Here is a 113,773-nt window from a genome sequence, read left to right on the forward strand (position 1 = left end):
AGGTGCCCCGCTGTCTGGACGCGGACACCGGCAGCTCGGGCCGGACGATCCAGGTCTGGACGTGCGCGAGCACCGGCAACCAGAGCTCCGGGCCCCGGGCCACTCCGCCGGCGCGGGAACAGCGACGACAGCGGTCCGCGCCACCGGCCTGAACTCATGAGCACGCAGGTTGAGTTCGGCCGCGAGGACCTTCAGCATACGGGCCGCCCGCCCTCTTGATGTGCTCGCGCCACCACGGCATATTGGTCCGGACCATTGCCGCCGTGCCGGGCCGGGAGGCGAGGCGAAGCCGTGCGACGCGTTGCGCTGTGGATCGGGGTGTGGGCGCTGGTGGCGGCCCTGGCGTGCGGGTGCGCCGCGAGCGCCGCCGACGACGGAGGTGGGCCCGGCGCTCCGACGGGGGTCACCGCGGAGGCCGGCAGCGCGACGAGCGTGCACGTGATGTGGAACGCGGTCGCCGCGCATCCGGCCGTCGACGCGTACGAGGTGTACCGCGGCGGCACGAAGGTCGGCGACGTTCCGGGCTCCGCGCGCATGCTGGACGTCGTCCGCCTGTCGCCCGCCACGAGTTACGTGTTCACCGTGCGGGCCCGTGACGCCGAGGGGCGGCTCGGGCCGCGCAGCCGGGAGGTGCGGGCCACGACGCCGGCGGCCGGGGCGGCGGACTCCTCGGCCCCGACCGCGCCGGGCGGGGTGACCGGCCGGGCCGTCGGGAGCCGGGCCGTCCAGCTGTCCTGGTCGGCGTCGACGGACGACGTCAAGGTCGTGTCGTACGACGTCCAGCAGGGCGGTGTGAAGATCCACAGCGTCGGCGGGGGCCAGACGGCGACGGTGGTCACGGGGCTGCGGCCGGGCACGCGCTACTCGTTCACCGTCCGGGCCCGGGACGCGGCCGACAACGCCTCGCCCGCCGGTCCGCCGGTGCGCGTCACCACCGAGCCGGGCGCGGACGAGGGGTCGGACACCGCGCCGGCCGACTTCCGGGCCGCCGCTCACCTCGCCGACGGCGCCTACTACATCGACCTGTCCTGGGTGCCGCCGCGGGTGGACGGCGTGGTCGCCGAGTACCAGATCCAGCTCGACGGACAGCCGGCCACCTCGCTGGTGTGGGGCGGGAACCCGCCCGCGGGGAGGGCGACCTACAGCTTCTACGCGGGGCGGGAGGACGAGGCGGGGGCCCGGCATCGCGTGCGGCTGCGGGCCCGGCTGCCGGACGGCACATGGGGCGCCTTCTCGGCGGAGCGGACGGTGACCACCGGCGCCGGCCGGTGACGGCTCCCGCATGGGCCGTCCGATGGAATCCGTCACCTGCCCGGTCGCGGTCCGCATGCGGGCCGGGGCCGGGGCACGTTGGCTGCGCCTTGAGGGCAGCACGGGCGTACCCGACCCCTCGGCGGCGCAAGGGATGTACCGCTGACCGTGCCGCCGCCGGAGGACGTCCGATGCGCATTCCCCGTTTTCTCGTCCGCTCAGGACTGACCTTGGCAGCCGCCGCCGCGCTGCCCCTCGCACTGGCCCCCGGGCCGGCCGCCGCCCGGATCTCGGGCATCTCCGTCAGCACGACCGGCTCCACGGTGTCGGTGGTGACCAGCGCCTGCACGCTGCTCAACGGCAGCTGGGGCACGGCGGCGCTGCTGGCCAGCGGCCAGGCGAGCTTCGCCCAGGGGCGTCAGGTGGCGCTGTCCGGGACGACCGCCGGCCAGTCCGCGGCCTGGTCGGGCGTCTCCCCGGGCACGTACACCGTCGTCGTCATGTGCTCCAACGGCAACACCGCGGGCACCCAGTCCGTGATCGTCTCGGCTCCGTCCACGCCGACGATCTCGGCGACGGCCTCGCCCTCGCGCGGGGTCATGGGCGGTCTCGGCGGCGCGGCCCGGGACGTCGGCCCCGTCACCATGGGGGTCGGCGGCGCGCTGGTGGGGGCGGGCGTCATCACGGCGGCCTGGTTCCTGCGCCGCCGCTCGAAGCCGTACCGGCTCTGAGCAGCGCCCTGAGGGGGCGCGGGGCGCTGACATCTGCGCGGAGCGCTCAGTCGCCCGGGTCCGCCACCGTGGGCAGGCCCTCCAGGGCCTCGGTGAGCCACTGGGTCCAGAAGGTCTCCAGCTCGATGCCCGCGCGCAGGACCAGGTGCTGCAGCCTGGCCTGCGCGCTCTCGTCGCCCGGCGGGAAGTCGCGCTTCTCGATCTCCTCGTACTCGGTCAACTGCCGTCGGTGCAGCTTGAGATGGCGGCGCAGGTCGGCCTCCAGACCCGCGGTGCCGACGACGGCCGCGGCGCGCAGCCGCAGCAGCATGGCGTCGCGGTGCGGCTTGGGGTCCTGGGCGGCCGCCGTCCAGCGGGCGAGTTCGGCGCGGCCCGCGGGCAGGACCTCGTAGGCCTTCTTCTGGCCGCGGGCCGGCGCCTCGGTCGGCAGGGCGCGGATCTGGCCGTCGGCCTCCAGTCGTCCCAGCTCGCGATAGATCTGCTGGTGCGTCGCCGACCAGAAGTAGCCGATCGACCTGTCGAACCGGCGGGTCAGCTCCAGCCCGGACGAGGGCCGCTCGAGCAGGGCGGTGAGGATCGCGTGCGGGAGTGACATGCCAGCCATCCTAAGGACGCGCCCGGACGGTCCACGACGACGCTTTACAGCGCCGCCGCCAGCTCAGTGCCCTGCTGGATCGCGCGCTTGGCGTCCAGTTCGGCCGCGACGTCGGCGCCGCCGATGAGGTGTGCCTCGGCGCCCGCGGCGACCAGCGCGTCGTACAGCTCCCGGCGCGGGTCCTGGCCGGTGCACAGCACGACGGTGTCGACCTCCAGGACGGTGCTCTGCCCGCCGACGGTGACATGCAGTCCGGCGTCGTCGATGCGGTCGTAGCGCACCCCCGGGACCATGCGCACGCCCCGGTGCTTGAGCTCGGCGCGGTGGATCCAGCCGGTGGTCTTGCCGAGGCCCGAGCCGACCTTGGTCGTCCTGCGCTGCAGGAGGTGGACCGTGCGCGGCGGGGCGGGGCGTTCGGGGGCCGCGAGTCCGCCGGGGGCCCGGTAGTCGAGGTCGACGCCCCACTGGCGGAAGTAGGCCGCCGGGTCCTCGTGCGCCTTGTCGCCGCCGTCGGTGAGGAACTCGGCGACGTCGAAGCCGATGCCGCCCGCGCCGAGGATCGCGACCCGGTCGCCGACGGGCACCTTGTCGCGCAGGACGTCGAGATAGCCGACGACGCTCGGGTGGTCGACGCCGGGGATGTCGGGGGTGCGCGGGACGACGCCGGTGGCGACGACGACCTCGTCGTAGTCCACCAGGTCGCCCGCCGCCACGCGCGTGTCGAGGCGGACGTCCACGCCGTGCTCGTCGAGCCGGTGGCGGAAGTAGCGCAGGGTCTCGTCGAACTCCTGCTTGCCGGGGACCTGGCGGGCGACGTTGAGCTGGCCGCCGACCTCGCCGGCCGCGTCGTACAGCGTGACCTCGTGGCCGCGCTCGGCCGCGGACACCGCGCAGGCGAGTCCGGCGGGTCCCGCGCCCACCACGGCGACGCGTTTGCGCAGCCGGGTCGGGGCGAGGACCAGCTCGGTCTCGTGGCAGGCGCGCGGGTTGACCAGGCAGGAGGTGATCTTCCCGCTGAAGGTGTGGTCGAGGCAGGCCTGGTTGCAGCCGATGCAGGTGTTGATGGCCTCGGGCCGGCCCGCCGCGGCCTTGGCCACGAACTCGGGGTCGGCGAGCATCGGGCGGGCCATCGACACCATGTCCGCGCAGCCCTCGGCGAGCAACTGCTCGGCGAGTTCGGGGGTGTTGATGCGGTTGGTGGTGACGAGCGGCACGGAGACCGCGCCCATGAGCTTCTTCGTCACCCAGGTGTAGGCGCCGCGCGGCACCGAGGTGGCGATGGTGGGGATCCGGGCCTCGTGCCAGCCGATGCCGGTGTTGATGATGGTCGCGCCGGCCGCTTCGACGGCTCGGGCGAGGGTGACGACCTCGTCGAGCGTGGAGCCGCCGGGCACGAGGTCCAGCATGGACAGCCGGTAGACGACGATGAAGTCCGCGCCGACCGCCTCGCGCACCCGCCGGACGATCTCGACCGGGAAGCGCATCCGGTGCGCGTAGGAGCCGCCCCAGCGGTCGGTGCGGTGGTTGGTCTGCGCGGCGATGAACTCGTTGATGAGATAGCCCTCGGAGCCCATGATCTCGACGCCGTCGTAGCCGGCCTGGCGGGCGAGGCGGGCGGTGCGGGCGTAGTCGTCGATCGTGCGCTCGACGTCGGCGTCGGTGAGCTCGCGGGGCGGGAAGGGGCTGATGGGGGCCTGGAGGGGGCTCGGGGCGACCAGGTCCGCGTGGTAGGCGTAGCGGCCGAAGTGCAGGATCTGCAGCGCGATCCGGCCGCCCTCGCGGTGCACCGCGTCGGTGATCGTCCGGTGCTGCTCGGCCTCCGCGTCGGTGGTGAGCTTGGCGCCGCCCTCGTAGGGCCGGCCCTCGTCGTTGGGGGCGATGCCGCCCGTGACGATGAGCCCCACTCCGCCGCGGGCCCGGGCGGCGTAGAACGCGGCCATGCGCTCGAAGCCGCGCTCGGCCTCCTCCAGGCCGACGTGCATCGAGCCCATCAGGACGCGGTTCGGCAGCGTGGTGAAGCCCAGGTCGAGCGGGCTCAGCAGGTGGGGGTATCGGCTCATGGCGGCCTCCGTGCGCGGCATTGGTCGCCCTCAGTTCTAGAGGACCGCGCACGGGTTGTGCAACTAGTTGCACAATCGGATCCCGGACTGTGCCGCAGGTCACCGGCTTTCGAGCAGCACGTGCAGTTCGCGTTCCTGGTCCCCGGAGGCGGAGGCGAGGTCGCGCACCGCGAACAGGGAGTCCAGCGTGATGCGCAGCCGCTCGATCGCCCAGTAGCCGCCCTGCGCGTCGGCCTCCACGGAGGACGAGAGCCGGGCGGGCGGCGGGCACGCACGGGCGTCGGTGACCTCGAAGGTGCCGAGCCACACCATCGGCCGGGTCTCATGGAGCTGCTGCGGCGCCTCGTCGGCGCCCCGGTCGGACTCGAAGCACGTGTTCAGCGCGTCGAACACGATCCGGGCGTCCTCCTTGGTGCATCCACTGATCTCGAGGGAGACGGGCTCCTCGTGCAGACGCTCACGATCCATCGTGGTCGCTCCTCTCGTGGCGGCGGCGCGCCTCGGCGGGTTCCCCGCGAGCCGCGCCACAACCCCAGAAAAGCACCACTGGCCGCGCGGGACCAGTGAGGGCTCAGTTCTTGGTGAACCGATATGTCTTGCTGTCCGTCAGCACACAGAAGCCGGGCGAGACGACGATCACCCGCAGGGTGCCGGTGCGGCGGTCGTAGTCGATGCCCTCCGCCTCGAAGGCGCCCGAGCAGGAGCTGCGCAGCGGGAGCTGCCGCAGGGCCGTGACATGGCCGGTGACGTCGGAGGCGCCGTTCGGCTCGGCGGAGAGGTCGATCTGCAGAAGGGGCTTGGTGACGCCGAAGAGCGTGCCGGCCGGGTCGTCGGAGGAGCACAGCAGGGTGGTCGGGCCGGTGAAGTCGCAGCCCTGGACATCCCGGACGGCGTGGTCGAGGCGGACGGTGGAGACCTGCGGCAGGTTCGCCGAGGGGGAGGTGGCGGGGTTGGCGCCGGGGGTCGGGAAGACGAGAAGCCGGGTCATGGTGCCGTACTCCCCCGACAGCATCCAGCGGCTGTTCGGCGTGATCGCCACCCAGGAGTTGTTCAGGGCCTCGCCGGAGCCCAGCGCGTGGACGTACTCCGACCAGCCGCCGCCGGGGGCCTGCACGCGGTACATCTTCGCGGCGCCCGAGTCGCTCTGGTAGGGCTCCACGTAGTAGCCGTCGTAGGAGGCGTCCGGGTCGCCGACGTGGTTCCAGCCCCGGCTGGACACGGAGAGCGGGATGGTGCCGATGCCGGTGTAGCGGTTGCCGCTGTTCGCCGGGACCTCGACCGACGTCAGCCCCTGGCTCTCGGTCAACGGGTCGGCGCGGTCGGATCCGACCTCGGTCAAGGTGTCGGCGGCCGCGGCGGGCGGAGCCGCCGAGAGGGCGGTGACGGCGGCGACGGCCAGCGCGAGTAACGCGGTGCGGGCCGCGGAGGGACGGCTGCGGGCAGGGCGCAGGGACATGGGGCTCCTCGTCGAGGGGGAGGTGGGGGCGCGCTCGGCGGACAGTCTGGCCTTCCGTGATAGTCATGTACAGACCAATCCGGATCAACAGCGGTGGACCCTGAGGAGAACGGCGTGCAACGCCGTACCGGAGGAGCATGAAGAAGGACGCCCAAGGCGTGGGAGAAACGGGTTGAGCACGGTAGAACAGGGGGAGTCGGCACGGGGGACGGCGTGCCGCGGCGACATGCGGAGGCGGTGCGTGGCATGAGTGCAGCCGGATCGTCCGCAGCCGAGGGCGGTGGCCCCACCGGGCCGAGCTGGCTGCTGGACGTGCTGAGCGTGGCCTCGGTGGTGCTCGACACCGACGGCCACATCGTGCTGTGGAGCCCCCAGGCCGAGGAGTTGTTCGGCTATTCGGCGCAGGAGGCGCTGGGCCGGTACGCGGCCCGGGTGATGGTGCACGAGCGGCACGTCGACCTCGTCGTGAAACTCTTCGCGGACGTCATGGCCACCGGCCAGAGCTGGGCCGGGGCGTTCCCCGTCCGGCGCAAGGACGGCACCACCCGGCTGGTGGAGTTCCGCAACATGCGGCTCCTGGACGACCAGGGCGGGATCTACGCCCTCGGTCTCGCCGCCGACCAGACGACGGTGCACCGGCTGGAGCGGGACGTCGCCCTGTCCACCCGGATGGTCGAGCAGTCGCCGATCGGTCTCGCCGTCCTCGACACCGAGCTGCGGTTCGTGTCGGTCAACCCCGCGCTGGCCCGGATCAACGGGCTGCCGGCCGGGGAGCACCTCGGCCGGCGGGTCCGCGAGCTGCTGCCCCGGCTGGACACCGAGACCCTGGACGCCGCCGCCCTCGAAGTGCTGCGCACCGGGGTGCCGCTCGTCGCCTGGCACACGGTCGGACGCACCGCCGCCTCCCCGGACGACGACCACGCCTGGTCGGTGTCCATGTACCGCCTGGAGGACGGCCGGGGCACGGTCCTGGGCCTGGCCGCGTCGGTCGCGGACATCACCGACCAGCACCGGGCGGCCGTCGAGGCGGAGGCGGCGCGCCGCCGGCTGACGCTGATCGCCGACGCCTCGGCCCGCATCGGCACCACCCTGGACCTGGAACGCACGGCCTGCGAACTGGCCGACGTGGCGGTGCCGGAGCTGGCCGACGTCGCCGCGGTGGATCTGCTCGACGCGGTGGTGGCGGGCCGCCGGACCAGCCTCGGGCCCGCCGAATCGGCCGTGATCCGCGCCCTGGCGGTGCGGGCCGACGACGAGCCGGACGCGCTGGCGGCGGCCGACGAGCTCGGACAGGTGGCCCGCTACGCGCCCGACCGGCTCGTCACCGAGTGCGTGCGCTCGGGCCGGCCGATCATGGTCGCGCAGGTCAAGAACGAGGACCTCGGACGCATCGCCCGCTCCCCGGAGGCGGCCCGGCTGCTGGCCCGGGCCGGCGTGCACTCCTATCTGGCCGTGCCGCTCATCGCGCGCGGCGAGGTGCTGGGCGCCCTGGACCTCAAACGGACCCGCAACCCCCTGCCGTTCGGCCGCGACGACCTGCTGCTCGCCCGTGAGCTGGCGGCCCGCGCGGCCGTCCAGATCGACAACGCGCGCTGGTACCAGAACGCCCGCACCACCGCGCTCACCCTCCAGCGCAGCCTGCTGCCGAGCCATCCGCCCGTCACCGGCGGGCTCGAGGTCGCCTCCCGCTACCAGCCCGCGGGCGCCACGACCGAGGTGGGCGGCGACTGGTTCGACGTCATCCCGCTGGAGGACGGCAAGACCGCGCTCGTCGTCGGCGACGTCATGGGCAGCGGCATCGACGCCGCCGCCGCGATGGGCCGGCTGCGCACCGCGACGACCACGCTGGCCTCCCTCGGGCTGGATCCGGCGGTCCTGCTGGAGCATCTCGACCGGATCACCCAGGGCCTCGACCACTCCATCGCCACCTGCGTGTACGCCGTCCACGACCCACGGCTGGGGAGCTGCCGGATCGCCAACGCCGGGCATCTGCCGCCGGCCCGGGTGCGGCCGGGCCGTCCGCCGGAGCTGCTCGACCTGCCCACCGGTGCGCCGCTGGGCGTGGGCGGGGTGGCGTTCTCCACGACCGAGGTGGACTTCACCCCCGGCGACCAGCTCCTGCTGTATACCGACGGGCTCGTCGAGACCCGCACGGACTCCCTCGACGCACGGCTGGACGCGCTGCTGGCGCTGCTGGACGATCCGGTGCGGCCGCTGGAGGAGCTGTGCGACCTGCTGCTGGAGGCGTTGCACCACCCCGCCAACCACGACGACGTGGCCCTGCTGGTGGCGCGGGCGCTGACCCGGGACTGAGCCGGGGCCGAGCCGGGCCGAGCCGGACGCGCCCCCCGCGCCCCGATTCACAGGCTTTTGTTACCGCTTCCTTACCGCGCGCCTCGGACAATCACAGTGAGGCGTGGCAGCGGCGGCGCCCGGAGTGGGCGAGGAGGGTGAGCCGTGACGCAGGAGCCGGAAAGGCCGCACGAGGTGGAACTGCTCTCGGGATCGGTCGGCGAGGCGGACGAGGGGCAAGAGCGCGCCGATCTGCGCGCGCTGTGGCATCGCCGGTCGGCGCGCGGGCGGGCGGTGATCGCGGCCACGACCGTCGCCGTCCTGGCGCTCGGCGGCACGGTGGCGTACGCGGCGACGTCGACCGGCTCCGACGGCGGCTCGCCGTCGGCGGCGCCGTCCGCGTCCGCCCCCGAGGGGCCGGGCGAACGGCACGGAAAGGGCGGCCCGTGGCTGGGGCTCGGCGGGGGCGCGGCGCACGGCGAGGCCACCGTCAAGGACCCCGACACCGGGGACTGGGTGGTCCGCGTCTGGCAGCGCGGCACCGTCGAGAAGGCGGCCGGCGACCAGGTCACCGTCAAGAGCGAGGACGGCGCCTCGTGGACCTGGACGGTGGGTCCGGACGCCTCCGTCTCCCGCAAGGGCGCCTCAGGCTCCGCCGCCGACCCGCCGAAGAAGGGCGACACGGTGTACGTGGTCGGCACCCGGTCCGGCGACACGAACACGGCCGACCGGCTGCTGTCCGGGACCTTCGACGACCGGGGCAAGGAGAACCGGCGCGGCGGTTTCCCGGGGCACGGCCCGTGGAACCGGGGCGGCGACGAACGCTCCCCCGACCCCACGGGCAGCGGCGCCGCTACCTGACGCCGCTCGCCGCCCCGGTCCCGACGAGCACATGGGCGCAGCGCTCCTCGTCCTCGGCGACCCGCACCGCGAGACCGGCCCGGGTGAACGCCTCGACGGCGGCCGGGATCTGGCGTTCGCCGGTCTCGACGAGGAGGCAGCCGCCGGGGGCGAGCCAGTGCGGGGCCTCGGCGGCGACCCGGCGCAGCACGTCGAGTCCGTCGCCGCCGCCGTCGAGGGCGGTGAGCGGCTCGTGTTCGCGGGCCTCGGCCGGCAGCAGGGGCACCTCGTCGGTGGGGACGTAGGGGACGTTGGCGGCCAGGATGTCGACGCGGCCCCGCAGCCGGCCGGGCAGCGCCTCGAACAGGTCGCCCCGGTAGGCGTGTCCCGCGTAGTCGGCGACGTTGCGCCCGGCGCAGCGCACCGCGACCGGGTCGATGTCCGCGGCGTGCAGTTCGACCGGTCCGAGGGACGCGGCGAGGGCGGCGCCGACCGCGCCCGAGCCGCAGCACAGGTCGACGACCACGCGGGCGTGCGGAGCGGCGGCGAGGGCCTGGTCGACGAGGAACTCGGTGCGGCGGCGGGGCACGAAGACGCCGGGCTCGACGGTGATGCGCAGACCGTGGAACTCGGCCCAGCCGACGACGTGTTCGAGGGGCAGGCCCGACGCGCGGCGTTCCACCATGGCGGCGGCCTCGTCGGGAGTCCGGGCGGCGGTGCGGATCAACTCCGCCTCGTCCTCCGCGAAGACGCATCCGGCGGCGCGCAGCGCGGCGACATGGGCGTCGAACGCAAAGGAGCCGAACGACAGGTCGTCGGACGAAAACGGTGAAGAACTGGAAAGTGGAGGCATGAAGCCGAGAAGCCTTTCGAATGCCGAAGGGCGCTCTCGCGGTCTCCTACGGGCGGCGGCCCACGCCGCCACGGGAGGAGAGCACCCGACCTGACACTGCGGTAATGGGTCTCACCCCCTCGGCCTCGCGCGACTGGGGACCTCCGCAGCCGGACGGCAACACTACCCCAACGATCAGATGCTCTTCGTAGTTTCCCGCTGTCCGTCCCGCACTCCCGGCCCGTCGAGTTGTACGGTGCAACCAGGTGAGCGGGGAAGCAGTGAGGGAGTGCCGGTGGAGGCAGCCGAGGCCGTGGAGACGATCCAGCGGGAGATGACGGCCTTCGCGCGGCGGGCCCGCGCCTCGGCGGGCCGTCTGCATCCCGAGCTGTCGCTGGTGTCCTACACGCTCCTCGGGCATCTGGAGGAGAGCGGCGGCTGCCGGGCCACCGACCTCGCCGCGCACTACGCGCTGGACAAGTCGACGGTCAGCCGGCAGGTCGCCGCCCTGGAGCGCGCCGCCCTGATCGAGCGGCGGCAGGACCCCGAGGACCACCGCGTCCAGCTCCTCCACCTCACCGCGGCCGGACGCCGCGTCCTGGCCCAGGTCACCGAGAGCCGCCGCGCGGCCTTCCGGGAGCGGCTGGCCGAGTGGCCGGCGGAGGATCTGGAGCGGTTCGCGCAGTGCCTGGTGCGCTACAACGCGTGGACCGGCCCCGCCTCCGAGGCCGACTGACTCCGGCGTGCCGCCCCTTCCGGAACCCGGGCCGCCAGGAACGTCGTGCCGCGGCGCAGCCGGAAGCCCAGCGCCTCGTAGAGGCGGATGGCGTTGACATTGCCGGCGGAGGTGTGGAGGAAGGGCGTCTCGCCGCGTTCGCGGATGCCGTGGGCGACGGCGAGGACCAGCCGGGTCGCCAGGCCCTCGCCGCGGAAGGCGGGGTCGGTGCAGACCGCGCTGATCTCGGTCCAGCCGGGCGGGTGGAGCCGCTCGCCGGCCATGGCGACGAGCGCGCCGTCGCGGCGGATGCCGAGGTAGGCGCCGAGCTCGATGGTGCGGGCCTCGAAGGGCCCCGGCTGGGTGCGGGCGATCAGATCGAGGATCTCGGGCACGTCGGCGGGGCCGAGCCGGATCGCCTCCGGGTCGGGGGCGGCGGCCAGCCCGTCGTCGACGAACTGCACGCCCGCCATCCGGAAGGTGACCTCCCAGCCGTCCGGGATCTCCCCCTCGAACCCGGCCAACGCGACCTGCTCGCCGGGTCCGGCGAGCGCGGCGAGGTCCGCCCAGTCGTCCGCGTCCGGCTCGTCGGGCAGCGCCAGCCAGGGCGAGACGTCGACGGGATACCGCAGCACCCGCCCCCGCCGCTCGGCGAAGTGGGCGTGCGGCCCGGTGAGGGCGGCGCGGGCGGGGTTGTCGAGCACGTGCGGGGGCTCGACGAGGGGCGACTCGGCGGCGCTCATATGTTCGTTCCGATCTCCAGGACGACCTTGCCGCGGGTGTGGCCGTTCTCTACCTCGCGCAAGGCCTCGCCCGCCCGTTCCAGCGGGAAGGTGCGGGTGACGTGCGGGTTCAGGTCGCCGCGGACGACCAGCTCCGCGACCGCCCGCAGGACGGCCGCGTCGCGGGCGCGGGCCACCCGGGCGCCGCCGAGCCGCTCGGCCTCCTCGGCCGGGGCTCCGGCGGTGATCAGGCGGGCGGGGTCCCGCACCAGGGCCGCCGCCGCGTGCAGCACCTCGCCGCCGACGAGGTCGTAGACGCCGTCGACGCCGTCCGGGGCCGCCAGGCGGGCGGTCTGCGCCCAGTCAGGGCCGGACGGCACGTGCACGGCGCCCAGCGATTCGAGGAAGTCCTTCTTGCCCTCGCTCGCGACGCCCAGGACGCGCAGTCCGAGGGCGTGGGCGATCTGCACGACGGCGACGCCGACTCCGCCGCCCGCGCCGGTGACCAGCAGCGTCGACCCGGTCGGCAGGCCGAGCTGATGGACGCCGTCGTAGGCGGTCGCGGCGGCCACCGGCAGGGTGGCGGCGTCGGTGAAGGACAGCTCGGCGGGCTTGTGCGCGGTGATGCCGGCCGCCAGCAGCGCGTACTCGGCGTAGCCGCCCGCGACCGCGGTGCCGAACACCTCGTCGCCGGGCGCGAACCCGGTGACGTCCTCGCCGGTCTCCGCCACGACGCCGGCCACCTCGTTGCCCAGGACCGAGGGGAACACGCGCTCGGCGCTCTCGCCGGGGCGCCGGTAGCCCGTGCGCTGCTTCCAGTCGACGGGGTTCACCCCCGCCGCGCGCACCGCGACGAGCACCTCGCCGGGCCCGGGCCGGGGCCGCTCCAGGTCGACGAGCGCCTCCGTCTCCGGGCCTCCGTACCGGGTGAACACGTACGCCTTCGGCATCTGCTCCCACTCTCCTTCGCCGGTGCCGGACCGCTGGATCGCCGATCCGGAACGACACGTCCAAGGGCCGCGGGCCGACGGCTATTCCCGGCCGGCGGGAGTGTTCATACGGCCTTAATGATCGACGGACGGCCCCGGTGCGGAGCATCGCCGGCTTGCACGTACGGTTGACTGCGTCACCCGTCCACCCCCTGACGCTGGAACCCCATGAACGTCACCCGAGGCTTCACCGGCCGCCCGCGCGTCGTCGATCCGGGGCTGCCCCCCGGCCAGTACGACGCGGGCGACGACTGGCCCGTGCTGTCCGCCGAGGTCACCCCCGACCTCACGCCCGCCGACTGGACCTTCCGCGTCGACGGGCTGGTCGAGACGCCCCGCTCCTGGGACTGGGACGAGGCGCACACGCTGCCGGAGTCCGCGTACGAGGGCGACATCCACTGCGTGACCAGCTGGTCGAAGTTCGGGGTGCGGTTCGGGGGCGTGTCCCTGGACGCGTTCCTGGCGGCCGTGCGGCCCCTGCCGTCCGCGACCCATGCCGTGGCGTACTCGCACACCGGGTACACGACCAACCTGCCCCTCGCCGACCTGACCGGGGGGCGGGCCTGGATCGCCTGGGACTACGACGGCAAGCCCCTCGCGGCCGAGCACGGCGGTCCGGCGCGGCTGCTGGTGCCGCACCTGTACTTCTGGAAGAGCGCCAAGTGGATCGCGGGCCTGCGCCTCCTCGACCACGACGAGCCGGGCTTCTGGGAGCAGAACGGCTACCACGCGCGGGGCAACCCCTGGGAGGAGCAGAGGTACTCCGGTGACTGAGACCCTCGCCGCCCCCACCCCCTCCGACGGGGCCTTCACGCCCCTGACCCGGTTCGCCGTGCCGGGCCGGATCGCCGTGAGCAACCGCGCCGCCGCCGTGTGGCAGACGGCGACGCTCACCGAGATCCGCCGCGAGACCCCGCACGCGGCCACCTTCCGGTTCGCGGTGCCCGCCTGGGCGGGCCATCTGCCGGGCCAGCACCTGATGCTGCGGCTGATCGCCCCCGACGGCTACACCGCCCAGCGGCACTACTCGATCGCCTCCGCGCCCGACGAGGACGGGCACATCGAGCTGACCCTCGACCAGGTGGACGGCGGCGAGGTCTCCGGCTGGTTCCACGCCGTCGCGCAGCCCGGTGACGAGGTCGAGCTGCGCGGCCCGCTCAGCGGCTTCTTCGCCTGGCCCGGCGACCGGCCCGCGCTGCTGATCGGGGCCGGCTCCGGGGTCGTCCCGCTGATGTCGATGGTCCGTCACCACCGGGCGCGCGGTCTCGACGTGCCGCTGCGGCTGCTGGTGTCCGCGCGCGGTCCCGAGGAGCTGATCTACGGGCGGGAGTACGGCGCGGAGACGACGCCCGTGTTCACCCGGAGCGCCCCGGCGGGCGTGCGCGTGGGACGGCTCGCCGCCGAGCACGTGGCCCCGCTGCTCGCCGAGCGGCCCGCGGGCGGCTGGGAGGCGTACGTGTGCGGCTCGAACGCCTTCGCCGAGCACGCCTCGCGGCTGCTGGTCGAGGCCGGACAGCCGGTGGACCGCATCCGGATCGAACGCTTCGGCTGACCGCCCCGGGGCCGCCCTCGCCGCCCCGAAGCACCGCCCCGAAGGGCCGTCGCGCACGATGCGTGAAACGATGTACTCCGAACGGGGTACGACCCTCATGAGGGCACTCGTACGCGTGACGGCGAGGAGGTCGACATGCGAATCCGGGTGCGCGACCGGCGCTGGCGGGACAATCCGCTGCTGCGCCGGTCCGATGTCTTGGAGGCGTGGACGGCGCTCGTCGTCGCCGTGCTGCTGCTGGTCGCCGTGCCGCTGGCGGGGGCGCTGGTCGGCCTGTGGGCCCATGACGACGCGCAGACGGTCGCGGACCGGCAGCGCGCCGAACGCCACCGGGTACGGGCCGAGGTCGTCGGCAAGGTTCCCGACACCCTGCCCACCGCGGAAGGCGTCCGCGGACAGACGTACCGCGTGAGCGTGCGCTGGACGCCGCCCGGCGAGAAGGCCCGGACCACCACCGCGCGGGTTCCCGAGGGCACGCAGCGGGGCGACACCGTGGACGTCTGGTTCGACGACCGGGGCCGGAGCGTGGCGGCGCCGCCGAGCGACACGATGGTGTGGCAGCACACGCTCACCATGGCGACCTGCGCGGCCGGCGGGGCGACCGCCGTGCTGCTGCTCGGGCACACCGTCGTCCGGCGGACGGCGATGCGGCACCGGCTGGACGAGTGGGAGCGGGAATGGGCCCGCACCGAGCCGCAGTGGACCCGGCGCCGGCCCGCTTGAGGCTTCTGATCAGGCTCTGCGGCTCCCGATGGGGGTCTGGCGAGGGCTCCCGCCGCCCACGTACGGTGTGATCATTCGTACGGGCACTCAGCAAAGGCGGTCCGCATGCCCCTGTTCGACCTGTCCCTCGAAGAGCTCCACGAGTACCGCAGCGCCTCCACCGAGCCCGAGGACTTCGACGCCTTCTGGTCCAAGACCCTCCAGGAAGCACGCGAGCACGATCTGGACGCCCGCTTCGAGCCGGTCGACACGGGGCTGGCCACGGTGCAGGTGTACGACGTGACCTTCGCCGGGTTCGGCGGCCACCCGGTGAAGGGCTGGCTGACGCTGCCGGCCGGGGCCGCGGAACCGCTGCCGCTGGTCGTGCAGTTCGTGGGCTACGGCGGGGGCCGCGGGCTGCCGCACGAGCACCTGCTGTGGGCGTCGACGGGCCGCGCGCACTTCGTCATGGACACCCGCGGCCAGGGCAGCGCGTGGGGCGGCGGGGGCGGCACCGCGGATCCGGTGGGCGGCGCGCCCTCCTACCCCGGGTTCATGACCCGGGGCATCGACGCCCCCGAGAACTACTACTACCGCCGGGTGTTCACGGACGCGGTGCGCGCGGTCGAGGCGGCCCGCTCCCACCCGCTGACGGACGCCTCGCGGACCGCGGCCCTCGGCGCGAGTCAGGGCGGCGGCATCACGCTCGCCGTGGGCGGTCTGATGCCGGACCTGGCGGCGATCGCCCCGGATGTGCCGTTCCTGTGCGACTTCCCGCGCGCGGCGACGCTGACGGACCGTCACCCGTACCGCGAGATCGGCCTGTTCCTCAAGACGCACCGCGGCCGCACCCAGGACGCCCTGCGCACGCTCTCCTATTTCGACGCCGTGCACTTCGCCTCGCGCGGCTCGGCCCCGGCGCTGTTCTCGGCGGCCCTGGAGGACCAGACCTGCCCGCCGTCGACCGTGTTCGCCGCCTTCAACGCCTGGGCGCACGAGGACAAGGCGATCGAGGTGTACGACTTCAACGACCACGAGGGCGGCGGCCCCTACCAGGAGGCGGTCAAGCTGCGCTGGCTGCGCTCCTACGCCTGAGCGGCGCGCGACGTCGGGCGACGCTGGGCGACGCCGGGCGGCTTCCCTGCGGTCCGACCAGTCGGTATGTTCGGGGTGCCCGGGTCGCAGCGTCGCGGTCGGGTCCCGGCGGACCACGGAGGCCCCATGTCCGAGCACGCGCCACAGGTTCACGGCCACTGCGACCCGCGGTTCGCCGCGGTGCGCACGGCCTTCGAGGAGAACTTCCGGGACGGCGGCGAGCTGGGCGCCGCGGTCGCCGTCACGGTCGACGGCGCGCCGGTGGTCGATCTGTGGGGCGGCTGGGCCGACGCGGCGCGCACGCGCGCGTGGGAGCGCGACACGCTGGTCAACGTGTGGTCCACGACGAAGGGCCCGACGGCGCTGTGCGCGCACATCCTCGCCGACCGCGGGCTGCTCGACCTCGACGCGCCGGTGGCCGTGTACTGGCCGGAGTTCGCCGCGGCGGGCAAGGAGCGGGTGCTCGTGCGGCACCTGCTGTCCCACCGCGCGGGCCTGGCCGGGCTGCGCGAGCCGCACTCGCCGGCGCAGCTCTACGACTGGGAGCTGACCGTCGCGCGCCTCGCCGCCACGGAGCCCTGGTGGGAGCCGGGCACCCGGTCCGGCTATCACGCCTTCACCTACGGCTTCCTGGTCGGGGAGGTCGTGCGCAGGGTGTCCGGGCTGCTGCCGGGGGCCTTCCTGGCGCGGGAGGTGACCGGTCCGCTGGGCGTCGACTTCACCATCGGGCTGCCGGCGAAGGAGGCCGGGCGGGCCGCCGAGCTGGTGCATCCGCCGATCGGCTCGGCCAGTGAACAGGCGGCGGTCTTCCGCCAGTTGACGCCCGCCGCCCTCGCGGCGCTGGCCAACCCCGTGGTCGGCGCGACCGAGGCCAACTCGCCGCAGTGGCGGGCGGCGGAGATCCCGGCCGCCAACGGCCACGGCACCGCGCGGGCCGTCGCCGCGCTCTACGGCGTCTTCGCCGGCCGGGGCTCCTACGACGGCCGGCGCGTCCTCTCCCCGGAGGCGGCCGAGCGGGTGCGCGAGGGGCAGGGCGGCTGCCGGGACCTCGTCCTGGGCGCCGGGCTCGGGCACGAGACGGAGATCGGGCTCGGGCTGTGGCTGAGCGGCCCCGCGCAATCGTACGGACCCAATCCGCGCGCCTTCGGGCACGACGGCTTCGGCGGCTCCTGCGGGCTCGCCGATCCGGAGGCGGGGGTGTCGCTCGGGTACGTGATGAACCGGATGGGGCCGCACATCGCCGACGACCCGCGGAAGAAGGCGCTGGTCGACGCCCTGTACAGCGCGCTCTGAGCACCGGCGGGGGTTGTCCCGGGGTTGCCGCTCAGTCGGTCCGCCGCGCCTCGACCAGCCGCACCCGTGGGCTTCCGTCGCTCCGCGTGCCGAACTCGGGCAGGGCGCGGAGGTCCACCCGGAATCCGGCGCGTTCCAGTTCGCGCCGGACCTCGCCGAGCCGGAAGGCCCGGTAGTACATCACGAACGGCGGCCGCCACACGGCGTTGCGCACCCGCATCACGGCGTCGAAGCCCAGGAGCATCCAGAAGGCCGGGCCGGACGGCCGGGGCGGGGCGATGACGGGGAACGCGAAGGATCCGCCCGGCCGCAGCACGCCGTGCACCTGGGCGAACAGACCCGGCAGCTCGCGCGGCAGGAAGTGCCCGAACGCGCCGAAGCTGACGACGAGGTCGAAGCGGGGCGCGAAGGGCAGGGCGCGAGCGTCCGCCCGGACCCAGGACACCCGCGGTCCGGCCGGACGGTCCCGGCGGCGCGCCTCGTCGAGCATGCCCGCGCTGAAGTCGACCCCGGTGACGCTGCTGCGGCACACGGTGGCCAGGACGTCGACCCCGGCGCCCGTGCCGCAGCACAGGTCCAGGCCGTCCTCGTACGGCCCGGACTCCTTGAGCGCGGCGGTGACCGCGTCCAGGACCGACTCCGGGGTGCGGAACGGCGTGTGGTCGAACTTCGGCGCGAGGAGGTCGTAGCCGTGCTCGACGGACGACAGGGCCTGGACGGCGAGCTCGCGCAGGGTGGGACCTTCGGGACTGAACATCCGTGCCACCTTACGGCGGTCCGCCGCCCCGGGACCACGAGGGCTCGGCGGGAGGCGGAGGCCGGTCGGGCTCCGCCTCCCGGGGTCAGACGACGGTGAGGGTCAGGGCGCCCGTGTAGGTCGTGCCCGGGGTGAGGGCCGTCGGCGTGCCGTCGACGGTCAGGGTCACCGCCTTGCCGCGCGGCGCCCGCACGGCCGCGTCGGCGGCCAGGGTCAGCGAGGTCAGGTACGAGGTCCCGGTGACCGTCCAGACGGAGCCGCTCACCAGCCGGACGATCGCGCCGTTGTTGACGGCGGGCCGCACGGTGTTGGTGACGATGCCCAGCTCGTAGAAGGTCGAGGCGTCGATCGACGCCACCCGGTGCGCGGTCTTCGTCGCCGAGATCACGCCCCTGACCGTCGAGCCCGCGAAGGTGAGGACCATGTTCTTGCCGTTGCGCATGCCGTTGTAGAAGTCGCCCACGAGGTCGATGTCGGTGAAGGCGGCCGAGCCGTCGGCGGTGTGGGCGGCGGTGACGTCGAAGGAGGCGTTCTTGACCGGGTCGGTCGTGGGCTCGGTGTAGACGCCGACGTTCATCATCTCGCCGTCGACGTCGACCGGGCCCGGGTCGTCCAGCTCGATCATCTGGAGGATGACGCCGTCGCGCGGGTTGAGCCGGGCGCCGCCCGAGCCGTCGACGGTGACGGCGGTCTGCTGGCCCTTGTTGAGGAAGGTGGCCCGCGCGGAGTTGATCACCGTGCCGCCGTCGAGGGTGAGCGTGCCCGCGCCGAAGAACATATAGCCGAAGTGACCCGAGTTCACGACGGTGTTGCGGACCGGCAGCGCCGCAAACTCGGCCTTGGTGAGCCCGAGTTCGAGTTCGGTGTTCAGCGCGGCGACGGCCGCGCGGGTGCTGTCGCCGTAGTGCACGACGGCGGCCGGGCCCGCGATGATGGTCGCATAGCTGCCGACGTCGAACCGCGAGCCGAGGACGCGTACGGTGGCGTCGCCAGCCATCCCGGAACCCGATGCCTCGGATCGCACGGCCGCCTGAAGGGGCGCGGGGAACTGCGCGACCAGCCACGACGGCGCCGCAGCGGAACGACGGCGCAGCGTGGCACTTCCAGCGGAGCGCTCACGCCGGCGCGACCATCCCCGCCGACAGGTCGATGTCGGCTCCGCACAGGCCCGGCATGGCCAGCATCGCCACCAGCGCTCGCGCGACCTCGTGTTCCTCCACCAGTCGGCCGAGCGCGGCGCGGGAGGCGAAGTCGTGTTCGGCCTCCGCCACGGTGCAGCCGGTGAGTTCGGCCGTGAGCCGGAAGTTGCGGTCCATCCGCGGGCCCCTGACCGGGCCCGGGGAAAGGGAGTTGACCGCGACGCCCAGCGGTCCGACCTCGCCGGCCAGGGTCCGGGTCAGGCCGAGCAGCGCCATCTTGGAGGCGGTGTACGGGGTGCGGTGGAGCAGGGGCCGTTTCCCGCTGACCGAGGCGACGTTGACGACGTCGCCGCGGCCCGCCGCGATCATCGACGGCAGGAAGGCCCGGCACATCAGGTACACCCCGCGGACGTTGGCGGCGAACACGGCGTCCCACTCGTCGGGTTCGACGTCGGTGAGCGGCTTCACCGGGCCCGCGACGCCCGCGTTGTTGACGAGCAACGACACGTCCTCGTCGGCGAGTTCGACGGCCAGTGCGGCCACGGAGGCGGGGTCGGAGACGTCGCAGACCGCCGTGCGCGCCGCGTCGCCGACCCGGGCCGCCGTCTCGGCGAGGGCCTGTTCGTTGCGGCCGACGAGGACGACCCGGGCCCCAAAGTCCGCCAGGGCCAGCGCGAACGCCCGCCCCAGCGGCCCTCCCCCGCCCGTGACGAGGGCGGTGCGCCCGCGCAGGCTCACTCGGTGTTCCAGGGCAGCTCGTCGCCGGCCGCCTTCGCGGCCCGTACGTCGCCGGAGCGTGCGTGGCCCTCGAACAGCTCCACCCGGGAGGCCCGTCCGCACAGCCGGCCGAGCAGGGCCTGGGAGCCGGGGTCGGTCACCTCCTGGTAGGTGACGGTCTTGAGGTACTTCCCGACCCACAGGCCGCCGGTGTAGCGGGCGGCGCCCCGGGTGGGCAGCACATGGTTGGTGCCGATGACCTTGTCGCCGAAGGAGACGCAGGTGCCCTCGCCGAGGAACAGGGCGCCGTACTGGGTCATCCGCTCCAGCGCGAGCCGCGGCTCGGCCGTCAGCACCTCCACATGCTCGAAGGCGAACGCGTCGGCGAGTTCGTACAGTTCGTCGAGGGTGTCGACGACATGCACCTGGCCGTGGTCGCGCCAGGCGGGCTCGGCGAAGTCCCGGGTGGGCATGCCGGGCAGCAGCCGTTCGACTTCGGCGATGGTCTTCTCGGCGACCTCGCGGCAGGTGCTGATGAGCACGGCCGGCGAGTCGGGGCCGTGCTCGGCCTGGGAGAGCAGGTCGACGGCGCAGACGAACGGGTCGGCGTGCTCGTCGGCCAGGACGAGGATCTCGGTCGGCCCGGCGAACAGGTCGATGCCGATCTCGCCGAACAACTGCCGCTTCGCCTCGGCCACATAGGCGTTGCCGGGCCCGGCGATCAGGTTCACGGGCCGCATGGCGTCCGTGCCGACGGCCATCGCGGCGACCGCCTGCACCCCGCCGAGCAGCCAGATCTCGTCCGCGCCCGCGAGATGCATGGCGGCGACGGTCGCGGCCGGGATCTCGCCGTGGATGGGCGGGGTGCAGGCCACCACCCGCGGCACGCCCGCCACCTTGGCGGTGACGACGGTCATATGGGCGGAGGCGGTGAGCGGGTAGCGGCCGCCGGGGATGTAGGCGCCGGCGGCCTGCACGGGGAGGTGCCGCTGCCCGAGCCGCACGCCCGGCAGGGTCTCCACCTCGAACTCCCGCAGGGAGTCCAGCTGATGGCGGGCGAAGGCGCGGACCTGTCCCTGGACGAACCGGATGTCGTCGATGACCTGCGCGGGCACCGACGCGACGATCTTCTCCACCTCCTCGGCGGAGAGCCTGAAGGAGTCCGGGCTCCAGGCGTCGAACTTCTCGGAGTACGCGCGCACGGCCGCGTCGCCGCGTTCGCGGACGTCCGCGACGACCGCGGCGACGGTCGCGCGGACCTGGTCGAGGGAGGCGGCCACTTCGGCCCGGGGAACGGCGTGCTTCGGGATCTCTGCCACAACGGCGGCCTTTCTGCGGGAGGTTCAGACGGGCGGGGCGGTGAAGAGCACGTCCGGGTCGTTGAACTGCTCCTTGGCGACCGACTCGCTCATCGGGTCGGCGGTGCCCCACTGGTCCTGGGTGACCGGGTCGTCGACGTCATGGCGGCCCGGATGCCACAGGTCCTCTTCCAGGACGGCGAGTTCGGTCGTGTACTCGACGGTGTTGCCGTGCGGGTCGTGGAAGTAGGAGAAGGTGTTGTCGCCGGCGAGATGGCGGCCGGGACCCCAGGTGAGCCGGGTCCCGGCGCGCAGCGCCCGGCCGGTGCCGCGCAGGTACTCCTCGACGCCCCGCATCTCGAACGAGGCGTGGTGCAGGGAGACATGGGGGCCGCGCGCGATGGCGAAGGAGTGGTGCAGCGGGCTGCACCGCAGGAAGTACATGAGGTCGCCCATGTGCGTGGAGTAGAGGGTGTCGGTGAGCCGGAAGCCGAGGTGCTCGACGTAGAAGTCCCGCAGCCCCTCGGGGTCCCGGGAGTTGACCACGCAGTGGGAGAGCCGGACCGGGATCGCCTCGCGCTCCTCGATCCTGCGGTGGACGCGGGTGACGACGTCGGCGGAGACCTCGACGACCCGCCCGTCGGGGTCGAAGAAGCGCAGGCCGTAGCCGCCGCCGGGGGTGTCCAGCACCCTGGGTTCGCCGATCAGCCGGACGCCGGCCCGGCCGAGGCGGACCGCGAGTTCGTCGACGGCCGCCGCCGACACCGCCCCGAAGGCCACCAGGTCCATGCGCTTGCGCTCGTCCTGGCGGATCCGCACGACGTACTGCTCGGGGCTGCCTTCGGCAGCGAAGAAGGCGAGTCCGGCGTCGTTCGCGACCTCGGTGAGGCCCCAGGTGTCGCGGTAGAAGGCGCGTTGCCGGGCGAAGTCCGGTACGGCCAGGTCGACATGGCGGAGATGGGTGATGAGGGTGGTCACGGTGCGCTCCTGACTGTGTTGCGCTGCCGGCCCAGGCCGGTGATCTCCGCCTCCAGCACGTCCCCGGGTTTCAGGAACACGCCCCAGTGCGCGCCGTTGCCCGCCGGGGAGCCGGTCAACAGCAGGTCGCCGGGGTGCAGGGTGGTGGTCGTCGAGACATAGGCGAGGAGCCGGGGGATGCCGAAGATCATGTCCTTGGTCGACTCGTCCTGGCGTACGACTCCGTTGTGGCGCAGGGTGATCCGCAGGTCGTCCGGGTCGCCGACGAAGGCGGCGGGCACCAGGAAGGGGCCGGTGGGCAGGAAGGTGTCGGCGTTCTTGGCGGTGAACCAGTCCGTGCCGATGGCCTTCAGGTCGGGCCGGTAGAGGCGGTCGCGGGTGGTGAGGTCGTTGCAGACGGTGTAGGCGGCGACATGGTCGTAGGCGTCCTCGGCCGCGATGTTCCGGCCCGACTTCCCTATGACGAGGGCGAGTTCGAGCTCCCAGTCGTGCTGCTCGCCGAGCGCGGGGAGCACGATGTCGTCGTAGGGCCCGCACATCGCGCGCGGTGAGCCGAGGAAGACGTACGGGACGCCGCCGCGGATCCGTTCGTCCATCATCTGCTCGGCGTCGGCGCGGGCCGCCTCCGGGGTGACGCCGTGGACGCTCTCCTTCTCGGCGGCGACCAGGTCGACCACGTGCTTGCGGTAGTTGGCGCCGCTCTGCAGGATCTGCCCCGGTTCGATCGGGGCGAGGACCCGCAGGTCGGCCAGGTCGTGCCAGGCGCCCTGCGCGGATCCGGCCAGGTCGTGGAGCCGGGGCAGCCAGGCGTCCCACTCCTCGACCAGGGCGCGGACGGACGCCACCAGGTCGGACAGGTCGCGCACGCGCGTCCCGGTGACCAGGCCCGGGAAGACCGCGGAGTCGGCCCGGAACGTGCCGAGGGCGAAGGGCCCGGCGTGGGTGGGAAGGGAATCGTCTGGCACGGGCGGCTCTCCTCGTACGGTCCGATCGGATTCCCCCTGACGCTAGGAGCTGCGCGACCGGTCGGGAAATGGCCGTTGGCGATGCCTGCCATCACCGGCGCGCCCGCCTCTCGGCCCGCCCGTCCGCCCGGGGCTCCATCGCCGTGCGGGATGGATGACGTGCCCCTTGGCGATGCCTGGATCCGTTGACCGCGGCACGGCCGCCGACCAGGCTCGGAGCACCCCCGTCCCGAGCCGAGTCATCGGAGTCCGCCGTGGTCGTCGAGCATGCCCAACTCACCGTCGAGGCCGGCCGGGAGGAGGAGTTCCAGGAGGTGTTCGACACGGCGCGGGAGGTGCTCGCGGAGGCCGACGGCTTCCGGTGGGCGCGGCTGCTGCGCTGCGTCGAACGGCCGCAGGGGTTTCTGCTGCTGGTCGGCTGGGAGTCCGTGGAGGCGCACACGGTGGGCTTCCGGGAGTCCAAGCGGTTCGGGCGCTGGCGGGCGCTGGTCGGGCCGTTCTTCGCCGCGCCGCCGGCCGTCGAGCACTACGACGCGCCCGTGCCGCGCTGAACCCGACGGCTCAACCCGACGGCTGCACCCGACGGCTGCACCCGACGGTTGAACCCGACCCCCGCATCTGTTCCTACGTCCGCAAGGATCGCCCATGCCCGTACAGAAGGTGCTCGTCGTCGGCGGCGGCATCACCGGAAGCGTGCTGTCCGTCGCGCTCGCCCAGCGCGGCGCCGACGTCGAGCTCGTCGAGATCTCCCCCCAGTGGTTCGGCGTGGGCCACGGCATCACCCTCCAGGGCAACGCGCTCAAGGCGCTGCGGACCGTCGGCGTCCTGGACCGGGTTCTGGAGCGGGCCGTGCCGTTCGACGTGCTACGACTGCTGCGCGCCGACGGAACGCTGATGGCGGAGCTGCCCACTCCGCACACCGGGGGGCCGGACCTGCCCTCGACCGCGGGTGCGCTGCGGTCGTATCTGCAGGGCGCGCTGTGTGACGCCGTGCACGCGCACGACGTCACCGTGCGGCTCGGTCTCAGCGTGGACCGCCTCGATCAGCGCGCCGACCGGGTGGACGTCACCTTCACCGACGGCACGACCGGCCGCTACGACCTGATGGTCGGCGCCGACGGGATCCACTCCCGGATGCGCGAGCTGATCGGCATCGGCGCCAAGCCGTCCCCGGTCGGCATGTCGATCTTCCGGGTGATCGCGCGACGGCCGCCGGAGATGGTGTGCCACGAGGTGTACTACGGCGGTCCGCGCTTCAAGGCCGGCTACAGCCCGATCTCCGCCGACCGCTGCTACGCCTACCTCCTGGACGAGAATCTGGACGCCTCCCTGATCGGCCCGCGGGCCCCGCTGGCGCTGCTGCGGGAGCGCGGCGCCGGGTACGGCGGCCTGTGGGGAGAGATCATCGCCGCGCTGCCGGACGACACGGCGGTCGACTACCGCTGGGTCGAGACGGTGCTGGTCGACGAGCCCTGGCACCGGGGCCGGGCGATGGTGATCGGCGACGCCGCGCACGCCTGTCCGCCGCTCATCGCGCAGGGCGCTGCCATGTGCATGGAGGACGCGGTGCTGCTGGCCGAACTGGTCACCGGGGACGGGCCGCTCGAACAGGCCCTGGACCGGTTCATGGCCCGGCGGCTGCCGCGGGTGCGGATGGTGCTGGAGAACTCGCTGCGGCTGGCCGACTGGGAGATCCACCCCGACACGCCCGGCGCGGATCCGGCCCGGATCATGTCGGAGACGCTGCACTCCCTGACGGCGGCGGCGTGAACGGGGGCCGTGTGAAAGGCGGTTGTCCGGACGCGTCTCCCGTCGTGGACTTCCACGGTCACCTCGCCGTCCCGGCCGCCGACGCGATCGTCGCGGGGACCCCCGGCTTCGCCGCCGAGCTGGCCGCCGAACAGCGTGCCCATTCGCCCGCCTCGCTGGCCGTCAACCGCGCCCAACTGGAGCGGCTGCGCGTCAGGTTGACGGACGTCTCGGCGCGGCTGGCCGACCTGGACGCGATGGGCGTCGACGCGCAGGTGGTCGGTCCGATGCCGATGCACCACTACTGGACGGGCCGGGCGACGGCCGCCCGGCTGGCCCGCACCGTCAACGAGGCCGTCGCCGCGCACTGCGCCCTGGCTCCGCGGCGGCTGTACGGGCTCGGCACGATACCGCTCCAGCACCCCGACCTGGCCGTGACCGTGCTGGAGGCGGCGGTCGGCGAGCACGGGCTGCACGGCGTCAGCGTCTCCACGACCGTGAACGGCAGGGAGCTCGCGAACCGGGCGCACGACCCGGTGTGGCGGGCGGCCGAGGAGCTGGGGGCGGTGGTGTTCGTCCATCCGTGGGGCTGCTCGCTGGGCGACCGGCTCGCCACGCACTACCTGGGCAACACGGTCGGCCAGCCGGTGGAGACGGCGGTGGCCCTCTCGCATCTGATCTTCACCGGGGTCCTCGACCGGTTCCCGGGGCTGAAGCTGGTGGCCGCGCACGGGGGCGGCTATCTGCCGACGTACATCGGGCGCTCGGACCACGCCTGGCGGGTCCGGGCGGACGCCCGCGGCTGCGCGGAGCCGCCGAGCGCGTATCTGCGGCGCATGTGGTTCGACTCGCTCGTCTACACCCCGCGCGCCCTGCGACAGCTGGTGGCGGAGGTGGGCGCGGACCGGGTCGTGCTCGGCACCGACCATCCCTTCGACATGGGCGTCGACGACCCGCTGGCCCGGCTGGACTCGGCCGACCTCGACCCGGCCGACCGGGCGGCCGTCGCCGGCGGCAACGCAACCGACCTGCTGCTCGAAGGAGATGCGCGATGACCCTCGGTCCCATCGAGGAGGAGCTGGCCAAGGCCCGTTCCGCGTACCGCAACTGGGGTCGCTGGGGCGAGGACGACGTGCTCGGCACGCTGAACTTCCTCGACGACGCGATCCGGGCCCACGCGGCGGGGCTGGTGCGCCGGGGGCGTTCCTTCTCGCTCGCCCTGGAGTTCAACGAGGCGGGCCCGCAGCGCGGGTTCCGCGGCCGGATCAACCCCGTGCACTACATGAAGGACACCGGTTCCGACGCGGCCGCGGGCACCCAGGGCTTCCCGCACGGGTTCGGCGGCGCGGACGACCATGTGGTGATGCCCCTCCAGGCGTCCACGCAGTGGGACGGGCTGGGCCATATCTTCGACAACAAGCAGGCATGGAACGGCCGTTCCTGCACCATCGTGAACGGCGACGGGGACTCGGTCACCGGCATCGAGCACATGGCGGACGCGTTCACCGGCCGTGGGGTCCTGCTGGACGTGGGCCGTGTCCTCGGCGACGAGCACGGCGAACTCCCCGACGGCTTCGCCGTCCTGGAGGAGCATCTGCGCGCGACGATCGAGGCGCAGGGCGCCACCTCCACCGTGCGCCGCGGCGACCTGGTGCTGGTGCGCACCGGCCAGCTCGGCCGGGTGCGGCGGCTCGGCTCCTGGGGGGCCTACGCGGCGGGGGACGCGCCCGGGCTGTCCTTCACCACCCTGGGCTGGCTGCACCGCACGGAGATCGCGGCGATCGCCGCCGACACCTGGGGTCTGGAGGTACGGCCGTACGAATTCGCCGAGCCGGCGATGTCCCCGCTGCACCAGATCGCCATTCCCAACATGGGCCTGCCGCTGGGCGAGATGTGGGATCTGGAGGCGCTCGCCGAGGACTGCGCGGCGGACGGCGTCCATGAGTTCCTGCTGGTCGCGGCCCCGCTGCCGGTCACCGGCGCGGTGGGCGCGCCCGTCAACCCGATCGCGATGAAGTGAGGGCGCCCGTGAACAGGTTCTCCGGCACCCTGCGTCTCGCCGGCGACGAGGGCTTCGAGGAGGCGTGCCTCGGGCGGGTGTTCAACGCGCGCCGCCCGTCGGACCGGCTGCCCGCCGCCGTGCTGGAGGCGCGGACGGAGGACGACGTCGTCGAGGGCGTCCGGCTCGCCCGGGAGCGCGGCTGGCAGGTCGCCGTCCGCTCGGGCGGGCACAGCTGGGCCGCCTGGTCGGTGCGCGCGGACGCGCTGCTGATCGACCTCGGGGGCTTCCGCGAGCTGGCCTACGATCCGCGGACCGAGGTCGTCTCCGCCACCCCCAGCGTCAAGGGCGGCGACGAACTGAACCCGTATCTCGGCGAGTTCGGGCGCTTCTTCAACGGCGGGCACTGTCCCTCCGTGGGCATCGGCGGCTTTCTGCTGCAGGGCGGGCAGGGCTGGAACGCGCGCGGCTGGGGCTGGGCGGCGGAGAACATCGTCGCGATCGACGTCGTGACCGCCGAGGGCGAGCTGGTGCGCGCGGACGAGGAGCGCAACAGCGATCTGTTCTGGGCGGCGCGCGGGGCGGGCCCCGGCTTCTTCGGCGTCGTCACCCGCTTCCATCTGCGCACCCGCCCGCTGCCGCGGCATCTCGCGCACACGGTCCACGCCTACCCGGTGGAGTTGTTCGACGAGGTGATGACCTGGCTGCACGGCATGCACCACACGGTGTCGGACCTGGTGGAGATCGTCGCGCTGACGCAGACCCCGCCCGGGGCGGCCGCGCCCGTGCTGCTGGTGACGGGCGTGTCGATGACCGACACCCCCGCCCAGGCCGCCGAGGCTTTGGCCCCGCTGCACGCCAACCCGTACGCGGAGCGGGCACTGTTCCGGGTCGAGGCCCAACCGACCACGCTCGCGGAGCAGTTGGCGAATCAGCGCACCGCCAACCCGGAGGGCCACCGGTATCTGGTCGACAACGCCTGGCTGAGCGGCCCGGCGGAGCGGGTGGTCCCGGCGATCCGCGAGGCGTTCACCGGACATCCGACGCCGGGGACCTTCACCATCTGGTTCTCCATGGCTCCGCTGCGGCAGCTCCCGGACATGGCCTTCTCGTTGCAGTCGGAGATCTACTGCGCCACCTACGTCGTCCATGAGGACCCGGCCCGGGACAAGGAGCTGCGGGCCTGGCTGGACTCGGCGATGGCGGCCATGCAGCCGGTGACCGCCGGCCAGTATCTCGGCGACTCCGACTTCACCGTGCGGCAGTTGAGGTTCATGGGGGACGCGCAGTGGCGGCGGCTGCAGGAGATACGGGCCGTCCGGGACCCCGGGGGCCTGTTCGCGGGCCACCTCAGCGCCGGGGCCGTCACCAACACCAACCACTGGGAGAGTTGAGCGATGCGGTTCGCGACATACGAGTACGAGGGCGTGGAGCGCGCCGGCGCGGTGCGGGACGGCGTCGTCCATCCGCTGCCCGAGGGCGACACCGTCCTGGCACTGCTCGAACAGGGCGCCCTGCTGGAGGCGGGAGCCGAAGCCCTGGAGCGACACGGTGAGTTGACGGTGGATCAGGTGCGGCTGCTGCCTCCGCTGAAGCCGCCGTCGATCCGGGACTTCGTCGGGTTCGAGGCGCATATCGAGGGCGTGGCGAAGTCGCTCGACGGCCTGGAGCACGTGCCGCAGGAGTGGTACCGGGCGCCCAACTTCTACTTCACCAACCCGCACGCGGGCCATGGCGCCCACGACGACGTGGCGGTGCCGGCCGGTTGCTCGGTGCTGGACTTCGAGCTGGAGGTCGGGGCGGTCGTCGGACGCGCCGGGCGCGATCTCACGCCGGAGCAGGCGCGCGAGACGATCGTCGGCTATCTGGTCTTCAACGACTGGTCGGCCCGGGACCTGCAGAAACCGGAGAAGAACCTGGGGCTCGGCTTCTCCAAGGGCAAGGACTTCGCCAACACGCTGGGTCCGTTCCTGGTCACCGCGGACGAGGTGGCGGACCGGCGCGACCCGGACGGTTTCCTGGACCTGGAGATGACGGTCCGCCTCAACGGGAAGCTGATCGGCCGGGACACCCTGGCCAACGTCTCCTGGACCTTCGAGGAGATGGTCGCCTACGCCTCCCGGGACGCGTGGGTGCGCCCCGGCGACGTCCTCGGCTCGGGCACCTGCGGGTGGGGCGCGCTGGCCGAGCACTGGGGGCGGCTCGGGGAGCGCACGCCGGCGCCGCTCACGCCCGGCGACGAGGTGGAGCTGACCGTGGAGCGGCTGGGCACGCTGCGCAACCGGGTCGTGGCGGGCCGTGCGGACGCGTATCTCCCGCGCGCCCGCAAGCGCGGCCGGACGCCTCGGCCGTAAACGGTGTGACCTGCGGGTATCCCTGGCTTCGATGGCTGCTATCGGATCGCTGTGAGTTGTGTCCCGCGGTCTTCCTCGGCGCGCCGCCGGTGGTTACGCTCCGGTCCACCGAGCTTCAAGGACGCGGCGCGGCCGGAAGGGGACAGACATGGGTCTCGGAGCGATCGACCTGAATCTTCTGGTGGCGCTGGAAGCTCTTCTGGAGGAGCGGAACGTCACCCATGCCGGGGTGCGGCTGTCCACCAGCCAGTCCGCGATGAGCGGCTCGCTGGCCCGGCTGCGCCGCCATTTCAACGACGAGCTGCTGATCCGGATGGGCCGCGAGTACGAGCTGACGCCGCTCGCGGAGCGGCTTCTGCCGGTCGTGCAGGCCTCGCTGTACAAGGCCGAGGAGGCGCTGTCGCTGACCCGGCACTTCGACCCGTCGCGCAGCAGGCAGCGGTTCTCCGTGGTCATGTCCGACTATGTGATGACGGTGATGGTGGAGCCGCTGCTGCGGGTCATCGCGCAGGAGGCGCCCGGCGTGCGGATCGACGTGCACCCGATCGTCGACGGTCAGCTGGAGACGGAGACGCACCTGCGCTGCCACGACCTGATGGTGGTGCCGCTCGGCTACCAGCTGCCCGGTGTGAGCGAGGCCGTGATGCACGACCGGTTCGTGTGCATCGTCGACCCCGACAACCAGCGGCTGGTCGACGGGCGGCTGACGCTGGCCGACCTGGCGGAGATGCCGCACGCGGCGTCCGCGATCGGCAAGAGCCTCACGCCCACCGACCGTCAGCTGGAGACGCTCGGCATCGTGCCGAAGGTGCAGGTCAGCACGCCGGGGTTCAGCGTCCTGCCGTTCCTGGTGGCCGGCACGGACCTGGTGGCCCTGGTGCCCGAGCGGCTGGCGCTGCGCTACGAGGGCTTCGCGCGCTGTGCCGTGGTTCCGACGCCGTTCCCGGACGTGCCGCTGGTGGAGGCCATGTACTGGCACCACAACCGGCACGCGGACCCGGCGCACAGCTGGCTGCGGGAGACCGTGCGCAGGGTGGGCGCGTCGCTGGACGAGCCGGTGATCGCCGCCGCGGATGCCAGCCATGGCGAACACGCGTTGGTGGAGCTGACCGCGGCTCCCTAGCGTGGACGGGCAGCAGTCCCGCGTCCCACATGGAGGAGCCGTGAGCCGTACGCGTCTGACGGGCCGTACCGTCGTCGTCACCGGAGCAGCGCAGGGCCAGGGAGCCGCGGAGGCGACGGCGGCCGCCCGCGAGGGCGCGACGGTGATCGCGACCGACGTCCTGGACGAGCCCGGCGAGAAGCTGGCGGCGGCCCTGCGCGCGGACGGCCTGGAGGTGCGCTATCGGCGGCTGGACGTGTCGTCGCCGGACGACTGGGCCGCGCTCGCGGACGAGCTGGAGATCGTGCACGGCCTGGTCAACAATGCCGGCATCGCGGTGCGGGCCCGGCTCGGGCAGGTCGAACTCGCCGACTGGGAGCGGGCGTTCGCGGTGAACACGACCGGTGCGCTGCTGGGCATCCAGGCGCTCGCTCCGCTGATGCCGCCCGGCTCCGCCATCGTCAACGTCGGCTCGGTGGCCGCCCTGACGGCTCATCACGCGGTCGCGTACACGGCCAGCAAGTGGGCGTTGCGGGGCCTGTCGAAGGTGGCCGCGCTGGAGCTCGCGCCGCGGGGGATCCGCACGAACCTGGTGCATCCCGGGTACATCGAGACGCCGCTGATGGCGTCCGCGAACCCGGTGTTCGTCGAGGCGCATCTGGCGATGACGCCCCAGGGGCGCGCAGGTTCGGTCGACGAGGTGGCGCCGCTCGTGGTCTATCTGCTGTCGGACGAGGCGTCGTACGTCAACGGCGCGGAGATCACCGTCGACGGCGGGTACACGGCGCACGGCGGGGTGAAGGCGATCACGAACGCGCTGGACGCGCCGGTGGCCGACCGCGGGTCGGCCACCGCGCACGAGCCGGGAGCGGACGTCAGTCGCTGAGGGAGTCCAGGGTGGCCCTGGTGTCCGTCTTCAGACAGTCGATGACTTCGTCGAGCTCCGGCGGGTCCTTGTCGTCGTCGTACGAGGTCAGGTAGGCGCTGTAGCCCATGGTGTACGTGACCCAGCCGTCGCGGACCGCGAGCGTGGCGTAGCGGGAGCCGCTGGTGGTGCCGCTGGTGGTGTCCTCGCTGACGATGTAGGCCTCGTCGCCGATGCCGGTGACCTCCTCCACGTCGTAACCCGTGTGGCTGTCGCCGTAGTTCTTCCAGGTGGCCGTGAACTCCGGCCCGGGGTCGGTCTTCTTGTGCAGGTCCAGCTGGATGGAGAGGTACGCGTCCGAGTAGCTGGACCCGGTCTTCTTCAGGCCGATGCTGCAGTACGCCTGGTCGAGGGCGGTGTCCTCGACGTTGTTGTGCGTCGGGGTGCCGTACTCCTCCGGGTACTCGTCCTGGAACGACGAGTAGTCGGCGGAGTTGCAGAGGTTGGACGGGGCCGAGTAGCCGCGCAGGTCCGGGTCGTTCGCGGCGCTGACCAGGAAGACGCCGGCCGCCCAGGCGGCCGACGCCACGAGCGCGCCGACGGCGGCCCACAGGACCGCTTTTCCGACGCCGCCGCCCCCGGTGGGCGGCGGGCCGACGACGGGGTACTGGCCGGGCTGGGCGTAGGGATTGCCGGGCTGGGGTTGGGCGGGCTGCCCGACCAGGGTCGGCTGGGCGTAGACGCTCTGCTGACCGGCTTGGGTCGCGGGCGCCGCCGGCGGGAAACCCAACGGCCCGCCGGGGGCCGGCGATTGCGGATTCGGATAGGGGTACGCGCTCGGCTGGGCCGGCGCCCCGGACGGCTGCTCCGGCTGCTGCGGAGGCTGAGGCGGCGTGGACATGACGTGAAGATAGTGCAGTAATAGCTGTCAAGTACCCTGCCGTCACGGATCGTTACCCTCTGGGGACATCTGTGGCAAACCTGAAAGAGGCCGGGACTTTCGCCCGGCCTCTTCCCTGTGTCTGCGCCGCACGCAGGGGTCAGACGGAGGCCGCCTGCGCGGGCGCCGTCACCGTGGCGCGCACGGTGCTCTTGCGGACCAGCAGCAGGGTGACCAGCGCGCCCAGCAGCGAGGCGCAGCCGCAGATCACCACGCCGACGGCCATGCCGTGACCGAGGGCGGTCCGGGCGGCCGCGCGGGCGCTGTCGCTGCCGGCGTTGACGACCGCGAGGGGTCCCGCGGCCGCCTCCATCCCGGCGTCGGCGCCGCTCAGCTTGCCCACCAGCGCGGCGGACGCGGCGCTCATGGCGACGGTGCTGATGACGGCGGGGCCGAGACCCTGGCCGAACTCGCGCACCAGGCTGGTCGCGCCGCTGGCCATGCCGGTCATGTTGAGCGGTACGGCGTTCACGGCGGCGGAGGTGAGCGAGGAGACCACGCAGATGAAGCCGACGCCCAGCAGCAGCACCGGGCCGATGAAGGCGGCGAGGGAGGTGGTGGTGATGGGCAGGGCGGCGATCCAGAACTGGCCGGCGGCCATCGGCAGCAGACCGCCCATGTAGGAGCCAGCGGGGTTCGACACGGGTGAGCATCCGGCTCAGGACGGGCGCGAGGAGCAGCGGGACCAGTTGGAGGATCACGAACGGCATCCCGGCCCGCAGCGCGCTGAGGTGCATGACGGCGCCGAGGCGGATGGAGACGCAGTAGGCGGTGCCGATGAAGCCGAACATGCCGGCCAGCGCGACCACGGCGGCGGCCGCGAACGACGGGATCTTCAGCAGGTCGAGGTTGAACATCGGCGAGGCGGCCCGCTGCTCCACGACGACGAACGCGACGAGCGACACCGCGGCCAGGGTGAGGGAGCCGACGATGGCCGGGCTGCTCCAGCCCCGCTCGCCGCCCTCGATGATGCCCCAGAGCAGGGCGGTGAGGCCGACGGCGACGGTGATCTGGCCGGGCCAGTCCAGGGCGCGGCCCTCGGGCGCCTTGGAGTCGGTGACCATGAAGTGGCTGGTGACGGCGACGACCAGGCCGAGGATCACCGGGGGCACGAACGCCCACCGGAAGTCGGCGACCGTGGCGAGCACCCCGGAGGACAGCGGGCCCGCGGCCGAGGCGAGGGAAATGCTGAGCGCCCAGGTGGAGACGGCCTTGGCCCGGTCCTTCTCGTCGGGGGTGGCGGCCGCGATCACCGCGAGGGAGCTGGGGAAGAGCGCGGCCGCGCCGATGCCCGCGAGGGCCTGGCCGACCCACAGCATGGTGATGCTCTGCGCGGTGGCGTTGAGGAGTTCGCCGAGCGCCAGCACGAGCCCGCCGAGCACCAGCAGGCGTTTGCGGCCGAAGAGATCGCCGACCACGCCGAAATTCAGCTCGAGAATGGCGGTGGGCAGAATGAAGGCGGAGGTGACCCAGGCGACCTGGGAACCGGAGGCCCCGAATGCCGCCTGTATTTCTCCGTTGATGGGCGAGGGGACGGTAATACACAGCTGCGCGGCGGCAACGGCCAGACAGCAGGCGATGAGTGTTCCCCTGTCGAGTCTTTTCAGCACGCTCGTCATTCCGTACTCCGTCGCTCTAGTCGCTCTATGAGTTCGATGAGATTTCCCTCTGGGTCGGTGACCCAGGCCATGCGCACACCGGGTTCGGGGGACGGTCCGGGCGCCAGGGCCTCGCCCGCTCCGTGGGCCAGCAGGGCCGCGTGGACGGGGTCGAGTTCGGGGGTGGTGACCGCGAAGTGCCCATAGCCTTCGGTGAGGGCCGCGGTCAGCGGATCCGGGGCCCGCAGGCCCGGCGCGGAGCCGGGGCGGGCCAGCAGTTCGATGCGCCAGCCGTACGGGTGTTCCAGGACGACGCCGGCGAGGCCGGGCCCGTCGAGCCGGAACTCGAAGACGGTCCTCAGCCCGAACGCGGCCTTGTACCAGGTGGTCTGGGCGTCCAGATCGCGCACGTTGACGCCCACGTGGTCGAGTCGGGTGGCCACCTGCGTTCAGCCCGCCATCGCGCTGTCGCCGCCGTCCACCATGAGGTTGGCGCCGTTGACGAAGGCGGCCTCGTCGCTGCAGAGGAAGGCGGCGACCCGGGCGATGTCCTCCGGTTCGGCGATCCGGCCGACCGGGATCCGGGCCTCCAGCTGCGCCCTCGGCCCCTCGGGGTCGTCGAGGAAGGGCGCGGTGGCCGAGGTGCGGGTCATGCCGGGGGCGATGGTGTTGACCCGGATGCGGTGCGGGGCGCCGGCCGCGCACAGGTGCTTGCTCATGGCCAGCACCCCGCCCTTCGCGGCGCCGTGCGGCACCATCGGCAGGAACGGCGCGCCGCGCACGGCGGCCACCGACGCGACGTTGAGCACGGCCCCGCCGCCGCGCGCGATCAGGTGCGGCCAGGCGGCGCGGGTGCAGAAGTAGGGGATGTCGAGTTCGTTGCGGAGCGTGAAGTACCAGTCCTCGACGGGCTGGGTGTCGAACGGGCCGTTCCGCAGCGCCGAGGCGTTGTTGTAGAGGATGTCGATTCCGCCGTAGGCCGCTGTGCCGGCCTCGATCCACTCCTTGGCGCCCGCTTCCGTGGACAGATCGACGGGGGCGTGGGAGCGCATGACTCCCCCGGCCTTCGCGACGAGTTCGACGGTTTCCGCGTCACCGTCGGCGTCGATGTCGCAGCCGAATACACTGGCCCCTTCCGCAGCGAATACCAGTGCCGCCGCACGTCCTATTCCGGCTCCCGTGCCGCTGATGAAGGCGATTTTCCCCGCCAGTCGACCCATGATTGCCCAAGTCCCTTGTTCATGCCGCCCAAGTGCGGTGGTGGCAGCGTAGGGAGGGCCTTTCGCCGGAACAAGAAATGCGTCGCTCCGGGGGCATCGGGGGTTCGTATGGCTGGTATGCGGCGGCGACAGGCCGGCGTCCGGGAACAAGCGGCGGCCCGGTCGTGTTGAACCGGGTGAGACCGACCGGAGTGCCGATGGTGTGCTACAGTGCCGTCAGCACTTGTGTACGCCCTTTCAGGGCCCCGGTGCCAGTTCATTCTCCTTCCGCCGTGTCACCCGCCGTCTCCGGCCGGTGCAGCGGCTTTCCCGCAACAGCTCGACCTCCGGTTCGTTTCCGCCGTGGCCGAGGTGCTGTTTCCGCCGCCCGAGGCGCGCCGTGCGCCCTCCCTTCGCGGCTGCTCTCCCCCTCTTCGCATGCCTCATGCCTTCCGTCCGTGAAAGGACCGGCCACCATGACCACCACTCTCGAACACCCCCATGTACAGCAGCAGCCTCCGGCCCGGGTCGCCGCCGGTGTCCTCGACATCGACGCGAGCGGGAAGGGGCACCTGCGCTCCGCGGACTGCCTGCCCACGCCCGCCGACCTCCAGGTCCCGGCCGCGCTGATCCGCCGTCACGGCCTGCGCAGGGGCGACGTCGTGGAAGGGGTGCGCGGTACCCAGCGCGCCCTGACCGAGGTCGCCCGCGTCAACGGCCGTACGCCCGAAGCCCTGCGGGGCCGCCGGGACTTCCGTGATCTGACGCCGGTGCACCCGCACGAACGGCTGCGGCTCGAACACCCGGCGGCCGGACTGACCGGTCGGGTCACCGACCTGATCTCCCCCGTCGGCAAGGGCCAGCGCGGGCTGATCGTCGCCCCGCCCAAGACCGGCAAGACCGTGCTGCTCCAGCAGATCGCCGCCGCCGTCGCCGGCAACCACCCCGAGGCACGGCTGATGGTCGTGCTGCTCGACGAGCGACCCGAGGAGGTCACCGACATGCGGCGCTCGGTGCGCGGCGAGGTGTACGCCTCGACGTTCGACCAGGCGCCCAAGCAGCACATCGCCCTCGCCGAGCTCGTCATCGAGCGGGCCAAGCGGCTCGTCGAGGCCGGGGAGGACGTCGTGATCCTCCTCGATTCGCTGACCCGGCTGTGCCGGGCCCACAACAACGCGGCCGCCGCCGGGGGCCGCACCCTGAGCGGCGGGGTCGACGCGACCGCGCTGGTCGGCCCGAAGCGGTTCTTCGGCGCGGCGCGCGCGGCCGAGGAGGGCGGCTCGCTCACCGTGCTGGCCACCGCGCTGGTCGAAACGGGCTCCCGCGCCGACGGCTTCTACTTCGAGGAGCTGAAGGGCACCGGCAACATGGAGCTGCGCCTCGACCGCGAAGTGGCCTCCCGCCGGGTCTTCCCGGCCGTCGACATCAACGGCTCCGGCACCCGCCGCGAGGAACTCCTGCTCTCCCCCGGCGAGTTGACGACCGTGCGCGGGCTGCGCCGGGCGCTGCAGACCCGGGACGGCCAGGCCAACCTGGAGACGCTGCTGCAGCGGCTGCGCGAGACGCCGGACAACGCGACGTTCCTGCGGCGCATCCAGCCGACGCTGCCCTCCGCGTAGGCGCTCCGCTGGAGGTGCCGCGATGTGCCGTCTCGTTGCGCTGCGGCGCCGTTGTGGCTGGGCACGCAGTTCCCCGCGCCCCTTCAGGGCACTGCCGAGGGCCCGGTGTCCGACGGTTTGGCGCTCCGCCGGAAGTGCCGCGATGGGCCGTCGTTGCGCTGCGGCGCCGTGGTGGCTGGGCGCGCAGTTCCCCGCGCCCCTTCAGGGCACTGCCGCGGGCCCGGTGTCCGGCGGATCGGCGCACCGCCGGAAGTGCCGCGATGCGCCGTTCCGGTGCGGCGGCGTCGTGGCTGGGCGCGCAGTTCCCCGCGGGCCCGGTGTCCGGCGGATCGGCGCACCGCCGGAAGTGCGGCGATGGGCCGTCTCGTTTCGCGGCGGAGCCGCAGATGTCAGCGCTGCGGCATCCGGGTGCTCGGGGGTGGCCGTCCGGCACGGGCAGCGGGGGGAACGGGCGGTTCATTCCTACGTTGATCGTATGACGATCGGATTCTCTTCCCGGGTCGCTGTGACGGCCTGCGCGTTCTGTGTGGCGGGCGTTCTCGCCCTCGGTCCGGCCGCTGCCGTGGCGCCGGGCGGAACCGGCGGAACCGGCGGGCCGGGGACCGCGCAGCCACGGGTGACCGTGCCGCGGCCGGCCCTGCTGTACCGCTCCGGCACCCTGGTCCGGTCCCACCGGGACGCCCCCGAGGTCCCCGACGTCTCCGCGCTGTCCTGGCTGGTGGCCGACGCGCACACCGGCGAGGTGCTCGCCGCGTCGAACGCGCATCGCAGACTGCCCCCGGCCAGCACGCTCAAGACCCTCTTCGCCCTCACGGTGCTGCCGGTCCTGCCCGCCGGGATCCGGCACACGGTGAGCGAGGAGGAGCTGATGGGCATCGGCCCCGGCAGCAGCCTCGTCGGGGTCGCCGAGGGCCGCACGTACGAGGTGGCCGACCTGTGGCGCGGGGTGTTCCTCAACTCCGGCAACGACGCCGTCCACGTCCTGGCCGCGCTCAGCGGCGGCTGGGACGACACGGCCGCCCGGATGCAGGACAAGGCCCGGTCCCTGGGCGCTCTCGACACCCATGTGCGGTCGCCGGACGGCTACGACACCCCGGGCCAGGTGTCGTCGGCCTACGACCTCGCGGTGTTCGGGCGGGCCGGACTGCGCAACGCGGACTTCGCGCGGTACTGCGCCACCGTGGACTCCTGGTTCCCGGGCGACGGGCGCGGGTCGTACGAGATCACGAACACCAACCGGCTGCTGACCGGGGCGGACGGCGTCGAGCCGTATCCGGGGCTGATCGGGATCAAGAACGGCTACACCAGCCACGCCGGCAACACCCTGGTCGCCGCCGCCCGCCAGGACGGACGCACCCTCGTGGTGACGGTGATGAACCCTCAGGCGGGCGGCGGCCACGCCGTCTACGAGGAGGCGCGCGAGCTGCTGGACTGGGGGTTCGAGGCCGCCGGGCGGGTCGATCCGGTGGGCTCGCTGGACGCCCTGCGGGCCCGCCCGCGCCCCGCACCCCAGCCGGGACCGGAGACAGGCGCGGAACCGGGCGCGGAACCTGGCGCGCAGCCGGGCGCTGGCTCCGCGCCGGCGCCCGCCAAGGCCGCCGCGGTCGCTGCCGGCGCCGCACCCGGCTGGTCGGACGCGGCGCTCGTCGTGGGCGCCGCCGCGCTGGGCGGGGCCGCCGTGGCGCTGCTGCTGCGGCTCGTGGTGCGCCGGCCCTCGGGCAGCTGACCGACCGGCAGCCACACCAGCAGGCCCAGCGTGATCCAGGTGTAGACGTTGCTGCCGAGGAAGCCGCCGACGCCCGACGAGTCGTCGAACCACAGCCACACCACGCTGGTGCACAGCGTCGCGTACAGGGCGCCCGCGACCCGTGGGCGCCCCGCGCGGATCAGCACGCCGAAGGCCGGCAGCAGCCAGACCAGATGGTGCACCCAGGTGACCGGGCTGACCAGGCAGGCGGTGAGGCCGGTGAGTGCGAAGGCGGTGAGCCACTCCCCCGCGGCCACCGCCCGCCGGGCCCGCCACGCCCACCAGCCCAGCACGACCAGGACCAGAACCGCCCAGACGGCCCGGCTCTCGACGCCCAACCGGGCCAGGACGCCCTGCAGCGACTGGTTCGAGACATAGTCGAGCCGGCCCACCCGGGAGGTGTCCCACATGGCCTGCGTCCAGTAGAAGCGGGAGGCGTCCGGGGCGACCACGGCCGCGAGCCCGGTGGCGGCGCCCGCCACGGCCGTGGCCAGGGCGGCGGCTCGCCGGCGTCGGGCGACCAGCAGCAGGCCGATGAAGAGGGCGGGCGTGAGCTTGACCGCCGCCGCCAGGCCGATGCCGATCCCGGCCCAGCGGGTCCGGCCGGTCGCCAGCAGCCAGGCGTCGGTCAGCACCAGGGCCAGCAGCAGCACGTTGACCTGGCCGAAGCTGAAGGTGTCGCGCAGCGGTTCGAACAGCGCGAGCGCGCAGCCGGCGAGGCCGGCGCCGTACCAGCCGTAGCGCCGCCAGTGCGGCCCGACCACCACCCGTACGACGACGGCCAGCGCCGCCAGGTTGAGCAGCAGGGCGGTCACGATCGCGGTGCGCAGGCCGACGAGCGCCATGGGCAGCATGACGACGGCCGCGAACGGAGGGTAGGTGAAGCCGTACTGCGTGCCCGGCACCCGGTAGTCGTAGACGCGGCCGCCGTCGTGCGTCCAGCTGTTGACGGTGCCGTAGTAGACGCGCAGATCGAACCAGTCCCGGAGCAGGGGCACGGTCGCGGTGAAGAGGGCGACGGCGGCGGCCAGCGTGAGCACCAGGAACAGCCGGCCGCGATCGGTGCGGGGCGCCCGCACACCCTTCAGGTCCAGGGATCTCATGCCGGGCGTCCCAGCGCGGTCGGCGCCTGTGCGGCGAGGCGGGCCTGCCACAGGACGACCACGGCGAGGGCGCCGCCGGACACGGCCAGCAGCAGCCGGCCGCCGTCCACCGGGCCCCCGTCGGGCAGCACGGCCAGGGCGAGGACGCCCGCCACGGCCGCCATCCGGTGCCGTATCAAGGTGTCGGGGGCCGCCGCGGCTATCAGGAACAGGCCCCACAGCGCATACCAGGGGCGGATCGCCGGACCGAACGCCGCCACCGTGGCGAGGCTCAGACCGAGCGCGTACACCGGGCGGGGGCGCAGCCGCCACCAGATGGCGACCAGGGCGACGGCCGTGACCACCAGCCCCAGGATGTGCCAGGCGGGGACGGCCAGCGGCGCCAGATCGCTGCCGAGCTCCTCCAGGAGGGCGCGGGTGGCGCGGCCGAGCAGGCTGGTCAGCGCCCAGTTGTGCGCGGAGACCGGGGTGTCCAGGGCCGCTATCCAGCCGTATCCCGTGCCCGCGACGGCGGTCGCGGCGACCGTGGTCACGGCGGCCGCGCCCCCGGTCGTCAGCAGGGCGGGCGCCGGCCGACGGCCCGCGCGCAGTTGCAGCACCACGATCGCGACGAGGCCCAGCGCGGCCGGCGCCTTGACCAGGGCCGCGAGGGTGACCAGCACGGCCCCCAGCAGCGGACGGCGGCCGAGCGCCGCGACCAGGCCGACGCCGAGCAGCCCCAGCATGATCGCGTCGTTGTGGGCGCCGGCCACCAGGTGCAGCAGCACCAGCGGATTGAGGACGCCGAGCCACAGCGCGGCGCCCGGGTCGGCCCCGCTGTGCCGGGCCAGCCGGGGCAGCGCCGCGGTCATCAGCGCCACCCCGAACAGCGCGACGCACCGCATGCCGACGAGCCCGGCGGAGAGCGCACCCCGGGTCAGCGCGGACAGACCGGCGGCCAGGGCGAGGAAGACCGGGCCGTAGGGGGCTCCGGTGTGCTGCCACAGGGGAGCGACCTCGGCGGCGAGCGGACCGCCGAGCATGGCCGGGCCGTGCGCGTACACGTCGAGGTGCGCGTCGACCATGGCGCCCTGGGCCAGATAGCTGTACACGTCCCGGCTGAACAACGGCGGCGCGATCAGCAGCGGCGCGGCCCAGACGACGAGGACCAGGACGAGGGCGCGCGGGCTGGGCGGATCCAGGCTGCGCACCAGCCGGCCCAGGAGGATCCAGGCGGCGGTCAGCAGCACCAGCCCGAAGTACACGCCGACCAGGCCGAGCACGGCATGCACCGAGGACGGGGCCAGGAGCTCACGGGCCGGCAGCGCACCGGCCGTCTCGCCGCCGAGCGCGAGAGTGGCCGTGCCGGCCAGGCCCAGTACCTGGCAGCGACGGAGATCGAGGGGAAACGCCTTGGCCGACACTCCGACAGGGTGTCAACGCAGTGTGGCCGGGGAGCGACGTCCCGGCCTCCGGGCGGCAGCCTGTGTGTGACCGCCGCGTGAGCGCCCGGCCGCGGGCCCGCGGGCTCAGAACACCGAGAGGCCGGTGAGCGTGGTGAACCGCTCCAGCGCGGCCACTCCCGCCACCGAGTTGCCGCGCTCGTCGAGCCCCGGGCTCCAGACGCACAGCGTGCAGCGGCCCGGTACGACGGCGACGATGCCGCCGCCGACACCGCTCTTGCCGGGCAGCCCGACCCGGTAGGCGAACTCGCCGGCCGCGTCGTAGGTGCCGCAGGTCAGCATCACCGCGTTGACCTGCTTGGCCTGGCTGCGGGTGAGCAGCCGGCTGCCGTCGGCGCGGATGCCGTGCCGGGCGAGGAAGCCGGTGGCCAGGGCGAGGTCGGCGCAGGAGGCGGTGAGGGAGCACTGCCGGAAGTACTGGTCGAGAAGGACCGGCACGTCGTTGTCGATGTTGCCGTAGGACGCCATGAAATGGGCGAGGGCGGCGTTCCGGTCGCCGTGCCTCGATTCGGAGGCGGCGACCTCCGCGTCGAAGTCCAGCGCGGGGTTGCCGCTCTCGGCGCGCAGGAAGGCGAGGAGTTCGCCGGCCGCGTCCCCGGTACGGGTCTGGAGGCGGTCGGTGACGACGAGCGCGCCCGCGTTGATGAACGGGTTGCGCGGGATGCCGGCCTCGTACTCCAGCTGGACCAGCGAGTTGAAGGGGTTGCCGGAGGGCTCGCGGCCCACGTGCTCCCAGAGGGCGTCGCCCTCGCGGGCCAGATCGAGGGCGAGGGTGAACACCTTGGTGAGGGACTGCGTGGAGAACGGCTCCCGCCAGTCCCCCACGCCGTACACCGTGCCGTCCAGCTCCGCGACGGCCATGCCGAACCGCCGCGGGTCGCAGGCGGCGAGCGCCGGGATGTAGTCGGCGGGGCGGCCGCGGCCCGGGGTGCGCTCCATCTCCTCGGCGATGCGTTCCAGGACCGGCTGGAAGGCGAGGGACGACGTCGTTGCCATGATCGCCATTGTGCCTCCGGGCCGGTCCTGGTGCGCGGCCGCGGCTCAGGCGATACCGGATCCGCTGCCCGCGAGCACCTCGGGACGCAGCAGGTCGGCGAGTCGATCGGCGGGCAACAGGCCCTTCTCCAGGACGAGTTCGGCCACGCCGCGGCCGGTGGCGAGGGCCTCCTTGGCGATGTCGGTGGCCGCCGTGTACCCGATGTGCGGGTTGAGGGCGGTGACCAGGCCGATGGAGTTCTCGACGCTGGCGCGCAGCGCCTCGGTGTTGGCGGTGATGCCGTCCACACAGCGCTCGGCGAGGGTGAGGCAGGCGGCGCGCAGATGGGTGAGGGACTCGGAGAGGGAGTGCAGGATGATCGGCTCGAAGGCGTTGAGCTGGAGCTGTCCGGCCTCGGCGGCCATGGTGATGGTGACGTCATTGCCGATCACCTCGAAGGCGACCTGGTTGACGACCTCGGGGATCACCGGGTTGACCTTGCCGGGCATGATGGACGAACCGGCCTGCACGGGCGGCAGGTTGATCTCGCCGAGGCCGGCCCGCGGACCGGAGGACAGCAGCCGCAGGTCGTTGCAGCTCTTGCTGAGCTTGACGGCGACGCGCTTGAGCACGCCGGACATCTGGACGAACGCCCCGCAGTCCTGGGTGGCCTCGACGAGGTTGGCAGCGGTGACGAGCGGCAACCCGGTGATCTCGGCGAGGTGGCGGCGGGCCGACTCGGCGTATCCGGCGGGCGCGTTGAGCGCGGTCCCGATCGCCGTGGCGCCGAGGTTGATCTCATGGATCAACTGGACGGCCTCGTCGAGACGGTGGCGGTCCTCGTCGATCATGACGGCGTAGGCGGAGAACTCCTGACCGAGCGTCATGGGGACCGCGTCCTGCAACTGCGTGCGGCCCATCTTGAGCACATGGCGGAACTCGACGGCCTTACGGGCGAACGCGTCCTGGAGGACGGCCATCGCCTTGAGCAGCCCGCGCACCGCGAAGACGGTCGCGATCTTGACGGCGGTCGGATAGACGTCGTTCGTCGACTGCCCGAGGTTGACGTCCTCGTTGGGGTGCAGGTACGCGTACTGCCCCTTCTCGTGCCCCAGCAGTTCGAGGGCCCGGTTGGCGACGACCTCGTTGGCGTTCATGTTGGTCGAGGTGCCGGCGCCGCCCTGGATGACATCCACGACGAACTGGTCGTGCAGCTTGCCGTCCCGGATCTCCCGGCAGGCGGCGACGATGGCGGCCGCCTTGTCCGGCGCGAGCAGCCCGAGCTCCTCGTTGGCCAGGGCGGCGGCCTCCTTGACGGCGGCGAGGGCGTCGATGAGGTGCGGGTAGGCGGAGATCGGCGTACCGGTGATGGGAAAGTTCTCGGTGGCACGCAGGGTGTGAACACCCCAGTACGCGTCCACGGGAACGTCCCGATCACCCAGCAGATCATGTTCGCTGCGAACAGTCATGGGTCCTGTTTCAAGAGAGTGAGGAGCGCCCCGTAAGGGGCGCGGGGAACTGCGCGACCAGCCACAACGGACCCGCAGCCAAAGCACTACGCGCAGGTCGGCACAGTGACCGGGTCCAGGGCGCGGACCGGGCGGACGGCGCCGACCGGCCGGCCCCCGCCAAGAAGCACCTCACCCGCGAACTCGGCGAGCAGCCCCGGCTCGACGCCGGCCCGGGCGAGCGCGGCCGCGGTGACCGGAACCCGCGCCCGGTTCGCGCCGTCGGAGATCTTGACGGCGACGGCACGCCCGTCGGGCAGGGCGGCGACCTCGACGCCCTCGAAGCCGTCCTTGGCGAGCAGTCCGGGGACGGCCCGCATCAGGGCGGCGACGTCCCGGCCGGCGCCGGAGGCCATCTCGGCGTGGTCGCGCATGGCGTCCGCGACCCGGGCCTCGGGGGTGCCCGGGGCCGCCGTGGTGATGCGGGCGGCGGAGCGGGCGAGGCCGTGCAGGGAGACGGAGAAGAGGGGGGCGCCGCACCCGTCGACGGTGACCCGGGCGATCCGCTGTCCGGTGAGGTCCTCGACGATCTCGGCGATCGCCTGCTGGAGCGGGTGCTCCGGGTCGAGGTAGTCGTCCAGGGACCAGCCGTTGAGTTTGCAGGTGTACAGCATCGCCGCGTGCTTGCCGGAGCAGTTCTGGGCGAGCCGGGAGGGCGCGCGGCCGTCCCGGATCCACGCGTCGCGGACCGCGGGCCCGTACGGCAGGTCCGTGACGTTGCGCAGGTCGTCCTCGGTGACGCCGGCCAGCTCCAGGATCCGGCGGGTCCCGGCGAGATGCCGTTCCTCGCCGGAGTGGCTGGCGGCGGCGAGCGAGAGCAGCTCGCCGTCGAGCGGCAGCCCGGCCCGGACCATGGCGACGGCCTGGACGGGCTTGAGCGCCGAGCGCGGGTAGCAGGCGGCCTCGATGTCGCCGAGCTGGAACTCGACCGCGCCGTCGGCGCCGAGGACGACGACGGAGCCGTAGTGGACGCCCTCGGTCACCCCGCCGCGGACGAGGTGGGCGACGGGTGCGTGCAGGGGTTCGCGGATCGCGGGGGCGTCGGCGAGGGAACTGCTGTACATCACTGCCTGGATCGTTCGAGGGTGGTCGGGGTGCGGCACCGGGGTCATGCGTCGGCCCTGTCGGCCCGGGCCGCGGTGCGGGCGAGGTTGCGGCGGACGGCGTACCAGCCGGCCACGAGCGCCGCGACGATCAGCGGCAGGCACAGCACGGTGGTGCGTCCGGCGCCGCCGTCGGCGTACATGAGGACCAGGACCGAGGCGAGGAAGAAGAGCGTCACGAGTTCGGTCCAGGGGGAGCCCGGGAGGCGATAGATCGGGCGGGTCAACTCGCCCTTTTGGGTCTTCTGCCAGAAGACGAGGTGACAGATCATGATCATGCCCCAGGTGGAGAGGATGCCGATCGCCGCAAAGTTCAGGACGATCTCGAAGGCGTCCGCCGGGACCACGAAGTTCAGACCGACGCCCAGGACGCAGATACCGCTGGTGAGCAGAATGCCGCCGTAGGGGACCTGGCTGCGGCTCATCACGCCGGTGAACTTCGGCGCGGAGCCGGACATCGCCATGGAGCGCAGGATGCGGCCGGTGGAGTACAGGCCGGAGTTGAGCGAGGACATGGCCGCGGTGAGGACGACGAGGTTCATCACGCCGCCCGCCGCCGGGATGCCGATGTTGGACAGGACCGTCACGAAGGGGCTCTCGCCGGACGTGTACTTGTTCCACGGCAGCAGCATCGACAGCAGGACGACCGAGCCGACGTAGAAGAGGCCCACCCGCCACATGATCGAGTTGATCGCCTTGGGCATGATCTTCTCGGGGTTCTCGGTCTCGCCCGCGGCGACGCCGACCAGTTCGACCGAGGCGTAGGCGAAGACGACGCCCTGGATGATCAGCAGCATGGGCAGCAGGCCGTTGGGGAAGAGGCCGCCGTTGTCGGTGATCAGGGACGGGCCGGGCGTGCTGCCGTCGACGGGGTGCTGGGTGACCAGCAGGAAGATGCCGATGAGCATGAAGACGACGAGCGCGCTGACCTTGATGATCGCGAACCAGAACTCCAGTTCGCCGAACAGTTTCACCGAGATCAGGTTCACCGTGAGGACCACGGCCAGTGCGATCAGCGCGATCACCCACTGCGGGATGTCGGAGAACATGCCCCAGTAGTGGGTGTAGACGGCCACCGCGGTGATGTCGGCGATGCCGGTGGTGGCCCAGTTCAGGAAGTACATCCAGCCCGCGACGTACGCGCCCTTCTCGCCGAGGAACTCGCGGGCGTACGACACGAAGGCGCCGGACGAGGGCCGGTACAGGACGAGTTCGCCCAGGGCGCGCACGACGAGGAACGCGAAGAGGCCGCAGACGGCGTACGCGACGAACAGGGACGGCCCGGCGTCGACGAGCCTGCCGCCGGCGCCGAGGAAGAGGCCGGTGCCGATGGCGCCGCCGATGGCGATCATGTTGACGTGCCGGTGCTTCAGCGACTTGCTGTAGCCGTGGTCGCCGGCGTCGACGTGGCGGGACGAGGGGCGCGTCTCGTCTTTGAGGTGCTGTTCGCTCAACGCTCGGGTCCGCCTTCCAGGGGAGTGTCCGTGCGCGGGGCACGCACGATGTCGGTGAGGGTCGTCTCGACGCGGTCGAGGTGGTGGCTCATGGCCTCCACCGCGTCGGGCTCGGAACCGTCGATCAGGGCCTCGACGATCGCCCGGTGCTCGCGGTTGGACTGCTCGCGTCGGCCGCCCAGCTCGTTGAGGAAGGCCGACTGACGCGCCAGTGCGTCGCGGATCTCCTCGATGACCCGGCGGAAGACCGGGTTCTGGGCGGCTTCGGCGACGGCCAGGTGGAAGAGGGTGTCCATCGCGACCCAGGCGGTGGTGTCCGTCTCCCCCTCCATGCGGTCGAGGAGATGGGCCAGGTGGTCCAGGTTCTCCGGGGTGCGGCGCAGGGCCGCGTACCCGGCGACCGGGATCTCGACGTGCCGGCGGACCTCGAGCAGGTCGCTGGCCGCGTAGTCGCCGAAGGTGGGGTCCTCGACGGTGTTCGCGATCACGAACGTGCCCTTGCCGGTCTTGGCGACCGTCAGGCCCATGGTCTGCAGGGCGCGCAGGGACTCGCGCAGCACGGGCCGGGACACCTCGAGGGTGCGGCAGAGCTCGGCCTCGGAGGGAAGCTTGTCGCCGATGGCGTACTCGCCGCGTTCGATGGCGCCGCGGAGGTGGGTGAGTACCGCTTCCATCGCGCTGACGCGCCGCGGGACCCCGCCACCTGTCTGGCTGTCTGACAGGTTCACGGGAGTGATACTCCGGGTGGCCGAAGGCCGCTGTCAAGCCGTCCGAAAACAAAAATTCAGGGGGCGGGCGGCCTGAATGGCAACTTCCCGCCCCCTGCGGGGTCTTCGTTCGTCGTGCGCGGTCAGCTGTCCAGGACTCCTGCGGCGAGCAGTCCGAACAGTGCCACCCCGACCACGAGCCGGTAGATCACGAACGCGTTGAACGAGTGCTTGGCGACGAATTTCAGCAGCCAGGCGATGGAGGCGTAGGCGACCACGAAGGACACGACCGTGCCCACGACCAGGGGCGCCGCGCCCTCGCCGGTGCCGAGCGCGTCCTTGAGCTCGTAGATGCCGGCGCCGGTCAGGGCGGGGATGCCGAGGAAGAACGACAGCCGGGTGGCGGCGACCCGGTCCAGGTCGAGCATGAGCGCGGTGGACATGGTGGCGCCCGAGCGGGAGAAGCCGGGGAAGAGCAGGGCGAGGATCTGGGAGCTGCCGACCAGCATCGCGTCCTTGAACGAGGTGTCGTCCTCGCCGCGCTTGTGCCGGCCCATCTGGTCGGCCGCCCACATCACACCGCTGCCGACGATCAGCGAGCCGGCGACGACCCAGAGCGAGGCCAGCGGTCCTTCGATGAGCGGCTTGGCGGCGAGCCCCACGACGACGATGGGGATCGTCGCGCAGATCACCCACCAGGCGAATTTGTAGTCGTGGTGGTGACGCTCCTCGCGGTTGCCGAGGCCCCGGAACCAAGCGGACACGATCCGCACGATGTCCTTGCGGAAGTACACGAGCACGGCGGCGATCGCCCCGACCTGGATGACGGCGGAGAACCCGACGACGGCGTCGTCGTCGACCGGGATGCTCATCAGGCCTTCGGCGATCTTCAGATGGCCGGTGGAGGAGACGGGGAGGAACTCGGTCACTCCCTCGACGGCTCCGAGGACGACGGCTTGGCCGACGGAGATGGCGCTCATGGAATCCAGTTCTGAGGAGGTCGGTGGTCGGTGGTGACGGTGCGGGGGCCAGTCCTACCAGGCGCGGGTGCGGCCGGACGGCTACGGCCAGACCGTGTTGCCCATCGCCACCCCGGCGAACGCGGCCCCGAGGCCCGCCACCACACTCCCCACGACGTTGGCGAGGGCGTACAGCCCCGCGCCCGTCTCGGTCAGCCGCAGCGTCTCGTACCCGAACGTCGAGTACGTCGTCAACGCGCCGCAGAACCCCACGCCCAGGAAAAGCCGCAGGTCAGGCCCGGCAGCGGCGCCGGTCAGCGTGCCGAGGACCAGACAGCCGACGATGTTGACGACGAAGGTGCCCCAGGGGAAGAGCGAGTCGTGCCGGGACTGCACCACCCGATCGGTCAGGTAGCGGAGCGGGGCGCCGATCATGCCGCCGGCGACGACCACCAGCCAGTTCACAACGAGTTCTTACCCTTCATGTCCGCCACCGGATGACGCGGCGGGTCGCGACGGCCGCGAGCCACACGGCCGAAAGCGCCGCGAGCAGGGTCGCGGCGAGATAGGCCAGGGCCGTGCCGGGACGGCCCTGGTCGAAGAGCCGCTCGATCTCGACGGCGTACGTCGAGAAGGTGGTGAAGCCGCCGAGCACGCCGGTGCCGAAGAACGGGCGCACCAGCGGGTGGGGCGTCATGGCCTCGGTGATCAGCACCAGGAAGACGCCGATCACCGCGCAGCCGACGACGTTCACCCAGAAGGTCGTCCAGGGGAATCCGCCGGTCTCGGTGGGCCACCACAGCGCGGCCGCGTACCGGGCGGCGGCGCCGAGGCCGCCGCCGACGGACACGGCGGCGACCACCGGGAGCTGACCGGTCCCGGTGGTCCGCCGTGGCGCGCTGCTGCGGAGGCCGTCGGCCTCCGGGGCTGTCATGTCGTACGTCTCCTGCCCGGTCCGGGACCGCCCCGCCTCGTCGGGGTGCTCACGGAAGGGCACCAGGGTAACGCCGGCTCATTTGGCCACGGGCGCCTCGCAGACCGCGATGCCGCGCTCCCAGAGGCTGCCCAGGACCAGCCGGCCGCCGGTCTCGCAGACGCTGGTGACCATGCGGAAGCCGGAGCGGCGGCGGGTGAGGTGGTGCAGGATCCGGCCGTCGTCGTCGATCGCGAGCACGCCGGCCGTGCCCGAGGGCGGATAGGGCGCTTTCACCGCGAGCCGGGCGGCGCGGCGGCGGACGGCGGGGGCGGCGCGGTGCAGGAGGTCGAGCGGCGGGACGGGCGGGCCGGCCAGCGCCACCCAGACGGGGCCGTCGGGCGCGCCGCGCCACAGGTTGTCGGGGAAGCCCGGCAGGTTCTCGACGAGGGGCTCGGCCTGGCCGGCCCGGGGGCCGGTGAGCCGGTAGCGGGTGAGGCGGCGGGCTCCGGTCTCGGCGACGATGAGAAAGGAGTCGTCGGCACTGCGGGCGAGGCCGTTGGCGAACTGCAGTCCCTCCAGCGCGACTTCGGCCTCGCGGGCGCCCGGGGCGAGTCGCAACAGGCGTCCGGTGCCGGTGTGTTCGACGATCTCACCCATCCAGTCCGCCAAGGGGTGGACCCGGCTGGAGACGGTGAAGTAGACGGTGCCGTCGGGCAGCGCGACGACGTTGCTGCAGAAGCGCAGCCGCTCCCCCGCCGCCGACTCGGTCAGCACCCGGACGTTGCCGGTGCCGCCGTCGGGGTCGACGCGCAGCAGCGCGCCGTCGGCGCAGCACACCAACAGGTCGCCGTCCGGGAGGAGTTCGAGGCCGAGCGGACGGCCGCCGATCTCGCCGACGTGCTCGACGCGGGCGCTGGGCGGGTCATCCAGACCGTCGACGCGCAGGATCCGCCCGTCCGAGACCCCGGTCAGCACACGCCCTCTCGGATCGGCGACGACGTCCTCCGGGCCGCGCCCGGGGAGAGTGAGGTACCGGAGGGGGACGAGTGGCGTCCGACGGTCCATAGGGGTCCGCCCTTCCTTCAGGAGGCGGCCATCCTCGCAGGCGGGTGTATCGCTGACGTGTCGTCACCTCGGTCTTTTGCCGGGCCTTTCCGCAAGGCGGTCCCGCTGTTCTCGGCGGCCCCTTCCCTCCGTTCCCTACCATCCCTTCTCGAACATGCGCGCCACTGCGGCGATGCGCATCTCGTCGCGTCGGTAGTGCGTACGGCGCCCGAGCCGCTTGGCGCGCAGCAGGCCGATGCCCGCGAGCAGGGCGAGGTGGGTGTCGGCCACCTGGCGGGGCACGCCGAGTTTCGCCGCGACGAGGTCCGCGGTGACGCCGTCCTCGACGAGGTCGCCGTGCCGTGGTGGCGGGAAGTGCCGGGCCGGGTCCTTCAGCCACTCCAGGATGTCCCGTCGCCTCTCACTTACGGGAGTCCTCAGCATCGTCGTCCCCCTCCGTCCGGGCCTCCTCGTACCGCGTCGTCCCACTCTTTCGCAGTCGGGGCCGTCGTGTCCCGTACTCCGCGAGCCTTGGCCGGGATCGAACAGCCCTGCCGTGCAAGGGCGTTCGGGACATCGCCGGGAAACGGGCAGGGGCCCGGGCCGCGCGGTGCGGCCGGGCCCCTGCGGTAGGTGCTCGCGGGGATCAGCGGTGGCTGAACCACGACATGGAGGACAGGGCCTTGTCGTCGTAGCCGAACAGGGCCTGGTTCTCCCAGCCGTTGCCGGAGGCGGCGTCGGCCGGGTCCCAGCCGTTGCCGGTGACGGCCGTCCAGGTCGCCTCCCAGTAGAAGACGCCGAGGCCGCGGCCGTTCGGGACGGCCTCCACGATGTTCGCGACGGCGTTCATCCACGCCAGCTGGCCGGCCGGGGTCGCCGGGTAGCCGGTGACGAGTTCGGAGGACAGGTCGATCTGGTTGGTGAGGAAGTCGTCGCTGTCGAGCCGGAAGGGGTAGGCCGTCTCGGCGAGGAACACCGGCTTGGCGTAGCGGGACGCGGCGTCGTCCAGGGTGGTCTGGAAGTCGGCGAGGGTGCCGTGCCAGTAGCCGTAGTACGACAGGCCGATGGCGTCGAACTTCACGCCGTTGGAGACGGCGCTGTCGAACCACCAGCGGGTGCCGCTCAGGTCGCCGCCCTTGGCGAGGTGCAGGGCGACCGCGGTGGACGCGTTGACGGCCTTGACGGCGTCGTAGCCGGAGTTGAGCAGACCGGCCAGCTGACCCCAGTTGTCGGTGGACCCCTCGGACCACATCATGCCGCCGTTGATCTCGTTGCCCACCTGGACCATGTCGGCGGTGGTGCCCTGCGCCTTCAACGCGTTCAGCACGTCGTAGGTGTGGTTGTACACGTCCGTCTTGAGCTGGCTGTACGAGTGGCCGGACCACGCGGCCGGCTTGGACTGGACGCCCGGGTCGGCCCAGGTGTCGGAGTAGTGGAAGTCGACCAGGAGCTTCTGGCCTGCGGCCTTGGCGCGCTTGGCGACGGCGAGGACGCGCGCCTTGTTGTTGTAGCCGTCGGCAGGATTGACCCACACCTTCAGGCGCGCGTAGTTCATGCCCGCGTTCTTCAGGATGGTGACCGCGTCGCCCGCCGTGCCCGAACTCGTGCGGTAGACACCGCCCTTGGCCTCGCTCTTGGCGAGGGAGGAGATGTCGGAGCCCTTGATCGCCAGTCCGGTCGTGCCGGAGGTGAAGGTCAGGTCGTCGACGTTGATCCAGTTGCCCGCGTTCGCGTCGCTGCTGATGCTGACGGTGCACTGGTTGCTGGTCACGTTGACCGGCGTGACGATGTGGATCCACCCGCTGGAGGACACCGGGAGATCGGTGCGCTGTTCCGGACCGCCGCAGTTCTTCAGGGCGATGTAGGCGGAGTTCTGGCCGCCGCCGGAGCGGACCCAGGCGGAGAGCTTGTAGGCGCCGTTGGTCAGCCCCGAGAGGTACTGGTAGGTCTCCACCTTGTAGGCGGTGGACGCCCAGTGGGTCAGCCGGTAGCTGCCGCCGTGTCCGCCGGCCTCGGTGAAGGAGGCGGAGTTCTGGCCGGCCGCCGAGTAGGTGGACCAGCCGGTCGGCGTCGCGGTGCCGGCGCCGTCCGTCTCGAAGCCGGCGTTGGTGAGGGTGGCGGCCGCCTGGGCGGTCTGCGCGGGCAGGGCCAGGAAGGAGAGTCCCGCGGCGAGCGGCAGCAGCAGGGCTCTGAGGGTGCGTCTGGGATGGAACATCGTCGTCCGTCGTCCCTTCGACGTGATGGGTTGAGGATTCCCCCAGGTGATGAGGGACCCCCTCCGCCCGCGGCTCGCGGCTCCACGGGCGAAGGGGGGGTCGGCTCAGCCGTCGAGTCGCACGACCCGGACGGCTCCGGCCGGGACCGCGAGGCGGCCGGCGGCGCGTTCGCCCGTCAGCAGCTCGGTGCCGGACGACTCCAGCGGCACCTTGGCGTCGCTGGCCGTGTGGTTGACGGCGAAGAGGTAGCTGCCCGTCTCGCCGGAGCGGCGCACGACCTCGACGTCCCGGGGCAGGTCGGCGCGCGGGGCGATGTTCGCGTCCTCGGCGGCCCAGCCGAGCAGCGCGTCCAGCCCGTCGGGGCCGAGGCGGGTGGAGACGTACCAGGCGGTGCCCTCGCCGAGGCGGTGCCGGGTGACGGCCGGGTGGCCCGCGGTGAGGCCGTCGGCGTAGGTCCAGACGGTCTCGGCGCCGCGCGGGACGACGAACTCGGTCCATACGTCGCCGGCCAGTTCGGAGCCGTCCGGGCCGGTGAGCCGGATGTGCTCGCCCTGCAGCAGCGGTGAGAACTCCTCGACGGTGAGGCCCAGGACGTCCCGGAGCGCGCCCGGGTAGGCGCCCTCGTGGACGGCGTCGTGCTCGTCGACGATGCCGGAGAAGTACGACACGACGAGGGTGCCGCCGTTCTCGACGTACTCCTCGAGGTTGTGCCCGGCCGCCTCCGTCATCAGGTAGAGGGCGGGCACCACGACCAGCGGGTACGCCGAGAGGTCGGCCTCGGGGTGGGCGAAGTCGACGGTGAGGTGGCGGTCGTAGAGGGCCTCGTAGAAGGCGTCGGCGCGCTCGCGCGGGTCGGCGTCCTGGCTGGGGCGCCAGTCGAGGTTCTGCGCCCACCAGGAGTGCCAGTCCCAGAGCACCGCCGCGTCGGCCTCGGTGCGGGTGCCGCGGATCGCGGCGAGGGAGTCGAGCGAGGCGCCGAGTTCGACGACCTCGCGCCACACGCGTGTGTCGGTGCCGCCGTGCGGAACCATCGCCGAGTGGAACTTCTCGGCGCCGCGCCGGGACTGCCGCCACTGGAAGAACATGGCGCCCTCGGAGCCGCGGGCCACATGCGCCAGCGAGTTGCGGGCCATCTGGCCGGGGGCCTTGGCGGGGTTGCGCGGCTGCCAGTTGACGCCCGAGGTGGAGTGTTCGAGCAGGATCCAGGGCGCGCCGGCGCCGACGGAGCGGGTGAGGTCGGCGGCCATCGCGAGGTTGACGTGGGTGCGCCGGCCGTCGGTGATCAGGTAGTGGTCGTTGGTGACGATGTCGACCTCGCGGCCCCAGGCCCAGTAGTCGACCGAGTCGCACTGGCTGAGGGCGGTCATGAAGTTGGTCGTCACCGGGAGGCCGGGCGCGAGGCGGTGCAGGATGTCCCGCTCCGCCACGAAGTTCTCGCGCATCGTGGCGTCGGCGAACCGCTTGTAGTCGAGGGCCTGGCCCGGGTTGCCGACGGTCGGGGTGGCGCGCGGCGGGTCGACGTCCTCGAAGCTCGCGTAGCGCTGGCCCCAGAAGGCGGTGCCCCAGGCCTCGTTGACCGCGTCGATCGTGCCGTACGTCGTCTCCAGCCAGCGGCGGAAGTGGGCGGCGCAGGAGTCGCAGTAGCAGGCCGAGACCGGGACGCCGTACTCGTTGTGGACGTGCCACATCGCCAGCGCCGGGTGCTCGCCGTAGCGCTGCGCGAGCTGGGTGGTGATGTTGGCGGCGGCGGCGCGGTAGTCCGCGTTGCTGTGGCAGATCGCGGCGCGCGAGCCGAACTCGTAGCGCACGCCCTCGGCGGTCACCGGAAGCGCCTCGGGGTGGCGGCGGTAGAACCAGACCGGCGGGGCCACGGTGGGGGTGCCCAGGTCGACGCGGATGCCGTCGTCGTGCAACAGGCCGATGACGCGGTCGAGCCAGCCGAAGTCGTACTCCCCGGCCGTGGGCTCCAGGAGGGCCCAGGAGAAGATCCCGACGCTCACCATGGTGACGCCGGCCTCGCGCATCAGCCGGACGTCGTCCCGCCAGACGCTTTCCGGCCATTGCTCGGGGTTGTAGTCCCCACCGAAGGCGAGCCCGGTGAGGCCCCTGGGGTTGGTCGCCGGCATGGATTTCTCCCGTTTAATCGATCATTTGGGAACGTGCACACACAGCTGCGGGCGGTGCGGGCCCAACATAACCGCACAGCATCAACCATTGACAAGTGTCCGGGATGTTTCTCTACTGTGAACGCTCACAGACACCAGGACCCAGGTCAGGGGAGAGATCCATGCCCAACACGAAGCGCCGCCGGCCCCGCAGATTCATGGCTTCCGCCGTCGCCGTCACGCTCGGCGCCACCGCCCTCGCCGCCTGCGGCTCGTCCGACGACGACGGCGGCGCCGAGTCCGGTCCGGTCTCGCTCACGTACTGGACGTGGACGCCCGGCATGGACAAGGTCGTGGACCTGTGGAACGCGGGCCAGGGCAAGAAGGACCAGATCACGGTCACGGTGAAGAAGCAGGCCTCCGGCGACTCCCTGGTCACCAAGATCCTCACCGCGCACACCGCCGGCAAGGCCCCGGACCTGGTGCAGGCCGAGTACCAGGCGCTGCCGACGCTGGTCAGCAATGACGCGCTGGCGGACATAGCGAAGGACGTCGGCGACGCGAAGGCCAAGTTCGCCGACGGCGTCTGGCAGCAGACCACGCTGGGCACGGACGCCGTCTACGCGGTGCCGCAGGACATCGGCCCGATGATGTTCTACTACCGCGCCGACCTCTTCAAGCAGTACGGCCTGACGGTCCCCACCACCTGGGAGCAGTTCGCCGAGACCGCCCGCGCGCTGAAGAAGAAGGCCCCGGACACCGACCTCACCACGTTCTCCGCCAACGACTCCGGTCTCTTCGCGGGCCTGGCCCAGCAGGCCGGCGCCAAGTGGTGGACCACCTCCGGCGACAAGTGGAAGGTCGGCATCGACGACGCGGCCACCAAGAAGGTCGCCGATTTCTGGGGCGGTCTGGTCAAGGAGGGCGCCATCGACAACCAGCCGATGTACACCCCGGCCTGGAACAAGGCGCTCAACACCGGCAAGCAGATCGCCTGGGTCTCCGCCGTCTGGGCCCCGGGCACGCTGACCACCGCCGCGCCCGACACCAAGGGCAAGTGGGCCATGGCCCCGCTCCCCCAGTGGTCGAACGGCGAGAACGTCACCGGCAGTTGGGGCGGATCCTCCACGGCCGTGACGACGGACTCCAAGCACAAGGAGGCCGCCGCGAAGTTCGCCGCCTGGCTGAACACCGACGGCGACGCGCTCACCGCGCTGGCCAAGGAGGGCGGCATCTACCCGGCGGCCACGAACGCCCAGACCAGCGGCGCCTTCACCACCCCGCCGGACTACTTCTCGAACCAGGCGGACTTCTACACCAAGGCCGCCGAGATCGCGAAGACCACGGCGCCCTCGGCCTGGGGCCCGAACGTGAACGTCGCCTACACGACCTTCAACGACGCGTTCGGCGCCGCCGCCAAGAACAAGTCGGACTTCTCCGCCGCCCTGGCCAAGATGCAGTCGGCCACCGTCGCCGACATGAAGAAGCAGGGCTTCGAGGTCTCCGAGTGACCACCGCACGCCGGAGGTCGTACGGGGTCAAGGGGGCCCCGTATGCCTTCCTCATCCCCGCGACGATCCTCTTCGCGTTGTTCTTCGCACTGCCCATCGGGTACGCGGTCTGGCTCAGCTTCCACAAGGTGAAGGTCTCCGGGCTCGGCCTGGGGGCCGGCGCCCGCAGCGAGGTCTGGGCCGGCCTGGAGAACTACACCGCCGCCCTCACCGACAGCGAGCTGGTCGCCGGCGCGCTGCGCGTCCTCGGGTACGGCTGCATCGTCGTCCCGCTGATGCTGGGCCTGGCGCTGCTGTTCGCGTTGATGCTCGACTCCGAGAAGGTGCGGTTCGCCCCCTTCACCCGGCTCGCGATCTTCCTGCCGTACGCCATCCCGGGCGTGGTGGCGGCGCTGCTGTGGGGCTTCCTGTATCTGCCGGACGTCAGCCCGTTCTACTTCGTGCTGGAGAAGCTGGGCCTGCCGCAGCCGGACCTGCTGGACGGCGGCCCCCTCTATCTCGCCCTGTCCAACATCGCGATCTGGGGCGGCACCGGCTTCAACATGATCGTCATCTACACCTCGCTGCAGGCCATTCCGGCCGAGGTGCACGAGGCGGCGAAGCTGGACGGCGCCACCCCGCTGCAGATCGCGCTGAAGATCAAGATCCCGATGGTGGCGCCCTCGCTGGTGCTGACCTTCTTCTTCTCGATCATCGCCACGCTCCAGGTGTTCAACGAGCCGACCACCCTGAAGCCGCTCACCAACTCCGTGTCCACCACCTGGAGTCCGCTGATGAAGGTGTACCGGGACGCGTTCCGCACCGGTGACGTCTACCAGGCGGCCGCCGAGGCCGTGATCATCGCGGTCGCCACGCTGGTGCTGTCGTTCGGCTTCCTGCGGGCCGCGAACCGTCGCAACAAGCAGGAGGCAGCACGATGAGTTCTCTTGCCGTACAGAAGGCGCCGTCGGCGGCCGGCGCCTCGGGCGCGGCCCGCGGCCGCCCGCCGCTGCGCAGCAGGGTGTCGCTGGTCCCCACGATCACGCTGCTGCTGGGGGCGCTCTACTGTCTCCTGCCGGTGGCGTGGGTGGTGATCGCGTCCACCAAGTCCGGGCGTGAGCTGTTCTCCACGTTCACGTTCCTGCCCGGCACCGGCTTCGCCGACAACCTCAAGGATCTCAACGCCTACCGCGACGGCGTGTACTGGACGTGGATGGGCAACTCCGCCCTCTACGCCGGTCTCGGGGCGCTGCTGTCGACGTGCGTGTCCGCGGTCAGCGGGTACGCGCTGGCGGTCTACCGGTTCCGCGGTCGCGAGACGATGTTCAACATCCTGCTCGCGGGCGTGCTGATGCCGCCGATCATCCTCGCCGTCCCGCAGTACCTGCTGATGGCGAACGCCGACCTCACGGACTCCTACTGGTCCGTGCTGCTGCCGCAGATCCTCTCCCCCTACGGCGTCTACCTCGCGCGCATCTACGCGGCCGCGGCCGTGCCCGCCGACGTGGTGGAGGCCGGGCGGATGGACGGGGCGAGCGAGTGGCGGATCTTCACCCGGATCGCGCTGCCGATGATGATCCCCGGACTGGTCACGGTGTTCCTGTTCCAGTTCGTGGCGGTGTGGAACAACTTCCTGCTGCCGTACATCATGCTCAGCGACGACGAGAAGTTCCCGATCACCCTGGGTCTGTTCACATTGCTGGAGCAGGGCTCCAACCAGCCCGCCCTGTACACGCTGGTGATCACCGGCGCGTTCCTCGCGGTGATCCCGCTGGTGGCGCTGTTCCTGGTCGTTCAGCGGTTCTGGAGCCTGGACCTGCTGTCCGGAGCCGTAAAGTCATGACCATGAACAATGGTGCGGGTGGCCGACGCAAACCGCCGACCATCCACGACGTGGCGCGGGAGGCGGGCGTCTCGCGGGGCACCGTCTCGCGCGTGCTCAACGGCGGGCACTACGTCAGCCCGGCCGCGGCGGAGGCGGTCAACGCCGCCATCCGCAGGACGGGTTACGTCGTCAACCGGCACGCCCGCTCGCTGATCACCGGCCGTTCCGACTCCGTGGGCTTCCTGCTCACGGAGCCGCAGGAGCGGTTCTTCGAGGACCCCAACTTCAACGTCCTGCTGCGCGGCTGCACCCAGGCGCTGGCCGCGCACGACATCCCGCTGCTGCTGATGCTGGCCGGCACCGAGGACGAACGGCGGCGGATCACGCGGTACATCACCGCCGGGCACGTGGACGGGGTGCTGCTGGTCTCCAGCCACTCCGGGGACCCGATCGCCACGGAGCTGCGCGAGGCGGGCGTACCGCTGGTCGCGTGCGGCAAGCCGATCGGCATCGGTTCCAAGGTGAGCTATGTGGCCGCCGACGACCGCGACGGCGCCCGGGACATGGTGCGCCATCTGCTCGCGCAGGGCCGTCGGCGGATCGGCGTGGTCACCGGCCCGCTGGACACCCCCGGCGGTGTGGAGCGGCTCGCCGGGTACCGGGAGGTGCTCGCCGAGGCGGGCGTCGCGTACGACGAGCGGCTGATCGTCTCCGGCGACTACAGCCGGGCCAGCGGTGAGGCGGGCGCGGAACGGCTCCTGGAGCGGGTCCCGGAGCTGGACGCGATGTTCGTCGCCTCCGACCTGATGGCACAGGGCGTGCTGACCGCGCTGCGGCGGGCGGGCAAGCGGGTGCCGGACGACGTGGCCGTGGGCGGCTTCGACGACTCCCCCGCGGCGCTCGCGGGCAGCCCCTCCCTCACCACGATCCGCCAGCCCTGGGACCGGATCAGCAACGAGATGGTCCGGGTGCTGCTCGCGCAGATCGGCGGCGAGGACCCGGCGGCGGTGATCCTGCCCACGGAACTGGTGAAGCGGGAGTCGACGTAAGCGGGTCGGGCGAAGCGCCCCAAAGGGGCGCGGGGAACTGCGCGGCCGGCCACGACGGCGCCGCGGCAAAACGACGGCACATAGCGGCACCTCCAGCGGAGCGCCCCGCGGGCGGCAGCCCTGGTGCGGGAACCGGTCAGTTTCGGAGAAGCCGTGGCGCGGCCCGTCGGCCTAGCGTGAGAAGTGCGGGAACACGGACGCGTTCCCGCGCACCGCACGTCACCCAGGAGGACGCCATGACCACCGCCGGCCTGCAGACGATCATCTACCCCGTCAAGGACCTCGACCGGGCGAAGGCGCTGTTCAGCGCACTGCTGAAGGTCGAGCCGTACGCCGACGAGCCCTACTACGTCGGCTTCAGGGCCGCCGGGCAGGACGTCGGCCTCGACCCGAACGGGCACGCCAAGGGCATGACCGGGCCGGTTCCGTACTGGCATGTCACGGACCTGCGCGAGCGGCTCGCGGCGCTGGTCGCGGCGGGCGCGGAGCTGTTGCAGGACGCCCAGGACGTCGGCGGCGGCAGGCTGATCGCCTTCGTGAAGGACGCGGACGGCAACCTGGTGGGCCTGCTCCAGGACCCGACCGCCTGAAGCCGCTGCGGCGCCGTAGCCGACTTCGCACAACCCACTTAGTTGCACGGGCAACAAAGGTGCGGATCGGTGTTACCGTGCGGGTATGGCAGCGAAGACGGCTGGGGCGGGCCTGGAAGCGCGGTGGCGGGACATCCTGTCGGTGCACGCGCGCACGATGTGCGAGATCGATCGTGCGCTGCACCCGCACGGCCTCGGCGCGAGTGACTTCGAAGTGCTCGACCTCCTCGCCTCCGAAGCGCCCCGCGAGGGCGACCACTGCCGGGTGCAGAACCTCGCCGGACGGGTCCATCTCAGCCAGAGCGCGCTGTCCCGCCTCATCGGCCGGCTGGAGAAGGAAGGCCTGGTGGAGCGCTCCGTCTGCATCGAGGACCGGCGCGGGGTCTGGGTCGCCCTCACCCGTAAGGGCCGCGACCTGCACACCGAGGTCCTGCCGCTGCAGCGGGCCGCACTCCAACGCACACTGACGCCGACCGAGGCCTGAAGCGCCCCAAAGGGGCGCGGGGAACTGCGCGACCGGCCACGACGGCGCCGCGGCGGAACGACCGCACAGCGCGGCAGCGCAGCGCTCAGCGAGCGAGCAGGGTGCGCACTCCCTCCGAGGTGAGGGTCAGTGGATGGGCGCCGGCCGCGTCGATGCACAGGGACAGCTCTCCGATCGGCCACTGCGCGGCGAGTGCGCCGAGCGGCACCAGGCGGTAGCGGTCGACCTCCGGCAGCAGGTACGCCAGCTCCGGCTCGGAGGTGAACACCGGCACCACGGGAACGCCCCCGACCTGTTCGAGGACGGGCAGGGCGACGGTGGTCGGGTCGGTGACGTCCTCGTCGGTGGCGTCGTCGGGCACGGGCACGAGGACGTCGCAGTGCGCGAGCGCGTCCAGTGCCGCCGTGTCCTCGGTGTCCCGGGCCAGCGCGTCCAGTGCCAGCGCGCCGGGGTTGTCGGCGTGGTCGTATGCGGGCGTCTCCATGGCAGCTCCCCTGATAGCGGCGGTCCGGCCTCGCGTACCCGAGCGCAGCGGGATCAATCACCTCACGGGCGGATCCGCGGGATCGGCCCGCCCGGATGCTCGAACGAGCAGGGGGTTAGCATATGAGCGCCACCTAGCTCGAAAGATAGGCCCGTGACGCTCAACGACGATTCGTTCACCAACTGGAAGAACCGCGAGGAGATCGCGGAGTCGATGATCCCGATGATCGGGAAGCTGCACCGCGAGCGGGACGTGACGATCCTGCTGCACAGCCGCTCCCTGGTGAACAGGTCGGTGGTCGGCATCCTCAAGACCCACCGGTTCGCCCGGCAGATCGCGGGCGAGGAGCTCTCGGTCACCGAGACGCTGCCGTTCCTGGAGGCCCTCACCACGCTCGACCTCGGCCCGTCCCAGATCGACATCGGCATGCTCGCCGCGACCTACCGGGCCGACGACCGCGGACTGTCCGTGCCGGCCTTCACCGCCGAGGCCGTGGCCGGGGCGACCGGGGCGAACAAGATCGACCGGCGCGAGCCGCGCGACGTCGTGCTCTACGGCTTCGGGCGCATCGGCCGGCTCGTCGCCCGGCTGCTGATCGAGAAGTCCGGCTCCGGCAACGGGCTGCGGCTGCGCGCCATCGTGGTGCGCGGCGGCGGGGAGCGGGCCGCCGAGGACATCGTCAAGCGGGCGTCCCTGCTGCGCCGCGACTCCGTGCACGGCCAGTTCCAGGGCACGATCACGGTCGACGAGGCCCGCAACAGGATCATCGCCAACGGCAACGAGATCACCGTCATCTACGCCGACGACCCGAGCGAGGTCGACTACACGGCGTACGGCATCAGCGACGCGATCCTGATCGACAACACGGGCAAGTGGCGGGACCGCGAGGGCCTGTCCAAGCATCTGCGGCCCGGCATCGACAAGGTCGTGCTGACCGCCCCCGGCAAGGGCGATGTGCCGAACATCGTGCACGGCGTCAACCACGACACGATCAAGCCCGACGAGCAGATCCTGTCCTGCGCGTCCTGCACCACCAACGCGATCGTCCCGCCGCTGAAGGCGATGGCCGACGAGTACGGGGTGCTGCGCGGCCATGTGGAGACCGTCCACTCGTTCACCAACGACCAGAACCTGCTGGACAACTACCACAAGGCCGACCGCCGCGGCCGTTCGGCGCCGCTGAACATGGTCATCACCGAGACCGGGGCCGCCTCCGCGGTCGCCAAGGCGCTGCCCGACCTCAAGGCGCCGATCACCGGCAGCTCGATCCGGGTCCCGGTGCCGGACGTCTCGATCGCCATCCTCAGCCTGCGGCTCGGCCGGGAGACCGATCGCGAAGAGGTCCTCGACTACCTCCGCGAGGTCTCGCTGACCTCGCCGCTCAAGCGCCAGATCGACTTCACGACGGCGCCGGACGCGGTCTCCATGGACTTCATCGGCTCCCGGCACGCGTCGATCATCGACGCCGGCGCCACCAAGGTCGACGGGGACAACGCGATCCTCTACCTCTGGTACGACAACGAGTTCGGCTACTCCTGCCAGGTCGTCCGCGTCGTCCAGCACGTCTCGGGCGTCGAGTACCCGACGTACCCGGCGACCAGCCACTGGGACCACTGACCCCGGGGCCGCCGATCCCCAGCCGGCCGACCGTGTCATGAAAGCGGGGCGCCCCGGGCCGGGGGCGCCCCGCCGCTCAGGTCAGGCCGACGTCTCCGGACGGCCGGCCTCGGCCCAGTGCGTGTGGAACGCGCCGGGCCGGTCGGTGCGCCGGTAGGTGTGGGCGCCGAAGTAGTCGCGCTGGCCCTGGAGCAGCGCGGCCGGCAGCCGGTCGGCGCGCAGCGTGTCGTAGTGGGCGAGCGCGGCGGAGAACGCGGGGACGGGGATGCCGCGGCGGGCCGCCGAGGCCACCGTCTCGCGCCAGGGCACCTGCGCGTCGGTGATCTCCATCGCGAACTCCATCTCGCCGAGCAGGCTGACCAGGTCCGGGTCGGCGGCGTACGCGGCGCGGATGCGGTCGAGGAACGAGGCGCGGATGATGCAGCCGCCGCGCCAGATCCGGGCGACCGCGCCCAGGTCGATCTTCCAGCCGAACTCGCCGGCCGCGTCCTGGATCATCTTCCAGCCCTGGTCGTAGGCGATGACCTTCGACGCGTACAGGGCGTGCTCGACCTGCGAGGTGAAGCGGGTGGCCTCGGTGCGGCTGAGCGGGGGCGTGGTGCCGCCGGGGAGCCCGGCGTAGGCGGCGCGCAGTTCGCGCTGGCCGGAGGCGGCCCGGGCGAAGGTGGCCTGGGCGATGGCGGTGACCGGTGAGCCCAGGTCCAGGGCGGTCTGCACGGTCCAGCGGCCGGTGCCCTTCTGACCTGCGGCGTCCACGACGATGTCGACGAAGGCCGCGCCGGTGGCGGCGTCGGTGTGGGCGAGCACCTCGGCGGTGATCTCGATGAGGTAGGAGCCGAGCCGGCCCTGGTTCCAGGTGCGGAAGATGTCGGCGATCTCGGCGGGGGTGTAGCCGGCGACCTGGCGCAGCAGGTCGTAGGCCTCGGCGATGAGCTGCATGTCGGCGTACTCGATGCCGTTGTGCACCATCTTGACGAAGTGTCCGGCGCCGTCGGTGCCGATGTGGGTGGCGCAGGGCTCGCCGTCGACCTTCGCACTGATGGACTCGAACATCGGGCCGAGGACGTCGTACGACTCGGACGAGCCGCCGACCATGACGGCCGGCCCGTTCAGCGCGCCCTCCTCGCCGCCTGAGACGCCGGCGCCGACGAAGTGGATGCCCTGAGCGCGCAGCGCCTCCTCGCGGCGGCGGGTGTCGGCGTAGTGCGCGTTGCCGCCGTCGATGATCATGTCGCCGGGCTCCATGAGCGGGGCGAACTCGTCGATGACCGCGTCGGTGACCTCGCCCGCCTGCACCATGATCATCAGTCGCCGGGGACGCTGGAGCGCGGCGACGAAGTCCGCGGCCGACTCGGCGGGGACGAACGTGCCCTCGTGGCCGTACTCCTCGACGAGCGCGCGGGTGCGACCGGCGGTGCGGTTGTGGACGGCGACGGCGTAGCCGTGGCGGGCGAAGTTGCGCGCGAGGTTGCGGCCCATCACGCCGAGGCCGGTGACACCGATGGCGGCGGTTGCGTTCACGAGGTACGTCCCTACGATCGTTGGCGTGGTCGGAGGGGCGGGCGGCCCCCCGGTACCCCCAGGTACGGACGGTCGGCCGGTTCTTCTCGACTCCCCGGCCGATTCCTTGCGCCGATCAGTGCGAACGCGCCGCTGGGAGGGTGCGAACGCACTGCTCGGACCCTCGCGCCGGCGCGGCCGGGGGGCGCGCGGTCGACGCCGTGCGCTACCTGCGCCGCCAGGGCAGCACCGTCGGGTCGGCCTCGGTGCTCTCGGCCCGGTGCAGGGCGTCGCTGATCGCCTCGCCGATCTCCGCGAACTGGCGCACCTGCTCGGGGGTGAGGACGTCGAACACCGCCCGGCGCACCGCCTCCACATGTCCGGGGGCGATCTCCGCCAGCAGGGCCTTGCCCGCGTCGGTGAGATACGCGAGCTGCCCGCGGCCGTCGGCGGGGTCCTCCCGCCGGTCCACGAAGCCGACCTCGCGCAGCCGGTTCACCGCGTGGGTGAGCCGACTGCGGGTGATCTTCAGCCGCTGGGCGAGCTCGGACATCCCGAGGGTGCCGTCGGGTTCCAGCGAGAGGTAGGCCAGCAGGCTGTAGTCGGCGTGGGTCATCCCGGCGTCGCGCCGCAGTTGCCGGTTGAGGTAGTCGCCGAGCAGGGTGGAGAAGTCGACGTAGGCCAGCCAGGCTCGTCGTTCCTCGGCATTGAGCCAGCGGGGCGTCGTGGACATGGGCTCACATTACGGGGTGTCCCGTGGTGGCACCGGAGAGTTGCCGGCCACGGTGGACACCGATCGGCGCGGGCGGCCGCTCCCCTGCGCCGATCGGCGGGACGACGGTCCGTCAGGTGGTCACGCAGGCACCGCCGTTGAGCGTGAACGCGGTCGGTGCGGTGTTGGTCGCGCCCTTGCCGCCGATGAAGCCGACGGTGACCGAGCCGCCGGCGGGGATGGTCGACGTGTAGGAGGCGGGGACGACGCTCACCGCGCCGCCGCTCTGGGTGGCGGTCCCGCCCCACATGTTGGTGACGGTCTGGCCGTCGGCGAAGGTGAAGGCGAGTCTCCAGCCGCTGATGGCCGTCGTGCCGGTGTTGCGGAGGGTGAGGTCGCCCTGGAAGCCGCCCGGCCACTCCCCGACGACCCGGTAGCCGACGGCACAGGCCACGGCGGGTGCGCTGCCGGTCGTGACGTTCACCGTGGCCGAGCGGGCGGAGCGGTTCCCGGCGGCGTCCCGGGCGTACACGGCGAACGTGTAGGCGGTGTTCGCGGTGAGGCCGGTCACGGTGGCGGTGTGGGTGGTGGAGGCGGCGACGTTCGTCTCGGCGGCGCCGCTGATCCGGACGACGTCGTAGCCGGCGACGCCCACGTTGTCGGTGGCGGCGGTCCAGGTGAGCGTGGCCGAAGTCGCCGTCACCGCCGAGGCGTTAGGGGCGCCGGGGGCCGTCGGGGCCTGGGTGTCGCCGGGGGCGCCGCCGCCGAAGACGGTGGCTTCCTCGGCGGTCCGGGCGATGCCGTCGACGCCGTTGAAGATGCGGCTTCCCCATGAACTGAGCTGCGCGGGATCGAAGTTGAGCGTCAGGTCGAGGATCGGGTCGGTGTTTCCGCTCCAGGACCAGGCCAGATAGCCGAGGTCGAGCTGCCGGGCGGCGGCCATCATGGTGTCCTCGTCGGGATCGCCCCACTGGTCGGCGGGGCCGCCGAACTCGCCGATGAGGAGGGGCAGTCCGGCGTCGACGAAGGTGTTCAGATAGTCGGTGATCTCCGCCGCCGTGTCGAAGACGCTGTACATGTGGATCGAGAAAATCAGGTTGCCGGTGGTGTCGGCGTCGTACACGGACCGGGCGTTGGCCCGCATGACGCCCTGCCAGTCCTGACCCCAGTTGGGCGCGTCCACCATGATCGTGTGCGCGAATCCGGCGGCCCGCAGCTTCTGGATCGCAGCGACGGTCGGCGCGGTCCAGCCCGCGGGGTCGGTGTTGCCCCAGGGCTCGTTGCCGATGTTGACGACGATGTAGTCCTCCTGGCCGGCCAGGACGCTCTTCAGACCGATCCAGTAGTCGGCCGCCTGGTCGAGCGTGCCGGCCGCCGCGTCCTCGCCGTAGCCAGTGGTGTCGTGCACCTCCAGCACGCAGATGAGCCGGTTGGCCTTGCACTGGGCGATCACGCCGGCCACGTCGGAGGCGCTGTTCGCGCTCCAGCGGTGGCCGTCGGCGAGGACGACCCGCACGGCGTTGGCGCCCATCGCCTTGATGTCGGCGAGCGACTGCTGGGTCCGGCCCGGATACCAGGTGTGGGCGTGGTTGACGCCCCGCATGACGAAGTCGTTCCCGTTGCCCTCGACCAGCCGGCCGTCGCTGATGTGCAGACCGGTGGCGAGGACGCCGGGCGACCGGGACTCCGCCTGGGCGACGGCAGGGCAGAGGGCGCCGACGAGGACCAGACCGAGCAGGAAGGCGAGCCTGATCGGCACAGTGCGCAGAAAATGCGTTCGTGACGTGCTTCTTGTCGTTCTCACTGCGACTCCAGAAGTGAGGCCAAGAAACTCGGCAGGGGTCAAGGGAAGTGTGGGAGCGCTCCCATGAACCCACTGCGCCAAGTACACGTCAAGACAGCGCGCACAGACCCGTCACCGGGCGAGGTCGGCGGCCCAGAACGCGCCGTCCGGGTAACGGAATTCGGCGAGGGACTCGGGGTGCATGGCGGCGGAGAAGCCGGGGGCGAGCGGGGCCGTGTAATGGCCGTCGCGCAGCACGACCGGGTCGGTGAAGTGCTCGTGGAGGTGGTCGACGTACTCGATGACCCGGTTCTCGGTGGTGCCGGACAGGGCCAGGTAGTCGAACATCGCGAGGTGCTGGACGAGTTCGCACAGCCCCACCCCGCCCGCGTGCGGGCACACCGGCACCCCGAACTTCGCGGCGAGCAGCAGGATGGCGAGGTTCTCGTTGACGCCGCCGACCCGGGCCGCGTCGATCTGGAGCACGTCGAGGGCGCCGGCCTGGAGCAGCTGCTTGAAGACGATGCGGTTCTGCACGTGTTCGCCGGTGGCGACCTTCACCGGCGCGACCGCCGCCCTGATGGCCGCGTGGCCGAGGACGTCGTCGGGGCTGGTGGGCTCCTCGATCCAGTACGGGTCGAACTCGGCGAGGGCGCGGGTCCAGCGGATCGCCTCGTCGATGTTCCAGCGCTGGTTGGCGTCGACGGCGATGCGCACCCCGTCCCCGACGGCGGCGCGGGCCGTGCGCAGCCGCCTCAGGTCGTCGTCGAGGTCGGCGCCCACCTTGAGCTTGATCTGGGTGAAGCCGTCGGAGACGGCCTGCTTGGCGAGCCGGGTGAGCTTCTCGTCGGAGTAGCCGAGCCAGCCCGGCGAGGTGGTGTAGCCGGGGTAGCCGCGCTCGCGCAGGTCCGCCTCGCGTTCGGCCAGCCCGGCCCGGCCGGTCCGCAGCAGGGCGAGGGCGTCCTCGGGGGTGAGGGCGTCTTCGATGTAGCGGAAGTCGACCTGGGAGACGAGCCATTCGGGGTCGGCGTGGGCGAGCAGTCGCCACAGCGGCTGCCCGGCGCGTTTCGCGGCGAGGTCCCAGGCGGCGTTGACGACCGCGCCGATCGCCATGTGCATCACGCCCTTCTCGGGGCCTAGCCAGCGCAGTTGGCTGTCGCCGATCAGGTCGCGGTTGAGGGAGCCCGGGTCGGCGCAGAGTTCGTCCACCGAGCGGCCCAGGAGGTGGGGGCGCAGGGCGGCGATCGCGGCGACCTGGACGTCGTTGCCGCGTCCGATGGTGAAGCTGAAGCCGTGGCCTTCCAGCCCGTCGCCGGCGTCGGTCCGCAGGACGACGTAGGCGGCGGAGTAGTCGGGATCCGGGTTCATCGCGTCGGAGCCGTCCAGCTCCCGCGAGGTGGGGAAACGGATGTCGTGGGTGTCCACCGCGACGATCCGGGCGGGGGTTGCGGTCAAGGGGGCGCCCTTCCTGTGGGACGGTCCTCATGCGTCGCGACGCGGCGAGGCATTCATCGGAGGAATCGCAGAACCGCGACTTTAGGTGCCCTGGGGCTGCATGACAACACCCCGAAAAATCCTGTCGATTCGTCGAACACGACCCCTTGTCAGCGCCGGTGACACCGTCGTAACGTCCTCGACGTTCGAGATACATCGGAGGAATCTCCACTCCCTGCTCAGGCTAAGGAGAGAACCCGGCCATGAAGCTCGCTCGCACCCGCTCCACCGCCGCAACCGCCGTCGTGGTCGCAGCCCTCACCCTCCTCACCGCCTGCAACCGCGACAGCGCGGGGTCGGACAGCGCGGGCGGCGACAGTCCCGCCATCGGGATCGACCTGCCGCGTTCCGACTCCGACTTCTGGAATTCCTACGCCGAGTACGTCCAGAAGGACATCAAGTCCGAGGGCATCAACGCGCTGCCGCTGAGCAACTCCCAGAACGACGTCACCAAGCTGGTCGCCAATGTGCAGGTGTTCCAGAACACGGGCGCCAAGGCCGTCGTCATGGCCCCTCAGGACACCGGCGCGATCGCCTCCACGCTCGACGCCCTCGCCTCGAAGAAGATCCCCGTGGTCAGTGTCGACACCCGCCCCGACAAGGGTGACGTCTACATGGTCGTGCGCGCCGACAACCGGGCGTACGGCACCAAGGCCTGCGAGTTCCTCGGCAAGCAGCTCGGCGGCAAGGGCAAGGTCGCCGAACTCCAGGGCGCGCTGGACTCCATCAACGGGCGTGACCGCTCCGAGGCGTTCGCCGAGTGCATGAAGCAGAAGTTCCCCGCCATCAAGGTGTTCGAGCTCCCCACCGACTGGAAGGGCGACGTGGCCTCCGCCAAGCTGCAGAGCCTGCTCGCCCAGCACCCCGACCTCAACGGCATCTACATGCAGGCCGGCGGTGTCTTCCTGCAGCCGACGCTGGCTCTGCTGGAGCAGAAGGGCCTGCTCAAGCCGGCCGGCCAGAAGGGGCACATCTCGATCATCTCCAACGACGGCATCCCGCAGGAGTTCGACGCGATCCGCAAGGGCCAGATCGACGCGACCGTCTCCCAGCCCGCCGATCTGTACGCCAAGTACGCGCTGTACTACGCCAAGGCGGCGGCCGACGGCAAGACCTTCAAGGCGGGCAAGACCGACCACGACTCGACGATCATCGCGATCCCCAACGGGCTGGAGGACCAGCTGCCGGCGCCTCTGGTGACCAAGGAGAACGTCGAGGACCAGAGCCTGTGGGGCAACACCGTGGGTCAGTGACCCGACCCCGGACCGGCATCAGCGCCCGCACTCCTGGAAGGACGGTATCCACCATGGCGGACACTCCTGCCGCGACCCCGGTGGCTCCGACCCCGGCGGTCCCGACCCCGGTGGCCGAGGCCATCGGGGTCGGCAAGAGGTTCGGCGCCACCGTTGCGCTGCGCGACGCCCGTATCGCCGTCGCCCCCGGCGAGTCGCACGCGCTGGTGGGCCGCAACGGGGCCGGCAAGTCGACGCTGGTGTCCCTGCTGACCGGGCTGCGCCGGCCCGACACCGGATCCCTGCGCTTCTCCGGCGAACCGGCGCCGCCGGTCGGCGACATCGACGCCTGGCGGTCCCGGGTGGCCTGTGTCTACCAGCGGTCCACGATCATCCAGGACCTGACCGTCGCGGAGAACCTCTTCCTGAACCGGCAGAGCGCCGGACCGCTGCAGCCCATCCGCTGGCGGCAGTTGCGGCAGCGGGCGGAGGAACTCCTCGGCGAATACGGCGTGGACGTCGACGCGAGCGCGCGGGCCCGGGAACTCACCGTGGAACAGCGGCAGTTCGTGGAGATCGCCCGCGCCCTGTCGTTCGGCGCACGTTTCATCATCCTCGACGAGCCGACCGCGAAGCTGGACGCCCGTGGCATCGGCAGGCTCTTCGACAAGCTCCGCGACCTCCAACGCCAGGGCGTCGCCTTCCTGTTCATCTCGCACCACCTCCAAGAGGTGTACGACCTCTGCACGACGGTCACCGTCTACCGCGACGCGACCCATATCCTCACCGCGCCGGTCGCCGAGGTCGGCCATCAGGCCCTGGTGGAGGCGATGACCGGGGAGACGACCCCGGCCACGGCGAGCCCCGCCGCCTCAGCGGCTCGCGACGCGGGCCCGGGCCCGGAGCCGGGTCCCGAGCTGCTGTCGATCGAGGGCCTCACGCTCCCCGGCGCCTGTCGCGAGCTGTCCCTGTCGGTGCGCTCGGGCGAGGTGGTCGGGCTGGCCGGGGCGGCGGCGAGCGGCAATGTGCGGGTCGGGGAGGCCGTCGCCGGTCTGCATCGCGCCGAGGAGGGCCGGATCTCCGTCGGCGGACGCGGCGTGCGCACCGGCAGCGTCCCGTCGGCGCTGGCCGCGGGCGTCGGTCTGGTCCCCGAGGACCGGCATCTGCAGGGCCTGGTCCCGGGCCGCAGCGTGGCGGAGAACGCGACGCTGACCGTCACCGACCAGCTGGGCCCGTTCGGCACGGTACTGCCGTCCCGGACCCGGGACTTCGCCCAGCGCATGATCCGCGAGCTCGACATCAAGACCCCGGGGGCGGCCACCGCGGTGTCCGCGCTCTCCGGCGGCAACCAGCAGAAGGTCGTGGTGGCGCGGGCGCTGGCCACCGCCCCCCGGGTGCTGGTCGCCGTCCGTCCCACCAACGGGGTGGACGTCAAGTCCAAGGAGTTCCTGCTGCGGCGCATCCGCGAGGTCGCGGACGGCGGGAAGGCCGCGCTGATCGTCTCCGACGAGCTGGACGACCTGAAGGTGTGCGACCGGGTCGTGGTGATGTTCCACGGGCGCGTGGTCGCCGAGTTCGCGCCCGGCTGGCGGGACGAGCAGGTGGTCGCCGCCATGGAGGGCGTCGCCGGGCAGGAAGTCGCCGACAGGGCCGAAGCACCCGACACCGACGAGCACGGAAGGTAGTCATGTCCGCCACCACTGATGTCACCGACCCCGCAGCGAGCGTGGCGCAGCAGACCGCCGGGGACGCCCGTCGCGGGCTCGACCTCGGCCGGTTCCGTGAACTGTCCCTGATCCCGGCCATCCTGGTCCTCGGGGTGATCGGGTTCATCGTCTCGCCGGCCTTCCTGACCTCCGACAACCTCATCGGTGTGGCGCAGCAGTCGACGGAGCTGAGCCTGCTGGTGCTCGCCACCGCGCTGATCCTGATCTGCGGGCGGATGGACCTGTCCCTGGAGTCCACCATCGGGGTGGCGCCGGTCATCGCGGTGTGGCTCGTGCTGCCCACCAGCGGCGCCCGGTTCACCGGGCTCGGGCTCCTTCCCGAGTGGACGGCGATTCCGCTCTGTCTGCTGGTGGGCGCGGTGATCGGGGCCGTCAACGGGTTCCTGATCCTGAAGCTGCGGCTCAACGGGTTCATCGTCACCCTCGGCATGCTCACGATGCTGCGGGGTCTCCAGGTCGCCCTCTCCGAAGGTCAGTCCATCGTCGAACTGCCCTCTTCCTTCACCTACTTGGGCCGGGCGTCCTGGTGGGGCGCGCCCGCGGCGATCTGGATCTGTGTGGTGCTCTTCGCCCTCGGCAGCGCCGCGCTGGCCTGGCTGCGGCACGGGCGGGCGCTGTACGCGATCGGCGGCAACGCGGAGGCGGCGCGGACCGCGGGCATCCGGGTCGACCGGATCGTGTGGGCGGTGCTGATCCTGGGGAGCGTGCTGGCCGCGTTCGCCGGCATCCTCTACAGCGGTCACTACGGTTCGATCTCCGCGACCCAGGGCAGCGGCTGGATCTTCCAGGTCTTCGCCGCGACGGTCATCGGCGGGGTCAGCCTCAACGGCGGCAAGGGGTCCGTGTTCGGTGCGCTGACCGGTGTGCTGACGCTCCAGCTGGTCGTCAACGTGATGACGCTGGCGGGTGTGCCGCCGCTGTGGAACCAGTTCCTCAACGGCGCGATCATCATCGTCGCGCTGATCATCTCCCGCTTCGCGTCCGGCGAGAAGCAGGAGTAGCCGCTCCAGGACCAGTCGAACGAGGTGCAGTCCGAGCAGGAGTAGCCGTACAGAGAGGCGTGCTCGTGGCAGTGACCGACGAGGCGATGGACAAGATCAAGGCGATGATCGTGGCGGGCGACCTCGCGCCGGGTTCCCGGTTGCCCAAGGAGGAGTTGCTCGCCGGACAGCTGGGCCTGTCCCGCAGTTCGCTGCGCGAGGCGGTGCGGGCGCTGACCGCGATGCGGATCCTGGTCGCCCGGCAGGGGGACGGCACGTATGTGTCCAGTCTGGAGCCCCATCTCCTCTTCGAGGCGTTCTCGTTCGCCTCGGACGTCTCCCAGGGGCAGACCGCGCTGCAACTGCTGGAGGTCCGCCGGCTGCTGGAACCGCAGGCGACCGGGCTGGCCGCCGCGCTGCTCGGTCCGGACGATCTCGACGAGCTGGGCGCGGTGCTGCGGCGGTCCCGGTCGGCGGCGACGGTCGAGGAGTTCGTGGGGCACGACATCGCGTTCCATCTGCGGATCGTCGAGGCCGTCGGCAATCCGGTGCTGTCGATGCTGCTGCGGGTGCTGTCCACGCGCACCCAGCGGGTGCGGATCGTCCGGGGCACCCGGACCGAGCGGGCCGTGGAGCACGCGCACCGGGAGCACGACGAGATCCTGCGCGCGCTGCGGGCGCGCGACGCCCAGTTGGCGGTGTCGACCGCGACGGTGCACATCGCGGCCGTGGAACAGTGGCTGGCGGCCGGCCTCGTCGAGGATCCGCTGCTGCCCTGGCAGGAGAACCAACCACCGACAACTGTCGACAGAAATGACCTTACAGAGCGCCACACCCCTTGACTAGCCCATTGTGTCGACACTAGGAAGGAGGGGCGAGCCGTGCCGCGGTCTCGTACGACCGCCATGAACTCCTCCTGAAAGGGGTCCATATGACCGGCAGGCTCTCTGGGAAAGTCGCTCTCGTCACCGGTGCGGGCGCCGGCATCGGCCAGGGCTGCGCGCTGCTCTTCGCCGAGCAGGGCGCGACCGTCATCGGCTGCGATCTCGACCCCGCCGCCGCCGAACGCACCCGCAAGGCGGCCGCCGACCGGGGGCAGGCCGTCGAGGTGCTCGCACCGCTCGACATGACCGTCCCCGCCGACGCCCGTCGCTTCGCCGACGAGGCGGTGACCCGGCACGGCCGTATCGACGTCCTGGTGACGGCGGGGGCCATCGCCCCGCACATGGCCACGGCCGCCGACATGGACTTCGCCGCGCAGTGGTCGCCGACCCTGCGCGGCGAGGTGGACGTGGTCTTCCTGCCCGTACAGGCCGCGTGGCCGCACCTGGAGGCCGCCGGGGGCGGCTCGATCGTCAACTTCGCCTCGGTGAACGCCTTCCGGGGCAGCGGGAACTTCGGGATGGTCGCGCACTGCGCGGGCAAGGCGGCCGTTCTCGGACTGACCCGTCAACTGGCGGTCGAGGGAGGCCCGTCGGGCATCCGCGCCAACACGATCTCGCCCGGCATGGTGCGCACGCCCGCGACCGAGTCCGCCGGCGCCCACGACGGCGCCGCGCGCGAGGCGCTGCTGGCCCGGATCCCGCTGGGCCGGGTCGGGACGCCGCAGGACATCGCCTGGTGCGCGGTGTATCTGGCGTCGGACGAGTCGGCGTGGGTGACGGGCGGCAACTTCCCCGTCGACGGCGGAGTGCTGGCCAAGTGAGCCGCCCCCAGGGGGCGCGGCGGCGCTGCCCGCTGAGCGCTGCGCGCTCCGCTGGAGGTGCCGCGATGTGTCGTCGTTTCCGTGCGGCGCCGTCGTGGCTGGTCGCGCAGTTCCCCGCGCCCCTTTGGGGCGCTGCCGAACCGCAGCCGACTTCACCCAACCCGCCTAGGAAGCCGCTCGCTGCCGACGGACGGGCTTGCGGCCGCGTGCCGCTTCGTCCTGCTCCAACTGCTCCTCCACGGCCCGCTGCGCGCGCACCGTCGCCCCCGCGATCAGCGCCGAGGCCAGCTCCTCGTCCCGCTCCTCGCAGGCCTGCAGCAGCCGTTCCTGATCGTCGATGCTGTGGGCGAGGCGCCCGGCCCGGGTCAGGCTCAGGTGGCGCAGCATCAGCGTGCGCAGGGCCAGCGAGTCCAGGATCTGCTTCAGGGTGGCGTTGCCGACGATCTCGGTCATCCGCTCCTGGAGCAGCACGTGGTTCCAGAAGTACGCGTCCACGTCACCGGCGTCGGCCAGCTCCCGCATCCGCTCGACCCGGGTGCGCAGCTCGGCGAGCTCCGCGTCGTCGGCCCGCTCCACCAGCAGGGCCGCGAGCATCGACAGCAGGCGCTTGCGCACCTGGTAGATGTCCCGGATGTCCTGCGGGGACGGCGCGGCAACCCGGGGCCGGCGGCGCGCCTTCATCTCGACCAGCCCCTCCTGTTCGAGCAGCATCAGCGCCTCGCGGACGGGCGTGCGGCTGGTGTCGAACCGGCGTGACAGATCGACGCTGTTGAGGTCCTGACCCGGTTCCAGCCGGCCCTCGATGATGCCCGCGCCGACCCACTCGGCGATCTGCGCGACCAGCGGCTCACGCCGGTCCCGCAGCCGCAGGAGGCGCTCCAGCACGAGATGCGTGTCCTGATCGGTCATGCGGCACTTCTCCCTGCCTGTCCGAGCTCACAGCCAATACAACGGTGTCGACACTATCCCACCCCAGGACCGGCCACAGCGGGGATCCCCCGCGATCTCCTACGTCCTGTCGACAGAGGGCATCAGCCGACGGAGAGGCCCGTCGGGGAACCGCCCGAATCTCACCGGAATCTCACCGAGGAAACGAGGAATCATGACGCGAGCCCGCACGAACCCGTCCACTCAGTCCCCTGCTTCCGCCCCGCCCGCCCCATGCACCTCGAACGCCCCGTCCACCTCGTCCGCTTTCACCCGACGCTCCGTGGTGGGAGGGGCGCTGGCCGCGATCGCGGCGACCGGTGTCGCCCAGGGTACGGCGGCGGCCGGGGACGCATCCGCCGGGCAGCCGGCACAACCGGCACAGCCGTGGGTGCCGGTGCCGGTGCCCGAGCAGGCGCCGGTGACCGAGTATCAGGTGGCGGTGGCCGGGGGCGGCAGCCTGTGGTGCTGGGACACCGGCGGCGCCGGGGAGGCCGTGGTCCTGCTGCATCCCGGCTCGGGGAGCGGCGAGAGCTGGCCGTACCAGCAGCCGGTGCTGGCCGCGGCGGGGCTGCGGGTCGTGGGCTACTCACGGCGGGGCGCGTACCGCTCGGTGGCGGGCGTCAGGGCGGAGGCCGACACCGCCTCCGGCGACCTCGACACGCTCGCCGACCGGCTCGGTCTGGAGACCTTCCACCTCTGCGGTTCGGCGGCGGGCGGACCCGTGGCGATCGACTACGCCCTGTCGCACGGGGACCGGCTGCGCAGCCTCACCGTCTCCGGCAGCATCATGGGCGTCCAGGACGCGGAGTACGCGGAGCTGACCGCGGCGCTCCAGCCCGACCCCTTCGGCGACCTGCCCGTCGACTTCAAGGAGCTCGGCCCGTCGTACCGGGGCGGCGACCGGGACGGGGTGGCGGCCTGGCTGGAGATCCACGAGCGGGCCAGGACCGCCGACGCCTTCCCGCAGTCCCTGGCGAACACGATCACCTGGGCGGCCATGGAGACCCTCACCCTGCCCGTCCAGCTCATCACCGGCGACGCCGACCTCTACAGTCCGCCGTCCGTCATGCGCCTCAACGCCGGGCACCTGCGGGACGTGGAGACGCATGTCGTCCGCGAGGCGGGCCACAACCCGCACTGGGAGCGGCCGGCCGCCTGGAACCGGCTGTTCGTCGACTTCGTCAGGCGGCAGCGCGGCCACCGTTCCTAGACGTCGAGTGCGACCAGGAACCGGGACACCATGTTGTACGCGGCCACGGTCGCCGTCAGTTCGACGAGTTCGGCGTCGGTGAAGTGGGCGCGCAGGGCGTCGAACACCTCGTCGGGGACGTGGACATCGCGGGTCATCGCATCGGTGTAGGCGATGACCCGCCGACGGCGCTCGTCGAACTCCGGCTTCTCGCGTTGCAGTTCGGTCAGGTCGGAGTCGGTCAGCCCGGCCCGGCGGGCCTCGGGCTCGTGCGCCGTCCACTCGTACGGGGCGCGGTTGAGCACGGCGATCCGCAGGATCACCAACTCCAGTACGTCGGGCGGGAGTTCCAGCCGCGCCCGGATGGCGCCGAGCAGGGTGTTCCAGCCGTCGGCGAGCTGTGGGCTGTGCAGCAGCATGCGGTCGAGCGGGCGCAGTGCGCCGCCGCGGCGTTCGCGGACGCGCTGGGCGATCTCGCCGGCGCCTTCGGTCTCGGGGAGTCTCACCACGGGTCGGGCTCCTCTCGCGGGGAGTCAGAGGGGGCGGGGGCAGCGGTCCAACAGCCGCATCGCGTCGAGGCGTTCGACGGTGGCCGCCCGTGCCGAGTCCCCGGACTCCGGGTTCCCGAATTCCATCGTCTCGGTGCCGGTGAAGGCCGACCACCGCGGCAGCGCGCCGCCGTTGGGGTCGCCGGTCTCCACGAAGCGGGCCCAGGCGTCCGCCATGGTGCGGGCCAGCTCGCGGTCGGAGTCGGTCCAGGGCCAAGGGCGGCAGTCCAGGTTGTCGAGGGTGTAAGGGAGTTCGGCGGTGTGGTAGACGCCGTATCCCGGGAGTCCGTCGCGCGGCGCCGCCAGGTCCAGGCCGGCCGGCAGCGGGGGCGTCCGGGCGAAGCGGTACATCCAGGTCGGCGCCGTGTACGCATGGGCGACGGCCCAGCGCCACACCGGGTAGCCGAAGCGGCTCTCGCCGGTGAACAGCCGCGCCGTGCGACGGGCTTCGGCCAGGTTCCGGACGGGATACAGTTCGTCGGCGCCGGGTTCCACCGGGAGGCTGCGCAGGGCGTCCGGGGCCGCGTAGACCGAGCCCTCGTCGACGTTGCCGCCGACCAGCAGCGGTACGGCGTGCTGGCGGCCGGCGGCGAAGACGTCGTCGCTCGGCTCGGTCAGGATCCGCCCGTCCACGACGGGACCGAAGTGGCCGCGGAGCACGAGTTCCGTGCCGTCGAGCCGCCGCAGCGCGTCGACGTCCCGGTCGCCGAAACCGGCCGCCCAGCGCAACCCCTGTTTCTGGGCGGCGAGTTGGTCTGCGAGGGGGCCCTCGGCGCGTCCGATGCCGGAGGCGCTCTGCCCGAGGGCCGCTCGGAAGAGGGGCCGGGCGGCCCGCGAGGCCATGAGGTGGCAGTTGTGGGCGGCTCCGGCGGAGTTCCCGGCGAGCGTCACCCGGTCGGGGTCGCCGCCGAAGGCCGCGATGCTCTCCCGCACCCAGGCCAGGGCGGCGACGATGTCCTGCAGCCCGTAGTTCCCGGACGCGCCGAGGTCGTCCTCGGCGGCCAGTTCGGGGTGGGCGAGGAAGCCGAGCGCTCCCAGCCGGTGGTTCAGGGTGACGACGACGAGCCCTCGACGGGCCATCGCGCGCCCGTCGTGGATCTCCTGGCCGCCGTGTCCGTAGCGGTTGCCGCCGCCGTGGATCCAGACCATGACCGGCAGGGCGGCGGTGGGTGCGGGGTCGGGCGTCCAGACGTTGAGGTAGAGACAGTCCTCGCTGGTCACCAGCGCGCGGCGGTCGGCGAAGTTGGTGTGGAACATGATCGAGTCGCGGGGCGGCTGGGGTTGGAGCGGCGCGGGCCCGAAGTCGTACGCCCGCCGCTCGCCGACCCAGCGGGCGGCGGGCCGGGGCGGCCGCCAGCGCAGCGGGCCGACGGGGGGCTCGGCGAACGGGATGCCCCGGAACACCGCCACGCCCCGGTCCCACTCCCCCAGGAGCCGCCCGGCGGGCGTACGGACCCGGATCATCCGCGGGCCCTGCGCGGTTCGGGGGCCTTGTGCGGCTCGGGGGCCTTGTGCGGCTCGGGGGCCTGGTGCGGCTCGGGGGCCTGGTGCGGTTCGCGGGCCTGGTGCGGTTCGCGGGCCTGGTGCGGTTCGTAGGAGTTGTGCGGTTCGCGGGCTCTGTGCGGCTCGGGGGCCTTGTGCAGCTTGCCGTCCTTCATGATCGCCGTCAGCCGGTCGCGGTCCTGGAGGATGGCGATCTCCGCCAGCGGGTCACCGTCGACGAGGACCAGGTCGGCGAGGAACCCCGCCCGGATCAGGCCGAGTTCGTGTCCCAGGCCCATGATCTGCCCGCCGTGGCGGGTCGCCGCGCGCAGCGCCTCGGCGGGGGTGAAGCCGAACCAGTCGACGAACAGTTCGAGGTCGCGGAGGTTGCGGCCGACCGGGTTCCAGGCGAAGCCGTAGTCGCCGCCCGGGACGACGCGTACGCCGCGCCGGACCAGCTCGGGCACGACCGCGCGCACGGCCTCGGCGGTGGCCTCGACCTCCATCCCCGGCTCGGGTTCGCTGCCGGCCTCGTGCAGGTTGGCGTGGATGATGCCCGGGGTGGGGGCGACGAAGACGCGGTCGCGGGCCGCTTCGAGGAGGTCGAGTGCCTCCTCGTCGGCGAAGGTGCAGTGGTAGACGGCGCGGATGCCGTACCGCACGGCCATCTTGATCGACTCGGCGGCGTGTGCGTGCGCGGTGAGCCAGACGCCGTGCGTCTCCGCCGTCTTGGCCGCGGCGGCGACCTCCTCCGCGGTGAACTGCACGATCCGGGACGTGCCCTGGACGACGGCGCTCTCTCCGGACAGCGACAACTTCACGATGTCGACGCCGACTTGAGCCATGTCGGCGACGAACCGGGCCACCGAATACGGGTCGGAGGCGCGCCCGTCGATGCCCGGGAAGTCGTAGACGCCGGGCTCGACCATGCCCGCGCTGCCCTCCCACGACGCGGCCTTCAGCCTCGGTCCGGGCATCCAGCCCTCGGCGAAGGCCTTGCGGGCGGCGATCTCGGTGCGCGGGAGCCGGTTGCCGCCGGAGTAGGCGCTGGTGATGCCGTGGTCGAGCAGGACGCGTCCGGCGTGCGCCACGAGCAGCGCCTTCTCCTCCTCGGGCTCGTCGCGGCGCGGCGAGCGGTGCTCGACGGTGGAGCCGAAGCCGAGGTGGGCATGGGCGTCGACGAGTCCGGGGAGCAGGGTGCCGCCGCCCCCGTCGATCACCCGGGCCTCGGTCCGCAGGTCGCGCGGAACGCGGTCGGCCACCGCCGTGATGCGGTTTCCCTCGACGAGCACCTCGGCCGGAAAAGGGTCCTTCCCGGTGCCGTCGAAGACCTGGACGTCGGCGAAGAGCGTGCGGGTCATGGCCTCGCCCTCCGGAAGCGGTGCCGCATCTCGCCGACTCCCCTGATGCGGCTGACGAGTTCGTCGTCGGGGGTCAGGAAGCGCTGCGGGGACCGGCGGTTGCCGACGCCCGCCGGGGTCCCGGTGAAGATGAGGTCGCCGGGCAGCAGGGTGCAGAACTCGCTGAGATGCGCGACCAGTTGTGGGATCGGGAAGATCATGCCGGACGTGCGGTCGTGCTGGACGCGCTCGCCGTTGAGTTCACAGGTCAGTTCCAGGTCGTCGCGGTCGCCGGTCTCGTCGATCTCGTCGAGGCTGACCAGCGCGGGTCCGATCGGGCCGAACCCGGGGTGTGACTTGGCGAGGGAGAACTGGGCGGGGCGGCCCGCGAGTTGGGCGATCCGCTCGGACAGGTCCTGGCCGACGGTGAGCGCCACGACGGGCTCCCAGCCCTTCTCCACCGGCACCCGGCGGGCCTCGCGGCCGATGACGGCGACCAGTTCGAGTTCCCAGTCGACATGGCCGTCCGGCAGCTCCACGGTCGTGTGCGGGCCGGTGAGGCAGGTCGGGAACTTGGTGAACACCAAGGGTGCTTCGGGCTCCTGGTACCCCGCCTCGGCGGTGTGGGGGCGGTAGTTGAGGGCCACGGCGAAGATCTGGCGCGGGGCGGGGACCGGCGCCTCCAGCTCGGCCTCGTCGTAGGGACGCCCCCCGGTGGCGCCCCTGGACCAGTCGAGCAGGTCGTCCCAGTGGAGGAAGACGTCCTCGGCGTACCCGGCGGGGAGGTCGACGGCACCGCCCTCGGTCAACAGGACGGGCCTTCCGGCCAGTTGTGCGATCCTCATCGACTCACACCCAGAGCCCGGCGGGCGGCTCTTCGCCGCCGTACGCGTCGGACCAGGAGACCACCGGGTTGCGCAGGATGCCCAGGCCCTCGATCTCGGCCTCGACGACGTCGCCGGGCCTGAGGTAGTTGGCGAAGGGGTCCTCGGTGCTCGCGGCGACGCCCGCGACGGTGCCGGTGGTGATGAGGTCGCCGGCGCTGTAGACCTGCGGCGAGTGGTAGGCGACCAGTTGGGGGATGGACACCGACATCCGGGCGGTGTTGGACTTCTGGCGGACGTCGCCGTTGACCCGTAGCTCCATGTCGAGGTCGTGGGGATCGTCGATCTCGTCGGCGGTGACGATGTACGGGCCGATCGGGCAGAAGGTCTCGATGGCCTTGGAGAAGGAGAAGACGCCGGACTCCATCTCCTTGCGCTGGATGTCGCGGGCGGTGATGTCGTTGAAGACCAGATAGCCGGCGATGTGCTCGGCGGCCTGCTCGGCGGAGAAGAAGCGGCCCGGTTTCCCTATGACGACGGCGAGTTCGAGTTCGTAGTCGAGTTCCCGGGTGAGGTTCGCCGGGTACACGATCGGCTCGTCGGGGCCGATGATCGCGTCCACGTTCTGGAAGAACACGATGCCTTTGTTCACCGGGTGGGACCAGTCCACGCGCACCAGGTCCTCGTGGTGTTCGCGGAAGTTGCCGGCCGTGTGGAAGAACTTCTTGGGCGTGATCGGCGCCCGCAGCCGGACGTCGGCCGCCGCGAACGTCCGCCCCGTCTCGCCGACTTGGCCGTCGCGTTCGAAGAACCCGCGGGTGGAGGGCACGTCCAGCCCCACGACGGTGTCGCCGTCGAGCCGCCCCACCAGTGCGGTCTCCGGACCCGCGTCGAACGTCACCAGTTTCATCAGGCCTCCCTAACTGTCGACACTCACCCTGCCAATCGCCCCATCGACCGTCAAGAGATACGCCAAGTGTGGACACAAAACGCAGGAGTGGCTTACGGTCCGGGCATGCGGACTACATGGGACTTCGCCGGTACGCGTGCCCTCGTCGCCGGGGCGGGCGGGATCGGCGCCGCGGTGGCCCGGGCCCTCGCCGGGGCGGGCGCGGCGGTGGTCGTGCTCGATGTGGACAAGGACCGGCTCGACGGCATCGCCCAGGACTGTGCAGACGGCTTCGCCCAGGACGGGGTGCACGGCGTCGTGGCCGACCTCGCCTCGGCCGAGGCCTGCCGGGCCGCGGTCGGCGAGGCGGTCGAACTCCTCGGCGGGCTGGACGTGTTCGTGCACGCGGTCGGCGTCAACGACCGCAGACCCGTCCTGGAGACGCCGGACGAGGTGTGGGAGCGGCTGGTCGCGGTCAACCTCTCCAGCGCGTTCTGGCTGGGCCGGGCCGCGGGAGCAGCAATGGTGCCGAACGGCTATGGGCGGGTCGTCTACCTGTCCTCCGTCTCCGGTCTGCTCGCCCACAAGGAGCACGCGCCGTACGCGGCGACCAAGGGCGGCGTGAACCAGCTGATGCGGGTGATGGCGCGCGAGTGGGCGGCCTGCGGGGTCACCGTCAACGCGGTCGCCCCCGGCTACACCGAGACCGACCTCACCCGTGGCTATCTGGCCCGGCCCGGGATGCGCGCGTCCCTGGAGTCGCTGGTGCCCGCCGGACGGCTCGGCCGGCCCGAGGATCTGACCGGGCCCGTCCTCTTCCTCGCGTCCGCCGAGTCCGCGTTCGTCACCGGCCAGGTGCTGTACGCGGACGGCGGGCGAACCCTCGTCTGAACTCCCTTGCATTTCAAAAGACTTCATGAACGTCATGAAACGGAGAAGGCATGAAACCCGTCCCCGAGCGATTCGCCGGCAAGACCGTCCTCGTCACCGGCGCGGGCACCGGATTCGGCGCCGAGATCGCCGTACGCGCCGCGCAGGAGGGCGCCGATGTCGCCGTCCACTACCGAAGCTCGCTCGCGGGCGCGCAGGCGACGGCGGAGCGGGTGACGGCGCTCGGCCGCAAGGCCTTCGTCGTCCGGGCCGACATCGCCGAGCACGATCAGATCAAGCGCCTCGCCGACGAGGTGTGGGGGCACTTCGGCCGACTCGACGTGGCGGTGAACAACGTCGGCGACGTGGCCCGCGAGCAGATGTCGTGGCGGGACCTCACCGAGAGTTCCGTCGACCACGTCCTCGCCGTCGACATCAAGGGCACCCTGCTGTGCACGCACGAGTTCGGGGCGCGGATGCTGGAGCAGGACGGCGGGGGCTCGATCGTCAACATCGGTTCCACCGTCGTCGTCCGGGGCAGTGCGCGGGCGCCGCAGTACGCGGCCGCCAAGTACGGCATCATCGGCCTGACCAAGTCGTACGCGCACGCCTTCGCGCCGGCGGTGCGGGTGAACGTGTTCGCGCCGGGGTTCATCGAGACCGAGGCCACGCTGGGCCGTGCGGACTGGCAGGGCGGGCGCGGGGACGCACTGCGGGCGGCGACGCCGATGGGACGCATCCCGGGACCGGAGGAGCTCGCGGGAGCGGCCCTGTTCCTGGCCACGGAGGACGCGCACCACATCACGGGCGGGTTCCTCGTCGCGGACGGCGGCTACAACATGCTGGGCGGATAGCGATCACCCCAGACGCCGGCCCCCGGGGAGATGGTTCGCATCCCGGGGGCCGGCTTTTTGTCGTCGCTTCGGTTACGCGACGGTCAGGGTGAGGGCGCCCGTGTAGGTGGTGCCTGCCTGGATCGCCGTGGTCGTGCCGTTGACCGTCAGGGTCACGGTCTTGCCGGACGGGGCGGTCACCGCGGCCGTCGACGCCAGGGTGAGGGCGCTCAGGTAGGACGTTGCGGTGACCGTCCAGGTCGAGCCGGCGCCCAGCGTCACCAGGACGCCGTTGTTGACGACCGCGCTCGGGGTGTTGGTGACCTCGCTGATCTCCCGGTACTGGGCCGAGGTGATCGTGGACACGCTGTGCCTGGCCGTGCTCGCGGAGATGACGCCCTCGACGGTCGAGCGGGTGAACGTGAGGTTCAGGTTCTGGCCCTGGAGGCTCGCGTTGCCGCCGCCCCACACGGAGTTGTAGAAGTCCCCCGTCAGCTCGATGTCCGTGAAGGATCCCTTCGCGTCGGTCGTCTGGCCGCTGGTGGTGACCCAGCTCGACGACTTGGTCGGCGACCCGGTCGGCTCGGTGTACGTGCCGATCGTCTCCGTCTTCCAGGCCTTGCCCGACACCGAGACGCTGCTCGGCCGGTCGGTGTCCATGAGCTGGAAGACGATCCCGTTGCCGGGGTTGATCGTGGCGCCCCGGGAGCCGTCCACGGTGACCGAGCCGGCGACGGCCTTGCACATGAACGCGGTCTCGCCCGTGTTGACCTCGGTGCCGCCGTCGATGGCGACGGACCCTGCCGCGTACCACAGCACCATGAAGCGACCGGCGTTCACGACGGTCGGCTTCTCCTCCAGCGCACTCAACTCGGCGCTGGTCAGGCCGAGTTCGAGCGAGGTGTTCAGGGCGGCGACGGCCGCCGCCGTGCTGTTGCCGTAGTGTGCCGACGCGCCCCAGTGGATGAGGGCGTAGTCGCCGACGTCGAAGGTGCAGCCGAGGAAGTGCTCGGTCACGTTGCCGATGGCGTAGGAGCCGTAGCCCTGGCCGCCGGTGTTGGCGATGGTGCTGTTGATGGCGGTGAGCGTGCAGTAACTCCCGCCGTCGACGGAGAGGGCGCCCCATTTCTCCGAGGAGATCGAAGAGTTGATGAACGACGCCTTGGTGCTCGCGCCGAGCAGGTTGGTGGTGCGGACATTGCCGGACAGGCCCAGCATCCACGGCACGGTGATCATGTAGCGGGTGTCGCCGGTGCCCGCCGTGGGGTACTCGTCGGGGACGACTCCGTCGGCGCAGTGCAGGGTGGAGTTCTTGACGATCACGTTCGCGCTCGCGTCGGCGATGACCGCGGTGCGGACCACGCCGACGTTGCTGATGGTGGCTCCGTCGAGGACGAGCCTGGTGCCCGCGCCGGTGCCGACGACCGAGGCTCCGTAGCCGATGAAGTCGCAGCGGCCGTTGCCGTCGAAGGCGATCTTCGGGTTGGTGAGGGTGTAGCTGCCGCCGCCGCTCACGTAGACACCGTTGAAGGCCTCGCCGTTGGACAGCAGCGTGATGTCCGAGGCGGCGGTGTCGGTGACGGTGCCGCCGCGTACGTCGGAGGGGACCGACTTGGCCTCGTCGACCCCGTCGGCGTCGACGTAGATCGCCTGCCGGAAGGGGAAGGTGAGGTCGTCGTAGGCGAGGTCGGTGGCCTCGGCGACGGTCAGGACGATCGTGCCGGTGTAGCTGCCGGCGGCGATCGCGGTGGCCGCGCCGCCGTAGCCGTCCGTGAGTGCGGCGAGCCGGGAGCCGGTCTCCACGCCGTTGACGGTGAGGCTGAGGCGGTAGCCGTCGGGGACGGTGATGACGCCGCCCTCTTCGATGGTGAGGCAGCTCGCGGTGGTCGTCGCGGTCAGCTCCAGGGTCTCCCCGGAGGCGACCTCGATGCACGCGGCGGCCCTCCTCGCGGCCTTCGTGGACGCGGCGTGCGCGCTCGCGGGGGCGACGAGCGTCGGGGCCATGGCGGCGGCCACCGCCACGAGCAGGGCACGGGGGCGGGCCCGGTAGGTGACGTCGGGTCCGGGCCTGCTGGTGCGAGTCACGGTGAACTCCCTTGTTCTCAGTGGGTTTTCGGTGGGTCTTCAGTGGGTTTCGGTGGGTTTTGGGCATGGCTGACCGACGGACGCCGGTCGGCGAGAGGGAAGGAGGGGGGATGCGGAGGGGGTGAGGCGGGCCGTCGGGCAGGCAGGCGGCCGGTCAGCCGGGCCGGTCGATCAGCTCGATGAGGTTCCCGTACGGGTCGGACACGAAGGCCATCCGGGCGTCCGGTCTGGGCGCCGGGCGCGGGCTCATCCGCACGCCCGCGCCCGCGGCGACGAGCCGGGCGAACTCGGTGTCGACCTCGGCGGCCGTGTCGACGGCGAGGCAGAGGTGGCCGTAGCCGAGCGTGCCCGCCGCCGCCACCGGGCCGTCGGCGGCCAGGCCCGGCACGGCGTCCGGGCGGTGGAGCAACTCGATGCGGTGGCCGTTGACATGACGGAGCATCACACCGCGCAGGTCGGTGCCGGGCACACTGAACGCACGCTCCTCGGTGAGGTGCAGCGCCTCGCAGTACCAGGCGACGGCGGCCCGCAGGTCGGGGACGCAGATGCCGACGTGGTCGAGCCTGGCGGTCACGGGCGCGCCGCTTCCGCCCGGGTCGGTCGGGCCGGCGGGTTCGGTCGGGTCGGCGCCTTCTCTCCGCGGATCAGGGACAGCACCCGGGTGCGCAGTTCGGCGAACCGGGGATCGGCCCGGGTCGTCAGCTGGTCGCGGTCGGGGCCGAGCCCGATGGTGAGGTTGTCCAGGACGGCCGTCGGCTTCCCGCCGAGGACGACGACGCGGTCCCCGAGGTAGACGGCCTCGTCGATGTCGTGCGTGACCACGACCACGGTGATGCCGAGCTGCCGGCGCAGTTGCAGGGTCAGGTCCTCCAGGTCGAACCGGGACTGAGCGTCGACGGACCCGAACGGCTCGTCCATCAGCAGCACCGGGGCGTCGTACGCGAGGCCGCGGGCGATGGCCACGCGCTGCTGCATGCCTCCGGAGAGCTGCCAGGGGTACTTGTCGCCGACGTCCGGGAGGCCGACCGCGTCCAGGCACTCCAGCGCCCGCGCCTTGCGCACGGCCTTCTTCACGCCCCGGCCCTGGAGCGGGAAGGCGACGTTGTCCCAGACGCGCAGCCACGGCAGCAGGGAGCCGCGGTAGTCCTGGGAGACGACGGCGATGTCGGCGTGCGGCTCGGTGAGCGCCTGCTCGCCGTAGCGCACCCTGCCTCCGGTCGGCCGGGACAGTCCGGCCAGGCAGCGCAGCAGGGTCGTCTTGCCCGCGCCGGACGGGCCGACGATGCACACCGACTCGCCGGGCTCCACGCGCAGGGTGAGGCCGTCGAGCACCCGGTGCTCCTGCGGGCCCTGCCCGAAGCTCATGCAGACGTCCTCGACGTACAGGCTCGAACCGCGTGTCATACGGCGACTCCGTTGGTCTTGATGCTCTCGGTGCCGGGCGTGGTGACCGGGCGCGGGGAGCGCGTCCGGGGTGCGCGCTGGTGGTACCAGCCCAGGACGCGGTGCTCGACGAGCAGGAGCAGCACGCTCAGGCCGTAGCCGAGGACGCCGATCAGGATGGTGCCGGCCCAGGTCTCGGCGACATGGAAGCTCGATCCGCTCTGCAGGATGAAGTTGCCGAGGCCGATGGGCGAGCCGTAGATCTCGCTGACGACCATGAGGACGACGGCGATGGAGAGCGCCACCCGGATGCCGGCGAGGATCTGCGGCAGGGCCCCGGGCAGGATCACCCGGCGCAGCCGCAGCGGCCAGGGGATGCGGTAGCCGCGGGCGGTCTCGTGCACGGCCGGGCCGATGGCCTGCACGCCGCTGACGGTGTTGAGCAGGATCGGCCACACCGAGCCCAGGAAGATCAGGAAGATCTTGGGTCCGGAGCCGATGCCCAGGGTGAGGATGATGACGGGCACGAACCCGACCGTGGGGGTCGCGCGGGCGAAGTCGAGGAGCGGACCGGTGGCCAGCCGCAGGGTGCGGATCTCCCCGATGACGAGTCCGGCGCCGGCGCCCACGACGGTGGCGAGGGCCAGCCCGAGCAGGATGTTGCGCAGGCTGAACAGCAGGTCCTCGACGAGGGAGCCGTGCAGCAGTTCGTCCCACAGGGTGGTGAGGACCTCGGTGAGCGGCGGGAAGTAGAAGCTGGTGCTGCCCGCCGTCGCGACGAGCAGAACGGCGAACACCAGGGCGGGCAGCCAGAGTTGGCGCAGGATCGGTTTCCACGGCATACGGTCACTCGCCTCCCTGGTGGGTGGGCGGACGCCAGCGCAGCAGCCGGTGTTCGGCGAACTGGGCCAGCACGGTGATCGAGTAGCCGATGCAGCCGGCGACGAGGATGTAGGCGTACGCCCGGGCCGAGGCGCCGCCCGCTTGCGACTCCATGATCATGTGGCCGATGCCGGGGAGCGTGGTGAGCACTTCGACGCCGATGGCGACCAGGACGGAGGTGGTCGCCGCCAGTCGCAGTCCGGTCATGATCGAGGGCACCGCGCCGGGCAGGATCACCCGGCGGAAGCGCAGCAGGCGCGGGATGCGGTAGCCGTGCACCGTCTCGTGGATCGCCGGGGTCACGCTGCGGGCGCCGTACTGGGCCTGGAGCAGGACCGGGAAGACGCAGGCGAGGAAGACGACGGTCGCCTTCATGCCGGGGGTGGAGCCGAGGACCAGCAGGAACACCGGCAGCAGGGCGATCACCGGGAAGGAGCGCAGGATCTCCATCAGCAGCCGGGACGACTCCTCGGCCGCCTGGTACACGCCGGTCACCAGCCCGAGCGGGACGCCCACGGCGATCGCCACGGCCAGTCCGGTGACCGCGCCGCGCAGGGTCTCCCCCACCGCCTGCCAGAAGTCGCCGCTGCCGAGGAGGTCGCCGAGTGCGGCGGCCACGGAGGCCGGCCCCGGGAGCGCCGTCGAACTGACCACGCCCACCGCGGCGATCAGCGCCCACAGCGCCAACACGGCGGCCAGTGCGCCGAGTTGTAGCAGTCGGACCTTGGCCATCGTTACTCCCCGGCCGAGGTCGGGGCCTGGTCCCAATAGAGGGCCGTGTCCTTGGGCTCGTTGTCGAGCAGGTCGAACTCGTGCATCTTGGTGATGACCGTGCGCATGACGGTGGTGTCGAGGTTCTTGTCGTAGTAGTTGGTGTCGTGCGCGTCGATGAAGGCGGCGGGCACCTGGGTGTACTTCTTGTCGATCGCCTTCACGGCCGCGGGGTTGGCGTTGGCGTAGGTGATGGCCTTGGCGACCGCGTCGATGAACTTCTTCGCGGTCCCGGCGTTGGACGACAAGTACTTCTCGCTGGAGAACAGCAGGCCCTGGACCATGCCCGGCACATCGTTCATGCCGTTGCCGATGGAGCGCAGTCCGCTGTCGAGCCCGGCGAAGTAGAAGGGGCCGAAGGAGAAGATCGCGTCGGTCTTGCCGGAGGTGGCGGCGTCGGTGAGCGAAGTCGTGGGCAGGGCCACGAACTTGACCTTGCCCGGGTCGCCGCCGGCCTTCTGCACCAGGTACTCGCAGATGAACTGGATGGTGCCGCCGAGCGCGGAGATGCCGACGGTCTCGCCCTCCAGGTCGGCGAAGGACTCGATCGTGCTGTCCTTCTTCACCAGCAGTCCGTCGGTGGGGTCGGTCCTGGTGGTCGCCGACTGCAGGCCGGTCACGATCCGGATGGGCATGTCCTGGGCCGCGCCCTTGAGGAAGCCGGAGCTGTCCGTCATCGCGAACTGCGCCTCGCCGTTGAGGACGGACGGCGCGTTCTGCGAGGTGTCCTGGGCTCCGGCCTTGATGGTGACGTCGAGGCCCGCGTCCTCGAAGTAGCCCTGCTGCTCGGCTATGTAGAGGGGTTCGAAGATCGCGCCGTTGGAGCGCAGGACGGTGATCTCGGCCTTGCCGTCGGCCGACGCGGCGGTGGTGGAGTCCCCGCCGCAGGCGGTGAGGGTGAGGGATCCGGTGAGTGCGAGGACGGACAGGACGACGAGGCCACGACGCCGCGGGCTTCTCGAGGTTTCCATGGAACGGCTCTCCTTCAGTGGGTCCGCGCGCGTCCCGCGGCGGCGTAGGCGGTCGTGGATTCCCAGGGCGTCATATAGGTGCGGAAGACGCCGTCGGGGTCGTATGCGGCCCGGATCTCCTCCAGGCGTGCGGAGTTGGCCGGGCTGAGTCCGTGGTCGAAGCGGTCGGCGAGGTTGTTGTCGGAGAACTGCAGTCCCGTCGACAGGTGTTGGAGGTCGGCCAGATGGCCATGAGCCCAGCGTTCGTGGGCGAGGTCCTCGGCCGGGTCGGTCCAGCCCGCGTTGGGCGAGAGGTAGACCTTGCCCTGGCTGGACCAGCAGGCGTCGGCGCGCTGCGGGTGGTCGCTCCACAGCATCCACAGCACATGGCTGGTGGTGTCCGGGATGGTGTCGAACAGCGGCCGGGCGGCGGCGAGGAGCTTGTCGACGGGCTCGTCGGTCCAGATCCCGTCGAGCGCCCAGCGCATGCCGGGCGGGGTCATGCGGTCGGCGTAGGCGTAGAGCTCGGCCATGGTCGTCTCCTGCGCGACCGTCCACCGGATCGCCCGCTCCCGGAAGGGCGCCTCCTCCAGCGGGGCGAGCGGATTCTCGTCGGTCTCGCAGAAGGCGGTGGCGGTGACCGAGACCGTCTGCCGGTCGAGCCCCGGGGCGAAGCCGACTTTCGCCGAGAACTCGACGGTCGGCGAGAGCCGTTCGAGGGTGGCGTGCGACCAGGCCAGCACCTCGTCGCGCAGGTCGAGCGGATAGGTGTGCACGGTCCGCAGGATGCGGCGCGGCAGATCGTGCAGGGCCAGCCGGAAGCGGGTGACGACGCCGAAGAAGCCGGGGCCGCTGCCGCGGGCCGCCCACATCAGGTCGGGGTGCGTCTCGTCGGTGGCGTGCACCAGGGTGCCGTCGGCGAGGACGACGTCGATCGCCTGGATGCTCAGACAGGCCGGGCCGAGCCGGCGGGAGTTCCAGCCGTAGCCGCCGCCCAGGAGGAACCCGCCGACGCCGACGGTGGGCGCGTGCCCGGTGGGGAAGAACAGACCGTGTGGAGCGAGTTGATCGAGCAGGGCCGGACCCTTGGCCGCGGGCTGTACGGCGGCCGTCCCTGTCAGGGGGTCGACGGCGACGTCCTGCAGTCGCGAGAGGTCGAGCAGCATGCCGCCGTCCCGCACTCCGTTGCCCACCCAGCTGTGGCCGCCGGAGCGGATGCCGATGGCCAGGCCCTCGCGACGGGCCAGCCGTACGGCGGCCACCACGTCCTGCTCGCTGTCGGCGAGCACGATGACGTCCGGATACCGGTCGGGCTTACGCTCGTTCCAGACGGCGTCGAGGCGAGCGCGCTCGTACCGCTCGTCGCCGCGCCGTAAGACATTGTGCCGGGACAGCCGAACCATGCCGTTCTCCTCACGCGGGGTTCGAGTCGGGACCCTACTGTCGACACTTTTCCCCTTCAAGGGATCTGACCGTGAATTACCTGTCATTTCCTGTCACTACTGCCGACACTAGTGCGCCGAAGGTCGGCTGACGGGAAGTCATAGAGCTCGGCCGGGTTGTCCACCATCAGCCGCTGGAGGTGCGCGGGGTCGGGTGCGATGCTCTCGACGAGGTCCACGAGCAGGCCGTCGTCGGGGGCGTCCGAGGCGATGTTGACGTGCGGATAGTCCGTCCCCCAGACGACGCGCTCCGGGGCGTACTCCACCAGGGAGGCGGCCAGCGCGACCGCGTCGGCGTAGGGCGGGCCCTGCCGGGAGACCCGGTCGACGCCGCTGAGCTTCACCCACACCTCCCCGCTGTCGAGCAGGGCGCGCAGGCTGCGCAGGGCGGGGTCGTCGCGTCCCGCGGCGAGGTCGACCCGTCCGATGTGGTCGATGACGGTTCTGCCGGGCAGGGCGCGCACCAGCGCCTCCAGGACGGCGATCTCCGCGCCCCGGACGTGGAGTTGGACCGCCCAGCCGAGTCCGTCGACGCGTTCGAGAACGGAGTCGATCTCGGCCCGGGTGGGCGGAGTGCGCAGATGGGGAAGGAAGTTGAGCCGGAAGGCCCGCACGCCGGCCCGGTGCAGCTCCTCGACCTCGGCACGCGCGGTCGTCTCGCCGATCAGGGCGACTCCGCGCAGCCGTCCGTCGCCGGAGCGCAGGGCGTCCAGCAGCGCGGAGTGGTCGTGGCCGTGGCAGGACGACTGCACGATCACCGCCCGGGTGATCCCCAAGTGGGCGTGCAGGGCGTGGACTTGTTCCTTGGGGGCGTCCACGGGCGTGAACGTGCGGTCCGGGGCGTAGGGGAAGACGTCGGCCGGGCCGAGGATGTGGCAGTGGGCGTCGCAGCTGTCCGGCGGGAGCACGAGGGAGGGGGTGCGCGGGGCGGGGTGCGGGGGCGGGCAGCCGGGCGAGGCCGCCAACTGCGCGCCATGGAGGACCGGTTCAGTCACAGCGGGCCGTCATTCCACCGTCGACGACGATCTCCGTGCCGGTGACGAAGCGGGCCTCCTCGGAGGCGAGGAAGAGCGCGGCGTACGCCGTGTCGCGGCCGTCGCCCATGAAGCCGAGCGGGATCCGGGCCTGCCGCTGGGCCAGCAGCTTCGCCACGTCGCCGCCCGCCCGCTGGCCGGCGAGCCGGGCCTCGACCATCGGCGTGTGCAACTGCCCCGGGACGACGGTGTTGACCCGGATGCCGTCCGGCGCGTACTCGACGGCGGTGACCCGGGACAGCTGGATGACCGCGGCCTTGGCCGCCGCGTAACCCACCTGGGCGGCGCCGGTCCAGCGCAGCCCGGACGCCGAGGCGGTGTTCACGATGGCGCCCCCGCCGGCCCGCCGCATGATCGGGACGATGTGCTTGCAGGCCACGAAGGCGCTGGTGAGGTTGGTGCGCAGCTGGCTCTCCCAGTCCTCCAGACTGAGGTCCACCGCACCTCCCGGCCGGGAGCCGCCGACGTTGTTGACCAGGATGTCGACGCGCCCCGCGAGCCCCTCGCACTCGGCGAAGTAGTCCCGGACGGCGGTGGGTTCGGTGACGTCCAGCACCGCCGTGTGCGCGCTGCCGCCCTCGTCGCGGATCTGTCGCGCGGTGACGTCGAGGGCCGCTTCGTCCCGGTCGGCCAGGAACACGGTGGCGCCCTCCCGGGCGAAGACGACGGCGGTGGCGCGGCCGTTGCCCCAGCCTGGGCCGACGCTTCCGGCGCCGCCGATGACGGCGATGCGGCCCGCCAGTCGGCCGAGCCGCTTGTCGGGCACGTCTTGGGTCACGGGGATCTCCCTCGGGTCGGTGGGGCGAGGCTGTCGACAGTTTTAGCCATGTGTCGACAGAAAGTAAATATCCAGGCCATCAACGGCCGCCAACCCATATCTATTGCCTATAGTGTCGACAGGAGTCGAGAGGCAACGAGAGTGTCGAGAAGGCGTCGAGAGGCGTCGAGAGACAGCGACCGAGGGGATCCGAGGAGATCGATGGACAAGCCGCCCGTGTTCACCCCCGACGAGATCGCCCGGTTTCGCGCCGAGCTGGCGTCGCGCCGCGAGGCCGGCGCCTATGAGCCGGGCCGCTGGTCGGTCAGTCCGCTCAATCGCCGCCCGGACGTGACCGGTTCACTCCCCCGGGCGGTACGGCTGCGGGACGCGACGCTGCGCTCGGTCGAGACACTGCCCGGCGTGTTGGCCCCGGCCGAGGCGAAGCGGGCGTTCCTGCGCCGGCTCGTCGCGTGCGGAGTGCCGGAGGTCGTCACGGCGGGCCTCGGCGGCCGGGACTCCGCCGCGCTGCGGGCCGAAGTCGAGCTGGTCAAGGGCGAGAACCCGGACTGCCGGGTGATCTGCCCGCTGATGCGCTCACGCGACGACATCGATCGGGCGGCCGCGGCCGGTTACGACGCCGTCCAGGTCTGGGTGCAGGGCTTCGGCGAGACCTCGCTGATCTATCAGGCCCCGGTGTACGGCAGGGCCTGGCGCGGCGAGGAGTGGCGCGGCCCGGACACCCCGCGCGACCGGGCCGGCGTGCTCGCCCGGGCCGCGGGCCTGGTCGAGTACGCCCGGGCCCGCGGCCTCAAGGTGATCGTGCCGCTGCTCATGGTCTCGTACGCCACCGACGAGACCCACGAGCAGTCGGTCGCCGTCCTCACCGCTGCCGGAGCGGATGAACTCACCCTGTTCGACGGCCCGGGCGCGATGAGCCCGGAGGCGTTCGCGCATCTCGTCGGGCGCACGAAGGCCCTCGCACCGCAGGTGGAGGTCGGCCTGCACCCGCACAACACCTTCGGCCTGGCGGTCGGTTGCGCGGTGGCGGCCGTGCAGGCCGGCGCCACCGCCGTCGAACTGTCGGTCAACGGGTACTGCGGCGGCCCCGGCAACGCCGACCTGGCGGCGACCACGCTCGCCTTCGAGGCGCTGTACGGAGTGCGCACCGGCGTCCGGACCGAGAACCTCACCGAACTGGCCCGGGTGGGCGCAGAATTGACGAACTATCACCCCGCCTGGAACCATCCGGTCACCGGCACCCACGCCTTCTGCTGGGGCGGCATGGATCTCATCACCCAGGAGACGGAGATCGATCCCCTCCTCCACAACTGCCTCGAACCGGCGGCGGTGGGCAACATCCGCAAGGTTCCGTTCACTCCGGACAGCGGCCCGTACACCCTCGCCGACAAGCTGACGGCCCTCGGCGTCGATCCGACGCCCGCCCAGGTGGACGCCGTCCTCGACCGGGCCCGGGAGCTGATGGCGCGCGAGGGCCGGCTCCTGACGGACCACGATCTGGCCGCGCTGGCGAAATCGGCGATGTCGGACGCAGCCTCCGACGCGGACCCGGATGCGACCTCCGATGCGACCTCCGATGCGGCTTCGGCGGCGCGGGAAGCGCGGTGAGCACCCGGCTGCGGCGGCTCACCCCGGCCGAACTCGACACCGAGCAGCGGGCGTTGTACGCCGAGATCACCGGCGGACCGCGGGCCGCCGGCCCACAGTTGTTCGCCCTCACCGACGACGAAGGGTGCCTGCGGGGACCGTTCAACGCGATGCTGCTCAGCCCCGGCGCGGGCCGGGCGCTCCAGGCGCTGGGCGCCGCGATCCGCTACCGCACCGGCCTCGGTCCGCGGCTGCGCGAGATCGCGATCCTGGTGGTCGCCCAGGCCTGGGACAGCGCCTTCGAACGCCATGCGCACGAACGCGTCGGGGCCGCCGTCGGCCTGACGGACGACGAGTTGCCGGCCCTGCGCGAAGGCCGCGACCCGGGCCTGTCCGATCCCGTCGAGCGGGCCGCCTGGGCGTTCACACGGGCCCTGACCGACCGCGCCGGGGTGCTGGACGGGCCGGCGTACGAGACGGCCCGGGCCGCGCTCGGCGAACGCACGCTCTTCGAACTGTCCACGCTGGTGGGCTACTACAGCACCCTGGCCCTCCAACTGCGGCTCTTCGAGGTACCGGACTGACCGGACTGATGGCGGACGTCAGCTCGGGCGGTCGGCGTCCACGCGCGGGGCAGCCGCGTCCGGGTGCGAGGCCGGGTCCGAGGCCGTGTCCGACGTCGCGTCCGCGGCCGGGTCCGCGGCCATGGGTGCCTCTCCGTTCAGGACCCGCTTCGCCTGGGTCAGGTCCAGCGCGCCTTCCCAGCGGGAGACCGCGAAGGCGGCCACGCAGTTGCCGAGGAGGTTGGTGGCCACGCGCATCGAGTCCATGATGCGGTCCACGCCCAGGAGCAGGGCGACGGCCCCGGCGGGGATGACGCCGAGCGCGGAGGCGGTCGCCGACAGGGCGAGGAACGCCGAACCGGGCACGCCCGCCATGCCCTTGCTGGTGAGCATGAGCATCAGCACGACGGTCACCTGCTGGCCGAGGGTGAGGTCGACGCCCACGGCCTGCGCGATGAAGAGCGTCGCGATCGACAGGTAGATCGATGCGCCGTCGAGGTTGAAGGAGTAGCCGGTGGGCACCACGAGGCCCACGGCGTCGTCACGGCAGCCGGCGTGGCGCAGTTTCTGCATCATGCGCGGCATGACGGTCTCGCTGGAGGCGGTGCCGAGGGCGAGCAGCATCTCCTCGCGGGTGTAGCGGACGAACTTCCACAGGCTCAGCCCGGTGAACGCCTTCAGCGCCGCCGCGAGCAGCAGCAGGAACAGCAGGGCGACGGCGTAGCAGACGCCGATGAGCTTGCCGTACGTCGACAGCACGCCCAGCCCGTACTGGCCGACCAGGTGCGCGGTGGCGCCGAAGACGGCGAGGGGCGCGAGCTTCATGACGAAGCCGACGATCGCGAAGACGACCTCCTGCACCTGCTCGACCGCCGGCAGGATCGCGGGGACCTTGGTGTGGCCCAGGTGCAGCAAGGCCGCGCCGACGAGACAGGCGAGGACCAGGACCTGGAGGAGCGCGTTCTCGGCGAACGCGCCGACCGCGCTCTCGGGGAGGGCGTGCAGCAGGAACTCGCCGGTCGACGGCAGCGAGCCACCGCCGGTCTTCTCGTCGACCGCGCCCGCGTCGAGCGTGGCCGGATCGACGTTCATCCCGGCGCCGGGCCGCACCAGGTTTCCCGCGACCAGGCCGATGAGCAGGGCGAACGTCGTCGCGACCTCGAACCAGATCAGGGCCTTGAGGCCGATGCGGCCGAACGCCCTGAGGTTGCCGGCCTTGGCTATGCCGGTGACCACCACGCAGAACACCAGCGGCGCGATGACCGCCTTGATGAGCCGCACGAAGCCGTCGCCCAACGGCTGGACCGCTGTGCCCACTTCGGGCCACAGCCGGCCTACGAGCAATCCGAGCACCAGGGCGCAGGCGACCTGGATGAACAGCGAGGTGCGCAGCAGACGCGCGACGCGTCGCGCGCGGGACGGTACGGACAGCGACACAGGCATCCTCCGAGCCGGACTTTCGCCATACGGAAATCAACTTCCGTATCGTGCCCGTCACTATGGATCAAGCGACGACTCCACAGAAGAGCCCGGACTCGCACCGGCGAAAATCTTGGAGGTTCGTCCAAGTACGTCAGCGGGTCGGTTCGTACGTCAGCTGTTTGACCTGGCGCAGGGTGAGGGTCGTCTCGACCGCCTGGACGCCGCGGAGGGCGCCGATCTTCTGGCTCAGGTAGCGGTAGAGCTCGCCGGTGTCGGCGGCGACCACCGACGCGATCAGGTTGCTCTGGCCCGTGATGGCCCCGGCGAAGCCGACCTCGCGGTGTTCCGCGAGCGCCTGGCCGGCCTCGGCGAGAGCGGAGGGCACCACGGTGAGCCACAGCATCGCGCCGACGCCGAGGCCCAGCGAGGCGCTGTCGTGCTGCACGTCGAAGTAGAGGGCTCCCGAGGAGCGCAGCCGTTCCACCCGCCGCTTGACCACCGACTCCGACTGGCCGGTGGCGCTCTGGAGCTCGCTGAAGGTGGCCCGCCCGTCGCGCTGGAGCAGGTCCACGAGGGCCTCGTCGTCCGCGTCGAGGTGCACCGATGCGTCGTCCGGTTCGCTCTTCGGCGGACGCAGCGCCGCCGCCTCGGCCGGATCGAGCGCCTGGATCTTGTCCAGCCGGCCGAGCGGGCCGCCGTAGAACTTGTGCAGCAGACAGTGGGCGCTGACGGAGACGAGGCCGGGGGTGCGCCGCACACGCTCCAGGAGGAGTTCGTCGCGATCCTGTCGGCTGCGGGGCCGCATGGCGCACAGGACCTCGGTGCCGCCCGAGATCAACTCGACGTAGGAGGTGTCGGAGCGCCGGGCCAGGGCCTTCGCCAACTGCTCCGCCGCGTCGGGCGTGCAGCGCAGCCGGACGATCCAGCTGGCGCGGCCGAGGCGGCTCCCGTCGAGCAGACCGACCACCCGCAGGCCCGCCGTCGTGCGCAGCCGCCGGAAGCGTCGCGCGACGGTCTGGTCGGACACTCCGAGCACCTCGCCGATGCGGCTGAAGGGCGCCCGGCCGTCGAGTTGCAGGGCCTGGAGCAGCTTCAGGTCCAGAGCGTCGACGGGCGGTGAGTCCACGGGGGTCTCCTGGTTCGGGGCGGGGGAGGCGGGGGGGAGCGCTGTGGTGGGCGGCCGCGGTCGCGGCGGGGCCCGGGATCATCGTGCGCGATCCCGGGCCCCGGTGCGACGCCGGTCACCCTCCGGTCTGGTTGCCCGCCAGGAAGGGGGTTTCGTCGAGCCCCTGGGCCCCCACGCCACCGGAGCCCGGACCAGCGGAGCCCTGAGCAGCGGAGCCGATACCGGCGGACTGCCGGCGCGGCCCGACGGTCTTCGTCGGCACCGGCTGCTGCTGCGGGCGGCGCAGCAGCAGCGCTCCGACGGCGGCCGCGAGCAGGGTCAGCACTGCGGCGACGACCAGGCAGAGGTGCAGCCCGTCGAGGAAGGACTCGGACAGCGCGCCCAGGACGCGGGGCGTGTCCGTGCCGGCGTCGACTCCGGCCACGGCGCCGATGCCGCCGGCGTCGGCGACCGCCTCGACCTGCTGGACGGTCTGCCCGGTGAGCCCGGCGTCGGTCAGATGGCCCGGCAGGGCGTCGACGGCCTTGGTGGACAGCAGCGCGCCGAGGATGGCGGGGCCGAGCGCCGCGCCGACCTGGCGGAAGGCGTTGTTGCCGGCCGCCGCCATGCCGGCCTGGTGGAAGGGGACCGAGCTGACCGCGGTGGCGGTCATCGGGGTGATGACGAAGGCCATGCCGAGGCCGAGCAGCGCCAGCCGCCAGGCCAGCGACCCGAAGGAGGTGTCCGCGGCGATGTTCGTGAGGGAGAGCAGTGCGGCCGTGACGACCAGCAGGCCGCCGGGGATCAGGACCCGCGGCGAGACGCGGTGCACGAGCTTGCCGACCGGCGCGCCCAGCACCAGCGGGACCATCGACACCATCAGCAGCCGCCAGGCCGCGTCCAGGGTGGACAGCTGCTGGACCATGCCGAAGTAGAGGCTGAGGGCGAAGAAGAACCCGATCAGCCCGAGGAAGCTGATCATGGCGATCAGGGTGGTGGCGGTGAAGGCCGGGCTGCGGAACAGGGAGAGGTCCAGCATCGGGCTCGCGCTGCGGCGCTCCAGCATGACGAACGCGACGGCCGCGACGGCGGCGGTGAACAGCGCCACCATGACCTTGACGTCGGTGAAGGACTCGGCGCCGCCCTCGATGATGCCGTAGACGAGCGCGGTGATCGTCAGCGCGGCGGTGATCTGGCCGGGCCAGTCCAGCCGGCGCGAGCCCGGGGCGCGGGAGTCGGTCAGCAGCTTCGCCGCGGCGGCCATCGCGAGGAGCGAGACGGGCACGGGCAGGAGGTAGATCCAGCGCCAGTCGAAGTGGTCGAGGATGACGCCGGCGAGGATCGGCCCCAGGGCCAGGGCGGCGGTGAGCGCGGTGGCCCACAGGCCGATGAACTTGCCGCGCTCGCGCGGGTCCGGCACCGCGTGGCTGATCAGGGCGAGGGTGGTGGGCAGCAGTGCGGCCGAGCCGAGACCGGCCAGGGCCTGGCCGGCCCAGACCGTCTCGACGTTCTGCGCGCACAGCGCCACGAGCGCGCCGAGGCCGCTGAGGGCGAGGCCAGCCTGGAGGACCTTCTTGCGGCCGTGGACGTCGCCGAAGACTCCGGCGGTGAGGATGAGGGCGGCCATCGGCAGGACGAACGCGTCGGAGACCCAGGAGAGTTGGGAGGTCGAGGTGCCGAGGGCCCGCTGGATCGCGGGCAGGCTCGCCGAGACGGTGGTCACCGGGAGATAGGCGACGAACACACCGACGCAGGCCATGACGAGCGTGGCGGCCCGCCGTTCCTGCGGCGCGTTCGCCGTGGTCGTGGCATTCACGGAAGACTCTTTCTGGGGGCGCCGACGGCGCCGGGCGCCGGGGCTGAGGGCTGGGAGCCGGGATCGGCTGACGGGGTCACCATCGGCCCCACCTGCCGTCCGACTCCAGCCAGGGCCCGCCGAAACCCGGAAAACCGACATCCGGGCCCGGTTTTCCGGCGGTCTTCGACTCGACGCGGTCGACCGCGCCCGCGGTGCGCCAGGGCGCTGCCGAACCGCGGCCGACTGCGCCCGACCCGGTGAGGCGTCGATAGCATCGGGGCGAACAGCGGCGGAGACGGATCTCGGTCCGGTCGGTGAAACGGGTGGCAGTGACGGGTCATGCAGCGCGCTTGCGCGTACCGGTGGGCGAGGACGCGGAGCGCTGGATCACCCGCGTGGGCTGTCGGCGCGTCCTGTTCATCGTGCACAACGTGACGTCTGCGACCCGACTGCTGGATGTACTCCCGCTGTTCCACGGCGACGTCCGCGTGCAGTTGTTCGCCACCTGCACCGGGTCGTCCCCTTTCCTGGCCGGCGTACCGGAGTTGTTGGCGCAGGCAGGGCTGCCGGTACTCCCCTGGGAGCAGGCCAAGGACACCGCCTTCGACTTGGCGGTGGCCGCGAGCTACGGCGGTGAACTCGACGCGATCGACGCCGACTTGGCCATACTGTCGCACGGGGTTGGATACAATAAGAGGCTGGCCACACCGGACACCGGACACCGGACACCGGACACCGGACGTCCGGTGTTCGGTCTGTCGCCGGAGTGGCTCCTCGATGGCGGTCGTCCGCTCGCGAGCGCCACGGTCCTCTCGCATCCGGAACAGCTGGACAGGCTGCGCGCGGCCTGTCCGGAGGCGGCGCCCACCGCGGTGCTCGCCGGGGACCCGTGCTACGACCGCATCCTCGCCGCACTCCCCCAACGCGACCGCCTCCGCCGCGCCTTGGGCGTGGGACCCGGCCGGCGGCTGATCGTCGTCAGCTCGACCTGGGCGCCGCGCTCCCTCTTCGGCGGAGCCGGCGAGCACGACACGGATGATCTGCTGCCCTGGCTGCTGTCACGTCTGGCGGCGGAGCTGCCCGCCGACGAGTACCGCACGACCGCCGTCCTGCATCCGAACATCTGGTACGGCCACGGCCCCGGACAGGTCCGTGCCTGGCTGGACCATGCGCGGCGAGCCGGTCTGGAGGCGATTCCACCGCTCGAAGGATGGCGACAGGCCCTGATAGCGGCCGACTGCGTCCTCGGGGACCACTCCAGCGTCACCTACTACGCGGCGGCCATCGGCATCCCCGTCCTCCTCGGTGCGTTTCCCCAGGAGGACCTCGACCCGCTCTCCCCGGTGGCCGCCCTCGGCCGTACGGCCCCCCGGCTCCTCCGCCGCGGCAGCCTGCGCGCACAGATCGACCGCGCGATCGCCTCGCACGAACCGGGCCGGTACAAGGAGCTGGCGGAGCAGACCAGTTCGTCGCCGGGAGAGTCGGCCGTCCTCCTGCGCCGCATGTTCTACGGCCTCATGGACCTCCCGGAGCCCGAAGACCACCCGGCGCTGCTCGACCTGCTGCCGCTGCCGCCGTACCGGCCCGCCCGCATCACCGCCCCGATCCGGGTTCTCGCCCGGCTGATCGGCACGGATCCGCCGGAGCTCTCCGTCGTCCGGTACGCCGTCGCCGGGGACGAGCCCGACCCCCCGGACGACCCGGCGGTGCAGGCCGACACCGCGCACACGGTGGTCGACGAGGAGACCCGGGAGGCCGGCCGGCTGCGCGTCGCCGACGTCGTCGTACGGCATGGGGGCGGGGACGATCCGCGGCTGGGCCCGCCGGCCGTCTGGGCGGCGGAGGCGCTCGACCGCTACCCGTACTGCGGGCTGGCCGCCTATGTCGACGGGCCGGACCGGTGTGTCGTCCGCACCCGCGAGGGGCATCTCCTGCGGCTGGCCGCCGCCGCGGACCCCGACGGGCGGCCCGACCTGTGCGATCCGGCCGTCTACGCCTCCGCGCTCTACGCCTGGCTGGCGAGCGGCAGTTCCCTGGCGTCGGCGGGCCGCGAGATCACCGTGCGCACGGGCGACGCGGTGCACCGCGTCGCCGTCGAGCCGCTCGCGCCGTCCGCACCCTGAGCCGGGCCCTCACGCCTGCGCTTCGGCCAGTCGCGCCCGCACCCGGGCGAGGCCGGCGTCGTCGCCGTTCTCCTCGAAGCACGCGGCGGCGGTGCGCAGATCCTCCGCTTCCTGAGCCGGGCGGTCCAGGACGCGATGGCACTCGGCCCTCGCCATGACGGCGTCGGCGAGGCGCAGCCCCGCGCCCGCCTCGGTCATGGCCTTGACGGCCGCGTCCAGGCACACCCGCGCGAGCTCGGCGTCTCCCGCGTCCAGGTGCGCGTCGCCCAGACTCATATACACACGGCCCTCGTTGTAGGAGTCGCCGCCCGGCAGGGCACGGAACCGCGCGAGGGCGTCGTTCAACCGGGCGACGGCGGCGGGGAAATGCCCCTGCTTGGTCTGGGCGCGGCCGATGTGGTGCGCCAACAGGGCGGTGGCCCGGGGCACGTCCTCCCAGCCGTCCTCACCCCGGCCGATACCGCCCAGGATGTCCTGCGCCGCCTCGAAACACCGCTGGGCCCGCTCGAACTCCCACTGCCTCAGGCGCAGCAGCCCCAGCGCCTCGACAGCGGTCGCCTCCCCTCGGCGGTGGCCGCAGGCCTGCTCCGCCGCGCGGGCCTGCACGAGGGCGGACTCGGCCTCGACCGCCTGGCCGAGTCCCAGGTAGCCGAAGGCGAGTTGCGTCCACATGCGGCCCACGGCGCGCGGATCGCCGAACTCTGCCGCGCCGCGCCGGGCGGCTTCGACTCCGAGCAGGTGCGTGTCGATCCACTGGGCGTGGAAGCCGAGCAGCAGGTGCAGGCCCCACATGGCCTCGCACAGCTGCCAGACGAGGTCGTCGAAGCCGTGGTGCGCGGCGGCCCGGACGACGGCCGCGAGGTTCTCCCGTTCGCCACGCAGTTCCGCCAGCGCGCGTCTGCCGTCCGCCGGGTCGCGGTGTTCCGGGAGGGCGAGCCCCTGGTAGGCCGGGCCGAGCCGCCAGCGCAGCGGCATGACGCGGAAGTCCGCGCCCGCCGCGAAGCGCAGCTGTGCGACCGCGACCCGGCGGACCGCGGCAGCCATGCGGCCGTGGCCGTCCTCGGTGACCGCGAGTTCACGGGCGTGCGCCCGGGTCAGGTCGTGGAAGCGGTAGCGCTCCTCGCCGACCTCCTCCAGCAGGTGCACGCGGGCCAGTTGTTCGAGGAGCGCGTGGGCTTCGGCCTCCGCGACGTCGGCGGCCCGCGCGGCGGATCCGACGGTCACGGTCGGCCACGCCCACACCGCGATCGCGCGGTAGAGGGAGGCGCAGGCGGGCGTCAGTTCGCGGTAGGAGACGTCCTGGGCGAGACGGACGGGATCGGCCGGGGCTCCGTAGGCGTCGGGGCTTCCTTGTGGCACGGCGGGGCCTTCCTGGTCGTGACCGTGGATCCGGTCGGACAGCTGCTGCGCGACGCGCTCCCAGGTCAGCTGCTCCCGGACGGCGAGGCCGGCGCCCGTGGTGCACACCGCGAGGGGAATCCCGCCCGTGCCGTCCACCACGGCCCGCACGATCGCGTCCGGGGCGGGCGGGCGGTCGTCTCCGACGACCCGTCTGATCAGGCTGACGGAATCCTCGACCGACAGCGGCCCGAGGGGGAACGGCCGGGCCCCGTGACCGGCGACCAGCCGCCCCGGCCGGTGTCGGCTCGTCACCAGGACGAGACACCCCGGCGAGGCGGGGAGCAACGGAATGACCTGGGCGTCGTCGTGGGCGTTGTCCAGGACGACGATCATGCGCCGGTCGGCTGTGCAGTCCCGGTACAGATCGCGCTGCCGCGCTTCGTCGCCCGGCACGGCGGCGGGTGGTACCCCGAGTCGTTCGAGGAACCGGGCGAGCGCTTCGGAGGGTGCGAGAGCGGTGGCGGCCGACGCGCCTTCGAGGTCCACGTACAGGGCGCCGTCGGGAAACCGCTCGCCCAGTTCGAACGCGCAGTGGACGGCGGCGGCGGTCTTGCCGATGCCACCGGGTCCGGTGAGAGCGGCGATCACCGGCGCACCGGGCGGGCGGTCCCCCTCGTCCAGCAGCGCCGTGATCCACGCGAGCACATCGGTGCGGTCGGTGAACACCGCCGTCGTGGGCGGCAGCATCCGTGGCCGGGAGGCGTCGTGCGCCACGGCGGACACGGCCCGCGGCGCCAGCCAGGAGGCCTCGCGCGCCCACTCCGTCACCTCGCGGGCGAACTCGGGCGAGCTGTCGGCGAGTTCCGTCAGCCGTAACGCGGCCGCCGTCCGCTCGCGCTCGGTGACCGGCAGAGTGGGCAGGGCCGGGCCTCCCCGTCCGGCCCCGGGGTCCAGATCCCTCTCCCCGTCTCCGGTACGGCCACGCCTCAGCAGGTCGAAGAGCTTCTCGGAGGTCCGTCGGCCCATCTCGCCGCCCGCTCCGGAAAGAGCGCCCGAAGCGACCGTGCCGACAGCCGAGACGACCATGCCCATCAACGGTTCCACGCCGGACTCCCCCAACTCGCCTGTCCCGCAATGGTATCGACGAGTCGGGACGGCGATGGGGATCCTCGTCGTCAGAGGTACGCCGTCACAGGCATGTCGTCAGAGGCATGTCGTCAGAGGTATGCCGTCAGAGGTATTCGGTCGCCGCGTCGAGCAGCCAGTCCGTCAGATAGCCGGCGAAGGAGGAGCGGACCAGTACCCAGAATCCGGCCCGGGGTTCGTCCCGGGCGACCAGGACGATCTGGGTGCGGCCCAGCGTCGTCTGGGCGCAGCGGCCGGCTCCGAAGGCGCGCGGGTGCAGGTCCAGCGGGCAGCCGTGGGCCAGCAGGTCGCGGGCGCGGGGGCCGGTGACGAGCAGGGTGGTGCGCTGGGCGGAGACGTCGGTGACGGACACCGGTTCGGCTCCGGCGGCCTCCCGGATCCGCCTCTCCAGGTCCCGTTGGGTGCCCGGCCGGCCCGTCAGCAGCCATTCGTCGGGGCCGAGCCACAGCACGGTCAATTCCCCTGCGTGGACTACGGAGTTGGGTTCGAGGGGCAGGGGGAGGTCCAGAGCGAGGCCGACGGCGTCCGCGGCCGCCCCCTTGGCGTCGAGACGCAGATTCAGCTGGGCCAGGAAGGGGAGTTCGGCCAGTCGGATCGCGCCGCCGGAGGTGCGGGTGGCGGCGGCCAGGCGGCCCGCGGCGTGCGACAGGGGGCTGCGGGGCGGGGCGGTGAGTGCGGTGTCAGCCATCGCGGCGGGCTCCCTCGGGGTCGTAGAGGACGGGGCTTGCGACCGTCACCGGAACCAGCCGGTCGCCCACGGGGGCGTACAGCCGCTCGCCGATGCGGTCCCGGCCGCCCTTGATCAGGGCGAGCGCGAAGGTCCGGCCGAGGGCGGCGCTGCGGTAGCTGGAGGTGACATGGCCGAGCATCGGGACGGGCGGGGCGGGCAGCACGCTGTCGGCGACCAGGTGGGTGCCCTCGGGGAGGAAGGCGCTCGGGTCCTCCGGGAGCAGGCCGACCAGGTGCTTGCGGTCGGGGCGGACGGCGTCGGCGCGGGCGTAGGAGCGCTTGCCGATGAAGTCGGGCTTCTTCTTCGAGACCGCCCACCCCATGCCGAGGTCCTGCGGAGTGACCGTGCCGTCCGTGTCCTGGCCGATGATCGGGTAGCCCTTCTCGGCGCGCAGGACGTGCATGGTCTCCGTCCCGTACGGGGTGATGCCGTACGGGGCGCCGGCCTCGTGGAGCGCCTCCCACAGGGCGAGGGCCTCCCACGGCGACACATTGATCTCGTAGGCGAGTTCGCCGGAGAAGCTGATCCGGCAGACGCGCGCGTCGAGGCCGGCGACGGTCGTCTCCCGCCAGGCCATGAACGGGAAGTCCTCGTTGGAGACGGCCAGTTCGGGCGCGAGCGCGCCGAGGACCGCGCGGGACTTCGGGCCGACCAGGGCGACGGTGGCCCACTGCTCGGTCACGGAGGTGCAGTGGACGCGGAGGTCGGGCCACTCGGTCTGCAGCCACTCCTCCATCCAGTCCAGCACGGCCGCCGCGTTGCCGGTCGTGGTGGTGACCAGGAAACGGTCCTGGGCGAGGCGGATGACGGTGCCGTCGTCGAAGATCATGCCGTCCAGGCGGCTCATGACGCCGTAGCGGATCATGCCGACCTTCAGGGTGCTCATCATGTTGGTGTAGAGCAGGTCGAGGAAGGCGGCGGCGTCGGGGCCCTGGACGTCGATCTTGCCGAGGGTGGAGGCGTCCATGAAGGCGACGGTCTCGCGGGCGGCGGCGCACTCGCGCAGCACGGCGCTCTCCATGTCCTCGCCGCCTCGCGGGTAGTACCAGGGCCGCTTCCACTGGCCGACGTTCTCGAAGAGCGCGCCGTGCGCGACATGCCACTCGTGGACGGCGGTGGTCCGGATCGGGTCGTGCAGCGCGCCGCGGTCCCGGCCGGCGAGCGTCGCGAAGGAGACCGGCGTGTAGGGCGGGCGGAAGGTGGTGGTGCCGAGCGCCGAGACGTCCACGCCGAGCAGTTCGGCGACGACGCCGCTCGCCAGGACGCCGGAGGTCTTGCCCTGGTCGTTGGCGGTGCCGGCGGTGGTGTACCGCTTGGTGTGCTCGACCGAGCGCATTCCCGCGCCGGTCGCCCGGACCAGGTCGTCGACGACGACGTCCCGTTGGAGGTCGACGAAGCGGGGGGCGCCCGGGGCGCCGGGGACGACGTACACGTGCTGGGGCGCCGTCGGCTGGGGCTGGGGTTCGGTGGCGGGCAGCCGGGGCGCGGCCGCCGGGTAGCCCTCGGCCTCGACGGCGCGGGCGCCGGCGGCGGCGCCCTCGGCGAGGACGGCGGGCAGGTCGAGGACGCCGTTCGCGCCGCCCGCGACCTCGACCGCCTGCCGGCAGGTGTCGGGCACGAAGGAGCCCAGCGTCTCGTCGTGGCGCAGCTTGCCGCCCGCCTGGCTGAACAGGTGCGCCACCGGGTTCCAGCCGCCGGAGACCAGCAGCAGGTCGGCGGCGAACTCCCGCTGCCCGGTGGACTCCCGCTGCCCGCCGGGCTCCCCGAACGGGGCGACGGTGACGGCGGTGAGCCGCGCATCGCCCTGTGTGCCGGTGACGGCGTGCCCGGTCAGCACCTCGATGCCCGCCTGCCGGGCGCGCTGCGCCCACTCGCCGGCTTCTGCGCGGGTGTCGACGATCGCCGTGACGTCCAGGCCTGCCGCGTCGAGGTCGAGCGCGGCGGCGTAGGCGCTGTCGTTGGTGGTGAAGACGACCGCGCGACGGCCGGGCAGGACGCCGTGGCGGTTGAGGTAGGCACGGGCCGAGGCGGCCAGCATCACGCCGGGGCGGTCGTTGTCCGCGAAGGCGAGGGAGCGTTCATGGGCACCGGTGGCGAGGACCACGCGGCGGGCGCGGATGCGCCAGACGCGTTCGCGGGAGACGTTCGCGGGGGCCGCCGCGCCGAGGTGGTTGGTACGGCGTTCGACGGCGAGGAGGTGGTTGTCGTCGTAGTGGCCGAACACGGTCGTGCGGCGCAGGACGCGTACCTCGGGGGCCGCTTCGAGCTGTCCGGCGACCTGACCCGCCCAGTCGAGGTGTTCGGCCGTGCCGAGCAGGCTGCCGCCGGGTTCCGGCTGGTCGTCGGCGAGGATGACGCGGGCGCCGCTCCGCACGGCGGCCGCGGCGGCGGCGAGGCCTGCCGGGCCCGCGCCGACGATCAGCAGGTCGCAGTGGGCGTGGACGGCGTCGTAGCGGGCGGGGTCGGGTTCGGTGGCCAGGCGGCCCTGGCCGGGGAGGCTGCTCGCGACCAGGCCGTCGTACAGCTCGACCGTGGTCGCGGGGAGCATCGGCTCGGGGAAGGGGGCCTCGATCTGGACGACCGCGTTGGGCTCTTCGACGCCGGCCGAGAAGATGCCGCGCGGGCGGCCGAGCTTGATGCTGGTGCCGGCCTGGATGACGCCGTTGGCGAGAAGGGCGGAGGCGAGGGTGTCGCCTCGGTAGCCCTGGTATTCGGTGCCGTCGAAGGTGAACGTCAGCTGGTCGGTGCGGTCGATTCGGCCGCCCGTGGCCAGGCGGTTCGGTTGGCTGTCGAGCCGGGCTGGGGGCTCTGCCCTCGGGCCCCCGATCGGCCCTGAAGGGGCCTCGTCCTCAAACGCCGCACGGGCTGGTGATGCCGGACGCGGCTGAGAAGTGACCCGCTGGGGCTCCACCGTCGCCGGGCGCGCCTCTCCCGTCCGATACACCGTCAGGATCTCGTTCGTCGACGTGTCGCGTACCGCGTTGAACCAGCGGCGGCAGCCTGCCGCGTGGGTCCAGCGTTCGGCGAACGGGCCCTTCGGGTTGTCGCGGAAGAACAGGTAGCGGGCCCACTCCTCGTCGGTGAGGGACACCGGGTCCTGCGGATAGGCCACGTGGGCCTGGCCGCCGTAGTGGAACTCGGCCTCGTCGCGGGGCCCGCACCAGGGGCAGGGGATGAGCAGCATGGTTCCGACTCCCTGGTGGACTAGTGGGCCACCGCGGCCGCGCCGTGCTCGTCGACGAGCGCGCCGGTGGTGAAACGGTCGAGCGAGAAGGGGGCGTTGAGGTGGTGCGGCGTGTCGTGGGCGATGGTGTGGGCGTAGACCCAGCCGACGCCGGGGGTGGCCTTGAACCCGCCGGTGCCCCAGCCGCAGTTGAGGTAGAGGTTGTCGACCGGCGAGAGGCCGACGATGGGCGAGGCGTCGGGGGTGACGTCGACGATGCCGCCCCAGGTGCGCAGCACATGGGCGCGCGCGAAGACCGGGAACAGCTCCAGGGCAGCCGACATCTGTTCCTCGATGATGTGGAAGGCGCCCCGCTGGGTGTACGAGTTGTACGAGTCGATGCCCGCGCCCATCACCAGCTCGCCCTTGTGCGCCTGGCTGACGTACACATGGACGGCGTTGGACATGACGACCGTCGGGTGCACGGGCTCCAGCAGTTCGGAGACCAGAGCCTGCAACGGGTGGCTCTGCAGCGGGAGTTCGATGCCGGCCATGGCGGCGAGGACCGAGGTGTGACCGGCCGAGCAGAGCGCGACCTTGCCCGCCGCGATGGGGCCCAGGGTGGTCTGGACTCCGACCACCCGGCCGCCCACCACATCCAGGCCCGTGACCTCGCAGTTCTGGATGATGTCGATGCCGGCGGCGTCCGCGGAGCGGGCCAGGCCCCAGGCCACGTGGTCGTGCTTGGCGATGCCGGCGCGCGGCTGGTAGGTGCCGCCCAGGACCGGGTAGCGGACGTCGGGTGAGATGTTGACGATCGGGCAGACCTCTTCGACCTGCTCGGCGTCCAGCCACTCCGCGTCGACGCCGTTGAGGCGGTTGGCCTCCACGCGGCGCACGCTGTCGCGGACGTCCTGGAGGCTGTGGGCCAGGTTGAGCACGCCGCGCTGGGAGAAGAGGATCGGGTAGTCGAGTTCCTCCGCCAGTCCCTCCCACAGCTTGAGCGAGTGCTCGTAGATGCCGGCGCTCTCGTCCCACAGGTAGTTGGAGCGGATGATCGTGGTGTTGCGGGCCATGTTGCCGCCCGCGAGCCAGCCCTTCTCCAGCACGGCGACGTTGGTGATGCCGTGGTTCCTGGCCAGGTAGTGGGCGGTGGCCAGGCCGTGGCCGCCGCCGCCCACGACGATGACGTCGTAGCCGCGCTTCGGCTCGGGCGTGCGCCACAGCCAGTCGGGGTGCTCGGGGAGCTCGGCGCCGGGGGTGCGGGGGCTCATCGGGGGTCTCCGTGCGTCGCAGGGGACAGGTTCATACGGTGTTCGCGTTCCTCTCGGCGGCCTCGACGACGTTGGCGAGCAGCATGGCCCGTGTCATGGGTCCCACTCCTCCGGGCATCGGCGCGATCCATCCGGCGACCTGGGCGGCGTCCGGGTGCACATCGCCGACCAGGCGGCCCTGGTCGTCGCGGGTGATGCCGACGTCCAGGACGGCCACGCCGGGGCGCAGCATGTTTTTGGTGATCAGCCCGGCCGAGCCGGCGGCGCACGGCGCCCGCGTCCAGGTGGCGGGGCAGCGGGAGCAGTCGCGGTGTTTGCCGGCGACGTGGGCCCGGCTGCCCGGGTCGTCGCCGACCAGCACCGTGCCGAGGCCGGGCGGGCGGGCGCCGCCGACCGTCAACTTGGCCACGCGGTCGGCGAGTTCACGACGGATCTCGGCGGCGGTCGCCTTGCCGTCGAGGATGTGTGCCGTCACGTGCGGTACTCCTCAGCCACGGAGACGGGACATCGTCGGGTCGAACAGGGGCTCCTCGGCGACGACGGCCTCGATGCGCCGGTCGAAGTAGCCGATGTGCAGGGTCGTTCCAGGGGTGGTCAGTTCGGCCGGGAGCCATGCGTAGGCGATCCCCTTGCCGATGGTGTAGCCGTAGGCGGCGCTGGTGACGTAGCCGACGGCGCGCTCGCCGTCGTAGACCGGCTCCTTGCCCATGACGACCGACCGCGGGTCGTCGATGGTGAGGCAGGTGAGCTTGCGCCGGACGTCGGCCGCCCGCCGTTCCAGTGCGGCCTTGCCGACGAAGTCGTCCTTGTCGGCCTTGACGGCGAAGCCGACGCCGGCCTCGTAGGGGTCGTGCTCATAGGTCATGTCGGTACCGAAGGAGCGGTAGCCCTTCTCCAGGCGGAGGCTGTTGAAGGCGCCACGGCCGGCGATGACGCCGCCGAGGGGCTGTGCCGCCCGCCAGAGGGTGTCCCACAGTTTCAGTCCCTGGTCGGCGGTGGTGTACAGCTCCCAGCCGAGTTCGCCGACGTAGGACAGCCGCATCGCGGTGACGGGGACCGAGCCGATGTAGGCGCGCTTGGCGCGGAAATACTTGAGGCCGTCGTTGGAGAAGTCCTCGTCGGTCAGGGGCTGGAGGACCTTGCGGGCGAGCGGGCCCCACAGGCCGATGCAGCAGGTGCCGGGGGTGATGTCGCGGACCTGGACGGTGCCGTCGGCGGGGAGGTGGCGGGTGAACCGGTCGAGGTCGAGGTTGCCGTTGGCGCCGACCTGGAAGAGGTCGCGGGCCAGCCGGGCGATGGTGACGTCGCTGCGGATGCCGCCGTCGTGGTCCAGGAGCAGGGTGTACGTCACCGAGCCGACGGACTTGGCGATCTTGCCGGTGCACAGGCGCTCCAGGAAGGCGGCGGCCCCGGGGCCGGCCACCTCGATGCGCTTGAGGGCGGTCATGTCGTACAGCGCGACGGTCTCGCGGGTGGCCTGTGCCTCGGCGCCGACGATGGGCGACCAGTACCGCGCCGCCCAGTCGTCGGGGGTCGGGATCGAACGGCCTTCCACCAGGCTCGCGTTGGCCTCGTACCACTGCGGGCGCTCCCAGCCGTTCGCCTCCAGGAAGAAGGCGCCCAGCTCCTGCTGGCGGGGGTGGAAGGGGCTGGTGCGGATCGGGCGCGGGGCACCGGAGGGCTGGAGCGGGTGGAGGATGTCGTAGACCTCCTCGAAGTTCCGGCAGTCGCGGGCCAGGACGTACTCCGGGGACAGCTGGTGCGGCTCGAAGCGGTTGACATCGCATTCGTGCAGGTCGAAGGAGGAGCAGTGGCCGTCGACCAGCCATTCGGCCATGGCCCGTCCGACGCCCGCGGAGTGGGTGACCCAGACGGCCTCGGCGACCCAGAAGCCCTTGACGTCCGGGGACTCGCCGAGGAGCGGGAAGTTGTCGGTGGTGAAGGAGAACAGGCCGTTGATGCCTTCCTCGACCTTGGCCTCCTGGGTGGCGGGAAGCAGGGACCGCGTCTCGGTCCAGGCGTCCTCGAAGTCCTCCTCGGTGAACTTCAGGACCGAGGGCATCGCTTCGGCCTCGTCCACGGAGAGGATGTCGTCGACGGAGACGGGCATCGGGCGGTGGCCGTAGTAGCCGATGCCGATGGCGTCGAAGCGGTCGCGGTAGTAGAGGTCGGCGTCCTGGTGGCGCAGGATCGGCCGGACCGCTTCTTCCGTCTGGCCCGCGAGCGCGGGTACCGGGCCGGTCCAGGCGAGTTGGTGGGCGAGCGGCGTGAGCGGCAGGTTCATGCCGACCATGCGGGCGATCTTCTGGCCCCAGATGCCGGCGCAGCACACGACGATGTCGGCGGGGAGCTCGCCCTGGTCGGTGCGAACGCCGGTCACCTCGCCGTGGGCCCGGGTCACGTCGAGGACCTCGTGGCGGGCCAGGAAGGTGACGCCGCGCTCGGTGGCGCGGCGGATCTGCGCCTCGACGGCGAGGACGGCCTTGGCGAGGCCGTCGGTGGGCACCAGGAGGCCGCCGAGGACCCGGTCCGGGTTGACCAGCGGGTGCTGCTCGACGCATTCCTCGGCGGTCAGGAGGCGGGCCTCGACGCCCCAGGCGGTGATCCAGCCGTGGCGTCGGCGGAGTTCGGTCAGGCGCTCGGGGGTGGTCGCGACCTCGAGGCCGCCGACCTGGAGGAAGCAGGGCTTGCCGTCGACGTCGAGGGAGCAGAACTTCTCGACGGTGTAGCGGGCCAGTTCGGTCATGGTCTTGGAGGAGTTGGTCTGGAAGACCAGCCCCGGGGCGTGCGAGCTGGAGCCCCCGGTGGCGGGCAGCGGGCCCTGGTCGACCACGGTCACATCGGTCCAGCCTCGTGCGGAGATCTCGTCCGCGAGTGCCGCTCCAACGACGCCCGCTCCGATGATGACCACTCGGGGTCCCGCCATCGCCGCACCTCCGGTTCAGTTGCTCTCTACGCAACGTGATTCAGGTTGCGCAACTCAATGTGCCCGTCGTGCAGGTGGGTGTCAAGAGGGCCCGTGACGTCGGCGGACGGCCCCGAAAAGGGACTCTGGAAACGGCGATGCCCGGTGGGCGGTGCGCACCGTGCGCACCGCCCACCGGGCATCCGTGACGGGCCTACTTGATCCAGGCGTCCACCTTGGCACGGTTGGCGTCGACCCACTTCTTCGCCGCCGCCTCGGGGGTCATCTTGTCCACGGCGATGTACTTCGCCACGACGTTCTGGTCGTCGTTGGTCCAGTTGAAGTTCTTCACCAGGTCATAGGCCGGGCTGCCCGACTTGGCGAACTTCGCACTGACGATCTTGTCCAGGTCGTACACGGGGTAGTCGCACGCGATCTTCTCGGCGTCGGCGTCGCAGCCGGCCGTGTACGCGGGCAGGTTCACCTTCACCAAAGGCACCTCGGAGAGGAACCACTGCGGCTCGTAGAAGTAGCCGATCACCCATTCCTTGTTCTTCTCGGCCTTGCGGTAGGCCTGGATGAGCGCGGTCTCGCTGCCCGCGTACACCACCTTGAAGTCCAGCTTCAGGTTCTTCACCAGGGCTTCGTCGTTGGTGACGTACGACGGGTCCCCGTCGAGCAGTTGGCCCTTGCCGCCCGACTCCGAGGTCTTGAACTTCGCCGCGTACTTGTCGAGGTTCTTCCAGTCGGTGATGTCGGGGTGGGCCTTCGCCAGCCACGGCGGCACGTACCAGCCGATGATGCCCTTGTTGCCGGTGGAGCCGGCCGCCACGGCCGTCTTCTGCCCCTCGATGTACTTCTTCTTCAGATCATCGTGGCCCCAGTTCTCCAGGACGGCGTCCACCTCGCCCGTCCCGAAGCCCTGCCAGGCGATCTCCTCCTTCAGGTCCTTCTTGGTGACCTTGCAGCCGAGGTCGTTCTCCGCGACGTACGCGACGACCGCCGCGTCCGCCTCGTAGCCCACCCACGGGTTGACCGCGAGGTTGAAGGCGCCGCACTGGGCGGAGCTGCCCGAGCTGTCGGACCCCGAGGAGTTGCTGTCGCCGACCTTCGCACCGCCGCAGGCGGTCAGGGTGAGCCCCAGAACGGCCATGCCGGCCGCGCCGACTCTCCACTTTTTCGCTTGCCTTGCCATGGTCCGTAGCTCCTTACGCGCCGACACGCCGCGCCGCTGCCTGAGTGATCCGGTCGAACATGACTCCGAGAAGGACGATGGCCAGCCCCGCGGCGAGCCCCTTCCCGTACAGCTGCCCCTGCGAGAAGCCGGCCACGACGTCGTAGCCGAGGGCGCCCGCGCCTACCAGGCCGCCCACCACAACCATCGACAGCACGTAGATCAGGCCCTGGTTGGTCGCGAGAGTCAGGGCGCTGCGTGCCATCGGCAGCTGGACCTTGGTGATGATCTGCCAGGTGTTGCACCCGGCGGAGGTGGCCGCCTCCACGGTGGTCGCGGGCACGGTGCGCACCCCGTCCGCGATGATCTTGATCGCGACGGGAGCCGCGTAGACGACCGCGGCGACGATCGCCGTGAAGCGGGTCGCGCCGAACAGCGCGAGGAACGGCACGAGATAGACGAACGGCGGCATGACCTGGGCCGCGTCCAGGGTGGGGCGCAGCACCCGGTCCACCAGTGCGCTGCGTCCCATCCACACGCCGAAGACCATGCCGAACAGCATCACGATGACCGTGGCGACCAGGGTCGACGCCATCGTCGTCATGGCGTCCGACCACACGCCGGTGCCGACGAGCAGGCCCACGCACACGGCCGTGGTGACGCCGGCCCGCCAGCCGCCCAGCACCGCGCCGAGCCCGATCAGCACCGCGCCGACCAGCCACCACGGGGAGTCGGTGAGCAGTGTCTGGAACGGGTTGAGCAGACCGTTGGTGACGGCGTCGCGGACGGCGTTGGTGAGCCCCGAGAGGTTGTCCTGCACCCAGGTCGTGGTGGAGTCGGCCGCGCTCGCGATGGAGCTGCCGAGGCCGCCCTCGCCGGGGAACTCCGCCGCCCACAGGTAGGTGTTGGACAGATAGACCAGGACCAGGGTGACGACCGCGCCCGCGCCCAGCAGCGGCCGCCGCCAGGCGAGGAACCGGTTCTTCGAGGCGCGGGCCGCCTCCGCCCGGCCGCTGGCCGCGGTCGTGACCCGGTCGAGCACGATGGCCATGACGACGATGGACAGGCCCGCGTTGAAGGCGGTGCCGACGTCGAGCGACTGCAGCGCCTGCACGACGGTCTTGCCGAGGCCGGGCGCGTCGATCAGGGCCGCGATGGTCACCATGGCCAGGGCGGCCATGATCGACTGGTTGACGCCCATCACGACGGTCCGCTTGGACATCGGCAGCAGCACCTTCAGCAGTCCCTGCCAGCGGGTCGCGCCCAGCGAGTCGGCCGCCTCGACGGTGGTCTGCGGCACCGAGCGGATGGCGTGCGCGGTGATGCGGATCGCCGGGGGCGTGGCGTAGATGACCGTGGCGATCGTCGCGGAGGCCCCGCCGATGAGGAAGAACAGGGTCAGCGGCGCCAGATAGACGAAGGTGGGCATCGTCTGCATGAAGTCCAGGAAGGGCGTCATGACCCGGTTGAACCGGTCGGACAGCCCCGCCCACACGCCCAGCGGGATCGCGAACAGCAGCGCCACGAAGACCGCGGACAGGGTGAGCGCGAGGGTGTCCATGCTCTCCTGCCACAGGCCCTGCAGCCCGAAGAAGGTGAACCCGGCCACCGCGAGCAGCGCGACCCGCCAGTTGCCCACGGCCCAGGAGACATAGCCGGCGATGCCGACGACGCCCAGCCAGCCGATCTGCGGGAGCGGACGGTCGCCGGTCGGCTGCGAGATCAGCCCCTGGACGAAGGTCACCAGGTTGTCGATGACCAGGCGGATCTCGTTGAAGAAGTAGAGGAAGAGCGGGTTGGAGTTGCGGTTCGCGCCGATCGAGTCGTTGACGTCGTTGAACCACCGGTGCAGATCGGTCAGGTCGGCCGCGGCCAGGGTGAGGGTCTGTTTGCCGCGCAGCACGGCGAACAGCAGCAGCCAGCCGAGCAGGATCGCGCCCACCACCATGGAGCGGCTGATCCTGCGTGCGCCCGCGACGGGGGCGGGTTTCGCCACCGGCTCCGTCTGCTCCGGTTTCTCCATGACGACGGTCATCACATGTCGCCTTCCTGCCCGGCGACGACCGCGAGGATCTCCTCGTCGCCGACGATGCCGAGCAGCTTGCCGTTCTCGACGACCTTGACCGGCCGGTCGGCCGCGAGCACCGCCCGGGTGGCCTCGCGCACCACGACGTCCGGGCCCAGCTCGGGGCCGTCGAGGGTGTCGCCGTCCGCCGGCGGGCGCATGATCCAGCGCAGGGTCAGCACATCGCCGCGCGGCACGTCCTTGACGAACTCGCGGACGTAGTCGTCGGCCGGGGCGCCGACCAGCTCGTCGCCGGTGCCGCACTGGACCATCTTGCCGTCGCGCATGATGAGGATGCGGTCGCCCAGCTTGAGCGCCTCGGAGAGGTCGTGGGTGATGAACACCATCGTCTTGCCGACCTCGTGGTGCAGTCGGATGACCTCGTTCTGCATGTCACGGCGGATGAGCGGGTCGAGCGCCGAGAACGGCTCGTCGAAGAAGAGCACGTCCGGGTCGCCGGCCAGCGCCCGGGCCAGGCCCACGCGCTGCTGCATGCCGCCGGAGAGCTGGTCGGGGTAGGAGTTCTCGTACCCGGCGAGGCCCACCAGTTCGACGACCTCCTGGGCCCGCCGGACGCGCTCGCCCCTGCCCATGCCCCGGATCTCCAGCCCGAACGCCACGTTGTCGACGACGCGGCGGTGGGGCAGCAGACCGAAGTGCTGGAAGACCATGGAGAACTTGCGGCGCCGCAGATCGCGCAGGCTCCTGTCGTCGGCGTCGAGGATGTCCTTGCCCTCGAAGACGACCTCGCCGGAGGTCGGCTCGATCAGCCGGGTCAGACAGCGCACCAG

100 protein-coding genes and 2 pseudogenes (1 of these 102 cut by a window edge) are annotated in these 113,773 nt (G+C 72.0%); 38 read left to right on the forward strand and 64 right to left on the reverse strand.

The genetic code is table 11. From position 1 onward, the window contains the following. Nucleotides 1–291: 291 nt before the first annotated feature. Nucleotides 292–1,272, forward strand: coding sequence for a fibronectin type III domain-containing protein (locus ACWCPF_RS17950; protein ID WP_451045986.1), 981 nt, complete (start codon nucleotides 292–294; stop codon nucleotides 1,270–1,272). Between the two features lie 170 nt (nucleotides 1,273–1,442). Continuing rightward, nucleotides 1,443–1,982: a hypothetical protein gene (locus ACWCPF_RS17955; protein WP_451045987.1), complete on the forward strand. Its 540-nt coding sequence runs from the start codon at nucleotides 1,443–1,445 to the stop codon at nucleotides 1,980–1,982. A gap of 46 nt (nucleotides 1,983–2,028) precedes the next feature. On the opposite strand, the gene ACWCPF_RS17960 is transcribed toward ACWCPF_RS17955, so the two are convergent. From ACWCPF_RS17960 to ACWCPF_RS17975, 4 genes are all read right to left on the reverse strand, one after another. Beyond that, entirely contained in the window at nucleotides 2,029–2,577 is a 549-nt protein-coding gene (locus ACWCPF_RS17960) for a PadR family transcriptional regulator (protein WP_451045988.1), read from the reverse strand. Nucleotides 2,578–2,621: 44 nt separating this feature from the next. Continuing rightward, on the reverse strand, nucleotides 2,622–4,637 hold the full coding sequence (locus tag ACWCPF_RS17965; protein ID WP_451045989.1) for an oxidoreductase: 2,016 nt from the start codon (nucleotides 4,635–4,637) through the stop codon (nucleotides 2,622–2,624). A 99-nt stretch (nucleotides 4,638–4,736) separates the two neighbouring features. Continuing rightward, complete coding sequence (locus ACWCPF_RS17970; protein ID WP_451045990.1) at nucleotides 4,737–5,105, reverse strand: hypothetical protein; 369 nt, start codon at nucleotides 5,103–5,105, stop codon at nucleotides 4,737–4,739. Nucleotides 5,106–5,208: 103 nt separating this feature from the next. Further along, on the reverse strand, nucleotides 5,209–6,093 hold the full coding sequence (locus ACWCPF_RS17975) for a hypothetical protein (RefSeq protein ID WP_451045991.1): 885 nt from the start codon (nucleotides 6,091–6,093) through the stop codon (nucleotides 5,209–5,211). Between the two features lie 246 nt (nucleotides 6,094–6,339). Between ACWCPF_RS17975 and ACWCPF_RS17980 the strand changes: the two genes are divergently transcribed. Both ACWCPF_RS17980 and ACWCPF_RS17985 read left to right on the forward strand, forming a co-directional pair. Further along, nucleotides 6,340–8,406 (forward strand): SpoIIE family protein phosphatase, encoded by a 2,067-nt coding sequence (locus ACWCPF_RS17980; RefSeq protein ID WP_451045992.1) that lies wholly within the window; start codon nucleotides 6,340–6,342, stop codon nucleotides 8,404–8,406. A gap of 144 nt (nucleotides 8,407–8,550) precedes the next feature. Then, nucleotides 8,551–9,246, forward strand: coding sequence for a hypothetical protein (locus ACWCPF_RS17985; protein WP_451045993.1), 696 nt, complete (start codon nucleotides 8,551–8,553; stop codon nucleotides 9,244–9,246). On the opposite strand, the gene ACWCPF_RS17990 is transcribed toward ACWCPF_RS17985, so the two are convergent. After that, nucleotides 9,239–10,078, reverse strand: coding sequence for a putative protein N(5)-glutamine methyltransferase (locus ACWCPF_RS17990; RefSeq protein ID WP_451045994.1), 840 nt, complete (start codon nucleotides 10,076–10,078; stop codon nucleotides 9,239–9,241). The genes ACWCPF_RS17985 and ACWCPF_RS17990 overlap by 8 nt on opposite strands. Before the next feature lie 274 nt (nucleotides 10,079–10,352). On the opposite strand from ACWCPF_RS17990, the gene ACWCPF_RS17995 reads away from it, so the two are divergent. Beyond that, a complete protein-coding gene (locus tag ACWCPF_RS17995; protein ID WP_451045995.1) occupies nucleotides 10,353–10,793 on the forward strand; it encodes a MarR family winged helix-turn-helix transcriptional regulator in 441 nt (146 codons plus the stop codon). On the opposite strand, the gene ACWCPF_RS18000 is transcribed toward ACWCPF_RS17995, so the two are convergent. Together ACWCPF_RS18000 and ACWCPF_RS18005 are read right to left on the reverse strand one after the other, a co-directional pair. Continuing rightward, complete coding sequence (locus ACWCPF_RS18000; RefSeq protein WP_451045996.1) at nucleotides 10,754–11,515, reverse strand: GNAT family N-acetyltransferase; 762 nt, start codon at nucleotides 11,513–11,515, stop codon at nucleotides 10,754–10,756. The two genes, ACWCPF_RS17995 and ACWCPF_RS18000, sit on opposite strands and share 40 nt — an antisense overlap. Further along, a complete protein-coding gene (locus tag ACWCPF_RS18005; RefSeq protein WP_451045997.1) occupies nucleotides 11,512–12,444 on the reverse strand; it encodes an NADP-dependent oxidoreductase in 933 nt (310 codons plus the stop codon). Before ACWCPF_RS18005 ends, ACWCPF_RS18000 begins: the two co-directional genes overlap by 4 nt. A gap of 207 nt (nucleotides 12,445–12,651) precedes the next feature. Between ACWCPF_RS18005 and ACWCPF_RS18010 the strand changes: the two genes are divergently transcribed. From ACWCPF_RS18010 to ACWCPF_RS18030, 5 genes are all read left to right on the forward strand, one after another. Next, nucleotides 12,652–13,257: a sulfite oxidase-like oxidoreductase gene (locus ACWCPF_RS18010; protein WP_451045998.1), complete on the forward strand. Its 606-nt coding sequence runs from the start codon at nucleotides 12,652–12,654 to the stop codon at nucleotides 13,255–13,257. Next, the gene (locus tag ACWCPF_RS18015) at nucleotides 13,250–14,035 is read left to right on the forward strand and encodes a ferredoxin reductase (protein WP_451045999.1); all 786 of its coding nucleotides are present in this window, start codon (nucleotides 13,250–13,252) and stop codon (nucleotides 14,033–14,035) included. The genes ACWCPF_RS18010 and ACWCPF_RS18015 overlap by 8 nt, the downstream gene beginning before the upstream one ends. A gap of 135 nt (nucleotides 14,036–14,170) precedes the next feature. Continuing rightward, complete coding sequence (locus ACWCPF_RS18020; RefSeq protein ID WP_451046000.1) at nucleotides 14,171–14,758, forward strand: Rv1733c family protein; 588 nt, start codon at nucleotides 14,171–14,173, stop codon at nucleotides 14,756–14,758. A 105-nt stretch (nucleotides 14,759–14,863) separates the two neighbouring features. Further along, complete coding sequence (locus ACWCPF_RS18025) at nucleotides 14,864–15,832, forward strand: acetylxylan esterase (RefSeq protein WP_451046001.1); 969 nt, start codon at nucleotides 14,864–14,866, stop codon at nucleotides 15,830–15,832. Between the two features lie 126 nt (nucleotides 15,833–15,958). After that, nucleotides 15,959–17,125, forward strand: coding sequence for a serine hydrolase domain-containing protein (locus ACWCPF_RS18030; protein ID WP_451046002.1), 1,167 nt, complete (start codon nucleotides 15,959–15,961; stop codon nucleotides 17,123–17,125). Between the two features lie 31 nt (nucleotides 17,126–17,156). Here ACWCPF_RS18030 and ACWCPF_RS18035 read toward each other — a convergent pair whose 3' ends face one another. From ACWCPF_RS18035 to ACWCPF_RS18060, 6 genes are all read right to left on the reverse strand, one after another. Continuing rightward, nucleotides 17,157–17,882, reverse strand: coding sequence for a class I SAM-dependent methyltransferase (locus ACWCPF_RS18035; protein ID WP_451046003.1), 726 nt, complete (start codon nucleotides 17,880–17,882; stop codon nucleotides 17,157–17,159). Nucleotides 17,883–17,967: 85 nt separating this feature from the next. Then, nucleotides 17,968–18,879 (reverse strand): hypothetical protein, encoded by a 912-nt coding sequence (locus ACWCPF_RS18040; protein WP_451046004.1) that lies wholly within the window; start codon nucleotides 18,877–18,879, stop codon nucleotides 17,968–17,970. Between the two features lie 118 nt (nucleotides 18,880–18,997). Next, nucleotides 18,998–19,759, reverse strand: a complete 762-nt coding sequence (locus ACWCPF_RS18045; protein WP_451046005.1) for an SDR family NAD(P)-dependent oxidoreductase — start codon at nucleotides 19,757–19,759, stop codon at nucleotides 18,998–19,000. Beyond that, nucleotides 19,756–21,057 (reverse strand): histidinol dehydrogenase, encoded by a 1,302-nt coding sequence (hisD, locus tag ACWCPF_RS18050; protein WP_451046006.1) that lies wholly within the window; start codon nucleotides 21,055–21,057, stop codon nucleotides 19,756–19,758. Before hisD ends, ACWCPF_RS18045 begins: the two co-directional genes overlap by 4 nt. A 24-nt stretch (nucleotides 21,058–21,081) precedes the next feature. After that, nucleotides 21,082–22,014: a VOC family protein gene (locus tag ACWCPF_RS18055; protein ID WP_451046007.1), complete on the reverse strand. Its 933-nt coding sequence runs from the start codon at nucleotides 22,012–22,014 to the stop codon at nucleotides 21,082–21,084. Further along, a complete protein-coding gene (locus ACWCPF_RS18060; RefSeq protein WP_451046008.1) occupies nucleotides 22,011–22,979 on the reverse strand; it encodes a fumarylacetoacetate hydrolase family protein in 969 nt (322 codons plus the stop codon). The genes ACWCPF_RS18055 and ACWCPF_RS18060 overlap by 4 nt, the downstream gene beginning before the upstream one ends. Before the next feature lie 254 nt (nucleotides 22,980–23,233). Here ACWCPF_RS18060 and ACWCPF_RS18065 point away from each other — a divergent pair, with 254 nt between their 5' ends. The 8 genes from ACWCPF_RS18065 to ACWCPF_RS18100 all read left to right on the forward strand — a co-directional run bounded on the left by ACWCPF_RS18065 (nucleotide 23,234) and on the right by ACWCPF_RS18100 (nucleotide 31,069). After that, nucleotides 23,234–23,530 (forward strand): antibiotic biosynthesis monooxygenase family protein, encoded by a 297-nt coding sequence (locus tag ACWCPF_RS18065; RefSeq protein ID WP_451046009.1) that lies wholly within the window; start codon nucleotides 23,234–23,236, stop codon nucleotides 23,528–23,530. Nucleotides 23,531–23,624: 94 nt separating this feature from the next. Beyond that, nucleotides 23,625–24,749, forward strand: coding sequence for an FAD-dependent monooxygenase (locus tag ACWCPF_RS18070; RefSeq protein WP_451046010.1), 1,125 nt, complete (start codon nucleotides 23,625–23,627; stop codon nucleotides 24,747–24,749). Nucleotides 24,750–24,793: 44 nt separating this feature from the next. After that, a complete protein-coding gene (locus tag ACWCPF_RS18075; protein WP_451046011.1) occupies nucleotides 24,794–25,783 on the forward strand; it encodes an amidohydrolase family protein in 990 nt (329 codons plus the stop codon). Next, nucleotides 25,780–26,748: a cyclase family protein gene (locus ACWCPF_RS18080; protein WP_451046012.1), complete on the forward strand. Its 969-nt coding sequence runs from the start codon at nucleotides 25,780–25,782 to the stop codon at nucleotides 26,746–26,748. Before ACWCPF_RS18075 ends, ACWCPF_RS18080 begins: the two co-directional genes overlap by 4 nt. An 8-nt stretch (nucleotides 26,749–26,756) precedes the next feature. After that, nucleotides 26,757–28,121: an FAD-binding oxidoreductase gene (locus ACWCPF_RS18085; RefSeq protein ID WP_451046013.1), complete on the forward strand. Its 1,365-nt coding sequence runs from the start codon at nucleotides 26,757–26,759 to the stop codon at nucleotides 28,119–28,121. A gap of 3 nt (nucleotides 28,122–28,124) precedes the next feature. Further along, complete coding sequence (locus ACWCPF_RS18090) at nucleotides 28,125–29,081, forward strand: fumarylacetoacetate hydrolase family protein (protein ID WP_451046014.1); 957 nt, start codon at nucleotides 28,125–28,127, stop codon at nucleotides 29,079–29,081. A 148-nt stretch (nucleotides 29,082–29,229) separates the two neighbouring features. Further along, nucleotides 29,230–30,204, forward strand: a complete 975-nt coding sequence (locus tag ACWCPF_RS18095; protein ID WP_451046015.1) for a LysR family transcriptional regulator — start codon at nucleotides 29,230–29,232, stop codon at nucleotides 30,202–30,204. Nucleotides 30,205–30,244: 40 nt separating this feature from the next. After that, nucleotides 30,245–31,069 carry an SDR family NAD(P)-dependent oxidoreductase gene (locus ACWCPF_RS18100; RefSeq protein WP_451046016.1) on the forward strand — a complete coding sequence of 275 codons (825 nt, stop codon included), beginning with the start codon at nucleotides 30,245–30,247 and terminating at the stop codon, nucleotides 31,067–31,069. On the opposite strand, the gene ACWCPF_RS18105 is transcribed toward ACWCPF_RS18100, so the two are convergent. From ACWCPF_RS18105 to ACWCPF_RS18125, 5 genes and pseudogenes are all read right to left on the reverse strand, one after another. After that, entirely contained in the window at nucleotides 31,059–31,949 is an 891-nt protein-coding gene (locus ACWCPF_RS18105; protein ID WP_451046017.1) for a hypothetical protein, read from the reverse strand. The genes ACWCPF_RS18100 and ACWCPF_RS18105 overlap by 11 nt on opposite strands. Before the next feature lie 139 nt (nucleotides 31,950–32,088). Then, a complete protein-coding gene (locus tag ACWCPF_RS18110; protein ID WP_451046018.1) occupies nucleotides 32,089–32,631 on the reverse strand; it encodes a hypothetical protein in 543 nt (180 codons plus the stop codon). A 76-nt stretch (nucleotides 32,632–32,707) separates the two neighbouring features. Beyond that, nucleotides 32,708–33,607 (reverse strand): annotated as a pseudogene (locus ACWCPF_RS18115) (MFS transporter); the annotation flags it as partial. Then, nucleotides 33,604–34,029, reverse strand: a complete 426-nt coding sequence (locus tag ACWCPF_RS18120) for a VOC family protein (RefSeq protein ID WP_451046019.1) — start codon at nucleotides 34,027–34,029, stop codon at nucleotides 33,604–33,606. The pseudogene ACWCPF_RS18115 and the gene ACWCPF_RS18120, both read right to left, overlap by 4 nt. A gap of 6 nt (nucleotides 34,030–34,035) precedes the next feature. Further along, entirely contained in the window at nucleotides 34,036–34,806 is a 771-nt protein-coding gene (locus ACWCPF_RS18125; protein WP_451046020.1) for an SDR family NAD(P)-dependent oxidoreductase, read from the reverse strand. A gap of 455 nt (nucleotides 34,807–35,261) precedes the next feature. Between ACWCPF_RS18125 and rho the strand changes: the two genes are divergently transcribed. Next, nucleotides 35,262–36,404 (forward strand): transcription termination factor Rho, encoded by a 1,143-nt coding sequence (gene rho, locus ACWCPF_RS18130; protein ID WP_451046021.1) that lies wholly within the window; start codon nucleotides 35,262–35,264, stop codon nucleotides 36,402–36,404. 475 nt (nucleotides 36,405–36,879) lie between these two features. Then, nucleotides 36,880–37,773: pseudogene (locus ACWCPF_RS18135) on the forward strand (D-alanyl-D-alanine carboxypeptidase family protein); the annotation flags it as partial. 35 nt (nucleotides 37,774–37,808) lie between these two features. Here the strand turns inward: ACWCPF_RS18135 and ACWCPF_RS18140 are convergent. From ACWCPF_RS18140 to ACWCPF_RS18205, 14 genes are all read right to left on the reverse strand, one after another. Continuing rightward, nucleotides 37,809–39,230, reverse strand: coding sequence for a glycosyltransferase 87 family protein (locus ACWCPF_RS18140; RefSeq protein WP_451046228.1), 1,422 nt, complete (start codon nucleotides 39,228–39,230; stop codon nucleotides 37,809–37,811). Nucleotides 39,231–39,250: 20 nt separating this feature from the next. Next, nucleotides 39,251–40,657, reverse strand: coding sequence for a polyprenol phosphomannose-dependent alpha 1,6 mannosyltransferase MptB (gene mptB / locus ACWCPF_RS18145; RefSeq protein WP_451046022.1), 1,407 nt, complete (start codon nucleotides 40,655–40,657; stop codon nucleotides 39,251–39,253). A gap of 105 nt (nucleotides 40,658–40,762) precedes the next feature. Next, nucleotides 40,763–41,701 (reverse strand): glutaminase, encoded by a 939-nt coding sequence (locus tag ACWCPF_RS18150; protein ID WP_451046023.1) that lies wholly within the window; start codon nucleotides 41,699–41,701, stop codon nucleotides 40,763–40,765. A gap of 36 nt (nucleotides 41,702–41,737) precedes the next feature. Next, nucleotides 41,738–43,141, reverse strand: a complete 1,404-nt coding sequence (aspA, locus tag ACWCPF_RS18155) for an aspartate ammonia-lyase (RefSeq protein ID WP_451046024.1) — start codon at nucleotides 43,139–43,141, stop codon at nucleotides 41,738–41,740. Nucleotides 43,142–43,227: 86 nt separating this feature from the next. Then, nucleotides 43,228–44,244, reverse strand: a complete 1,017-nt coding sequence (locus ACWCPF_RS18160) for an asparaginase (protein WP_451046025.1) — start codon at nucleotides 44,242–44,244, stop codon at nucleotides 43,228–43,230. Between the two features lie 44 nt (nucleotides 44,245–44,288). Beyond that, nucleotides 44,289–45,737 (reverse strand): amino acid permease, encoded by a 1,449-nt coding sequence (locus ACWCPF_RS18165; protein ID WP_451046026.1) that lies wholly within the window; start codon nucleotides 45,735–45,737, stop codon nucleotides 44,289–44,291. Further along, the gene (locus ACWCPF_RS18170) at nucleotides 45,734–46,411 is read right to left on the reverse strand and encodes a FadR/GntR family transcriptional regulator (RefSeq protein ID WP_451046229.1); all 678 of its coding nucleotides are present in this window, start codon (nucleotides 46,409–46,411) and stop codon (nucleotides 45,734–45,736) included. The genes ACWCPF_RS18165 and ACWCPF_RS18170 overlap by 4 nt, the downstream gene beginning before the upstream one ends. Nucleotides 46,412–46,587: 176 nt before the next feature. Continuing rightward, nucleotides 46,588–47,424 (reverse strand): undecaprenyl-diphosphate phosphatase, encoded by an 837-nt coding sequence (locus tag ACWCPF_RS18175; RefSeq protein WP_451046027.1) that lies wholly within the window; start codon nucleotides 47,422–47,424, stop codon nucleotides 46,588–46,590. 81 nt (nucleotides 47,425–47,505) lie between these two features. After that, the gene (gene crcB / locus ACWCPF_RS18180) at nucleotides 47,506–47,868 is read right to left on the reverse strand and encodes a fluoride efflux transporter CrcB (protein ID WP_451046028.1); all 363 of its coding nucleotides are present in this window, start codon (nucleotides 47,866–47,868) and stop codon (nucleotides 47,506–47,508) included. Nucleotides 47,869–47,884: 16 nt separating this feature from the next. Continuing rightward, a complete protein-coding gene (gene crcB, locus ACWCPF_RS18185; RefSeq protein ID WP_451046029.1) occupies nucleotides 47,885–48,337 on the reverse strand; it encodes a fluoride efflux transporter CrcB in 453 nt (150 codons plus the stop codon). Between the two features lie 78 nt (nucleotides 48,338–48,415). Next, a complete protein-coding gene (locus ACWCPF_RS18190) occupies nucleotides 48,416–49,384 on the reverse strand; it encodes an SMP-30/gluconolactonase/LRE family protein (RefSeq protein ID WP_451046030.1) in 969 nt (322 codons plus the stop codon). Between the two features lie 135 nt (nucleotides 49,385–49,519). Beyond that, nucleotides 49,520–49,807, reverse strand: a complete 288-nt coding sequence (locus tag ACWCPF_RS18195; RefSeq protein ID WP_451046031.1) for an ArsR family transcriptional regulator — start codon at nucleotides 49,805–49,807, stop codon at nucleotides 49,520–49,522. 202 nt (nucleotides 49,808–50,009) lie between these two features. After that, on the reverse strand, nucleotides 50,010–51,578 hold the full coding sequence (locus tag ACWCPF_RS18200) for a glycoside hydrolase family 53 protein (RefSeq protein WP_451046032.1): 1,569 nt from the start codon (nucleotides 51,576–51,578) through the stop codon (nucleotides 50,010–50,012). A gap of 105 nt (nucleotides 51,579–51,683) precedes the next feature. Beyond that, complete coding sequence (locus ACWCPF_RS18205) at nucleotides 51,684–53,705, reverse strand: beta-galactosidase (protein WP_451046033.1); 2,022 nt, start codon at nucleotides 53,703–53,705, stop codon at nucleotides 51,684–51,686. A 161-nt stretch (nucleotides 53,706–53,866) separates the two neighbouring features. Here ACWCPF_RS18205 and ACWCPF_RS18210 point away from each other — a divergent pair, with 161 nt between their 5' ends. From ACWCPF_RS18210 to ACWCPF_RS18235, 6 genes are all read left to right on the forward strand, one after another. Next, nucleotides 53,867–55,195 carry an ABC transporter substrate-binding protein gene (locus tag ACWCPF_RS18210; protein ID WP_451046034.1) on the forward strand — a complete coding sequence of 443 codons (1,329 nt, stop codon included), beginning with the start codon at nucleotides 53,867–53,869 and terminating at the stop codon, nucleotides 55,193–55,195. Beyond that, nucleotides 55,192–56,115: a carbohydrate ABC transporter permease gene (locus tag ACWCPF_RS18215; protein ID WP_451046035.1), complete on the forward strand. Its 924-nt coding sequence runs from the start codon at nucleotides 55,192–55,194 to the stop codon at nucleotides 56,113–56,115. Before ACWCPF_RS18210 ends, ACWCPF_RS18215 begins: the two co-directional genes overlap by 4 nt. After that, the gene (locus ACWCPF_RS18220; RefSeq protein ID WP_451046036.1) at nucleotides 56,112–57,017 is read left to right on the forward strand and encodes a carbohydrate ABC transporter permease; all 906 of its coding nucleotides are present in this window, start codon (nucleotides 56,112–56,114) and stop codon (nucleotides 57,015–57,017) included. Before ACWCPF_RS18215 ends, ACWCPF_RS18220 begins: the two co-directional genes overlap by 4 nt. Then, a complete protein-coding gene (locus tag ACWCPF_RS18225; protein ID WP_451046037.1) occupies nucleotides 57,014–58,048 on the forward strand; it encodes a LacI family DNA-binding transcriptional regulator in 1,035 nt (344 codons plus the stop codon). The genes ACWCPF_RS18220 and ACWCPF_RS18225 overlap by 4 nt, the downstream gene beginning before the upstream one ends. Before the next feature lie 236 nt (nucleotides 58,049–58,284). Next, nucleotides 58,285–58,638, forward strand: coding sequence for a VOC family protein (locus ACWCPF_RS18230; RefSeq protein ID WP_451046038.1), 354 nt, complete (start codon nucleotides 58,285–58,287; stop codon nucleotides 58,636–58,638). Between the two features lie 85 nt (nucleotides 58,639–58,723). Continuing rightward, complete coding sequence (locus ACWCPF_RS18235; RefSeq protein ID WP_451046039.1) at nucleotides 58,724–59,122, forward strand: MarR family winged helix-turn-helix transcriptional regulator; 399 nt, start codon at nucleotides 58,724–58,726, stop codon at nucleotides 59,120–59,122. An 85-nt stretch (nucleotides 59,123–59,207) separates the two neighbouring features. Here the strand turns inward: ACWCPF_RS18235 and ACWCPF_RS18240 are convergent, their stop codons facing one another. After that, nucleotides 59,208–59,606 (reverse strand): SseB family protein, encoded by a 399-nt coding sequence (locus ACWCPF_RS18240; RefSeq protein ID WP_451046040.1) that lies wholly within the window; start codon nucleotides 59,604–59,606, stop codon nucleotides 59,208–59,210. Between the two features lie 153 nt (nucleotides 59,607–59,759). On the opposite strand from ACWCPF_RS18240, the gene ACWCPF_RS18245 reads away from it, so the two are divergent. After that, a complete protein-coding gene (locus ACWCPF_RS18245) occupies nucleotides 59,760–61,223 on the forward strand; it encodes a glyceraldehyde-3-phosphate dehydrogenase (protein ID WP_451046041.1) in 1,464 nt (487 codons plus the stop codon). An 81-nt stretch (nucleotides 61,224–61,304) separates the two neighbouring features. Here the strand turns inward: ACWCPF_RS18245 and gndA are convergent, their stop codons facing one another. The 4 genes from gndA to ACWCPF_RS18265 form a co-directional block, all read right to left on the reverse strand. Continuing rightward, entirely contained in the window at nucleotides 61,305–62,744 is a 1,440-nt protein-coding gene (gndA, locus tag ACWCPF_RS18250; RefSeq protein WP_451046042.1) for an NADP-dependent phosphogluconate dehydrogenase, read from the reverse strand. A gap of 205 nt (nucleotides 62,745–62,949) precedes the next feature. Then, on the reverse strand, nucleotides 62,950–63,456 hold the full coding sequence (locus tag ACWCPF_RS18255) for a MarR family winged helix-turn-helix transcriptional regulator (RefSeq protein ID WP_451046043.1): 507 nt from the start codon (nucleotides 63,454–63,456) through the stop codon (nucleotides 62,950–62,952). Nucleotides 63,457–63,568: 112 nt separating this feature from the next. Further along, a complete protein-coding gene (locus ACWCPF_RS18260; protein WP_451046044.1) occupies nucleotides 63,569–65,239 on the reverse strand; it encodes a cellulase family glycosylhydrolase in 1,671 nt (556 codons plus the stop codon). A gap of 111 nt (nucleotides 65,240–65,350) precedes the next feature. Beyond that, entirely contained in the window at nucleotides 65,351–66,673 is a 1,323-nt protein-coding gene (locus ACWCPF_RS18265; RefSeq protein ID WP_451046045.1) for an enolase C-terminal domain-like protein, read from the reverse strand. Nucleotides 66,674–66,915: 242 nt separating this feature from the next. Here ACWCPF_RS18265 and ACWCPF_RS18270 point away from each other — a divergent pair, with 242 nt between their 5' ends. The 5 genes from ACWCPF_RS18270 to ACWCPF_RS18290 all read left to right on the forward strand — a co-directional run bounded on the left by ACWCPF_RS18270 (nucleotide 66,916) and on the right by ACWCPF_RS18290 (nucleotide 72,356). Continuing rightward, nucleotides 66,916–67,965, forward strand: a complete 1,050-nt coding sequence (locus ACWCPF_RS18270) for a sugar ABC transporter substrate-binding protein (protein WP_451046046.1) — start codon at nucleotides 66,916–66,918, stop codon at nucleotides 67,963–67,965. 53 nt (nucleotides 67,966–68,018) lie between these two features. Beyond that, on the forward strand, nucleotides 68,019–69,629 hold the full coding sequence (locus ACWCPF_RS18275; RefSeq protein WP_451046047.1) for a sugar ABC transporter ATP-binding protein: 1,611 nt from the start codon (nucleotides 68,019–68,021) through the stop codon (nucleotides 69,627–69,629). A 2-nt stretch (nucleotides 69,630–69,631) separates the two neighbouring features. Next, nucleotides 69,632–70,672, forward strand: coding sequence for an ABC transporter permease (locus tag ACWCPF_RS18280; protein ID WP_451046048.1), 1,041 nt, complete (start codon nucleotides 69,632–69,634; stop codon nucleotides 70,670–70,672). 65 nt (nucleotides 70,673–70,737) lie between these two features. After that, nucleotides 70,738–71,493, forward strand: coding sequence for a FadR/GntR family transcriptional regulator (locus tag ACWCPF_RS18285; RefSeq protein WP_451046049.1), 756 nt, complete (start codon nucleotides 70,738–70,740; stop codon nucleotides 71,491–71,493). An 89-nt stretch (nucleotides 71,494–71,582) separates the two neighbouring features. Beyond that, a complete protein-coding gene (locus tag ACWCPF_RS18290; RefSeq protein WP_451046050.1) occupies nucleotides 71,583–72,356 on the forward strand; it encodes an SDR family NAD(P)-dependent oxidoreductase in 774 nt (257 codons plus the stop codon). A 165-nt stretch (nucleotides 72,357–72,521) separates the two neighbouring features. Here ACWCPF_RS18290 and ACWCPF_RS18295 read toward each other — a convergent pair whose 3' ends face one another. Next, nucleotides 72,522–73,265, reverse strand: coding sequence for a GntR family transcriptional regulator (locus tag ACWCPF_RS18295; protein ID WP_451046051.1), 744 nt, complete (start codon nucleotides 73,263–73,265; stop codon nucleotides 72,522–72,524). Nucleotides 73,266–73,566: 301 nt separating this feature from the next. On the opposite strand from ACWCPF_RS18295, the gene ACWCPF_RS18300 reads away from it, so the two are divergent. Then, the gene (locus ACWCPF_RS18300) at nucleotides 73,567–74,496 is read left to right on the forward strand and encodes an alpha/beta fold hydrolase (RefSeq protein WP_451046052.1); all 930 of its coding nucleotides are present in this window, start codon (nucleotides 73,567–73,569) and stop codon (nucleotides 74,494–74,496) included. Here the strand turns inward: ACWCPF_RS18300 and ACWCPF_RS18305 are convergent. Genes ACWCPF_RS18305 through ACWCPF_RS18325 form a run of 5 tightly spaced genes read right to left on the reverse strand, consistent with a single transcriptional unit; the run spans nucleotide 74,493 to nucleotide 79,579 of the window. Further along, entirely contained in the window at nucleotides 74,493–74,984 is a 492-nt protein-coding gene (locus ACWCPF_RS18305) for a carboxymuconolactone decarboxylase family protein (protein WP_451046053.1), read from the reverse strand. The genes ACWCPF_RS18300 and ACWCPF_RS18305 overlap by 4 nt on opposite strands. A gap of 24 nt (nucleotides 74,985–75,008) precedes the next feature. After that, complete coding sequence (locus ACWCPF_RS18310) at nucleotides 75,009–76,487, reverse strand: carboxylesterase/lipase family protein (RefSeq protein ID WP_451046054.1); 1,479 nt, start codon at nucleotides 76,485–76,487, stop codon at nucleotides 75,009–75,011. Next, nucleotides 76,484–77,866, reverse strand: a complete 1,383-nt coding sequence (locus ACWCPF_RS18315) for an amidohydrolase family protein (protein ID WP_451046055.1) — start codon at nucleotides 77,864–77,866, stop codon at nucleotides 76,484–76,486. The genes ACWCPF_RS18310 and ACWCPF_RS18315 overlap by 4 nt, the downstream gene beginning before the upstream one ends. After that, entirely contained in the window at nucleotides 77,863–78,690 is an 828-nt protein-coding gene (locus ACWCPF_RS18320; protein ID WP_451046056.1) for a fumarylacetoacetate hydrolase family protein, read from the reverse strand. Before ACWCPF_RS18320 ends, ACWCPF_RS18315 begins: the two co-directional genes overlap by 4 nt. Before the next feature lie 4 nt (nucleotides 78,691–78,694). After that, a complete protein-coding gene (locus ACWCPF_RS18325; RefSeq protein WP_451046057.1) occupies nucleotides 78,695–79,579 on the reverse strand; it encodes a fumarylacetoacetate hydrolase family protein in 885 nt (294 codons plus the stop codon). A gap of 105 nt (nucleotides 79,580–79,684) precedes the next feature. Here ACWCPF_RS18325 and ACWCPF_RS18330 point away from each other — a divergent pair, with 105 nt between their 5' ends. Together ACWCPF_RS18330 and ACWCPF_RS18335 are read left to right on the forward strand one after the other, a co-directional pair. After that, complete coding sequence (locus ACWCPF_RS18330) at nucleotides 79,685–80,449, forward strand: SDR family NAD(P)-dependent oxidoreductase (protein ID WP_451046058.1); 765 nt, start codon at nucleotides 79,685–79,687, stop codon at nucleotides 80,447–80,449. Nucleotides 80,450–80,499: 50 nt separating this feature from the next. Further along, complete coding sequence (locus ACWCPF_RS18335; protein ID WP_451046059.1) at nucleotides 80,500–81,282, forward strand: SDR family NAD(P)-dependent oxidoreductase; 783 nt, start codon at nucleotides 80,500–80,502, stop codon at nucleotides 81,280–81,282. Nucleotides 81,283–81,354: 72 nt separating this feature from the next. Here ACWCPF_RS18335 and ACWCPF_RS18340 read toward each other — a convergent pair whose 3' ends face one another. From ACWCPF_RS18340 to ACWCPF_RS18380, 9 genes are all read right to left on the reverse strand, one after another. Further along, the gene (locus ACWCPF_RS18340; RefSeq protein ID WP_451046060.1) at nucleotides 81,355–83,346 is read right to left on the reverse strand and encodes a hypothetical protein; all 1,992 of its coding nucleotides are present in this window, start codon (nucleotides 83,344–83,346) and stop codon (nucleotides 81,355–81,357) included. A gap of 154 nt (nucleotides 83,347–83,500) precedes the next feature. Then, complete coding sequence (locus ACWCPF_RS18345) at nucleotides 83,501–83,920, reverse strand: VOC family protein (protein WP_451046061.1); 420 nt, start codon at nucleotides 83,918–83,920, stop codon at nucleotides 83,501–83,503. Next, nucleotides 83,917–84,750: an ABC transporter ATP-binding protein gene (locus ACWCPF_RS18350; protein ID WP_451046062.1), complete on the reverse strand. Its 834-nt coding sequence runs from the start codon at nucleotides 84,748–84,750 to the stop codon at nucleotides 83,917–83,919. The genes ACWCPF_RS18345 and ACWCPF_RS18350 overlap by 4 nt, the downstream gene beginning before the upstream one ends. Further along, nucleotides 84,747–85,571 carry an ABC transporter permease gene (locus tag ACWCPF_RS18355; RefSeq protein WP_451046063.1) on the reverse strand — a complete coding sequence of 275 codons (825 nt, stop codon included), beginning with the start codon at nucleotides 85,569–85,571 and terminating at the stop codon, nucleotides 84,747–84,749. The genes ACWCPF_RS18350 and ACWCPF_RS18355 overlap by 4 nt, the downstream gene beginning before the upstream one ends. 4 nt (nucleotides 85,572–85,575) lie before the next feature. After that, a complete protein-coding gene (locus ACWCPF_RS18360) occupies nucleotides 85,576–86,343 on the reverse strand; it encodes an ABC transporter permease (RefSeq protein WP_451046064.1) in 768 nt (255 codons plus the stop codon). A gap of 2 nt (nucleotides 86,344–86,345) precedes the next feature. Further along, nucleotides 86,346–87,353 carry an ABC transporter substrate-binding protein gene (locus ACWCPF_RS18365; RefSeq protein ID WP_451046065.1) on the reverse strand — a complete coding sequence of 336 codons (1,008 nt, stop codon included), beginning with the start codon at nucleotides 87,351–87,353 and terminating at the stop codon, nucleotides 86,346–86,348. 14 nt (nucleotides 87,354–87,367) lie between these two features. Then, nucleotides 87,368–88,735 (reverse strand): FAD-binding oxidoreductase, encoded by a 1,368-nt coding sequence (locus tag ACWCPF_RS18370; RefSeq protein WP_451046066.1) that lies wholly within the window; start codon nucleotides 88,733–88,735, stop codon nucleotides 87,368–87,370. 83 nt (nucleotides 88,736–88,818) lie between these two features. Beyond that, nucleotides 88,819–89,769: an amidohydrolase family protein gene (locus ACWCPF_RS18375; protein WP_451046067.1), complete on the reverse strand. Its 951-nt coding sequence runs from the start codon at nucleotides 89,767–89,769 to the stop codon at nucleotides 88,819–88,821. Further along, complete coding sequence (locus tag ACWCPF_RS18380; protein ID WP_451046068.1) at nucleotides 89,762–90,586, reverse strand: SDR family NAD(P)-dependent oxidoreductase; 825 nt, start codon at nucleotides 90,584–90,586, stop codon at nucleotides 89,762–89,764. The genes ACWCPF_RS18375 and ACWCPF_RS18380 overlap by 8 nt, the downstream gene beginning before the upstream one ends. A 201-nt stretch (nucleotides 90,587–90,787) precedes the next feature. Between ACWCPF_RS18380 and ACWCPF_RS18385 the strand changes: the two genes are divergently transcribed. Continuing rightward, nucleotides 90,788–92,194, forward strand: coding sequence for a hypothetical protein (locus ACWCPF_RS18385; protein WP_451046069.1), 1,407 nt, complete (start codon nucleotides 90,788–90,790; stop codon nucleotides 92,192–92,194). Continuing rightward, nucleotides 92,191–92,757, forward strand: a complete 567-nt coding sequence (locus ACWCPF_RS18390; protein ID WP_451046070.1) for a carboxymuconolactone decarboxylase family protein — start codon at nucleotides 92,191–92,193, stop codon at nucleotides 92,755–92,757. Before ACWCPF_RS18385 ends, ACWCPF_RS18390 begins: the two co-directional genes overlap by 4 nt. Nucleotides 92,758–92,775: 18 nt before the next feature. On the opposite strand, the gene ACWCPF_RS18395 is transcribed toward ACWCPF_RS18390, so the two are convergent. The 3 genes from ACWCPF_RS18395 to ACWCPF_RS18405 all read right to left on the reverse strand — a co-directional run bounded on the left by ACWCPF_RS18395 (nucleotide 92,776) and on the right by ACWCPF_RS18405 (nucleotide 97,022). Then, nucleotides 92,776–94,179 (reverse strand): cation:dicarboxylate symporter family transporter, encoded by a 1,404-nt coding sequence (locus tag ACWCPF_RS18395; RefSeq protein ID WP_451046071.1) that lies wholly within the window; start codon nucleotides 94,177–94,179, stop codon nucleotides 92,776–92,778. A 130-nt stretch (nucleotides 94,180–94,309) separates the two neighbouring features. Further along, nucleotides 94,310–95,284, reverse strand: coding sequence for an Lrp/AsnC family transcriptional regulator (locus ACWCPF_RS18400; RefSeq protein WP_451046072.1), 975 nt, complete (start codon nucleotides 95,282–95,284; stop codon nucleotides 94,310–94,312). 115 nt (nucleotides 95,285–95,399) lie between these two features. Further along, nucleotides 95,400–97,022: an MFS transporter gene (locus ACWCPF_RS18405; RefSeq protein WP_451046230.1), complete on the reverse strand. Its 1,623-nt coding sequence runs from the start codon at nucleotides 97,020–97,022 to the stop codon at nucleotides 95,400–95,402. Between the two features lie 389 nt (nucleotides 97,023–97,411). Here ACWCPF_RS18405 and ACWCPF_RS18410 point away from each other — a divergent pair, with 389 nt between their 5' ends. Beyond that, a complete protein-coding gene (locus tag ACWCPF_RS18410) occupies nucleotides 97,412–99,184 on the forward strand; it encodes a hypothetical protein (protein WP_451046073.1) in 1,773 nt (590 codons plus the stop codon). Between the two features lie 9 nt (nucleotides 99,185–99,193). On the opposite strand, the gene ACWCPF_RS18415 is transcribed toward ACWCPF_RS18410, so the two are convergent. The 9 genes from ACWCPF_RS18415 to ACWCPF_RS18455 all read right to left on the reverse strand — a co-directional run. Continuing rightward, nucleotides 99,194–101,629: a tetratricopeptide repeat protein gene (locus ACWCPF_RS18415; protein ID WP_451046074.1), complete on the reverse strand. Its 2,436-nt coding sequence runs from the start codon at nucleotides 101,627–101,629 to the stop codon at nucleotides 99,194–99,196. 127 nt (nucleotides 101,630–101,756) lie between these two features. After that, nucleotides 101,757–102,359 (reverse strand): sarcosine oxidase subunit gamma, encoded by a 603-nt coding sequence (locus ACWCPF_RS18420; RefSeq protein WP_451046075.1) that lies wholly within the window; start codon nucleotides 102,357–102,359, stop codon nucleotides 101,757–101,759. Further along, on the reverse strand, nucleotides 102,352–105,585 hold the full coding sequence (locus ACWCPF_RS18425; protein ID WP_451046076.1) for a sarcosine oxidase subunit alpha family protein: 3,234 nt from the start codon (nucleotides 105,583–105,585) through the stop codon (nucleotides 102,352–102,354). The genes ACWCPF_RS18420 and ACWCPF_RS18425 overlap by 8 nt, the downstream gene beginning before the upstream one ends. 20 nt (nucleotides 105,586–105,605) lie before the next feature. Continuing rightward, a complete protein-coding gene (locus ACWCPF_RS18430; protein ID WP_451046077.1) occupies nucleotides 105,606–106,838 on the reverse strand; it encodes a sarcosine oxidase subunit beta family protein in 1,233 nt (410 codons plus the stop codon). A 31-nt stretch (nucleotides 106,839–106,869) separates the two neighbouring features. After that, nucleotides 106,870–107,313, reverse strand: a complete 444-nt coding sequence (locus ACWCPF_RS18435; RefSeq protein ID WP_451046078.1) for a tetrahydrofolate dehydrogenase/cyclohydrolase catalytic domain-containing protein — start codon at nucleotides 107,311–107,313, stop codon at nucleotides 106,870–106,872. Nucleotides 107,314–107,325: 12 nt separating this feature from the next. Next, nucleotides 107,326–109,764: a GcvT family protein gene (locus ACWCPF_RS18440; RefSeq protein WP_451046079.1), complete on the reverse strand. Its 2,439-nt coding sequence runs from the start codon at nucleotides 109,762–109,764 to the stop codon at nucleotides 107,326–107,328. Between the two features lie 193 nt (nucleotides 109,765–109,957). After that, entirely contained in the window at nucleotides 109,958–110,938 is a 981-nt protein-coding gene (locus ACWCPF_RS18445; protein ID WP_451046080.1) for an ABC transporter substrate-binding protein, read from the reverse strand. A 13-nt stretch (nucleotides 110,939–110,951) separates the two neighbouring features. Further along, nucleotides 110,952–112,952 (reverse strand): ABC transporter permease, encoded by a 2,001-nt coding sequence (locus ACWCPF_RS18450; protein ID WP_451046081.1) that lies wholly within the window; start codon nucleotides 112,950–112,952, stop codon nucleotides 110,952–110,954. After that, nucleotides 112,952–113,773 carry the 3' portion of a quaternary amine ABC transporter ATP-binding protein gene (locus ACWCPF_RS18455; RefSeq protein WP_451046082.1) on the reverse strand. 267 nt of this gene lie beyond the right edge of the window, so the window shows 822 of its 1,089 coding nt (coding positions 268–1,089); its start codon lies off the right edge, out of view — the gene reads right to left on this strand; it ends in the stop codon at nucleotides 112,952–112,954. Before ACWCPF_RS18455 ends, ACWCPF_RS18450 begins: the two co-directional genes overlap by 1 nt.

The sequence above is a fragment of the Streptomyces sp. NPDC001858 genome (assembly GCF_053594615.1).

Coding starts and splice junctions, on each gene's coding strand:
- ACWCPF_RS18020 (WP_451046000.1), top strand. CDS start 14,171: ATGCGAATCCGGGTGCGCGACCGGCGCTGGCGGGACAATCCGCTGCTG.
- ACWCPF_RS18190 (WP_451046030.1), bottom strand. CDS start 49,384: ATGGACCGTCGGACGCCACTCGTCCCCCTCCGGTACCTCACTCTCCCC.
- ACWCPF_RS18270 (WP_451046046.1), top strand. CDS start 66,916: ATGAAGCTCGCTCGCACCCGCTCCACCGCCGCAACCGCCGTCGTGGTC.
- ACWCPF_RS18310 (WP_451046054.1), bottom strand. CDS start 76,487: ATGATCCGGGTCCGTACGCCCGCCGGGCGGCTCCTGGGGGAGTGGGAC.
- ACWCPF_RS18070 (WP_451046010.1), top strand. CDS start 23,625: ATGCCCGTACAGAAGGTGCTCGTCGTCGGCGGCGGCATCACCGGAAGC.
- ACWCPF_RS18225 (WP_451046037.1), top strand. CDS start 57,014: ATGACCATGAACAATGGTGCGGGTGGCCGACGCAAACCGCCGACCATC.
- ACWCPF_RS18405 (WP_451046230.1), bottom strand. CDS start 97,022: ATGGCCTGCGTCGGTGTGTTCGTCGCCTATCTCCCGGTGACCACCGTC.
- ACWCPF_RS17955 (WP_451045987.1), top strand. CDS start 1,443: ATGCGCATTCCCCGTTTTCTCGTCCGCTCAGGACTGACCTTGGCAGCC.
- ACWCPF_RS18355 (WP_451046063.1), bottom strand. CDS start 85,571: ATGCCGTGGAAACCGATCCTGCGCCAACTCTGGCTGCCCGCCCTGGTG.
- ACWCPF_RS18280 (WP_451046048.1), top strand. CDS start 69,632: ATGTCCGCCACCACTGATGTCACCGACCCCGCAGCGAGCGTGGCGCAG.
- ACWCPF_RS17965 (WP_451045989.1), bottom strand. CDS start 4,637: ATGAGCCGATACCCCCACCTGCTGAGCCCGCTCGACCTGGGCTTCACC.
- ACWCPF_RS18445 (WP_451046080.1), bottom strand. CDS start 110,938: ATGGCAAGGCAAGCGAAAAAGTGGAGAGTCGGCGCGGCCGGCATGGCC.
- ACWCPF_RS18360 (WP_451046064.1), bottom strand. CDS start 86,343: ATGGCCAAGGTCCGACTGCTACAACTCGGCGCACTGGCCGCCGTGTTG.
- ACWCPF_RS18255 (WP_451046043.1), bottom strand. CDS start 63,456: ATGTCCACGACGCCCCGCTGGCTCAATGCCGAGGAACGACGAGCCTGG.
- ACWCPF_RS18195 (WP_451046031.1), bottom strand. CDS start 49,807: ATGCTGAGGACTCCCGTAAGTGAGAGGCGACGGGACATCCTGGAGTGG.
- ACWCPF_RS18210 (WP_451046034.1), top strand. CDS start 53,867: ATGCCCAACACGAAGCGCCGCCGGCCCCGCAGATTCATGGCTTCCGCC.
- ACWCPF_RS18335 (WP_451046059.1), top strand. CDS start 80,500: ATGAAACCCGTCCCCGAGCGATTCGCCGGCAAGACCGTCCTCGTCACC.
- ACWCPF_RS18235 (WP_451046039.1), top strand. CDS start 58,724: ATGGCAGCGAAGACGGCTGGGGCGGGCCTGGAAGCGCGGTGGCGGGAC.
- ACWCPF_RS18090 (WP_451046014.1), top strand. CDS start 28,125: ATGCGGTTCGCGACATACGAGTACGAGGGCGTGGAGCGCGCCGGCGCG.
- ACWCPF_RS18275 (WP_451046047.1), top strand. CDS start 68,019: ATGGCGGACACTCCTGCCGCGACCCCGGTGGCTCCGACCCCGGCGGTC.
- crcB (WP_451046029.1), bottom strand. CDS start 48,337: ATGACAGCCCCGGAGGCCGACGGCCTCCGCAGCAGCGCGCCACGGCGG.
- ACWCPF_RS18080 (WP_451046012.1), top strand. CDS start 25,780: ATGACCCTCGGTCCCATCGAGGAGGAGCTGGCCAAGGCCCGTTCCGCG.
- rho (WP_451046021.1), top strand. CDS start 35,262: ATGACCACCACTCTCGAACACCCCCATGTACAGCAGCAGCCTCCGGCC.
- ACWCPF_RS18290 (WP_451046050.1), top strand. CDS start 71,583: ATGACCGGCAGGCTCTCTGGGAAAGTCGCTCTCGTCACCGGTGCGGGC.
- ACWCPF_RS18440 (WP_451046079.1), bottom strand. CDS start 109,764: ATGGCGGGACCCCGAGTGGTCATCATCGGAGCGGGCGTCGTTGGAGCG.
- ACWCPF_RS18325 (WP_451046057.1), bottom strand. CDS start 79,579: ATGAAACTGGTGACGTTCGACGCGGGTCCGGAGACCGCACTGGTGGGG.
- ACWCPF_RS17980 (WP_451045992.1), top strand. CDS start 6,340: ATGAGTGCAGCCGGATCGTCCGCAGCCGAGGGCGGTGGCCCCACCGGG.
- ACWCPF_RS18350 (WP_451046062.1), bottom strand. CDS start 84,750: ATGACACGCGGTTCGAGCCTGTACGTCGAGGACGTCTGCATGAGCTTC.
- ACWCPF_RS18220 (WP_451046036.1), top strand. CDS start 56,112: ATGAGTTCTCTTGCCGTACAGAAGGCGCCGTCGGCGGCCGGCGCCTCG.
- ACWCPF_RS18105 (WP_451046017.1), bottom strand. CDS start 31,949: ATGTCCACGCCGCCTCAGCCTCCGCAGCAGCCGGAGCAGCCGTCCGGG.
- ACWCPF_RS18125 (WP_451046020.1), bottom strand. CDS start 34,806: ATGGGTCGACTGGCGGGGAAAATCGCCTTCATCAGCGGCACGGGAGCC.
- ACWCPF_RS18200 (WP_451046032.1), bottom strand. CDS start 51,578: ATGTTCCATCCCAGACGCACCCTCAGAGCCCTGCTGCTGCCGCTCGCC.
- ACWCPF_RS18010 (WP_451045998.1), top strand. CDS start 12,652: ATGAACGTCACCCGAGGCTTCACCGGCCGCCCGCGCGTCGTCGATCCG.
- ACWCPF_RS18365 (WP_451046065.1), bottom strand. CDS start 87,353: ATGGAAACCTCGAGAAGCCCGCGGCGTCGTGGCCTCGTCGTCCTGTCC.
- ACWCPF_RS18175 (WP_451046027.1), bottom strand. CDS start 47,424: ATGAGCGCCATCTCCGTCGGCCAAGCCGTCGTCCTCGGAGCCGTCGAG.
- ACWCPF_RS18295 (WP_451046051.1), bottom strand. CDS start 73,265: ATGACCGATCAGGACACGCATCTCGTGCTGGAGCGCCTCCTGCGGCTG.
- aspA (WP_451046024.1), bottom strand. CDS start 43,141: ATGACTGTTCGCAGCGAACATGATCTGCTGGGTGATCGGGACGTTCCC.
- ACWCPF_RS18150 (WP_451046023.1), bottom strand. CDS start 41,701: ATGGCGATCATGGCAACGACGTCGTCCCTCGCCTTCCAGCCGGTCCTG.
- ACWCPF_RS18385 (WP_451046069.1), top strand. CDS start 90,788: ATGGACAAGCCGCCCGTGTTCACCCCCGACGAGATCGCCCGGTTTCGC.
- ACWCPF_RS18160 (WP_451046025.1), bottom strand. CDS start 44,244: ATGTACAGCAGTTCCCTCGCCGACGCCCCCGCGATCCGCGAACCCCTG.
- ACWCPF_RS18205 (WP_451046033.1), bottom strand. CDS start 53,705: ATGCCGGCGACCAACCCCAGGGGCCTCACCGGGCTCGCCTTCGGTGGG.
- ACWCPF_RS18005 (WP_451045997.1), bottom strand. CDS start 12,444: ATGCCGAAGGCGTACGTGTTCACCCGGTACGGAGGCCCGGAGACGGAG.
- ACWCPF_RS17975 (WP_451045991.1), bottom strand. CDS start 6,093: ATGTCCCTGCGCCCTGCCCGCAGCCGTCCCTCCGCGGCCCGCACCGCG.
- ACWCPF_RS18450 (WP_451046081.1), bottom strand. CDS start 112,952: ATGACCGTCGTCATGGAGAAACCGGAGCAGACGGAGCCGGTGGCGAAA.
- ACWCPF_RS18425 (WP_451046076.1), bottom strand. CDS start 105,585: ATGCTGCTCATCCCCTGCCCCTGGTGCGGGCCCCGCGACGAGGCCGAG.
- ACWCPF_RS18170 (WP_451046229.1), bottom strand. CDS start 46,411: ATGGAAGCGGTACTCACCCACCTCCGCGGCGCCATCGAACGCGGCGAG.
- ACWCPF_RS18095 (WP_451046015.1), top strand. CDS start 29,230: ATGGGTCTCGGAGCGATCGACCTGAATCTTCTGGTGGCGCTGGAAGCT.
- ACWCPF_RS18040 (WP_451046004.1), bottom strand. CDS start 18,879: ATGGCTGGCGACGCCACCGTACGCGTCCTCGGCTCGCGGTTCGACGTC.
- ACWCPF_RS18000 (WP_451045996.1), bottom strand. CDS start 11,515: ATGAGCGCCGCCGAGTCGCCCCTCGTCGAGCCCCCGCACGTGCTCGAC.
- ACWCPF_RS18430 (WP_451046077.1), bottom strand. CDS start 106,838: ATGAGCCCCCGCACCCCCGGCGCCGAGCTCCCCGAGCACCCCGACTGG.
- ACWCPF_RS18420 (WP_451046075.1), bottom strand. CDS start 102,359: ATGGCTGACACCGCACTCACCGCCCCGCCCCGCAGCCCCCTGTCGCAC.
- ACWCPF_RS18370 (WP_451046066.1), bottom strand. CDS start 88,735: ATGGTTCGGCTGTCCCGGCACAATGTCTTACGGCGCGGCGACGAGCGG.
- ACWCPF_RS18025 (WP_451046001.1), top strand. CDS start 14,864: ATGCCCCTGTTCGACCTGTCCCTCGAAGAGCTCCACGAGTACCGCAGC.
- ACWCPF_RS18030 (WP_451046002.1), top strand. CDS start 15,959: ATGTCCGAGCACGCGCCACAGGTTCACGGCCACTGCGACCCGCGGTTC.
- ACWCPF_RS18320 (WP_451046056.1), bottom strand. CDS start 78,690: ATGAGGATCGCACAACTGGCCGGAAGGCCCGTCCTGTTGACCGAGGGC.
- ACWCPF_RS18240 (WP_451046040.1), bottom strand. CDS start 59,606: ATGGAGACGCCCGCATACGACCACGCCGACAACCCCGGCGCGCTGGCA.
- ACWCPF_RS18315 (WP_451046055.1), bottom strand. CDS start 77,866: ATGACCCGCACGCTCTTCGCCGACGTCCAGGTCTTCGACGGCACCGGG.
- ACWCPF_RS17970 (WP_451045990.1), bottom strand. CDS start 5,105: ATGGATCGTGAGCGTCTGCACGAGGAGCCCGTCTCCCTCGAGATCAGT.
- ACWCPF_RS18395 (WP_451046071.1), bottom strand. CDS start 94,179: ATGCCTGTGTCGCTGTCCGTACCGTCCCGCGCGCGACGCGTCGCGCGT.
- ACWCPF_RS18230 (WP_451046038.1), top strand. CDS start 58,285: ATGACCACCGCCGGCCTGCAGACGATCATCTACCCCGTCAAGGACCTC.
- ACWCPF_RS17990 (WP_451045994.1), bottom strand. CDS start 10,078: ATGCCTCCACTTTCCAGTTCTTCACCGTTTTCGTCCGACGACCTGTCG.
- ACWCPF_RS17960 (WP_451045988.1), bottom strand. CDS start 2,577: ATGTCACTCCCGCACGCGATCCTCACCGCCCTGCTCGAGCGGCCCTCG.
- ACWCPF_RS18035 (WP_451046003.1), bottom strand. CDS start 17,882: ATGTTCAGTCCCGAAGGTCCCACCCTGCGCGAGCTCGCCGTCCAGGCC.
- ACWCPF_RS18330 (WP_451046058.1), top strand. CDS start 79,685: ATGCGGACTACATGGGACTTCGCCGGTACGCGTGCCCTCGTCGCCGGG.